Here is a 113,288-nt window from a genome sequence, read left to right as displayed (position 1 = left end):
TGCGCGGCCAACCACGACGCACCCGCACCCGGGAAGCGAACCCGAGGCCCCACCCCCTCAGGGGCGCGGGGAACGGCGCAATCCTTCAGGGGCGCGGGGAACGGCGCGGGCGACCACGACGGACCCGCACCAGACGACCGCCCCCACAACCCCACCCCCTCTCCACAACCCCAGCCCTATAGCCGCACCCCCCGGAGCGGTACCGTTCCCCCATGCCCGACTATCGCGATGACCTGCGCCTCGCCCATGTCCTGGCGGACGCCGCCGACGCCGCGACGATGGACCGGTTCAAGGCGCTCGACCTCAAGGTCGAGACCAAGCCGGACATGACCCCGGTGAGCGAGGCCGACAAGGCCGCCGAGGAACTGATCCGCGGCCACCTCGGACGGGCACGGCCACGGGACGCGATCCTGGGCGAGGAGTACGGGGTCGAGGGCACGGGCCCCCGCCGCTGGGTGATCGACCCGATCGACGGCACCAAGAACTACGTACGCGGAGTCCCCGTCTGGGCCACCCTGATCGCGCTGATGGAGGCGGGCGAGGGCGGCTACCAGCCGGTCGTCGGCGTGGTCTCCGCACCCGCCCTGGCCCGCCGCTGGTGGGCCTCGAAGGGCCACGGCGCCTTCACCGGCCGCAGTCTGTCGTCCGCGTCCCGGCTGAAGGTCTCGCAGGTCTCACGGATGAAGGACGCCTCGTTCGCGTACTCGTCGCTGAGCGGCTGGGAGGAACGCAGCCTGCTGGACGGCTTCCTGGACCTGTCCCGCGAGGTGTGGCGCACGCGCGCGTACGGCGACTTCTGGCCGTACATGATGGTCGCCGAGGGCTCGGTCGACATCTGCGCGGAGCCCGAACTCTCGCTCTGGGACATGGCGGCGACCGCGATCGTGGTGACCGAGGCGGGCGGCTCCTTCACCGGCCTCGACGGCCGTCCGGGCCCGCACAGCGGCAACGCGGCGGCCTCGAACGGCATCCTCCACGACGAGCTGCTGGGGTACTTGAACCAGCGTTACTAGGGCCTGCCCGACAACTACCGTCCGCCCCTGGGCGCCGCGCACCGGCGCTCGTGGGGCGCGTGGGATCGTCCGGGGCACGGGCGACGGGACACGCGCCCCGAACCAGCCGCGTACGCCCTCTTGTTGACCCTCCCTTTGACTGCGACTCTGAGAGTTCCCCCACTTGTGAACTTGTGAATTCGTTAACGAACGGATTCGTAGGAGGTGGCTCCGTCCATGCTCGTCCGCGACGCCATGAGCACGGTGGTCCTCACCATCGGCCCCGCCCACACCCTCCGGAAGGCATCCGCCCTGATGGCCACGCGCCGCGTCGGCGCGGCCGTGGTCCTCGATCCCGACGGCACCGGGATCGGCATCCTCACCGAGCGCGACATCCTCAACTCCGTCGGCCTGGGCCAGAACCCGGACACCGAACGGGCGCACGCGCACACGACCACCGACGTGGTGTTCGCGGCCCCGACCTGGACGTTGGAGGAGGCCGCCCGGGCGATGGCCCACGGCGGCTTCCGGCATCTCATCGTCCTCGACCACGGCGAACCGGTCGGGATCGTCTCGGTCCGCGACATCATCCGCTGCTGGGCACCACTCCGTCAGCCCACCCCGGCCTGAGAGCCCCAACGGGCCCTATGGGGGCGGCGGCACAGAGGTGAGCGGGCCGGCTCCCCGGTACGAGGGAATCCGGCCCGCTCTCTACGGCAAGCGATCCAGTGCCGGTATCAGCCGCGGAGGGCCTGGACCGCGGCGTCCAGCCGCTTGCCGAAGTCTTCGTCGGCCTGCCGGAAGTTGTCGATCGCCCGCGCGGCGATGTCGTCGCGCGAGACCTCGGCGATGAACCCCGCCAGGTTGCCGATCAGCCGCTCCCGCTCACCCTCGGACATCAGACGGTAGAGATCGCCCGCCTGTACGAAGTCGTTGTCCTCGGCGTGGACGGGCGCCTCGCCATTGCCGGTGAGACCGGTGACGGGGAGGGGCTGCCACAGCGGCCGGTCCGTCTGGACGGGCCCGCCGAAGCTGTTCGGCTCGTAGTTCTTCGCACCCTTGTGGCGGCCGTCGTACAGGAAGCCGTCACGGGAGTTGGTACGCGCCTCGGTGGCGTGCGGACGGTTCACCGGCAGGTGGTCGGCGTTGACGCCGACGCGGTAGCGGTGGGCGTCGCCGTACGCGAAGAGGCGGCCCTGGAGCATCTTGTCGGGCGAGGGCCCGATGCCCGGCACGAAGTGCGCGGGGCTGAAGACGCTCTGCTCGACCTCGGCGAAGATGTTCTCCGGGTTGCGGTCGAGCTCCAGCTTCCCGATCTCGATCGGCGGGTAGTCCTCGTGCGGCCACACCTTGGTGAGGTCGAACGGGTTGAAGCGGTAGGCCGCCGCGTCGGCCGCCGGCATGATCTGCACCTGCACGGTCCAGGACGGGAAGTCGCCGCTCTCGATCGACTCCCGCAGGTCACGCTGGTGCGAGTCGGGGTCGAGCCCCGAGACCTTCACCGCTTCCTCGGTCGTCAGGTTCTTGATGCCCTGGTCGGTCTTGAAGTGGTACTTGACCCAGAAGACCTCGCCGGCCTCGTTGTTCCACTGGTAGGTGTGCGAGCCGTACCCGTTCATGTGACGGTACGAGGCCGGGATGCCGCGGTCACCGAAGAGCCAGGTCACCTGGTGGGTGGACTCGGGCGACAGCCCCCAGAAGTCCCACACGTTGTCGGCTTCCTGCGAGCCCGTGTACGGGTCGCGCTTCTGCGTGTGGATGAAGTCGGGGAACTTGATGGCGTCCTTGACGAAGAACACCGGGGTGTTGTTGCCGACGAGGTCGTAGTTGCCCTCCTCGGTGTAGAACTTCAGCGCCCAGCCGCGCGGGTCACGGACGGCGTCGGCCGAGCCGAGATTGCCGGCCACGGTGGAGAAGCGCAGGAAGGTCTCGGTCCGCTTGCCGACCTCGGAGAGGAACGCGGCGCGCGTGTAGCCGGTGACATCGGCGGTGACGGTGAACGTGCCGTAGGCGCCGGCGCCCCGGGCGTGCACGACCCGCTCCGGAATGCGCTCGCGGTTGAAGTGCGCGAGCTTCTCCAGCAGGAGCTGGTCCTGGACGAGGACCGGGCCGCCGATGCCCGCGGTCTCGCTGTTCTGGTTGTCGGCCACCGGCGCGCCGGCCTCCGTCGTAAGCGGTCCCTGCGTCACGTGCGCCTCCTGCGTTCCTCTGCCAAAGTCGAGATCGATCCTACAATAGACATTGTCTAAGTCAAGTCACGCTCCAAAGTCACACCTGTTCGGGTTCTGGTCCAGCAGGCTGTTAAGCTGTGGGTATGAGCGACCTGTTGGAACGACTGCGCGGACGCGGCTGGCGCATGACCGCGCAGCGGCGCGTCGTGGCCGAGGTGCTGAACGGGGACCACGTCCACCTGACGGCCGACGAGGTGCACGCGCGCGCCGTGGTGCGGCTCCCGGAGATCTCCCGGGCGACCGTCTACAACACCTTGGGCGAGCTGGTCTCGCTCGGCGAGGTGCTGGAGGTCGCCACGGACAAGCGCGCCAAGCGGTACGACCCGAACGCCCACCGCCCGCACCACCACCTGGTCTGCGCCCAGTGCGGCGCGATCAAGGACGTGCACCCGGACGGCAACCCGCTGGCGGACCTCCCCGACTCGGAGCGCTTCGGTTTCACGGTCTCGAACGTGGAAGTGACCTACCGGGGCCTCTGCCCGAACTGCGCGGCAGCGGCCTGACGCCCCCGTCTTCCGCGTGGCTCCCGGAGCCACGCACAACACCGAAGGCCCGGAACCAGTGATCTGGTTCCGGGCCTTCGGTTTTCAGTAGCGGGGACAGGATTTGAACCTGCGACCTCTGGGTTATGAGCCCAGCGAGCTACCGAGCTGCTCCACCCCGCGGCGATGCCTGAACAGTACGTCACCCCGACCGACAAGCGCAAATCACTATTCCGGCGGCTCCGCGAATCTTTCAGCCCGTCCGGCGCTTGAGGACGAGCGCGAAGCGCGACAGGGGGGGGCAAGGGGGCGAAGCCCCCATACGAGGACGGGAAAGGGAAGGGGCGGCGGGGGCGAAAACCCCACCCCGCCACCCCTCCCCTCCCCCGCCCCCCGGAGGGGTCACGCGGACAACTCCTGCCGCAAAGCATCCCGCAACCGGGCAGCCCGCTCAGAAACCTCCCCCGGCCCGAGGGACACCGCCCGGTCAGCCCACCGCTGCCCCTCCGCCAGCTCCCCACGACGCGCGTAGACAAGGGCGAGCCGCAGCGCCGCCCGCCCATGCCCCGCATCGGCGGCCCGGGCCCACCACAGCGCGGCCTCGGGCTCGCTCCCCTCCCGCGCCAGCAACAGCCCCAGATTGAACGCCCCGTTCCGCGACCCGGCCTCGGCCGCCTCCCGGTACCACCGGGCGGCCTCCACGACGTCCCCGCGCGCGGACGCGAGCATCCCCACCCGCACCTGGGCCCGCCGATGCCCCTGGGACGCGGCCCGCTCGTACCACTCCTCGCACTCGCTCTTCTCGGTGGCCTGCTCCCCCAGTTCGTGTTCGGGCGCGGGCGGGCGCCGCGCGTCGAGCACGGTCGCCAGCCGGTAGGCCCCCTCCGCGCTGCCGCCTCCCGCGGCGCACCTCAGGTGCCGTTCGGCGGCCGACTCGTCGCCGTCCCTCAGCCGGGCGATGCCGACCTGGAGCGCGGCCTCGGCGTGCCCGGCCGCGGCGGCCCGCTCGTAGCACCGCAGCGCCGCCGCGTCCTCACCGCGCCCGGCGTGCAGGATGCCGAGGTTGAACGCGGCGTCGACACTGCCGGCCTCGGCGGCCTTGGAGAACCACGGCTCGGCCCCGGCGGCGTCCCCGACCTGCAGCAGCAGAATCGCCAGGGCGTTGGCCGCCTCGCGGTGCCCCGCGTACGCCGCCCGCCGGTACCACTGTTCGGCCTGGGCGGTCCGCGACTGCTCGGCGCAGAGCAGCCCGAGGTTGTACGCGCCGTTCACGTCGCCCGCGTCCATCGCGGCCCGGTACCACCGCTCGGCGGTCTGCGTCTCGCCCCGCTCGGCGTGCAGCGCGCCCAGGGCGTTGGCGGCGTTCCCGTCGCCGTCCTGGGCGGCGCGCAGCCACCACACGGCCGCGCTCTCGGTGTCGCCCGCGTCCCGCAGCAGGAATCCCAGCGCGCAGGCGGCCCGTGCCTCGCCGTCCTTGGCGGAGGTCAGGTACCAGCGCCCCGCCTCCTTGAGCTCCCCGCGCCTCTCCAGGATCGCCCCGAGGTGCAGCGCGGCCCGGCGGTGACCGCGCGCGGCGGCCTGCCGGTACCACTGCTCGGCCGCCGCTCCCGCGGTCCCCGCAATCTCAAAGACACCGCTGTCGAAGTCGGTCCCGTCCGCGCGCGCGGCCGTCCGGTCGAGTGCGCGGGCGAGCCGGTAGGCCGCCTCGCGGTGCCCCCGCTCGGCGGCGGCCCGCATCCAGTCCTGGGCGCGGGGGTCACCGCGGTGCTCCAGGAGGTCGGCGAGCGCGTACGCGCCCAGCGGGTGGCCCTGCTCGGCGGACTGGCGCAGCCAGTACTCGGCGGCGGGCTCGTCGCCGCGCTCACGGTGGTAGCGGCCCAGTGCGTGCGCGGCGGCCGCGGAGCCGGCGACGGCGGCGATCCGCCACCATCCGGCGGCCTCCTCCGCGTAGCCGCGCTGGTGCAGGAGGACACCGAGGTTGTTGGCGGCGGCCCGGTCACCGGCCGCGGTGGCAGCGCGCAGCTGCGGCTCGGCCCCGTCGAGATCACCGCGGCGGAGCAGCATGGCTCCGAGGACGCTCATCGCCTCGGCGTCGCCCTTTGCCGCGGCGAGCCGTTGACGAGCCTCCTCCACAGCCTCACCGGTCTCGTCCCGGTCGGAAGGCCGCACAAACCGCCCTGTATCCAACAGAGTTGCCTTGTCCCCCATAACGTCCATCGTCGCACCACCTGCAACCTGGGTACACCTGGTATACCGCAGCCAGTGAGGTCACTTCAGCGTTTTGTCGACATGCCCACAGAGAGACAAGTGAAACACAGTTTCCCCAACTCCCTCCGTCCAGCGCGGCCTTCACCGCGGCAGCACTGGTGAACGAGGAGCGTCCTTGCCCACTCGGCTGACAGTCCGCACACGCAGAAGGACCCGGATCCTGTGAGGATCCGGGTCCTTCAACATCAGTAGCGGGGACAGGATTTGAACCTGCGACCTCTGGGTTATGAGCCCAGCGAGCTACCGAGCTGCTCCACCCCGCGCCGTTGTGTTCAAACCGTACCACGGCGCGAGGGTGGCTCCTGACTCACCTCTGCTCAGCTGCTGTCCGGGCTCTTGCTGCTGCTCGGACTGCTGCTGGGCTTGGCACTCTCCTCGGTCTTCTTGTCGCCCGAGTCGCCGGCCTTGTCGCTGCCGCCCGCCTTCTTGTCGGCCGCGGCCTGTGCGTCCTCGGCCTTCTTGAGGGCGTCCTCCAGGTCCTTCTGCGCCGTTCCGTACGCCTCCCAGTCACCCTTCTTGAGGGCTTCCTGGCCTTGGTCGAAGGCCTTCTGGGCGTCGTCGAGCGCTTCCTGGACCGTCGGGTCACTGGAGGTCGGCGGCGGATTCGTCTCGTCCTCGTCCGGCGGTTCGGCGGTCGAACCCTCCGCTCCGAAGACCTTGTCGAGCGCCTGCCCCAGCGTGTCCTCGAAGGCCGTCGCGCCTCCGTAGGTCACCAGCACCTTCCGCAGCAGCGGGTACTTCAGTCCACCACCGCGTACGTAGACGGGCTCCACGTAGAGCAGTCCGCCGTCGAGCGGCACCGTCAGCAGGTTGCCGTACTCGACTTCCGAGTCACCACCTCTGAGGAGCCTGATCGACTCGGCGATGGACGGTTCGGAGTTGAACTGGCTCTGCACCCGTTTCGGTCCGTCGACCGTTCTGCCGGTGGGCAGTTTGAGAATGTTGATCTTGCCGTAGTCGCTCGTGCCGGCTTCGGCGTTGACCGACATGAAGGCGCTCAGGTTGTCGCGGCCGTTCGGAGTGAGCGTCGTCGTCAGGGAGAACGCCTGCGACTCCTCCCCCGGCATCTTCATGCTGAGGTAGTACGGCGGCACCGCGTTGCCCGACTTGTTCGTCGGGTCGTCCGGCACCTGCCACACCTCGCTGCCGCTGAGGAACGTCTCGGCGTCCTTCACGTGATAGCGGGTCAGCAGCTCGCGCTGGACCTTGAACAGGTCCTGCGGGTAGCGCAGATGGTCCATGAGGGCCTGCGGGATGTCGGCCTTGGGCTTCACCGTCCCGGGGAAGGCCTTCTTCCAGGTCTTCAGGACCGGGTCCTTGGTGTCCCACTCGTAGAGCGTGACCTTGCCGGTGTACGCGTCGACGGTCGCCTTCACCGAGTTGCGGATGTAGTTGACCTGGTTCTGCTGGGCCACCACCGCCCGCTGGTTGTTGGCGGCGGTCAGCGAGTCGGCCGTCGTGTCCCCGAGCGTGGTGCGCGAGGCGTACGGGTAGCCGTTCGTCGTCGTGTACGCGTCGACGATCCACTCGATCTTGTTGCCGACGACCGCGGGATAGGCGTCGCCGTCGATGGTCAGCCAGGGGGCCACCGCCTCGACGCGCTCCTTGGGCGTGCGGTTGTAGAGAATCCGCGAGCCCTCACCGATCGCGCCGGAGTAGAGGATCTGCGGCTCGCTGAACGCCACCGCGTACGCCGCCCGGTTGACCGGGTTCGAGAGGTTGACACCGCTCTTGCCCTTGTAGCTGGTCGTCTTCTCGCCGGTGTCGTCGGAGTAGTCGATCTCCTTCTGGGGACCGCCGACGATCGAGTACTGGCTGGTCTTCTCGCCGTAGTAGATCCGCTGCTGGTACTCGCCGAGGTCGCCCTTGGACGGCAGGTCGTACTCGGTGAACTCCGGGCGTCCCTCGGCGTCGGCGGTGGTGCCCTTGGCCGCGACCACTCCGAAGCCGTGCGTGTAACGGAAGTGGTTGTTGATCCAGTTGCTCTTCGGGATGCCCTGCAGGTTCAGCTCGCGCAGACCGATGACGGTGTCCTGGTCCTTGCCGTCCTTGCTGTAGCGGTCGACGTCGAGGTTCGACGGGAACGCGTAGTAATTACGGACCTGCTGGAGCTGCTGGAACGTGGGCGAGACGACGTTCGGGTCCAGGAGCCTGATGCTCGCGGCGCCGTCGGCGTCGTCGCGCAGCTTCGTCTTGTCCTTGGTCGTGCTCGTGCCCGCGTACTCGGTGACCTCGGTGCCCGTGATGCCGTACGCGTCGCGGGTCGCCTTGAGGTTCTTCTCGACGTACGGCGCTTCCTTGGCCTGCTCGTTCGGCTGGACCTGGAACTTCTGCACGATCGCCGGGTACAGACCGCCGATGAGGATCGCGGAGAGCACCATCAGGCCGAAGCCGATGACGGGCAGCTGCCAGGTGCGCCGCCACAGGGTGGCGAAGAACAGCAGGGCGCAGATGACCGCGATGCAGAAGAGGATCGTCTTGGCCGGCAGGTAGGCGTTGGCGTCGACGTACCTCAGGCCCGTCCAGTTGCCGGTCGCCTTGAAGTCGCTGGACTTCACCGCGAGGCCGTACCGGTCGAGCCAGTACGCCACCGCCTTCAGTGCGACGAAGATGCCCAGGAGCACCGACAGATGGCCGGTGGCCGCCGCCGTGGCGCGCGCACCGGGGCTGGTGACGCGCAGTCCGCCGTACAGGTAGTGCGTCAGCGCCGCGGCGATCAGGGAGAGGATCGCGGCCGCGAAGCCGAAGCCCAGCATGAAGCGGTACCAGGGCAGATCGAACGCGTAGAAGGACACGTCGAGGTGGAACTGGGGGTCCTTCTGGTTGAAGGGCACTCCGTTCACCCACATGAGCCACGTACGCCACTGGCCGGCCGCGGAGGCTCCCGCGATCAGCCCGACCAGCGAGGTGATCCCGAGAAGAATCCACTTCTTGTACGGGGCCACGCTCATCCGGTACCGGTCGAGGCTCTGCTGCTCCATCGACATGGCGCTGAGCGGCGGCCTCAGACGGTGGGCCAGCCAGATGTTCACGCCGATGGCCACGGCCATCAGCAGTCCGAAGACGAAGAACAGACCGATCTTGGTCCACAGCGTGGTCGTGAAGACCGACGAGTACTTCACCGACCGGTACCAGAGCCAGTCCGTCCAGAACCCCGCGAACATGACGAAGGCCATGGCCAGCACGGCCAGTACGCCCAGTGTCATGAGCAGGGTCCGGACGCGCCGGGACGGTCGGCCCACTCTCATCCGCGGCCCTGTCGGGCCTCCGCCGCGGTCCGGCATCTGGAAAGCCAAGGTGCGCACCTCGAAGTTCGCTGTTGGAATCTGGGGGCCCTGCAAACGCCGGGCCCCATCTATGCAACTTACTAATGCTTTACTCGGTTCCCGGTTCGGGGGCCGAACGAGGCAGGATTGTGACCATGTCCAACACCGCCTCCTCAGGCACCCCCATGGCGGCCGGGCCGCTCACCCGCGCCGCACTCGAAATCGACGAGTACGTCGCGGGACTCGGCTGGGACCAGCCCGCCCGGCTCTTCGCCCTGGTCGACACCGGCAAGCTGCGTTCTCAGGAACCCGGACTCGCCGAGCGGCTGGGTCTGACCGAAGACGTGCCCGACGGCACCCTCACCCCTATCGAGCAGGAGGAAATTCCCGCGGGCAGCCCGCTGGACGAGTTCCTGGGCACCATCGCCTGGCCGGACTCGGTGGTCGGCTGCGCGCTGTCCGTGGAGCGGCTGATGCTGCCGCCGTCCGCGGAGGCGTCCGTACCGGACGGCCTCGACGAGAAGCGGCTGGCCAAGTGGGTCGCCGAGCACCCGGAGCGCCAGGAGGTCCGGATGACCGTCGCGGTGCTGCGCGGCGGGAAGCGCGACTCTGCGCTGCGGCTGCGTGAGAAGGACTCGGCGAACGACGTGCTCACCGGCTCCGACCTGGTGCCGGGACTGGCCGACGCGCTCACGGCGACATTCGCGGAGTAGTCCGGGCGTTCACGGCCTGCCGATGCGCCCGGACCTCGTGTCCTAGGCCGTGTCCGCAAAGTCCCGCCTGCCCCCCCTCCGGGCGAACGACGGGCCTTTGCGGACACGACCTAGGCGCATTTCGGCAGGTCGTCCGTGTCGCCGCCACGGATGTCCTTGAGGGCGCTCACCGCGTCGTCGATGGTGTCGACCTTGACGAGCGTGAGCCCGTCGGGGACGTCACGGGCGGCGGCCTCGCAGTTGTCCTTCGGCGTCAGGAAGTACTGGGCGCCCTTGGCGCGGGCGCCGACGGTCTTCATCTCGATACCGCCGATCGGGCCCACCTTGCCCTCGTCGGTGATCGTGCCGGTGCCGGCGACGAACTTGCCGCCGGTGAGGCTCCCCGGGGTCAGCTTGTCGACGATGCCGAGGGCGAACATCAGACCGGCGCTGGGGCCGCCCACGTCGGCGAGCTTGATGTCGATGGTGAACGGGAAGGTGTGGTCGGTCCCCGCCTCGATGCCGACGATCGCCCGGTCCTCACCGCTGTCGTGGGACTTGGCGGTGGTGAGCGTGATGTCCTCGGTCCTGGTCGCCGTCTTCTTCTCCTTCAGGGCGGCGGCCTGTTCCTTGGCCGGCACGACCGTGAAGACGACCTTGTCGCCCGCCTTGTGCTTGGTGACCAGCTTCGCGACGTCGTCGTACGCCTTCACCGTCGTACCGTCGACGGCCTTGATCACGTCACCGGCGTGCAGCCTGCCCTCGGCGGGGGTGTCCTTGACGACGGTGGAGACGATCACCCAGGACTTCACCGGGATGCCGACCTCCTTGAGCGCCGCGACCTTGGCGCTCTCCTGGGACTGGCTGAACTCCTCGGCGTTCTCCTGCGTCGACTGCTCCTCCGTCTTGCCGTCGGGGTAGAGCGTGTCGTGCGGAACCACCTTGTTGTCGTGTGCCAGCCAGCCGTACACGGCTTCGACGAGGTTCATGTTGTAGTCGGCGCTGGTGACCCGGACGGTGGTCATGTTCAGATGACCGCTCGTCGGGTACGTCTTGCGGCCGGTGATGTGGAGCACAGGCTCGCCGTCGTGCTCGCCGAGCGTGTTCACCGTCGGACCCGGTGACATCTCCGAATACGGCACATTGATGAAGACTCCCGCGCACAGGAGCGCGATCAGCATCAGGGTGGAGGCGAGCATCGTCGCGGTGCGGCGTGGCATGGAACGACAGTACGGGACAGCACTGTCAACGCACCGTCGGGGCCGCCCGTCCGGGGGTCCGACGGCCGGTCAGGCGTCGGAGTGCGACTTCTCCATGGCCTCGCGGAAGCGTGTGTAGCCGGCGAGCTCGTGACCGTCACCGATGGTCTTGCGGTTCCGTCCCGCCCAACTGCCCCAGGCGCCGGCACCGATCGCGGCGAAAAGCGGAATCAGCAACCAGGCGAGCGCTGCCATGCCGACCTCCCAACCCCATGAACCACCGCAACTGACTGATCAGCAGATTAACCATCTGCTTGCTTAACGCTCACGGCAGGGGTCTGGTTACGCAACCGGAGCGGTCAGCAGGCACCGACCCATTCGTCCGTGCCGTCGGAGAACGTCTGGTGCTTCCAGATCGGGACCTCGTGCTTCAGGTCGTCGATCAGTTTCCGGCAGGCCTCGAAGGCCTCCCCGCGGTGCGGGCAGGAGACGGCGACGACCACCGCGAGATCGCCCACCCGCAGGTCACCGACCCGGTGCACGGCGGCCAGCGCCCGTACCGGGTACTCCGCGACGACCTTCTCCGCGACCCGCCGCATCTCGGCCTCGGCACTGGGGTGGCAGGAGTATCCGAGGGCGTCGACGTCCGCTCCCCCGTCGTGGTTGCGCACGGTCCCCACGAAGAGCGCGGTCCCTCCGGAGGCGTCGTCACCGACGGCCCGGAAGACCTCGTCCAGGGAGAGGTCGGTCTCCCGGATCGCCAGAAGCTTGATGGGGTCCTGTGCCGCCTGCTCACCGGGATGGTCGCTCATGGGTGCCATGCCCCCATCGTGCCCCACCCCGTCGGCCCCGTGGAACGGCACTTTCACACGCTTACGCGCGCGTGGAGTCGGAGCCTCCTACAGGACCGCGTTCGGGCACCGGCCCGCGGAGCCTCCCTTTTCGGCGCCGTCCCGGCTCCGGCACCGGCTCAGATCCGCCGCCGGGCCTTCCGCGCGCGCCGTACCAGCGCGGCCGTGCCCAGCAGGGCGACCGTCGCCCCCGCGGCTCCCGCCGCCGTGGCGTCCTTGCGGCCGAGCCGCCGTCCGGCGAGGGTGTGCCGCCCGGCGACCTCGCCCAGGAGCTCGGCGAGCACCTCCTCGTTGGTCCACCGGGGGCGCCACCCGGCATCGTGCAGCCGGCTCCCGCTGACCACCCAGGGGTACATCGTGTACGCGAGGTCCCCGGCCGGCGACGGGGTGAGCCCGATGCGGTGGAGCCGGGCCGCGGCGCCCAGGGCGACGGCGGAGGGCAGCTCCATGCGCCGGATGCCGCTGAGCTCCTCGACCTCCTCCTGCTCCAGCCATCCGTCGCAGCCGACGGCCAGTTCCCCGTCGACCTTCTCCAGGGCGGCGTACTCCAGAGCGGCGCACAGGTCCTCGACATGGCAGAACTGCCAGGCGGGCCGGGAACCGGCGACGACCAGGAGGCGAGGCGACTCGAAGTACCTGGTCAGCGCGGTGTCGGTGCCTCCGACGAGCACGGCGGGGCGTACGACGGTGACGTTCAGCCCGGGGTGCGCGCGGGGCGCCCGCCGGGCGAGCCGCTCGACCTCCAGCAGGTCCCCGACCCCCGTGGCCTCGGCGGTGGCCCGCAGTTCGGCGTCCTCGGAGAGGGGCAGTTCGTTGTCGGGCAGCGCTCCGTAGACCATGGCCGACGTGCACAGCACGACACGGTGGACCCCGGCAGCGGCGGCGGCCGTGAGCACGGTCTGGGTGCCCCGCACGTTGTACGCCGTACGCGCCGCCGGATCCGTCTCAAGATCGAGGTCGAGGGCCAGGTGCACCACGACGTCCGCCCCGCGCAACTTCTCGGCGATGGCCGGGTCCCGGACGTCGAGGATGTGCCACTGCGCGCCCGCGCACTCGCCGCGCCGCTCGTCGATGGCGATGACCTGCTTGATCTCGTCGCAGGCGACGAGCCGCTCGGTGAGCATCGCGCCGATCCCGGCCGCGGCACCGGTGATCGCCACGACGGGCCCGCGCACGGCGGATGTCCCGTCGGCGCGCTGCGCCGCAGGTGAGGGCCGATGTTCGGGTGACGGGTGGGTTGAGAGGTTTCGCGCTGCGCGAACCTGTGGATCTGGGGAACTCACCAGGCGTCTCCAGCGGTTGTCTTCAGTAAGAACGCGAGTGACGCGTACGTACCAGGTGGCATCCATCCTGCCGCAGCCGCCGAGTCGGCGACGCACCGAGGCCCGAACCGGTTGTGGTGTCTACGCTGGGTGGTGATGCAGGGCAGCCGCCGTCGGAGCGAACCGGCGGCCTTAACAGCCGAGGAATCCCGTGAGTGACACCCCATTCGGATTCGGCCTTCCGCCGGAGGAGCCGGAGAACGGCGACGAGGGCAAGAAGAAGGACCAGCAGAGCGGTGGTGGTCAGGGACCTGCCAACCCGTTCGGTTTCGGGCCCGGCGGACCTGGAGGCGACAACCCGCTCGCAGCCATGTTCGGTTCGCTGAACCCCAACGACCTGGGCGCCGCGTTCCAGCAGCTGGGCCAGATGCTCTCGTACGAGGGCGGCCCGGTGAACTGGGACATGGCCAAGCAGATCGCCCGCCAGACGGTCTCCCAGGGAACCTCCGACGGCACGAAGGACGCGAGCGTCGGCCCCTCCGAGCGCGCCGCCGTCCTGGACGCGGTGCGGCTGGCCGACCTGTGGCTGGACGACGCGACGTCGCTGCCGTCCGGCGCCACCTCCGCGGTGGCCTGGAGCCGCGCGGAGTGGGTCGAGGCGACCCTGCCCGTGTGGAAGGAGCTCGTCGACCCGGTCGCCGAGCGCGTCGGCGCGGCCATGGGCGATGTCCTGCCCGAGGAGATGCAGGCCATGGCGGGCCCGCTGCTCGGCATGATGCGTTCCATGGGCGGCGCCATGTTCGGTACGCAGATCGGACAGGCCGTGGGCGTGCTCGCGGGCGAGGTCGTCGGCTCGTCCGACGTCGGCCTGCCGCTCGGCCCGGCCGGCAAGGCCGCGCTGCTCCCGCTGAACATCGAGGCCTTCGGCAAGGACCTGGGGATCGCCCAGGACGAGGTGCGCCTCTACATCGCCCTGCGCGAGGCCGCCCACCAGCGCCTCTTCGCCCACGTGCCGTGGCTGCGCTCGCACCTGTTCGGCGCGGTCGAGGGGTACGCGCGCGGGATCAAGGTCGACACGGCGAAGCTGGAGGACGTGGTCGGCCAGTTCGACCCGCAGAACCCCGAGGAGCTGCAGCAGGCTCTCCAGCAGGGCATGTTCCAGCCGGAGGACACTCCGGAGCAGAAGGCCGCGCTGGCCCGTCTGGAGACGGCTCTCGCGCTCGTCGAGGGCTGGGTCGACGCGGTGGTCCACTCGGCCGCGAAGCCCCGTCTGTCGTCCGCCGACGCGCTGCGCGAGACGCTGCGCCGCCGCCGCGCCACGGGCGGCCCTGCCGAGCAGACGTTCGCCACGCTGATCGGCCTGGAGCTGCGTCCGCGCAGGCTGCGGGACGCCTCGCGCCTGTGGGCCTCGCTCACGGACGCGCGCGGGGTCGACGGCCGGGACAACCTGTGGGAGCACCCGGACATGCTGCCGACCGCCTCCGACCTGGACGACCCGGACGGCTTCGTGCACCGCGAGCAGCTGGACTTCTCCGAACTCGACAAGATGCTCGGCGAAGCAGCGAGCGGTTCACCCGAAAAGCCCAACCTCACCAAGGACGAGAGCGAGCCCCAGGACAAGAACGTCCAGGACAAGGACGACGACAAGGGCGACAACGACAAGTGACCCTGTACGACAACGCCGTCCTGGTCCTGAAGGACATCGAGGGCCAGGAGGAGCTGCGGCAGGCCTACCTCGACCATCTTCAGGCCCATCCGGACGGCATGTGGAAGGCCTGCACGGCAGGACACGTCACGGCGAGCGCCCTGGTGATCGACCCCGGGCAGGGCAGGGTGCTGCTGACGCTCCACAGGAAGCTGCGGATGTGGCTCCAGATGGGCGGTCACTGCGAACCCGGGGACACCACTCTGGAGGCCGCGGCCCTGCGTGAGGCCACGGAGGAGTCAGGCATCGCGGGTCTGACGCTGCTCCCGGGCGGACCCGTCCGGCTCGACCGGCATCCCATCCCGGCACCGTGCCACTGGCACTTCGACGTCCAGTACGCGGCCGTGGCCGAGCCGGGCGCCGTCCAGGAGATCAGCGACGAGTCCCTGGACCTGCGCTGGTTCGCCTACGACGAGGTGGCACAGGTGGCGGACGACTCGGTCGTACGTCTCCTCGACGCCACACGGGCAAGGCTCTGAACAGGCGCGTGTAAGGGGCGGTCGCCGTAGCGACCGCCCCTTACGCAGTGCCCCGTCAGGGGCGCGGGGAACTGCGCGACAAGCCCCCACCGGACCGGCACCCGTCCACCGGCGCTCGGTCCCCTTCCCCCGGACCCGGAGGGCCTAGCTCCAGACATTCCCCTGGTTCTGCCCCCGGGCCCCCTGCTGCCCCACTCCGTACTGGGCCCCGATCCCGGACCCGATGACGGCGTTCTGCGGCGGCAGCATCTCGCTGGGCTGGACGAGCACGTACCCCTGGCCCATGAAACTGAGCTCCCAGCCCTCCCCCGTGTTGCCACGGCGGCGGAACACTCCGGAGGAATGCGTCTGGGCCTGCATCTGTACGCGCAGACTCGTGGACCAGGCGACGATCGCGTCCGCGTCGCAGTTGACGTACTTGTCCGGCGTGACCTGCATCATCAGGGGCATGCCCGAGGTCATCAGGGCGACCTTGCCGCGCCCGGTGATGTTGAGCTGGTACTTGCCGGATCCGGAGATGCCGTACTGGCTGTCCACGGCGATCACCTCGTGGTGCAGCGCGGAGTCCATCGCCAGGACGTACGTGCTGTCCACGGTGAGACCGTCCTGGTCCACGTCCACCACATGGATGTGCTGGGCGAGGTTGGCCAGGAAGACGGTGCCCTGCCCGTGGCAGCGCATCAGGTCGAGGCCCTCACCGGTGTGGGCGCGCGACCGCTGCTGGCCGGTGTTCTGGTACTCGGCGTCGAACTCCACGAGGCCCTGGTAGGCGACCATGGTGCCCTTGCGGGCGAGCACGTCGTCGTGGCCCTCCAGGAGGACGCGCAGCATCTGCTTGTTCTGCAGGCTGTAGCGGTCCTGGGACTGCTGGTCGTTGTAGGCGAAAAGCGAGCTCTGCATGATGTGTGTCCTCCCCCTCAGCCCCGTACCCGGAGGCGGTCGGTGCTGTCCTCGCTGGGCTGGACGACGACGATGCCCTGTCCGGAGAAGGCCATCTGGAAGGCCTCGCCGCTGCCCCGCCCTATCAGCGACTGCGCCTTGAAGCTGCGCTTGCCCTTCACCTTGAGGTTCGGGGACCAGGCGACGAGCGCGTCCGGGTCGACGTACGTCTCGTCCTCGCCACCGCCGCAGTCGACGACGATGGGCTTGCCCCGGGAGGTCAGCGCGACCCAGCCCTGCCCGGAGATCTTGGTGTTCCACAGCCCCTGGCCGGCGAACTTCGCCAGTCCCTTGACCCGCTCGACGCCCCACGTCAGATGGGCGTCGAAGGCGAGCAGGTTGGTGGCGTTGACGGAGATCGCGTCGCCGTTGAGGTTGATGACGACGACGTTCGCCCCGTAGTCGGAGAGGTAGAGCAGGCCGTCTCCGGAGCACTTCATCAGGGGTGCGCCCTCGCCGGTCATCCAGTCCTTGGCGATCTGGCGCACGGCCGGCGGATTGGGCTCGTACTGGACGAAGCCTTCGTAGGCGACCATCGACCCCACGCGCGCGAGGAGGTCGTTTCCGGTCTGCATGGCGACCTTGAGCATGTGATTGCCGTGGTTCTCCATGCGCGCGGCAACGGGTGCCGGGGCGAAGCCCGCGAGTTGCTGGATCATGAAACGGGCTCCCTCAGACCTCGTACGGCTGGACGACGATGAAATTGCCGGGGGCGCCGCGGAACTGGAGGTTCACGCTCTCCCCGGTGTCGCCCGGATAGGCGTTGCGGCGCATGCGCACCTGGCTGGAGACGATCACCTGGGAGGCGGCGGACCAGGCGACGACGGCGTTGCAGTCGGCGAACGTCGTCGGTGTCACGGGCAGGACCACGGGCACGCCACGCGTCTTGACGACGATCGTGCCGGTCCCCTGGAACTGCATCGTGAACAGGGCGCCTCCGGGGATGCCGTGCCCTTCGATGCGACGGACCTCGTACTGCAGCGTCTCGTCGAAGGCCAGGACGTTCTCCGCGGAGACGCAGACGGCGTCTCCCTGCAGCTCGATGGGGTGCAGCATGGCGCCGTTCTCCGCGAGGAAGACCTGGCCACGGCCCGAACAGCGCATGAGCTGCATCTCCTGGCCGGTCGCGTTGCCCACGAGCCGGCCGGCGAACCCGGCACCCTTGTAGCTGAAGTCGACCTTGCCCTGGTAGAGCACCATGCTGCCCTGGCGGGCCAGTACGGCCTGGTCGCCGCCCATGCCGAGGTCGACGCGGACCATCTTCTTGTTCTGCTGGGTCCAGCGCTGCCCGGTGGGCGTCTCCTTGTAGGCCTGCAGCGCCGCGGTGACACCGGCGCCGCCCTGGGGGGCGCCCTGCGGCACTCCGTATCCGGCGGGCGCGCCCGGTGCGCCGGGCTGACCCGGCACCTGACCGAACGGCGGCTGCTGTCCGTAGCCCGGCGGCGGACCCTGTTGGCCGTACCCCGGAGGCGGGGGAGGTGCGTGGGGCGCCTGGGGCTGCCCGTAGCCGGGCGGCAGGGGTGCGGTCTGGCCGGGGGCCTGGCCGTACGGGGGCTGCTGGCCCGGCTGTCCGTACGGCGCCGGAGCGGGTGCCGGCGGCGGTACGGGAGCGCCACCGGGCGGGGTCAAGGGCGCGATGATGGTCGGGGCGGCGTGCACCGGAGGCGCGGGCGCCGGTGGCGGCGTCTGACCCGGAGGCGGCGCGAAACCCTGAGCGGGCTGCGGCGCCGCAGGGGCGGGCGCGGCATGGCCTGCCGGGGCCCCGAACGCGGGCGGCGCGGTGGCCTGGGCCGGCGGCGCGAACGACGGTGCACCGGCCTGCGGCGCGGGCGCGGCGGCCGGCTCCTCCTCGGCGACCTCGCCGCCGAAGTTCTGCAGCAGCGCGTCGAGTCCGCCGTCGAAGCCCTGCCCGACCGCGGCGAAGCGCCAGACGTCCTTCAGGTAGAAGTCACCCAGCATCACGGCACGCTCGGTGGAGAATTCGGCGCCGGTGAACGCGTACCGGGCCACCTCCTCGCCGCCCGCCACGATCCGGATGTACCCGGGCGCGATCTGGGAGATCTGTCCCGCGCCGTCGACGGTCGCCGTGAACGACAGTTTCTGGATCTGCTGAGGGATCTTGTCGAGGGTGACGCGGAAGGACTCCGTGTCGCCCGCCTGGGCGCCGAGAAGCTGAATGGACTCCTCGGGGGACTTCGGCTGGTTGAAGAAGATGAAGTACCGGTCGTCCGAAAGCCGTTCGTCGGCGTCCAGACCGAAGCAGCTGATGTCGAAGGTCAGCCCCGGACCTGTGATCTGCACACCCACGTACAGATCGGTGCCCGCGGTGAGGTCACTGATCCTGGCCTTGTGGCCGCGTTGGAATTCCCTGGCCATGCGTAACGACCGTCCCCCATCCCGAATACAAGTGCGTCGCGTCAGGCTAACGGCAAAATCCAGCCGTGGCGGAAGCCGGTACAGACCCGGTACACAAACCCGCTCCCGGCGGTCCGGACAGGGCGTTCGGCGTCAGGCCCTCAGCCGCGCCTCACTCGCCGCGCGCCGCGGGCAGGTGGGGCAGCCGGTCGGCGGCGACCACTCCTTCGAGATAACCACGGGCCCGCTCGGTGCGCGGATAGGCCTCAAGGAGTCGCCAGAAATCGGCTCCGTGGCCCGGTACGAGCAGATGCGCGAGCTCATGGACGAGGACGTAGTCGACGACGTACTCGGGCATGCCCTGCAGCCGGTGCGAGAGGCGGATACTGCCCTCGGCCGGGGTGCACGAGCCCCAGCGCGTGTTCTGATTGGTGACCCAGCGCACCGAGGTGGGCCGGGCCCGGCCGTCGAAGTACAGCTCGGAGAGCCGTGCGGCACGCTCGGACAGCTCCGTGTCGCCGAGCACCCGCTTGTTCTCCTGGGCGGCCAGCTTGTCGAGCATGACGGTGACCCAGCGCTGCTCCTCCGCCTCGGACATCCGGGCGGGAATGAGCACGACGGTGCGATCGCCCTCACGGTACGCGGAGACCGTTCTGCGCCGTCGCGCGCTCCTGCGGACCTCGATCGCGCTCGCCCCCGAGCCGCTGGGCGGCTGGCTCGTCGTGCTGCGCTGTGGGTTTCCGGCACGGTGCAGTGGGTCGGCGGGCACGCCCCGACGTTACCCGTTGCGCATGCTGGAAGTCCCGTCTCCGGTACGCATCGATGCCGAACCGCACCCCACGCGCTCGATTTGTACGACGAACATCCACCGCCTGTGGATAACTTTCGGCACGCGCCGGGCAATGCGGGCATCCTGGCATTCGGCCGACGGAGCGGGACGAACTCCGCCGGCGCACCGGGACACCGGGACGACAACGGGGACGTACGGGGGGCGCTGCATGCATCCGATGGTGAAGCCCGCGCTGCGGCGCGGCTGGCGGGATCTGAACACCGTGCAGTTCGGGATGGTTCCCGCGCACGCGATGGTGCTCGGCCCGGTGGACACGGCGACGGGCAGCCTCCTGACCTTGTTCGACGGAACACGCGGGCTGCCGCTGCTGCGCGACGAGGGACGCAGGATGGGCCTGCCCGACGGCCATGTCGACGGTCTGGTGGAGCGGCTGTCCCGGGCCGGACTGTTGGACGACGCGACGGGCGGCGGCCCGGCCGCCGACGCCCTGCGCGGAAAACCGGCCGTCCTGGACCGGCTCCGGCCCGACGCCGCCTCGCTCTCCCTCGTCGCTCCCGATCCGGGCGAGGCCATGCGCCGGCTGGCGGCCCGCCACGCACTGCGCGTTCAGGTGCGGGGCGCGGGCAGGGTCGGGGCCGTCCTGGCCGCGGCGCTGGCGGGCGCGGGCGTCGGCCGGGTCGATGTACAGGACGGCGGCTGCGTCGAACCCTGGGACGTGGCGCCGGGCGGACTGACCGTGGAGTCCGTCGGCGAGCGCAGGGACGAGGCCGCACGGCGCGCGGTGCGCAGAGCGGCCCCCGGCCGGCCGGTCCGCCGAGGAGGCGCCGGGTCCGCTCCCGGGCCGGACGACCCGGGCTACTCCCTGGTGATCGTCGCGCCCCGGGACGGCCTCGCCGTCCACGCGCCCGATCCGGCGGTCTTCGAGCCGCTGATCGACTCCGGTACGCCGCATCTCTTCGCCGGGGTCGTGGAGGGGACGGGCGTCGTCGGCCCGCTGGTCCTTCCCGGAGAGACCTCCTGCGTGGGCTGTCTGGACCTGGGACGCACCGACCGGGATCCCGCCTGGCCCCGCCTTCTCGCCCAGTGGCGCTCCGGGCGGCCCCGCCAGGTTCCGGCATGCGATCTGACCCTGGCGGCCACGGTCGCGGGGCTGGCCGCGGGGCACGCGCTGGCCTTTCTGGACGGGGGGCTACCGTCGAGTGCGGGAACCCGCTGGGAGGTCTCGGTGCCCGGTTTCGACTGGCACGCCCGCCCGGTGTGGCAGCATCCCGCATGCCCCTGCGGGCCCGGGGAGAAAGGTAAGGGGGAGCAGACCTCGGAAGACGAAGGGCCGCACGAGACAATGGCCGGGCAACAGCCGCACGCGGCACGGCTGTCCGGTACTTGGAGGGCGCATGTCTGATCTTCCCCGGAAGGCGGTCACCCGGACCGCCAAGCTCGCCGCGCTTCCGCTCGGCTTCGCCGGGCGCGCCACCTGGGGACTCGGCAAACGGATCGGCGGCAAGTCCGCGGAGCTCGTGGGCCGCGAGCTGCAGCAGCGGACGGCCGAGCAGCTGTTCAAGGTGCTCGGCGAGCTCAAGGGCGGCGCCATGAAGTTCGGACAGGCCATGTCCGTCTTCGAGTCGGCTCTTCCCGAGGAGGTCGCGGGCCCCTATCGCGCGGCGCTCACCAAGCTCCAGGAAGCGGCCCCGCCGATGCCGACGCGCACGGTGCACACCGTGCTGGCCGAGCGGCTGGGCAAGGACTGGCAGGACCTGTTCCTGGAATTCGAGGACAAACCAGCCGCGGCGGCCTCGATCGGACAGGTGCACCGGGCGGTCTGGCACGACGGCCGGCAGGTCGCGGTCAAGGTCCAGTACCCCGGGGCGGGCGAAGCCCTGCTGTCCGATCTGAACCAGCTGAGCCGTTTCGCCCGGCTGCTGGGGCCGCTGATCCCGGGCATGGACATCAAGCCGCTCATCGCGGAACTGCGCGACCGGGTCTCCGAGGAACTCGACTACGGCCTGGAGGCACAGGCGCAGCAGGCGCACGCGGAGGAGTTCGCGGACGACCCGGACGTGCTGGTGCCAGCAGTGGTCCATCAGCGCGAGCAGGTGCTGGTGACGGAGTGGATCGACGGAACGCCTCTGTCCGAGGTGATAACCGACGGCACTCCGGAGGAGCGGGACCGGGCCGGTCAGCTCCTCGCCCGCTTCCTCTTCTCCGGCCCCTCCCGTACCGGCCTGCTCCACGCCGACCCGCACCCGGGTAACTTCCGCCTCGTGCCGGACGGCAGTCCCGGCGGTTCCGGCAGTTCCGGCGGTTCCGCCGACAGGAGCGGCTGGCGGCTGGGGGTCCTGGACTTCGGCACGGTGGACCGCCTGCCCGACGGGCTGCCGTCGACGATCGGTGAATCACTCCGCATGACCCTCGACGGCGAGGCGGAGGCCGTCTACGAACTGCTCCGCGAGGAGGGCTTCGTCAGGGAGTCCATAGAACTGGATCCGGACGCCGTCCTCGACTACCTGCTCCCCATCATCGAACCGGCCCAGCTCGACGAGTTCACCTTCAGCCGGGGCTGGATGCGCAGCCAGGCGGCCCGGGTCGCCGATCCCCGCTCCCCCGCACACCAGCTGGGCAAGCAGCTCAATCTGCCCCCGGCGTATCTGCTGATCCACCGGGTGACCCTGAGCACGATCGGCGTGCTGTGCCAGCTGGGAGCGACGGTCCGGCTGCGGCAGGAGCTCGAAGAGTGGCTTCCCGGCTTCCTGCCGGACGCGGAGCCGGATCTGGACACGGATCTGGAACTGGATCTGGATGAGGAGGAGGACTCGGCAGCCGGGGCCTGAGCTCTTCCCGAGCGTTCGCGGAGCGAAGCGACGGGAGGCGACGGGAGGCACAACGCACCGCGGGGGCCGGTCCGTTCGGACCGGCCCCCGCGATCAGCGGTTGTTCGTGCTGCCTCTCGGCCGGTGGGTCTTACTGCATGACCGCCATGGCCAGAGCACGGCGGGCACGCAGCGACGCGCGCTCGGCGCGGCGCTGCATACGGCGGGCGACCACCAGGCGCATGGCCCGGCGTTCACGCTCCGCCTCCTGGATTCGCTCGTGCATATGCGCACGCGCGAGAGCTTCTGGAATGAGTTGCATCTCTCGGGTCCTGTTCTGACGCGAGTCGTTCGCGCCGGTGGCAGTGAAGTCTGGGATCGCGGAGCCGGTGGGCTCGCCGGTGGACGGCTTCATCGGGGCCTGTTTCTTGGGGTCGTGCGTCAGGGGGCGATCGATCGTTCCTGTGATGTTCATGCCGCAACCGGGTTCTTGCGCGGGCGGCCACGCGGCCGCTTCCGGGCGACAACGACACCCTGGACGAAGAGCTCGCCGCCCCAGACACCCCAGGGCTCACGCCGCTCCTTGGCACCGGCGAGGCAGGCCTCGACCAGCGGGCAGGTACGGCAGAGGGACTTGGCGTACTCGACATCGGCCGGCGACTCGGCGAAGAAGACCTCCGGGTCGTACGAACGGCAGGGGACGGGTACGCCGAGGTTCTCGATGGCGTCGTCGAGCGCGGTCAGCGCAGTGAGCGGGATCAAGGTGGAGTCCTCCGTGGAACCGGGCGGGGTGATCGTTTCGGAAGGCGGTACGGACGGGGCGTGCGCTTCGAGTTGCACGGTTGGTCTTCCTCGTCTGGTCGTGCCGGCCGGGTCGGCCGGTTGGCGGCTGGTACCGGGGTTTTTTCTTGTCCCGAGGCCCCTTCGCTCCGTCGTCCCCGGTCGGGGACAAACAGAAGGGCCGCGGATCCCGGGTGGGGTTCCGCGGCCCTGAAGGCGCCGGCCTGATCGTCGATCAGGCTGGATCACTCCAGGGGTCAGGCCCACGGAAGGCCCACATCGTGTGATGCGTCTGCTGGTTGGCTCCGGCACCGGCCGCCTCAAAGGCATAGGCCTTCGCCTGTGCCTCTACTGCTTCCAGTGCCTTCATCGGTCGCTCATTGCGCTCGCGGACAGGGAGTGTCGCGAGAGACACGGGGGACGCCGGCCGAATGGCAGCGATGCCGGACAGACCGGTGCCCAGGTTCGAGAAGCCGAGCAGGCACGTGGAGACGACCGAGCGATCGGTCATTTTGGCGGTGCTGGCGGAGCTGGTGGTGATGCTGATCACTGGAATCGCCTCCTCTCGGCGTCTCTGGGACCGGGCGAGCCGGTCCTTCGGTTGTTAAGTACAGCACGAAACCTGGGCCTTCGAGAAGGCCGCCGTTTCCGTGCTCTAGAACTTATGGGGATTGCTGGGGCATGCGCAAACTATTTTCTCGACGAGTTTGAATCATTCCTCGCCTTCACCGGTATCAGGCTCTTGACCTGCACAGATGGCGAGTACGTCGGTTCCGTAGCGGTTGAGCTTGCGGGCACGGACGCCCGGGATGCGGGCCAGCTCAACCGGAGTGGACGGCACCGCTTCCGCGATGGCCATCAGCGTCTTGTCCGTGAAGACGCAGAAATCCGGCTGCCCGCTCCCCTGGGCCTGGACCGCACGCCAGTCGCGCAGCCGCTCGTAGAGCCCTTCGTCCATGTCGGAGGGGCAGTCCTCGCAGCGCATCAGCTTCATCTCGCCGGCGTCGTTGAGGGTGCGACCGCAGACCCGGCAGCGGGCGGGGGTGCGGCTGGTCCGCCGGGGTGCGTCGGGGACGCTGCCAACGGCCCCGCGCTCGATGCCGCCGGGCCCGCCGGGGCCGGTCGCGCCCCTGCGGCCCGCGGTGGTGACGGAGCCGGGCCGCAGGCCGTCGAGGAAGCGGCTGGGCCGCCGGTTGGGGCGGCCACCGGGTGAGCGGGACTGCGACCAGGAGACGGAGAGGTGCTGTCTTGCGCGGGTGACACCGACGTAGAGGAGGCGGCGCTCCTCCTCGATCTGGTCGTCGGTCTTGGCGTAGGAGATCGGCATCATGCCCTCGGCGACGCCGACCAGGAAGACGACGTCCCACTCCAGGCCCTTGGCGGAGTGGAGGGAGGCGAGGGTGACGCCCTGGACGGTCGGGGCGTGCTGAGCGCCGGCGCGCTCTTCGAGTTCGGCCACGAGGTCGCCGAGGGTGGCGTCGGCCCGGGCGGCGGCGAAGTCCTGGGCGAGGTTCGCGAGGGCGGCGAGGGATTCCCAGCGCTCCCTGACGGCGCCGGAGCCCGCCGGTGGCTGGTGGGTCCAGCCGTCCCCGGACAGCACCGCCCGCACCTGCGAGGGCAGGTCGGGGGCGTCGTCGAGGAGTGAGTCGTTGCCCCCGAAGCGGGCCGCGCCGCGCAGGGCGTGGATGGCCCGCTTGACCTCGGGGCGGTCGAAGAAGCGTTCGGCTCCGCGCAGCTGGTAGGGCACGGCGACATCGGCGAGGGCCTGTTCGTAGATCTCGGACTGCGAGTTCGTACGGAAGAGGATCGCGATCTCGCTCGCGGGGGTGCCGGAGGCCATCAGGTCGCGGATGCGCCGGGCGGCGCCTTCGGCCTCGGCGGGCTCGTCGGCGTACTCCGCGTAGCCGGGCTCGGGGCCCGCGGCGCGCTGGGAGATCAGCTCCAGCCGGTGGTCGGCGGCGCGACCGCGGGCCTGGGCGAGCAGGCCGTTGGCGAGGTGGACCACCTGAGGGGTGGAGCGGTAGTCGCGGACGAGCTTGACGACGGTGGCGCCGGGGTGGCGGGTGCGGAAGTCGAGGAGGTGGTCGGGGGTGGCGCCGGTGAACGAGTAGATGGTCTGGCTGGCGTCGCCGACGACGCAGAGGCTGTCGCGCTCGCCGAGCCACAGTTCCAGGAGGCGCTGCTGGAGGGGGCTGACGTCCTGGTACTCGTCGACCACGAAGTGCTGGTACTGGGCGCGGACCGCTTCCGCGATGTGGTGCTGGTCCTGAAGGATGCCGACGGTCAGCAGCAGGACGTCCTCGAAGTCGATGACGCCGCGGCCCCGCTTGATGTCCTCGTACGCCGCGTAGAGCTGTGCGATCTCGGCGCGGTCGCGCGGGGCCTCGCGGCCGGCCTTCACGGCCGCCGCCGCGTAGTCGGCGGGGATGGTTTGGGTGACCTTGGACCATTCGATCTCGGCGGTGACATCGCGCAGTTCGCCGCGGTCGAGACGGATGCGGGAGGCGGCAGCGGCGTCGGCGACGAGCTGGATCTTGCGGTCGACGATGCGGGGCAGGCTGCCACCGACCGCTTTCGGCCAGAAGTACTGGAGCTGGCGCAGTGCGGCGGAGTGGAAGGTGCGGGCCTGGACCCCGGAGGCGCCGAGCTGGCGGAGACGGCCGCGCATCTCGCCCGCGGCCCGTGCGGTGAAGGTGACGGCGAGGACGCTGGAGGGCTGGAGGATCCCTGCCCGCACCCCGTAGGCGATGCGGTGGGTGATGGCACGGGTCTTGCCCGTGCCGGCTCCCGCGAGCACGCAGACCGGGCCGTGCAGGGCGGTGGCGACCTCACGCTGCTCGGGGTCGAGCCCTTCGAGCACCGCGTCGGCCCCACTCGGCGGTGCCGGGTACTGAGAGCCGTGGGTGCCCTGCGGGAAAAGGGTGGAGTGCGATGCTGCTGTCACCCCGCCATGCTGCCAGGTCGGCCGGGACGGATGCGCCGGTTGTCCACAGGCAGCCGCTCGCAGTCGTACTTATACGGCAGGCGCCGCCCGTCCCCGCGTCGCCCCTGCCCGCCCGCGCACGGGAATGGCAGACCGGTCGCGTACGTTCCCCTCACTGCGAACACGCACCTCCCTGCAGCGAAGGAGCACGAGAGACATGCCGGGCACTGTGACGATGTACAGCACCACGTGGTGCGGCTACTGCCGTCGGCTGAAGAGCCAGATGGACCGCGAGGGCATCACGTACGACGAGATCAACATCGAGCACGACCCGGCGTCCGCGGAGTTCGTGGAGAAGGCGAACGGCGGAAACCAGACAGTTCCCACCGTCCTCTTCCCCGACGGCTCGACGCTGACGAACCCTTCGCTGGCCCAGGTGAAGCAGAAGATCGGCGCCTAGGACCTGTCCCCGGTCCCGGGCGCCGGCCGCCTCAGGTGGCCGCTCCGCGCGTCGGCAGGGGCTTGCCATACCAGAGCTCGATCAGACGGGCCGCAATCGAGATGCCGTACGGAGGCAGGACCTCCCCGGACTCGAAGGCGGCCCGCAGGTCTTCGCGGGAGAACCAGCGCGCTTCCTCGATCTCCTCGCCGTCGACATTGATCTCCGCCGAGGTCGCGCGGGCCATGAAGCCCAGCATGAGGCTGGAGGGGAACGGCCAGGGCTGGCTGGCGACGTACTCGACCTCGCCGACGGTGATGCCGGCCTCCTCGAACACCTCGCGGCGGACCGACTGCTCGATGGACTCACCGGGCTCGACGAAGCCCGCGAGGGTGGAGAAGCGGCCTTCGGGCCAGTGCACCTGGCGGCCGAGCAGGATGCGGTCCTCGTTGTCCGTCACGGCCATGATCACGGCCGGGTCGGTGCGCGGGTAGTGCTCGGCACCGCAGGCGGGGCAGCGGCGGATGTGACCGGCCGCGGCGATCACCGTGCGCTCACCGCAGCGGGAGCAGAAGCGGTGCAGGCGCTGCCAGTTCTCCAGGGCGACCGCGTGCACCATGAGGCCCGCGTCACGGGGTGACAGGAGCAGGCCCGCCTCGCGCAGACCCGCCGCGCGCGCGGACTGGTCCATGCGGCCGGGCAGGGTGTCCTTCTGGAGGGCGAAGTAGCTCACGCCGTCGTCGTCGGTGCCGAGGAAGTAGCGGTGCGCCTCGGTGAGGGGCGCTTCGAAGGACGGGGTCATGACGAGTTCGGTGGTGCCGTCGGGCGTCTCGTCGATGAGGACCTGACCGCCGGAGACCACGAAGGCCCGGGTGGTGGGGTGGCTCCACGCCGCGGCGAGCCAGGCCTCGTCGAGCCGGTGGTGGGCGGCCCGGTCGATGCCGCTCGGGGCGGTGAGCGAGATGGGACGGTCGGCGGTGCGGTCGGTCCAGGTGGTCACGGGTGCTTCCAACTCCCCCGGTGAAACGGTTGGTTCGGCGGGCTGTTCAGCCGGATGTCCGGTTGTACGGCAGGACGGGTGCGGCGGGGCTTCTTCAGTGTGCATCTCGCCAGTTCCGGGCCAGATCGCCCCACAGGTAGGCGGAGGTCTCGACGCCTTTGAGGAGGAGGTCCAGTTCGACCTTCTCGTTCGGGGCGTGCCAGCCGTCGGACGGGACCGAGATGCCGAGGAACAGCACGGGGGCGGCGAGGACGTCCTGGAGGTCCGCGGCGGGCCCCGATCCGCCCTCGCGGGTGAAGCGGATCTCCTTCTCGAAGGCGCGGCCCATGGCGCGTACGACGGACTGCAGGGCGGGATGGTCGAGCGGTGTGAGGCACGGACGCGTGGCGGCGCCGAAGGTGATCTCGTGGCGGATCCCGGCGGGCAGCTGCTCGGCGGCCCAGGCGCGGACGGCCTTCTCGATGTGGTCGGGGTCCTGTCCGGCGACGAGCCGGAAGGAGAGTTTGACCATCGCCGAGGACGGGACGATCGTCTTGTTGCCGGGGCCCTGGTAGCCGCCGCCGATGCCGTTGACCTCGGCGGTCGGGCGGGCCCAGACGCGCTCCAGGGTGGTGTGGCCGCTCTCTCCGTGCGTGGCCGTGGACCGGGCGGTACGCAGCCAGCGCTCCTCGTCGAAGGGCAGCTCGGCGAAGAGCTCCCGCTCGCGGTCGGTGAGTTCGGTGATGCCTTCGTAGAACCCGGGGATCGCCACGCGCGCGTGCTCGTCGTGCAGCGCGGCGACGAGGCGGGCGACGGCGGTGGCCGGATTGGGCACGGCACCGCCGAAGGAGCCGGAATGGATGTCCTGGTCGGGTCCGTACAGCTGGATCTCGCACTCGGCGAGGCCGCGCATGCCGGTGCACACCGTGGGGGTGTCCTCGGACCACATGCCGGTGTCGGAGACGATCACCGCGTCGGCGGTCAGCCGGTCCTTGCGGGCTTCTACGAGGTCACGGAAGTGCGGGGAGCCGGATTCCTCCTCGCCCTCGATCAGCAGCTTCAGATGGACCGCGGGGGTCGTGCGGCCCGTGGCGGCGAGGTGGGCCCGAACGCCGAGTGTGTGGAAGAACACCTGCCCCTTGTCGTCGGCGGCCCCGCGCGCGTGGAGTCGGTTTCCGCGGACGACGGGCTCGAAGGGGTCGGTGTCCCAGCCGTCCTCGCGAGCGGCGGGCTGTACGTCGTGGTGGCCGTAGACGAGGACCGTGGGTGCCTGCGGGTCGTCCGAGGGCCATTCGGCGAAGACCGCGGGTGCGCCGGGGGTCGACCAGACCTCGCAGGTCGGGAAGCCCGTCTCCCGTAGTTTCGCGGCGAGCCAGTCGGCGCTGCGCCGTACGTCCGCGGCGTGCTCGGGCTGGGCCGAGACGGACGGGATGCGCAGCCATTCGGCGAGGTCGTCGAGGAAGGCTGCGCGGTGCTGCTCGGTGTACGCGCGGACGGCGCTGTCCGGAGTCTTGCTCATGGTCACGAGCCTATCCGTCCACGCGCGCGTGCTGGTCCGGCGGTTCGTCGGGAACCCCTTCGGGTGGTTCTTCCAGGAGGAGGCGTTCCAGCGCGGCCCGGTCCGGCAGGCTCTTGGGGCGTACGACCTCGCCGGTGCGCACGTACAGGAAGGCGGCCCGTACGGATTCCAGGGGGACGCCGCGCTGCTCGGCCCAGGCGAGCCGGTAGACGGCGAGCTGGAGCGGATCGGCGGTGCGGGTGCGGCTGGTCTTCCAGTCGACGATCTCGTACGTCGTCGTCGCCTGCCCGGCTCCGTGCTCGTCTGCCCCTTCCTTGTGGGCGCCTTTCGTGTGGACCTCTTCCTTGTAGACCGCGTCGATCCGGCCCCGTACGACGCGGCCGGCGATGGCGAGCTGGAAGGGGGTCTCGACCCGGTAGGGCGTGCGGTGGGCGTAGGGGGTGCGGTCGAAGGCGTCCTTGAGGGCTTCCAGGTCGCGTTCGTCGGCGATCTCGGCCTCGCTGCCGGGCAGGTCCTCCGGCTCCAGCATCGGGAGGCGCAGCTCTTCGAAGCGGGCCTCGACCCAGGCGTGGAAGCGGGTGCCCCGGCGGGCGGCGGGCTGGGGCGGACGCGGCATGGGGCGCGCCAGTTCCTGTGCGAACCCTTCCGGGTCGGCGGCCAGCCGCAGCAGCTGGGACGCGGTCAGGGAGGCCGGCAGGGGGACGTCCGTGACGCTCTCGCGGGCGCGCAGGAGCTCCCCGGTGAGGGCGTCGAGGTCGCGGTCCCAGGAGGCGATGGTGCGGGCTTCCTCCAGGGTGAGGCGCGAGGTCTCGGGAGGGTGCGGGCGGGCGTCCGGGGCGGGGCTGGGGTGCGGGACCGTCGGGCGGTCGGGGGTCACCGGGCGCTCCGGGGTCCACGCGTCCCAGTCGTCCGGGGCGTCGTCCGTGAAATCGGCCTCTTCGTAAGGAGGCTCGTCCTCCTCCGGCGGTGGCCAGTCCGGGTCGTCGTACGGGCCCGGGGCGTCGTGAGCGGAGGGGTGGGCCGTCTCGTGGGATTGGCCGGACTCCAGGTGGGCCAGCACCGTCTGTGCGGCCTCGCGGCGGCGGGCCATCGCCAGGTCGTCGAGCGGGAGCGGCCAGGCGTGGTCGCCACCGGCCGCCAGCAGCGCGGGGTTCTCCTCGTCCTCCTCGGGTGCGTCCTCCCAGGCCTCGATCTCGCCGTGCCCGGCCGCGCAGTGCTCGTACAGGGCGTGCAGGAAGTCGGACGGGCCGCGGGGCTTCTTCTGGGAGGGGCCCCACCAGTGACCGGAGCCGAGCAGCAGGGAGCGGGGGCGGGTGAAGGTGACGTAGCCGAGGCGGAGTTCCTCAGTGTGCTGGTGCTCCTTCATGGCCTCGTGGAAGGCCTTCATGCTGCGGGAGTCCCAGGCGTCGATGTCGGGCAGGGTGTCGGCGTCGCCGCGCAGTTCGTGCGGGAGGACCTTGCCCTGGGCGGTCCATTTCTCGCGGCCCTGGCCGCTGGGGAACGTGCCGGTGACGAGTCCCGGGACCACGACGACGTCCCATTCCAGGCCCTTGGACTTGTGCGCGGTGAGCACCTTGACGGTGTTCTCGCCGCCCGGCAGGGCGTTGTCGAGGCCCTTCTCGTACTGGGCCGCGGTGCGCAGGAAGCCGAGGAAGGCGAGCAGGGAGGCCTCGCCCTCGTTCGCGGCGAAGGAGGCGGCGACGTCCAGGAAGTTGGACAGGGTCTCGCGGCGGCGGGCGGCCAGCGCGTGCGGGGACGCGGAGAGCTCCACCTCCAGGCCCGTGGTGGCCAGCACCCGGTGCAGGACGTCCATGAGCGGGTCGGCGAGCGAGCGGCGCAGATCGCGCAGTTCGGTGGCGAGCCGCGCGAACCGTACGCGGGCGTCGGCCGAGAACGGCAGCCCGTCGTCGTCCCCGTCATCGCCGAGGGGCGTCTCCAGGAAGGTGTCGAGGGCGTCCGCGAGGGAGATCACCTCGGCCGGGTCGACGCCTTCGACGGCTGCGGCGAGCCGCAGGTCGGGGTCGTCGTCGGCGCCCACGCGTGCGTGGGACACGAGCAGCCGGGCGCGGCGGCCCAGGAGGGCGAGGTCGCGGGGGCCGATGCGCCAGCGCGGTCCGGTGAGCAGACGGACCAGTGAGGCGTTGGCCCCGGGGTCCTGGAGGACCTCGCAGACGGCGACCAGGTCGGCGACCTCGGGCAGGTGCAGCAGCCCGGAGAGCCCCACGACCTCCACCGGGATGTCCCGGGCGACGAGCGCGCCCTGGATCTGGGCGAAGTCGGTCGCGGTGCGGCACAGGACGGCGATCTCACCGGGGGCCTTGCCGGTGCGGACAAGATGGGCGATGGAGTCGGCGAGCCAGTCCATCTCCTCGGCGTGGGTACGCAGCAGGGCGCAGCGGACCATGCCGTCGCGCTCGGCGCCGGGGGCGGGGCGGAGGGCCTCCACGCCCGCGTGCATGGCGCGCAGGGGCTCCGCGAGGCCGTTGGCGAGGTCGAGGAGGCGGCCTCCGCTGCGGCGGTTCTCGCTGAGCGACTGGCGGGTCGCGGGGCGGCCGTCGGCGTGCGCGAAGTGTTCGGGGAAGTCGTCGAGGTTGGCCACGGAGGCGCCGCGCCAGCCGTAGATGGCCTGGCAGGGGTCGCCGACGGCGGTCACCGGGTGGCCCGTGCCGCCGCCGAACAGACCGGCCAGGAGGATGCGCTGGGCCACGGACGTGTCCTGGTACTCGTCCAGGAGGACCACCCGGAACTCGTCGCGCAGGATGCCGCCGACCTCGGAGCGGGTGCGGGCGAGGGTCGCCGAGAGGGCGATCTGGTCGCCGAAGTCGAGGAGGTCGCGCTCGCGCTTGGCCTTCCTGTAGCGGCTCACCAGCTCGGTCAGTTCACGCCGGGCGGCGGCGGTCTCCGGGACCTTGCGCAGATCGGCGTTGCTGAGCTTGGCGCCCTCCAGCTCGTGCAGCAGCCGGGCGTCGTACGCGCGCAGTTCCTCGGGCTGTACGAGGTGTTCCGCCAGCTCGGAGTCGAGGGTGAGGAGGTCGCCGACCAGGTCGGGGAAGGAGCGGGTGAGCGCGGGGTAGGGGCCCGGTGCCTCGCGCAGGACCCGGGCGGCCAGCTGGTAGCGCGTGGCGTCGGCGAGGAGGCGCGCGGTGGGTTCGAGTCCGATGCGCAGCCCGTGATCGGTCAGGAGGCGGCCGGCGAAGGCGTGGTAGGTGGAGATCACCGGTTCGCCCGGCGGGTTGTCCGGGTCGATCACGTCCGGGTTGGTGACTCCGGCCTTGATCAGGGCCTTCCGTACGCGCTCGGCGAGTTCGCCCGCCGCCTTGTTGGTGAACGTCAGGCCCAGGACCTGCTCGGGGGCCACCTGTCCGGTGCCGACCAGCCACACCACGCGCGCTGCCATCACCGTGGTCTTGCCGGAGCCTGCTCCGGCCACGATCACCTGCGGGGCGGGCGGGGCGACGATGCAGGCCGTCTGCTCCGGGGTGAACGGGATGCCGAGGAGCTCCTTGAGCTGCTCGGGATCGGAGATACGGGCTGGCACGTCAGAGAGGCTAGTCGCGCCCACTGACAGTCGGTGCCGATTCGGCGGCAGGGCCGAAGGATGCGCAGGTCAGCACACGTGGTGCTGTATGTCACTTCGCGGCGCTTCGTACACGGCAGACACCCTTTGGAGCGGATTGCCGCGGACACTTCGGCGCGGATCGCAGCGGATGTGGCGGACACCCCCGCGGACGGCTGCCCGGGGCTGTGCCCCGTCACTCGACGACGTGACGTCCTTCCGGGCGGGCGCTGCACGAGGCCCGGAAGGCGCAGTGCGTGCAGTGCTGGCCGGTCGTCGGCGTGAACCGTTCGTCGAGGACCTTGCCCGCGGCGGTGGCGAGGAGGTCGCCGACCCACTCCCCCTCCAGCGGCTCCTGGGCCTGCACCTTGGGCAGGGTCTCACCGCCGTCCTTCTTGGGGGCGCCCTGGCGCAGCTGGACGAGTTCGGCGCCGCCGGGCTCGGGGCGTTCGCCGTCGAAGACCTCGTCCACGGCACCCTCGCTGACGGCGAGCTGGTAGACGGCGAGCTGCGGGTGATGGGCCACGTCGGCGGCGCTCGGTGCCTGCTTGCCGGTCTTGAAGTCGACCACATAGGCGCGGCCCTCGGCGTCCCGCTCGACGCGGTCCATGGAGCCGCGGATGCGGACTTCGTAGGAGCCCGCTTCGAGGGTGACGTCGAAGTCGTGCTCGCTGGCCACCGGAGTGCGTTCGGCGCGGTCCATGACATGCCACTTCAGGAAGCGTTCGAGCGCCACGCGCGCATGCTCCTTCTCCTGCGCCGACTTCCAGGGTGCGTCGAAGGCGAGCGCCTCCCACACGGAGTCGAGCCGCTCCATGAGGACGGCGAGGTCGGCGGGAGTACGGCCGGAGGCGACCTCGTCCGCCAGGACGTGCACCACGTTGCCGAAGCCCTGGGCGGCGGTCGCGGGGGCGTCCGCCTTCACCTCGCGGCCCAGGAACCACTGCAGGGCGCAGGTGTTGGCGAGCTGGTCGAGGGCGCTGCCGGAGAGCACGACGGGATGGTCGCGGTCGCGCAGCGGCACCTTGCTCTCGGTGGGTTCGTACATGCCCCACCAGCGGTAGGGGTGCGCGGACGGCACCAGGGGGCGGCCGTCCTCGTCGCCGAGCGCGGCGAGTCTGCCCAGACGGCGGGCCGCCGCCTCCCTGAGGGTGGCCGAGACGCGGGGGTCGACCGTGGTGGACCGCAGTTCCGCGACGAGCGCGGCGACGGACAGGGGGCGGCGGGGGCGGCCCGTTATGTCCTTGGGCTCCGTGCCGAGTTCGGTGAGGAAGCGGGACGGCTGGTCGCCGTCGTCCGCGGGGGCCTTCACGGCGGTGACGACGAGCCGTTCACGCGCGCGTGTGGCGGCCACGTAGAACAGGCGGCGTTCTTCGGAGAGGAGCGCTCCGGGGGTGAGCGGCTCCGCGAGACCGTCCCGTCCGATGCGGTCCGCCTCCAGGAGGGAACCGCGACGGCGCAGGTCGGGCCACAGTCCCTCCTGAACGCCCGCGACGACGACCAGGCGCCATTCCAGGCCCTTGGAGCGGTGCGCGGTCATCAGACGTACGGCGTCGGGGCGAACGGCCCTTCGGGTGAGCGTGTCGGCGGCGATGTCCTGGGCGTCGACCTCCTCCAGGAAGTTGAGGGCGCCTCGGCCGCCGGTGCGTTCCTCGGCGCGGGCCGCGGTCGCGAACAGCGCGCACACGGCGTCGAGGTCGCGGTCCGCGTTGCGGCCGGCCGCGCCGCCGCGCCGGGCGGCCCGCTCCAGGCGCTGCGGCCAGGGCGTGCCGTCCCACAGCTCCCACAGTGCCTCCTCGGCCGTGCCGCCCCCTGCCAGGCGCTCCCTTGCCTTGCGCAGGAGGGCGCCCAGGCGCTGGGCGCCGCGCGCGTACGAGGGGTCGTGGGCGACCAGCCGCTCCGGCTCGGCCAGTGCCCGTGCCAGCAGCTCGTCGGAGGGCGGTGGCACGTGGTTGCCCGCGGCGCGCTCCTCCTCGCGCAGGGCACGGCCCAGACGGCGCAGGTCCGCGGCGTCCATGCCGGCCAGCGGGGACGCGAGGAGGGTGAGCGCGGTCTCGACGTCGAGCCACGGCTTCTCCGGGACGGCCTGCTCCTCCCGGAGGGGCTGCTCCTGAAGGGACTGCTCCTGAACGGCTTGCTCCTCCGAGGCGGCCCGCTCCTCTGGGGCGGCCTGCTCCTCTGAGGCGGGTCCCTCCGACGCCGTCTCGCCCGAGGTGGGCTCTCCGGAGAGGGGCCCTTCCGAAGTCGCGTCTTCGGAGGGAGCGATCTCAGGAGAAGGGGTCTCAGGAGAAGACGTCTCGGAGGAAGGGGGCTCGGCTGAAGGGGTCTCGCGGGCGGGAGGCTCCCCCAGTTCCGCCGCGGCCACCGCCTTGAGGGCCGACAGCAAGGGCGTCACCGCCGGTTCGTGGCGCAGCGGCAGGTCGTCGCCGTCGATGTCGAGGGGGACGCCGGCCGCGGTGAGCGTGCGGCGGATCGTCGGGATGGTGCGGGAGCCGGCACGTACCAGGACGGCTATGTCCTTCCACGGAACGCCGTCCTCCAGGTGGGCGCGACGCAGGATGTCCGCGATGTTGTCCAGCTCCGTACCGGAGGTCGGGTACGTGTAGACCTCCACCTGGCCGCCGTCCCGTACGGGGGCGAGTTCCCTGTGGGCGCGTACCTTCTCCGCCGGGAGGCGGGTCAGGGGCATGCGCTGGGTCAGCAGCCGGGTGGCCGCCAGCAGGCCCGCGCCCGACCTGCGGGACGTCCTCAGGACCTCGACCGGGGCCGGTGTGCCGTCCACACGTGGGAAGACGTCCGGGAACTCCAGGATGCCGTTCACGTCGGCGCCCCGGAACGCGTAGATCGACTGGTCGGGGTCGCCGAAGGCCACCAGCGTGCGGCCACCGCCCGCGAGCGCGTCCAGGAGCCGCAGCTGCGCCGGATCGGTGTCCTGGTACTCGTCCACGAAGACGGCGTCGTACTGCTCGGCGAGCCGTTCGGCCACTCCGGGACGCCGGGCGAGCAGCACCGCGCGGTGCACCAGTTCCGCGTAGTCGAGCACTCCCTGCATGTCGAGCACGTCGAGGTACTCGGCGAGGAAGGCGGAGGCGGCCAGCCAGTCGGGGCGGCCGATGCGCCGGGCGAAGGTCTGCAGGGCGTCGGGGCCGAGGCCCAGCTCACGGCTGCGGGCGAGGACCGCGCGGACCTCGTCGGCGAAGCCGCGCGTCGTCAGGCACGCGCGCAGTTCGTCCGGCCAGCGCACGTGGGCGAGGCCGAGCCGCTCCAGGCCGGGCTGGCCCGCGAGCAGTTCCCGTACCGCCACGTCCTGTTCGGGGCCGGAGAGCAGCCGCATCGGTTCCACGAACAGATCGGTGTCCTGGTGGGCCCTCACCAGGGCGTAGCAGAAGGAGTGGAAGGTCGTCGCCCGTGGCGCGCGGGCCGCTCCTATGCGCAGCGCCATGCGGTCGCGCAGTTCCACGGCGGCCTTGCGGCTGAACGTCAGCACCAGGATGCGCTCGGGGTCCGCGCCGCGGGCGATCCGGGCCGCCACGGACTCGACGAGCGTGGTCGTCTTGCCGGTGCCCGGACCTGCGAGGACGAGCAGCGGGCCCCCCTCGTGGTCAACCGCCGCACGCTGGGCTGCGTCCAGCAGAGGGGGAGCCACCCGTACCGGCGGGGTTCGCACCAGCCGGTAAGCGCCACGGGTCCCCTGTCGACCCTGGGGGTACGACAGGCGCCTGGTGGAGAAAGAGGAGCTCACGTGGTTCGCCGGTCCTGGTGGGTGTGCTGGGGATTGTCACTGTCGGCGCGGGACGCCGTCGGTGAGGGATCGTGCTCGGGCGACGGGTGGGAGATCGGCGGCGCGAGGCGGGCGGTGGCCGCGGGATGAACGGGACGCGTGCCGTCGACGCTACGCCGGTGGATGCCGTGGAAGCGGCGCTTCCCCGTGTTCCCTCCCAGCACCGGTGTCTCCCGCATCACGAACGTACGGCATGTCCCGGGCGTGCCCGCATTCCCTCGAACGGGTCACCCGTCGCTCTCCTGGCGGTTCGATGCCGGAAGCTGTCGGGTGTGACCCTCCGCACGATCACCGCCGTCCCATCTGGCCTGTTTCATGTCGATGCGCGGAAGGTGGCCTTCGGAGGCCCTGCTCGCGCCCTTGAGGGGCGTGCCTTCGGCCCGGTAGTGCTCCTGCGCGTCCAGTTCGTGGCCGGGGAGCAAGGTGCCGTCCGCGCGGACGACCCGCCACCACGGAACGGCTCCTCCGTAGAGGGCCATGACGCGTCCGACCTGTCGCGGACCGCCCTCCTCCAGCCATTCCGCGACATCTCCGTACGTCATGACGCGCCCGGGCGGGATCTGCTCGGCGACGTCGAGGACCCGCTCCGCGTACTCCGGCAAGGCGTCCGCCGGGAGGCTCTGCTCGCTCATCCGGTCCATCCTGCACCACCCCTCCGACAACGTGACGCGGCGGCGACTGTGTGTATCCCTCGCTCCGGCACAGCGCTTCGGGCAGACTGTGCGCCCCCGCATTGCACCCTGATGCCCCCCTGTGTCAGCGGGGCATGCCACCATCGTGCGGGCGGTTACTGGTGATACGAGACCAAGAAGAGACGATGAAACAGCAGGGTGTGCACCCCGAAGACGCGGAGGGCACCTCTGAGGTTTCGTCGCGCCCGGATTCCGGCGACGATACGGACGAAAGCCTTCCGGAGAAGACAGAGGCGCCTGTGACGCCGGTGCCGGACGTCGCGTCCGGGACAGGCGTGACGTCCGGGAATCCGGACACGTCCCAGAAGAAGGACATGCGCAAGGAGAGCGAAGCCGCAGAGACCGACGGCGTGGCCTGCGACGACGCCCCGGCCGAAGCGGTCGAGGGCGACGAACCGCTGCTCCCCGCGCGCGTGCACCGTCCCTCCGACCTGATGCGCCTGCTCGTGGGCGTTCTCGCGATCACCGTGCTGCTCTCGATCGCCGCGTTCGCGCACGGCACGACGTCGGGGCTGGCGCAGGACATCAACAAGGGCACCGACGAGGCGCCCGACCTGCTGATCAAGATCGCCGGGCTCGCGTCGAGCATCGCGATCCTCCTGGTGCCGGTCGCCTTCGCCATCGAGCGGCTGATCAAGCGGGACGGGCTGCGGATCGCCGACGGTGTGCTGGCCGCGGTCCTCGCCCACGGTGTGACGCTCGCCACTGATCTGTGGGTCGCCAAAGGCGCTCCGGACTCGATCCAGAAGGCGCTCACCCAGCCTTCCCCCGGAGACATCCACGCCCTGACCGATCCGGTGCACGGTTACCTCGCGCCGGTCATCGCCTACATGACGGCCGTCGGCATGTCGAGACGGCCGCGCTGGCGTGCGGTCCTGTGGGTCGTCCTGATGCTCGACGCCTTCTCCATGCTGGTCACCGGCTACACGACCCCCTTCTCGATCATCCTCACGGTGCTGATCGGCTGGAGCGTGGCCTACGGAACGCTGTACGCGGTCGGCTCACCGAACGTACGGCCCACCGGCCGGACCCTGATGGCCGGGCTGCGGCACGTCGGCTTCCACCCGGTGAGCGCGGCGCGCGACGAGACCCCGGAGGCCGCGGACGGCGACCGCGGCCGCCGGTACTTCGTGACGCTCCAGGACGGCGCCCCACTGGACGTGACGGTGGTGGACCGGGAACAGCAGGCCCAGGGGTTCTTCTACCGCGTGTGGCGCCGGCTGACCCTGCGCGGCATCACCACGCGCCGCAGCCTCCAGTCGCTGCGCCAGGCCCTGGAACAGGAGGCGCTCCTCGCGTACGCGGCCATCGCGGCCGGGGCCAACGCGCCGAAACTGATCGCGACCTCCGAGCTGGGTCCGGACGCCGTGATGCTGGTCTACGAACACATCGGCGGGCGCACCCTCGACACGCTGCCGGACGAGGAGATCACCGACGACCTGCTGCGCGAGACCTGGCACCAGGTGCAGGCGCTTCAGTCGCGGCGCATCGCCCACCGCAGGCTGGCCGGTGACGCCATTCTGGTGGATCGTTCCGGCACGGTGATCCTCACGGACCTGCGCAACGGCGAGATCGCGGCCGGTGAGCTGATGCTGCGCATGGACGTCGCCCAGCTGGTGACCACGCTCGGTCTGCGCGTCGGCGCGGAGCGCGCGGTGGCCTCGGCCGTCGGTGTGCTCGGCCCGGACGCGGTCGCCGACTGCCTGCCCATGCTGCAGCCCATCGCGCTCACCCGCTCCCACCGCGCCACCCTGCGCAAACTGGCCCGGGAACGTTCGGAGCGCGAGCGCGAGGCGGTCCTGGAGGCCTCCCGGCAGGCCAAACTGGCCCGCGCCGCGGAGCACGAGGCCACGCCCGAGGAGACCAGGCCCGTCCTGGAGAAGCCCGACAAGAAAACCGTACGGGCCGAGCAGCGGGCCGAGAAGCGGGCGATCGACGAGGCGCTGGACGAGGCCCGCGAGGAGGACCTGCTCACCCAGATCAGGCACCAGGTGCTGCTGATCAGGCCGCAGGCACCGGTCGAGCCGGCCCGTCTTGAGCGCATCCGGCCGCGCACGCTGATCAGTTTCATCGCGGGCGCGTTCGGCGCGTACTTCCTGCTGACGCAGCTCACGCACATCGAGTTCGGCACGCTCTTCGAGAGCGCCCAGTGGGGCTGGGTCGCCGCGGCGGCGCTCTTCTCGTTGCTGAGCTACTTCGCCGCGGCCATGAGCCTGCTGGGTTTTGTGCCCGAGCGGGTGCCGTTCATGCGGGCCGTGGCGGCGCAGGTCGCCGGGTCCTTCGTGAAGATCGTGGCGCCCGCGGCGGTGGGCGGTGTCGCACTCAACACGCGGTTCCTGCAGCGTGCGGGGGTACGGCCGGGGCTGGCGGTGGCGAGCGTCGGCGCGTCGCAGCTGTTCGGGCTCGGCTGCCACATCCTGATGCTGCTGTCGTTCGGCTATCTGACCGGTACCGAGAAGACGCCCTCCTTGTCGCCGTCCCGGACGGTCATCGCAGGTCTGCTGACCGTCGCCGTTCTCGTCCTCGTCGTGACCTCGGTGCCGTTCCTGCGGAAATTCGTGGTCACGCGCGTGCGGTCGCTTTTCGCGGGTGTCATCCCGCGCATGCTGGACGTGCTCCAGCGTCCGCAGAAGCTGATCACCGGCATCGGCGGCATGCTTCTGCTGACGGCCTGCTTCGTGATGTGCCTCGACGCGTCGATCCGGGCGTTCGGCAGCGAGGACATGCCCGCGATCAGCATCGCCAGCGTGGCCGTCGTCTTCCTCGCGGGGAACGCGCTCGGCTCCGCCGCGCCCACCCCGGGCGGCGTGGGCGCTGTCGAGGCCACCCTGACGGTCGGTCTGATCGCCGTCGGGCTCCCCAAGGAGGTCGCGGCGCCCGCCGTGCTCCTGTACCGCCTTCTCACGCTGTGGCTGCCCGTGCTGCCGGGATGGCTGTTCTTCAACCACCTGACACGCAAGGGCGCGCTCTAGGCTCTGTCGTCACGGCAGGTCCCGGGAAAGGGCGGGGAATTCTCACCCGCACGGCCCGCGCCCCGAGCGGCTCGTCCTGTGCGCCCCCAGGATGGGTTTATGCCGAATCCTTCCCCGCCTCGCGCCGCCGTTCTGACCGCCACCGCCTTCCTGCTGCTGGCGGCCCTCGCCGGATGCGGCGCCGACGGCGGCTCCGCGGACGAGGACCTGTCGGCGCAGAAGCTCAGTTGGAAGGACTGCCCCGAACCGTCCGAGTCCGAGGGTGGCGGGGACGCTCCGTCGCCCCTGCCGGACGGCGACGGCTGGAAGTGCGCGACTCTGAAGGCGCCCCTGGACTGGGACAAGCCCAAGGGGGACACCATCGGTCTCGCGCTGATCCGCGCGCAGGCGAGCGGCGCCAAGGACCGGCGCATCGGTTCGCTGCTCTTCAACTTCGGCGGTCCCGGCGGCTCGGGCGTCACCACGCTCCCCGCGTTCGGCAAGGACTACGACGAGCTGCGTACCCGTTACGACCTGGTCAGTTTCGACCCGCGCGGTGTCGGCCGCAGCGCCGGCGTGAAGTGCGAGGACAGCGAACAGCTCGACGAGTACTTCCAGCAGGACGCCACCCCGGACGACGAAGCCGAGCAGCGGACGCTGCTGAACAGCACGAAGAACTTCAACAAGGCCTGCGAGAAGAACTCCGGGAAGCTCCTCCCCCACGTGCGCACCACCGACGCGGCCCGCGACATGGACCTGATGCGCCAGGTCCTCGGCGACGACAAGCTGCACTACTTCGGTATCTCGTACGGCACCGAACTGGGCGGCGTGTACGCGCATCTGTTCCCCGAGAAGGTCGGGCGGGCCGTCTTCGACGCGGTCGTGGACCCGACGCAGAACTCCGAACAGGGCTCCCTCGGGCAGGCCAAGGGCTTCCAGTTGGCGCTGGACAACTTCGCCGAGGACTGCGCCTCCAAGGCCGAGGAGTGCCCGCTCGGCGACAGCGCGCAGGACGTCAAGGACCGGATCGCCACCCTGCTCAAGGACCTCGACGGCAAGCCGATCCCGGGTATCTTCCCGCGCCAACTCACCCAGACCGCCGCCACGAGCGGCATCGCGCAGTCCCTGTACTCCAAGGAGTTCTGGGAGTACCTCACCGAAGGGCTCCAGCAGGCGTACGACGGTGACGGCAAGGTTCTGATGCTGCTGTCCGACTCGATGAACGGGCGCAACCAGGACGGCGAGTACAGCAACATCAGCGCCGCCAACGTCTCCATCAACTGCGCGGACGACAAACCGCGTTACACCGCCGCCGACGTGACGGCGAAGCTCCCTGAGTTCCGCAGGGCCTCTTCGGTCTTCGGCGACTATCTGGCGTGGGGCATGGTCGGCTGCACCGACTGGGCGGTGGCGGGCGACGCCGACCACCCCGATGTGAACGCGCCAGGAGCGGCTCCGATCCTCGTGGTCGGGAACACCGGCGACCCGGCGACCCCGTACGAGGGCGCGCGGAAGATGGTGGATTCACTGGGCAAGGGGGTCGGTGTCGAGCTGACGTACAAAGGTCAGGGGCACGGGTCGTACGACAGCGGGAACAAGTGCGTGCGCGGCGCGGTGAACGGCTATCTGCTGAACGGAAGGGTCCCCTCGACCGGAACGGTCTGCTCCTGAACAACCTCACAAAGCAGCAGGTCAGAGAGTTATCCACAGGGCTCCGCTGTGCTCGCGGAGATCTGCCTACTATGGCCTGACTGTCATCCGCGACATCCGGCGGACGACGATGCAAGGGGGAAGTTCATGGCGCATATCGCACGGTGGACGGCACTGGCCGCCGCCGCGTTGCTGGTGGCCGGCTGCAGCGGCTCGTCCGGGGGCGACGGGGGGAACGACAAGAACGACGACGCGGGCAGGTCGCCGGGCGCGGCATCCTCCGCGGGCGCCATGCGGGGGCTGCCCGCCTCACTCACCTCGCAGAAGCTCGACTGGGGCAGGTGCAAGGCCACCGAGACCGGTCCCGCGCCGGGCGGGGAGTGGCGGTGTACGACGCTCAAGGTGCCGCTGGACTGGGCGAAGCCGGCGGGCGAGACCATCGGACTGGCCCTGATCCGCAGTGAGTCGAGCGGCTCCTCGGGTGACCGCATCGGCTCGCTGCTGTTCAACTTCGGCGGCCCCGGCGGCTCGGGCGTCGACTATCTGCCGCCGTTCGGGCCGACGTTCGCGAAGCTCCACGAGCGGTACGACCTGGTCAGTTGGGACCCGCGCGGGGTGGCCGCCAGCGAGGGCGTGCGCTGTCGCAGCGACAAGGAGGTCCAGGCGGCCGAGGCGGTCGACACCACCCCGGACACCTCCGCCGAGGAGACCGCGTTCCTCAAGGACGCCGCGGACTTCGGCAAGGGCTGCCAGAAGTCCGCGGGCAAGCTCATGGGACATGTCTCGACGACCGACACGGCCCGGGACATGGACCTGATGCGGCATGTCCTCGGCGACCGGAAGATGCACTACTTCGGCATCTCGTACGGCACCGAACTGGGCGGCGTGTACGCCCACTTGTTCCCCAAGAACGCGGGACGGCTGGTCCTGGACGCGGTCGTCGACCCGAGCGCCGGCACGGTGGGCCACGCGGAGAACCAGGCCAGGGGTTTCCAGCGCGCTCTGGAGGACTACCTCGAATCCACGGGCCGGGACCCCGAGCAGGGCTCGCAGGAGATCGCGGACCTGCTCAAGCGGATCGACTCGAAGCCGCTGGCGACCACGAGCGGCCGCGATCTGACCCAGCAGCTCGCCCTCACCGGCATCATCTACCCGCTCTACAGCAAGTCGTCCTGGCCGGCCCTCACCAGCGCGCTCGAAGCGGCCGAGGACGGCGACGGCGACGGCACGGAACTGCTCGCGCAGGCCGACGGCTACAACGACCGTGACGCCTCGGGCCACTACGGCACGACCACGCATTCCCAACGGGTCATATCGTGCTTGGACGACAAGGAGCGGCCGACGCCCGAGGAGGCGAAGAAGCGGCTCTCCGAGTTCCGGAAGATCTCGCCCGTGTTCGGGGACTCGATGGGCTGGGACACGGCCGGCTGGTGCCACGACTGGCCGGTGGCCGGGCAGTACGAGACGCCGGAGGTGAGCGCGCCCGGCGCGGACCCCGTCCTGGTGGTCGGCAACACCGGCGACCCGGCGACGCCGTACGAGGGCGCACGCAAGATGGCGGACGAGCTCGGCAAGGGCGTCGGTGTGCAGCTCACCTGGAAGGGCGAGGGACACGGGGCGTACGGGAGCGGGAGCGACTGCGTCGACAGCACGGTGGACGACTACCTGCTCGACGGATCGGTACCGGACGACGGCAAGGTCTGCTCCTAGCGGACCCGGCCACCCCTGCCCGGACGACGGGAAGGGGCCCGGCACACACGGTGCCGAGCCCCTCTCCCTGCAGGATCAGTCCCTACGGGGTCTGTCCTTGCAGGGTCTGTCCCTACGGGGTGTCGCTAGTAGATCGGCTTCTCCGGCTCGATCTGGTTGACCCAGCCGATCACGCCGCCGCCCACGTGCACGGCGTCGGAGAATCCGGCCGACTTGAGGACCGCGAGGACCTCCGCGCTGCGGACACCGGTCTTGCAGTGCAGGACGATCTTCTTGTCCTGCGGCAGGGTCGCCAGGGCGGTGCCCATGAGGAACTCGTTCTTCGGGATCAGCTTGGCGCCGGGGATCGAGACGATCTCGTACTCGTTGATCTCGCGGACGTCGATGATCTCGATGTTCTCGCCGTCGTCGATCCACTCCTTGAGCTGCTTGGGAGTGATCGTCGAGCCGGCGGCCGCCTCCTGGGCCTCTTCGGAGACGACGCCGCAGAAGGCCTCGTAGTCGATGAGCTCGGTGACGGTCGGGTTCTCGCCGCAGACCGCGCAGTTCGGGTCCTTGCGGACCTTGACCTGGCGGTACTGCATCTCCAGGGCGTCGTAGATCATCAGGCGGCCGAGAAGCGGCTCGCCGATGCCCGCGAGGAGCTTGATGGCCTCGTTGACCTGGATGGAGCCGATGGACGCGCACAGCACGCCCAGGACGCCGCCCTCGGCGCAGGAGGGGACCATGCCGGGGGGCGGGGGCTCCGGGTAGAGGCAGCGGTAGCAGGGCCCGTGCTCGGACCAGAAGACGGAGGCCTGGCCGTCGAAGCGGTAGATCGAGCCCCAGACGTACGGCTTGTTGAGCAGCACGCACGCGTCGTTGACCAGGTAGCGCGTCGCGAAGTTGTCCGTGCCGTCGACGATCAGGTCGTACTGGCTGAAGATGTCCATCACGTTCTCGGCTTCGAGCCGCTCTTCGTGAAGGACCACGTTCACATAGGGGTTGATGCCGAGCACGCTGTCGCGGGCCGACGCCGCCTTGGAGCGGCCGATGTCCGCCTGGCTGTGGATGATCTGGCGCTGCAGGTTCGACTCGTCGACCTCGTCGAACTCCACGATGCCGAGGGTGCCCACGCCCGCGGCGGCGAGGTACATCAGCGCCGGCGAGCCCAGGCCGCCGGCGCCCACACAGAGCACCTTGGCGTTCTTCAGCCGCTTCTGCCCGTCCATGCCCACGTCGGGGATGATCAGGTGGCGGGAGTACCTGCGGACCTCGTCTACGGTGAGCTCAGCAGCTGGCTCGACCAGGGGTGGCAGCGACACGGGGACTCCGTTGGTCGGTCAATCACTACAGTTGTTCTCCCCTTAACACTGCCACGCCCTTCTTCATTCCGAGACACCCGTTCCGATCCGCGAGACGAGTTCGTCCCAGTAGCCGGGCAGACTCTCCCAGGGGGCGGCCGAACCTCCGCGGTCCGTGCGGTCGGTGAAGTAGATCGTCGAGGCACCCTGCCAGCGGGCGATGCGCAGAGCCTCGTCGAGATGGCCTCGGGGCATGCCGTGGACGAAGTGGCAGAAGCGCTCCGGCGGGTACTCCGCGGTCCACTCCGCCACCTGCGACCAGCGGTAGTCGCTCCAGGGCCCGGAGAAGGTCACCAACTGGTCGGCGGTCTCGGCGTAGCCGGGATACGGATGGGTGCCGTGGCCGAGGACGATGTGGCCGTCGCCGAGGAGCGCCCGCAGGGTGTCGGTGGTGCGCCGGACCTCCGGGAGTGCTGTCCGCTCCGTGGGACAGCGGTCCAGGAGGAAGCCGTCGACCTGGTACCAGTCGAGATAGCGGTGTGCCTCGGAGACGAGTTCGCCGAAGGCGCGGGCGCCGTAGGTCACGTCCAGGTGGCCGAGTACGCGGACACCCGCGTTGCGCAGGCGTCCGGCGGCTTCCAGGCAGTGGGGGTCGGGGCGGGCGCCGGGGCCGTCGGAGACGTTCAGGACGACCCAGTGCAGGGGGGTGCCGGGGCGGGTGAGGCCGCCCCATTCGACCGGGGCGACCAGGGGGTGCGCATAGCCGGGGACGCCGAAGCCGATCCTCAGGTCCGTGCTCGCGGTGCCCGTCGGTGTGCTGGTCAGATACGGCATGCGGCCTCCATCCAGATGTCGGCGAGGGATTCCTCGAGGTTGATCCGGGGCCGCCAGCCGAGCCGGTCGCGTGCGGTGCGCACGTCGGCCTGCTGCCAGCTGCCGCAGCCGTCCGGGTAGGGGTACGCGGCGGGGGCCGTGTGCTCTGTTTCGGAGCGGGGGTGACCGATGGATGGCCGGGCGGGGCCGGGAACTCCGTCGAGTTCGTGGAGGGCTCCGCCGTAGCCGGCGACGCGCGCGAGGACGGAGGCGGCGTCACGCAGGCGTACGGCACGACCGGATCCGATGTTGATGACGCCCTGCGCGGCGGAGAGGGAGGCGGCATGGACGGCACGGGCGACGTCGCGTACGTCGATGAAGTCGCGCTGGACACCGAGGCCGGCGAGTTTGAGGTCACCGTCGCCGGCCTGCATGGCGCGGCGCATGGCTTCGGCGAGCCGTCCGAGCGGGGAGCCCGCCGGGGTGCCGGGTCCGCACGGCGAGAACACCCGCAGGACGACGGCGTCCAGGCCGGAGCCGAGGACCAGTTCGGTGGCGGCGAGCTTGCTCACGCCGTAGGGGCCGCCGGGGCGGGGCACGGCGTCCTCGGCCGTGGAGGATCCGGGCTGGCTGGGTCCGTACTCCGCGCCGCAGCCGATCTGTACGAGGCGGGCCCCGCACCCGCTGCGGCGCAGTGCCTCACAGACGGTGGCGACGGCGACGGTGTTGTGCCGGGTGAGTTCGCGGGCGCCGCCGCGGGTGGCACCGGCGCAGTTGACGACGACCCCGGGGTGCACCGCGTCCAGGAAGCGGGTGAGCGCTCCCGGGCTGCCGCTGGCGAGGTCGAAGCGCACGTCCGCGTCGTCGCCCCGGCCGAGCGCGGTGAGCTGCACGGCCGGGTCGGCGAGGAGACGGTCGGCGACGAAGCGACCCAGGTATCCGTTGGCTCCGATCAGCAGCACCCTCATCGGGCGGCTCCCGGGGCGGACTCTCCGATGCGGAGGGTGATCATCTGGCGTTCTCCTTCAGGGTGGTGCCTTGGGTCGTACGGAAGGCCCGCGGTGTCGGCCCCGCGGGAAGGGGGGTGCTCGGCGTGGAGATCCATCACGAATCCCCTGGAGCCGAGAGTCGGTGGCGGGTCACGGCATGTCTCCGTGAACCGCGTGGGCGGAGGCCCGGGTGAGGGTCCTGGTCGCGTGGAGCAGGAGGGCGAGCGCCGCGGCACCGCACCCGAGGGCCGGGATCGCGCCCACTCCCCAGGCGTCGGCCACGGTCTCGACCGGCACGGCCAGCGCGTCACAGCCGGGGAGGCGGCTTGCGAAGACGCTCAGGAGGGCCAGTGCCTCGGCCACGCCCGCGGCCGCGAGCATGACGGCGGGGGCGTGCCTGAATCCGTGCACGGTGAGAAGACGGGCGAGCAGGAGGAGTGCGCCGAGGGCGCCGGCCCCGGCGTACGCGGCCTGCTCGTCCAGTACCGCTCCGCTCAGGGCGAGGAGGCCGCCGAGGACGCAGAGGAACAGTGCGAACACGCCCAGGAGCAGGGGTTTCACGGAGGATGCGAAGTCCTCCAAGGCGCGGCTGGTGGCGAGGCGGCGGCGGGCGCGCACGGTGAAGAGGTGGGCGCACCAGGCCGCCGGGGCGCAGGCCGCGCTCAGGGCCATGACGGACGCGAGGGCGATCGGCCAGGAGCTGTCGGGGCTGCCGGTGGGCGGTCCGTCGGGGCCGCCCTCGATGGCGGAGGCGAGCAGGCCGTCGCCGAGGAGGGCGTAGGCGACGAGCCAGTAGGTCCACGCGCGGGTGGACGGTGTCGGGGACCACGGCCGTGTGGCGTGCAGGGGGCCGCGGCTGCGGGCGGCGCGTACGGCGAGGGCCACGGCGAGTACGCCGACGACGGTCACCGCGAGGCGCGGCCGGCCCTCGGTGTACCGCAGTCCGGTCACGACCGCCGCGCACAGGGCGCCCGGCAGCAGGGTGAGTACGGCCCAGTCGGCGTGCGCCTCGGGGGTGTCGGGTGTCTCGGGCCGGGGTGCTGTGTCGCCGGCGCGGGGTACTCGCGCGTACATCTCCTCCGCGAGGGAGAAGACGTCCCGGTGCCGGAAGTGGGTGGCGGTCCGGTCGGTCACGCCGTGCGCCTCCAGGGCCGCCGCGATCTCCAGCGGGTCCACCGCGCGCTCGCACAGCTGCCGGTGGCGGTGCATCAGGGCCTTCACCGGGTCGGCGCCGCCGGGGGCGGCGGACGTGCGGTCGGCGACGACCGGCTCGCCGAGCTGTTCGCCGACCTGGTCGCCGACCTGGTCGTGAACCGGACCGAGGGCGGCTACCGCATCCACCGGACCGGGAGCCTGCCGGTCGGACATCTGCCGGTCGGGCATCGTCCGGTCGAAGGCCTGCTGGTCGGCGGCCGACCGCTCGGAGACCTGCCGCTCGGGAACCTGCTGGTCGGGAACCTGCTGGTCGGAAAGCAGTTGGTCGGAAACCGGCTCGTCGGAAGCCTGCCGGTCCGCAGCCGGAGGGGATGCCTCCGCCCCGACCGTCACGGCGTCCCACGCCAGCCGGGCGTACGTCGCCGTCGAGGACCCCTGCTTCGGTCCCTGCTTCAGTCCCGGCTGCGATCCCTGCTGCGGTCCCCGCTTCGGTCCCTGCCCGGTGGCCGGGTCCTTCGCCCAACTGGGGCGTGGGACCGTCGATCCCGGTTCGCCCGGGCGGGCGTCCGCGATTCTCGACTCGCCCAGCTGGACGTCGACCACGCGGGTCTCGCCGGGCTGGATGTCCACCACCTTGATCTCGCCCACCTCGGCGTTCATGCCCCGCATGCCCCCGGGGTCTCCCGACAGCCCGGCCTTCGTGTCCTCGGTGGCGCCGCCGGTGGTCCGGTCCGCCGCTCCGATCCGTCGCGCCCTCACCACGACCCCTCCCCCGCGGGCACGGGCTCGCCCGGAGCGAGACCCAGCGGGACACCTCGTACCGGCGGCCCTGCCGCCCAGCCCGGGCCCGGTCTCCCGGCCGTCGGCCGTGTCCCCGGTTCCGGCCACCGGCCCGGCACCTGTGCCTCGACGGGTATGGCGAACGGAAGGGGTTCGCCCGACGCGTCGACCACGTCCCGCCGGACCGGGCAATGCGAGACGATATCGAGGTAAATGCCGTGAAATGCCATGATGTTCTGCTCGACGGTGAACAGTTCGAGGGCCCGGGCGCGGGCCGCGGCGCCGAGGCGCGACCGGCGCTCCGGGGCGCGCAGCAGGGTGACGCAGGCTTCGGCGAGCGCCCGTGGATTGCGCGGCGGGACGACGAGCCCCGTACCGCCGATGACCTCGACGACCGCGCCGACGTCCGTGGACACCGTGGCACGACCGGAGAACATCGCTTCGACGAGACTGATGGGAAAGCCCTCGACGACGCTGGACAGGACGACGAGGGCACCCGCCGCGTAGGCCTCGGGGAGGGTGGGTACGTCCGGTCCGCCGATCTCCTCGAAGGAGACCGGGTTGTCGCCGACGGCTTGCACGCGGTCGGCCTTGTCGGGGAAGAGCTGCGCGGCCAGCGCCTTGCAGTGCGCCAGGTAGGTCGCGCCCTCCGGCCCTTCGGCGGGCGCGCCGACGATCCGGAGCCGTGCCTTCGGCTCCTCCTTGCGGATCTCCGCGAAGGCGTTCAGCAGCGAGACCAGGTCCTTGGCGGGCTCGATGCGCCCGACCCACACGAGGGTGTACGGGTCGGCGTGTTCGGCACTCTCGCCCACCTCCGAGAAGCGGGACGCCTCCATGCCGGGGTAGACGGTACGGATCCTGGTCCGGTCGGCGCCGCAGCGCTCCTGCCAGCGGCGGGCGTGCGTGTTGCCGGGCGTGATGACCGCGGCCTGCCGGTAGGCCTCCGCGGCGAGCCGGCCGTGGAACGCGGCGAGCAGGGCCCGCGCCGGGGCCGACGCGGCGTTCCCCCGAAGGTCCTCGTGCGGGCCCAGGTAGTGCGCCCGCAGCTGTACTCCGTACTCCGTGACCAGCAGTGGTACGCCCGAGAAGTGGCGGGCGAGCAGGCCGGGCAGGGCCGCGGCGCCGCCGGACGTGGCGTGGCACAGGTCGACCGAGCCGAGCCCGTCGTCGCCGTACCAGTCGAGGGAGAGGGGGCGCAGCGCGCGTTCCACCTGGGCGGCGACGGTGAGCAGATCCGGCACGCGGGCGGTGCGCGCGGCGCGCAGTGCGCCGGGCGCGCGGCAGGCGCGTTCGAGGGCGCGCACCGCCGCCTCGGAGCGCAGGGCGCCGACCATGCCGCCCTCGTCCCGGGCCAGTTCGGCGAGCCCGTACAGCGCGCTGCCGAAACGGTCCGCCGCACCGGCCGAGGCACCCTCACCCCGGCCCTCACCCCGGCCCTCGCCCCGGCCTTCGGTATACCCCCCGCCGCGCCCCTCGGCTCCGGCGAAGCCCCCGGACGCCGCATCGGACGCCATGTCGGGCACCGCGCCGGATGCCGCGCCGGATGCCGGACCGGATGCCGGACCGGACACCGCATCGGGCGCGGCGGCGCCGAGCGCGTCGGGCGCACACATGGCCGCCGCCAACTCTCCGTAACACTCGGCGAATCGGCGCCGGGCCCGTCGCCCGTAGGCGACGCCGTCCTCGTTCGCCGTCCAGAGCGGGGCGGTGCGCACCCGGCTCACCTGGGAGGGGAGCTGGATCCAGCCCTCATCCTCCTGCTGCTCACTGCGGCTCAGCGCGTAGATGTCGAACTCGTGCTGCCCGAGCCCGCGCACGAGCCGGTCGCACCAGAGCCTGGCCTCACCGCTCACATACGGATAGCCACCCTCCGTAAGCAGTCCTATGCGCACGACCGCACTCCCGATCTCCCGTGTGGGGAGCCGCCGTTGACCCGGCGGCTCGCAGCGGGACGAACGTATGCGGACATGGCGGTGGTGCGATGGACGGTTGTCCATCGCACCACCAAAAGGGGTGAACGGTCGTAACTTTCCCGTGCGGGTCGCGTTCCGTCGCGCTAAGAGATCATCCGAACACGTTTCGTCATACGGCGGCCAGTTGTTGGCGGGCGCTTCGGCGGGTCGCGCGGCGGGCGGCCGCGACCGCCGGATCGAGCGCGGGGACGGCGGCGAGGAGCTGCCGTGTGTACGGGTCCCGCGGCGACTCGTAGACCTCGTCGACGGGTCCGTACTCGACGATCCGGCCGTTGCGCATCACCGCCACCCGGTCGCTGACCTGGCGTACGACGGCGAGATCGTGTGCCACGAAGACCAGGGCGAGGCCGAGTTCCCGTCGCAGTTCGCCGAGCAGGGCGACCACCTGGGCCTGGGTGGTGACGTCCAGCGCGGAGACCGGTTCGTCGCACACGATGACCCGCGGGTCGGCCGCCAGGGCCCGAGCGATGCCGACGCGTTGGCGCTGGCCCCCGCTGAACTCGTGCGGGTAGCGGTCGTAGTGCGCCCCTTCGAGCCCCACCCGCTCCAACAGCTCTCGTACGCGCCCCCGCACGCCCCCTTCGTCCCGTTCGCCCCGCGCCCGGAGAGGGTCGGCGATCGACTCGCCCACGCTGCGGCGGGGGTTGAGGGAGGAGACGGGGTCCTGGAAGACCATCTGTACGTCGGGGCGTACGCCGCCGCCGGGGCTGATGCGCCCCGCCGTCGGTTCCAGCAGGCCGACCAGCATGCGGCCCAGCGTCGTCTTGCCGCTGCCGCTCTCGCCCACGATGCCGAGCGTCTCGCCCCGGCGGACCGTGAGCGACACGTCGTCGACGGCCGCGAACGCGCGCTTCCCGCGCCCGAACTCGCGCCGCAGCCCGACCGCTGCCAGCACGACCTCGCCCGCCGCCGCGCCGGATGCCGTGTCGGCTGTCACGCCGGACGCCGCACCGCGTGGCGCGCCGGGCAGAGCGTGGAGCGGTAGGTCGAGCGGTACGTCGGCCGCCGCGACCGCCGCCGTGTCCTTCACCGTGAGCAGCGGCGCACCGGAAGCCGCGCCGGACTCCCCGACCGCCGCACTCCCGGCCGCCGCCGCGCCCGGCACGTGCACCCGCGGCACGTGCACCCGCGGCACGTGCACCCGCGGCGCGTCCCCCTGCGGCACCTTCCCGTCCGGCACATCCGCCTTCGGCACATCGACCCTCGACGCATCAACCCTCGACGCATCGACCCTCGACGCATCCACCCTCGGGACCGCGCCCAGCAGTTCGCGCGTGTAAGGCTGCGCCGGCGCTCCGAGAACCGTGGCGACGGGGCCGTGTTCGACCACGCGCCCGTGCCGCATGACCAGGATCTCGTCGACGCTCCCGGCGGCGACGCCCACGTCGTGCGTGACGAGCAGGAGACCCATTCCGGTCTCCTCCCGCAGCGTGTGGAGCAGATCGAGGATCTGGGCCTGGACGGTCACGTCGAGCGCGGTGGTCGGCTCGTCGGCGATCAGCAGGTCGGGCTCGCAGGCAAGCGCCATCGCGATGAGGGCACGCTGACGCATCCCGCCGCTGAACTCGTGCGGGCGCGCGCGGGACCGCCGGACCGCGTCCGGAATGCCGACACGGTCCAGCACCTCCACGGCACGCGCGCGTGCCGCCCGCCGTGACGCACGCGTGTGCACGCGGTACACCTCGGCGATCTGGTCGCCGATCGCGTAGTACGGGTCGAGCGACGACAGCGGGTCCTGGAAGACCATCGCGGCCCGCGCGCCGCGCAGCCGCCGCAGTTCGTCGTCCGACGCCCGCTGTACGTCGGTCCCGGCGACCTCGACCGAGCCGCCGACGTACGCGCCCGTGCCCCGGTGCAGTCCCAGCAGGGCCGAGGCGACCGTGGACTTGCCCGAGCCGGACTCGCCGACCAGCGCGAGGGCGGCGCCCCGCTCCAGCCGGAAGGAGAGCCCGTCGACGGCCCGCAGTTCACCGAACCCGACGGTGAGATCGGCTACTTCGACCAGGCCCCGCCCAGTACCACCCGTACTCACCGCACCCACGCCACTCATGCCACCCACGTCACTCATGCCAGTACCACCCGTCGGTCGGCCACCGCGTAGAGCACGTCCGCGAGGGCGTTGGCGATGACGACGAAGAACCCGACGACCAGGACCATCCCGACGACGACGGGGAGGTCGACGACATCGACGGCGTGGACCAGTTCCCTTCCGATGCCGGGCAGTCCGAAGAGCGTCTCGGTGAGGACCGCGCCGCCGACGGCCGATCCGACGTTGTTGGCGTTCAGCGCGATGACCGGGGCGAACGCCCCGCGCAACGCGTGCCGCCAGATGATCGAGCGCTCGCCGACGCCGTACGCGCGGAAGGTCCGGATGTGGTCCTCGGCCAGTGTCTCCAGCATCGACGACCTGGTCAGCCGGGCGAACGCGGCGGCCTCGATGAGCGCGAGGGAGAGCCAGGGCAGCAGCAGGTTCCACGCCCACTGTTCGGGGTCGTCGGTGAGGTTCACGTACTGCGGGAAGGGCAGCAGTTCCAGTTCGCCGCAGACGACGATCATCAGGACCAGGCCGATGACGAAGACGGGTGTGGCCACGCCCACGAGCGTGATGCCGGTCAGCACCCGCTCGGTGAGCCGTCCGCGCCGCCACGCCGAGAGCACGCCGGTGCCGACGCCGAGGATCAGCCAGATCACCATCGCCCCGAACACGAGCGACAGGCTGACCGGCAGCTTCGTGAGGATCAGCTCGGTGACCTGCTGGTCGCTCTGGTACGACAGCCCGAGGCAGGGCGCGGGGCAGTGCTGCACCGCGGTGCCGGTCGAGTAGTCCTGGCCGGCGACGAGCCCTTCCAGGAAGTGCCAGTAGCGCACGTACAGCGGGTCGTCGAGGCGCAGTTGCTCGGCGACCTGCTGGACCTGGGCGGGCGAGCAGCGCGGGCCGCAGGTGATCTGGGCGACGTTGCCGGGGGTGACGTAGAAGACGACGTAGATGATCACCGAGATGGCGAAGAGGGTGATCAGGACGCCGACGATCCGGCGCAGGACGAACCCCGTGAACCCACTCATGAGGAACCTCCCCGCCCCGACCCACCGGTCACGCCGGACCCACCGAGCTCGCCGGATCCACCAACCCCTCCGGCCCCCTCAGCAACCGCCAGCGACTGCGCCGCCTTCGCCTCCCGCCGCCGCCCCGTCCCCACCCGCAGCCGTGAGGCCGCGCGCGGGTCGAGGGCCGTACGCACCCCGTCGCCGAGGACGGTCAGCGCGAGGACGGTCACGAAGAGCGCGCCCGCCGGCAGCAGCAGGTACTGCGGCGCGGCCTGGTACCAGACGTCGGCGGCGGTGAGCATCTGCCCCCACGACGGCGTCGGCGGCTTCACGCCGACGCCGAGGAAGGACAGGGCCGCCTCGACGCTGATGTTGGACGGGATGAGGATCGCGGCGTACGTGATGACGGGCGCCGCGAGCCCCGGCAGCAGCTCGCGCCGGGCGATCCGCCAGGTGCCCCAGCCGCTGAGCCGGGCGGCGGAGACGTAGTCCAGCCCCTTGAGGGTGAGCGTCTGCGCGCGGACGATCTTCGCGATGTTGCCCCAGGCGATCAGGCCGATGACGCCCGCGACCAGGACGGGCCGCGGGAATCCCGACGGCACGATCGCGAGCAGCGCGAGGGACATGATCATCAGCGGCAGGGCGACGATGATGTCGGTGAACCGGCTGAGCAGCTGGTCGACCCAGCGGGTGCCGAGCGCTGCCGCGACACCGACCACCACCCCGATGACGATCTGCACGACGGTCGCGGCCAGCGCGACACCCAGCGAGACCCGGGCCCCGTACACGAGCCGTGCGAACAGGTCGCGGCCGGTCTGCGGCTCGACGCCGAGCCAGTGGTCACCGCTCATGCCACCGAACGATCCGACCGGCACTCCGCCGCGCGCGGAATCGATCAGATCCGGGTGGTACGTGGTCGGATCCTGACCCTCGATCGCGGTGAGCAGGGGCGCGGCGAGCGCGACCAGGACGAGCAGGGCGACGACGGCCGCCGCGGCGAGGGCGGCGCGCTGTGCGCGCAGCCGCCGCCAGAACTGACGAGCCCCCGAGGCCCCCGGCGGAACGGAGAGGTCCGTTCCGCCAGGGGCCTGGGAGGCGACAAGTACGTCGCTCACGGCGCTACTTCACCGAGACCTGCGAGATGTCCAGCACCCCGGTCCAGTCGCTGATCACGATGTTCTTGATGTCCTTGCCGTACAGCCGCTTGTAGACCGGGTGGAACAGCGGCACGGTCAGCGCCTGCTCGCCGATCTTTTTGTCGAGGGCGCCCCAGCGGGTGGCGGCCTCGTCGAGGTCGGTCAGCTTGTTGATGGCGTCGATCTCGGCGTTGACCGACTTGTCGTCGAGGAAGCCGGTGTTGAAGTTGGCGCCGTCCTTGACGATCTGGCGGCCGTCGAAGATCGGCGCCAGGAAGGGGCCGCCCGAGGGCCAGTCGGCACCCCAGTGCGCGAGGAAGAAGCCGGGCTCGGTCTTCGCGCTGTGGATCTTGTCGCTGTAGTCGTTGTCCTCCAAGCCCTGGAGCTTGACGGTGATCCCGGCCTTCTTCAGGGCGTCCTGGATCGCGGTCGCTATCTCGGGGCTGGTCTCGAAGTCCTTGGCGTTGGAATGGGTGAGCGTGACGGTCAGGCCCTTCGCGTGCCCGGCCTCCTTCAGCAGCTCCTCGGCCTTGGCCGCGTCGCCGGACTTGCCGGCCGGGAAGTGGTCGTACGCGGTGTAGCCGAAGGACTTCTGGTCGGGCAGGTACGTCGTCGCGGCCTCGGCCAGCGAGGACCCGCCCGCCGCGTTGATCACGGAGCTGCGGTCGATGGCGTACGAGATCGCCTGGCGCACCTTCGGGTCGTCGAACGGCTTCACCTTCGGGTTGAAGGCGATGTAGTTCGTGTAGCCGAAGTGCCCGGTGCCGACCCGCGCGGCCAGCTCCTTGTCACCGCTGACCTTGGCGAGTTCGGCGGGTCCGAGGTTGGTGTCGGTGGTCACGGCGGCGGCGTCAGCGCCCTGCGAGGAGGACAGCCGCTGGTTGATGACGGACGAGTCGAGCCCGGAGCGTACGTCGATCGTGTCGGGGTAGGCCTTGCGCTCGGCGTCCGTCGACGCGGACCAGTGCGTATTGCGCTCCAGGGTCAGCCGCTCGCCGTCGTTCTCGTTCTTGACGACCTTGTAGGGGCCGGACGAGACCGGGTGCTCCTCGTACTTCGTGCCGGTGTCCTTGGCCTTCGGGACGGGCGCGAACTGCGTCTGTGTGGCGAGGTACGGGAACTCGCCCTCGGGCTTGTTCAGACGGAACACGATGGTCTGCTCGTCGGGCGTCTCGATGGAGTCGAGGCCCTTCTTGTCCTTGTAGGGCCCCTGGTAGTCGGCCCCGCCGATCAGCCAGTCCCGCAGATAGGGCGCGCCGCCGGAGAGTTCGGCCGCGAAGGACCGCTCGATGCCGTACTTGATGTCGGCCGAGGTGATCGCGCTGCCGTCCTCGTACGTGAGGCCCTTCTTGAGCGTGTACGTCCACACGGTCGCGTTCTTACTGGGTCTGCCGGTGTCCGTGGCGAGGTCGGGGACGACCTTGGCGCCCTCGGCCCCGTCCTCGCGGTTGCGCGTGGTGAGCGTACGGAAGACGAGCGAGGGGACGTTGCCGCCGCCGGAGGTGTAGAGCCGGGCGGGGTCGAAGTCCTGCTGCGGGTTGGAGTTCAGGACCGTGAGGGTGCCGCCCTTGGCCGGCTTCGCGTCCGCGCCGCCGGACGTGGCCTTGGCATCGTTGTCCTCCGGCCCGCAGGCGACTGCACCCGCTGCCACGGCGAGGCTGACGGATACGGCGGCCAGACGGCGCGCTGTGACGGACGATCGGCGCATGGGAGGAAACCCCTCGGAGAATTCGGCGAACACCGCGCGCGAAAGGGCGCGGTGTGAGGAAGTGATCGCGGAAATCGCCCCGAGGGCAGGCCGGCACGAGAGCATGAGGGCACTCTGGAAAACGCCCGGCACCGTGATTCCGGTGCCGGTGAAATAACGAGAGAACGCCGACGCGCGCCAGGGGCGAGGGTCAGCGACAGTGAATGTCGGCCACGCAGAGCGCGGTCACGCCGAACAGCGCCAGCTCAAGGGCTGCGCGTGCGGAGATGTGACGAGGCGACATGCGAGAAAATATGAACGAACTTTCCCCGCCTGTCAATGTGAGCCGTCCGTCCCCCGACCGCTCCCGCGGCCCTCCCGGTCAACTCGACGGGAAGGGCCAGGGGTTGGGCAGACACTTGATCCCGTCGTGGTTCAGGAACTTGGTCTGCTGCTGCATGACGGGGGCGAGCCCGCCGTCGACACTGCAGCTCACATGCCCGTACCCGAGCCGGTGCCCCACCTCGTGGTTGATCAGCATCTGCCGGTACGAGTACATCTTGTCCCCGTACGTCTCGGAGCCCTGGGCCCAGCGATACGCGTTGATCATCACGCGGTCGGTGGCGGCCGAGTCGCAGGAGACGTTGTCCTCGGTGGTGTCGAGACCCGACTTTGCGCACCAGAACGCGGTGGTGCCGGGACTGGCGAGCGTGATGACGAAGTCGGGCTTTCCGGAAGAAATCCGCTCGAAGGTACGGCCGCCGCCGTGCGCCCAACTCCGTTTGTCGTTCAGGGTTTTCTGCACGGCCTGCGCGAAGAGCTTTCCGTCGAGTCCGAGGGATTTCTCCACGTCGACGCGGTAAGTGAATTTCTGCCCGGTTCCCGGCGCCTTGTCGAAACCGGTGATCGCGTCGAATTTCCCGCCCCCCTTGAGTTTGGCCTCCAGGGGGTATTTCGCCGCCATCTGCTCGGTGTACGACAGCGTCACCGCGCGCGGTTTCGTGGAGGGCGCGGGCCGCTTGTCGGTGCGCGACGCGGAGTCCTTGGCCTCCCGGTCGGCGCCGCCGGCCGCCTGCGAGCCCACGGAGTCGTCCTTGCCGCCGTCGGCGACCTGGCCCGCCACGACGACGGCCAGCACGGTGGTGACGGCCGCGGCCGCGATGCCGGTGAAGGCCCGGCCCTTGCCGCCCTTGGCCTTGTCCGGCCCGGTGTCCGGCGTCCTCGGCCCCCGGGGCGGCGGTGTCTTGTGCTCGACCTCCTCCTCCCGGTCGGTGACCGGGGCGAAGGGGTCCGCGCGCAGCGCTGCCGCCGTGGGTGTGCCGGCACGCGGTGCGAACTGGTCGTCCTCGCCACCCGCGCCGCTCCCGCCGAACGCGTCGACGTAGGCCTGGCGCGGGCCACTCGCTCCCGCCGCGCCCGGCGCGTACCGCTGCCCGGGGATCGGTACTCCCGGCCGGTCGCGCGGCGCGCCCTGGCCCGGACCGCGCGGCGGCCCTTGCGGGGATGCCTGCGGCACGCCGACGCCAATTCCGTACCCGGACCCGGTGGCCGTCCTCGCCGCGCCCCAGCCGCCGCCCGCCTCACGCTGTTCGGGGTGACCGCCGCGGACGCGGGGCGTGCCGTGGGCCGGGGTGCCGTCGGCGTTGCGCGGCGCGCCCTGCGCCGGACCGCCGCCGGGCAACCGCGGAAAGCCATGGGCCGGGGTGCCGTCCGGCAGCCGGGGGAATCCATGGGCGGGGGTGCCGTCGGGGAGACGCGGAAAACCGTGGGCCGGAGTGCCGTCCTGGAGGCGGGGGAACCCGTGCGCGGGGGTGCCGTCGGGAAGCCGCGGCCCTCCGCCCGGCTGCGCCCCGCCCCGGTACTGGTCCGCGTACCGGGGAGCCCCACCGGTAGTGCGAGGGCCTCCCTGCGCAGGCGGACCCCCTTGTCCGGGCGGGCCTCCGGGGCCTTGCGGAACCCATCCTTCAGGCAGTCGGGGCACCCCCCGGGTGGGCGTTCCGTAGGCCGGCGGGGCCTGCGGTGTCGCGGACTGCGGTCCGCCCGGGGGCCGTCGGCGCCCCGCGGCCTCTCCGGTGGTCCCCGTCTGCGGCCGGGCAGCCGGAGCAGCGGGAGGGTCGGCGGTCTCGCCCTTGGGGGCGGGCCCGCGTCGGCTGTGACGTCCCACGTCCCGCTTCAGCTCCTCGCGCCGGTAGCGCCGGTGTCGGTCAACTTGCCTGTGTCCGCGAGGAGTTCGCGGAAGGCCGTGGCCATGGTCTCCGGGTACTCCATCATCGCCACATGCCCCGCGTCAGGCAATGTCAGCAACCGCGAGTCCCTGAACGCACGCGCCGCGCGCTGGGCCATACGGTACGAGACGAGCTGATCGCGGCCTCCGTAGACAAGAAGTGTAGGGGCCAGCACCCGCTCGGCCTGGCGCCACAGTCCGTGCTGGCCGCCCAGCGTGTACGCGTTCACGATGCCGCGTGCCGAGCGTGCCATGACGTCCCAGAAGTAGGGAAGGGCGAGCCGCCGCTCCATCTCCTCGACGGCGTTGCGGAATCCTTCCGGCGTCACCATGCCGGGGTCCCCGTAACAGAGTGCGGTGACCCCCCGCACCCGCTGCTCGGCGGTCCAGCCCTTGGTGAAACCGGTGAACAGGGCCGCCACACCCGGCAGGGCGAGCAGGGCCGTCGGCACCGCGCTGCGCTGCACCCGCAGTTCGGGGAGCGCCGGTGAGACGAGCGTGAGCGTGCGGACGAGATCGGGACGCACTGCGGCCACGCGCGTCGAGACGGCGCCGCCCAGCGAGTTCCCGAAGAGGTGCACGGGCCCGCGCTCGGCCGCGTCGAGATAGCGGATGACCGCGCGGGCGTGTCCCGTCACCGAGTAGTCACCGTCGTCCGGCGGCGGCGAGTCGCCGAAGCCCGGCAGATCGAGGGCCTCGCTGTCCACGAGGCCGTCCAGGAGCGGCATCAGCGCCGACCAGTTCTGCGAGGAACCGCCCAGCCCGTGCACGTACAGCGCGGGCGGCAGTCCCTCCGCGGCCGGTGGCCTCGAACGGACCGTCAGCGTGATCCCGGGGAGCCCGACCGTGCGCAGCCGCTCCCCCGCCGCCACCCTGACGGAACTGACCTTCGGCGCGACGGAGGTGGCCAGCACTGACGGCAGTTCGGTCGAAGACATGCGGCAATGTTACGAGACGATCACGCGCTGGATCGTGTGTTCGCCGTCACAGGGAGAAGCCGCGGTCCGGCCGGATCGCGTAGCGCCCCCCTCCCAGGTCTCTTAGGCTTCGTGAACGAGGGCACTCGTACCAGCGCAAGAGCGCACTCGCACCGCTCGGGAAGAGGACTCATGACTGTCGACCCCACCGACCCCGAGGCATTTGAGGACACGGACGACACCGGCGCGACCGAGATCGGCGTGGAGGCCCCCGAGGCCGACGCCGCCGAGCAGCGGACGGATCTCGCACCCCGGCGGGACGACCCGCTGACCGGAGCGGACCCGGACAGCGCCAGCGAGGGAGACCTCGCCGAACAGGCGAGAGTCGTGGAACTCGACGAGGACGACTATCGGTGAACCGGCCCCGGGCGGCCCCGCCGGCCGCCCTGACCGCCGTGCCCGGACACACGGGCACCCGTTCCCGGGCCCGGCACCGGGAACCCCATGAGCCCGCCATGACCCCCTATGGCGCGATCTGCACGGTTTCACCGACGTCCGGTCCGTGAAATTCTCCGCTCGCACCGCGCACACCACGGTTACCGAAAAGTACGATGGCCGCGCGGCGCTCACCGCATGTGGACGATTTTGGGAGGCGGCGTGACAGCCATCGAGCAGACAGAGGCGGCACGCCCGCGGGGCACACGCCTGCCGCGCCGTGCCCGACGCAACCAGCTCCTCGGCGCCGCCCAGGAAGTGTTCGTTGCGCAGGGATATCACTCGGCCGCGATGGACGACATCGCCGAACGCGCGGGCGTCAGCAAGCCGGTTCTCTACCAGCACTTCCCCGGCAAGCTGGATCTCTATCTCGCACTGCTCGACCAGCACTGCGAGTCACTGCTGGTCTCCGTACGGACCGCGCTGGCGTCCACCTCGGACAACAGCCTGCGCGTACGGGCCACCATGGACGCCTACTTCGCGTACGTGGAGGACGAGGGCGGTGCCTTCCGGCTGGTCTTCGAGTCGGACCTGACGAACGAGCCCGCGGTGCGCGAACGGGTCGACAAGGTCACGTTCGAGTGCGCGGAGGCGATCTGCGAGGTGATCGCGGAGGACACCGGTCTGTCGAAGGCCGAGTCCATGCTGCTCGCCTCGGGGCTGGGCGGACTCGCCCAGGTGGTGGCCCGCTCCTGGCTGCACAGCGACCGCAGCGTGCCGCGCGAGCAGGCGGTGCAGCTGCTGACCTCGCTGGCGTGGCGGGGCATCGCGGGTTTCCCCCTGCACGGCAGCGAGCACAACTGACCGCGGCCGGCCCCGGCGCATCGACGCCGACCGCCACTTTGTTCCCACAAGCTGTTCGCTCCTGGCGTTCTCGGGCGGACCGTGTACGTCCCCTCACCGGGCTAATGTGTGCTGCGTACGGCGCGGACACACGCGCACATCAGTGACCGTCGGAGGGACATAGCCGTGGAGGTCAAGATCGGCGTGCAGCACGCGCCCCGCGAGATCGTTCTGGAGAGCGGTCAGACCCCGGAAGAGGTCGAGCGCGCGGTGTCCGAGGCGCTGGCAGGCAAGTCGCAGCTGCTCAGCCTCGTGGACGACCACGGCCGCAAGGTCCTGGTTCCGGCGGACCGCCTCGCCTACGTGGAGCTCGGCGAGCCGACGACCCGCAAGGTCGGCTTCAGCGCGCTGTAGGACGCAGGACGCCGCAGAACGCGGAAGAGTGGAAAAGGGGCTCGGGGCCGATGGCCACCGGGCCCTTTTTCCATGCCGTCCTGCCCGTCCACCCGGTCCGCGCCGCAGGTCCGCGCTTCACAGATGGAGCACAACTCATCCACACGGGAGGGTTGCATTCCGCAGGTCACGGGTATGACGGGCTACGACCGAAGTGCACACAGCCGTGCGGAAGGGACCCCCCCTCATGTTCTTGGAAGCGCTCGGCTCGGCCATCCTCGGTCTGGCACTGGCCCTGGCGGCGGCATACCGCCTGCCGCACCGCCTGCCGGTCCGCAGGATCGTCCTCCCGACGGGCGTCGCGGGCGGCCTCTTCGGAGCCTTCCTGACCCACACCGCGCTGGGATCCGTCGGCTTCCTGCCGGTGATGCTGGGCGCGGCGGCAGTGGCCGCAGCCTCCCTCTCCCTGCTCCTGCGCCCCGCGGGAAGACTCCACCACCACCACGGAGCAACGGTCTGAAAGACGACCACTGACCCAAAAAGGCCCCGCCAGGGGCCTTTTTTCGGGTTCGCGAGGAACGACGCGACCAGCCCCCACCGGCCGACAGCCGAACACCGGGGGCCGGGGCCCCTTCAGGGGCGCGGGGAACTGCGCGACCAGCCCCCACGGACCCGCAGACGTCCGACAACCGGTCCAGGGGGCTAAGGCTCAGGCGGCCAGCCCCAACGCAGCCATCCTCTTCGTGTGCGCCTCCGTGATCCGCGAGAACATCCGCCCCACCTCCGCGAGATCGAACCCGTCCGCGACCCCACCGACGAGCATCGTCGACAGCGCGTCCCGGTCGGCGACCACCCGCTGGGACTGCGACAGCGCCTCCCCCATCAGCCGCCGCGCCCACAGCGCGAGCCGCCCGCCCACGCGCGGATCCGCGTCGATGGCGGCCCGCACCTTCTCGATGGCGAACGACGCGTGCCCCGTGTCGTCGAGGACGGCCAGCACGAGCTTGCGCGTATCGGCGTCGAGCCGCGCCGCGACCTCCCGGTAGAAGTCACTGGCGATCGAGTCGCCGACGTACGCCTTCACGAGGCCTTCCAGCCAGTCGGACGGCGCGGTCTGCTTGTGGAAGCCGTCGAGCGCGGCGACGAACGGCTCCATCGCCTGCGTCGGCTCCGCCCCGATCTCGGTCAGCCGGGCCCGCAGCTGCTCGAAGTGGTGGAACTCGGCCGAGGCCATCTTCGCCAGCTCCGCCTTGTCCCCGAGCGTCGGCGCCAGTTTGGCGTCCTCCGCGAGCCGCTCGAACGCCGCCAGCTCCCCGTACGCGAGCGCGCCGATCAGATCCACGACCGCGGCACGGTACTGGGGGTCCACGGAGGCCGTGGCCCAGTCCTGGGCGGCGACTCCGGTGGGTTCGGCGGGTGCGTCGGAAGATTTGGCAGGCGTCGTCATGAAGCGCACAATAGCCCGCTCGCCGCACGGCGGAAGGCCCTGGTCAATCAGTGTGACGACGACTACGTGACCAAATCGGCCATCGCATATGCGCGGATCCGGGGTATGGTGGTAATGCGCTCGCTGAGTTGATCTACGTAACCCGGCGGATCCGCACGAATGAGGATGCCCGGTCGGTGGCCCGATCGGCTCCGACCCGACAGCCCTCTCAGCCCGTACGGCACAGTGCGTACGGCATCCGGAGGGACCCTCAGCGGTACGAACGCTTGAGCGTCGGCAGTGGTCCCATGCCACCCCGGCCGCTGGTCAATAGCGGCCGACGTCCCCGGCACGGTCCCCGACACGACCCCCGCGCTCGCCTCGCACCGCGTACACAGAAGAGGCAGCACCCTGACTACTTTCCGAGACCTCGGGATCCTTCCCGAGACTGCCGAGGCCCTTGAGGCCGTCGGCATCACGAGTCCCTTTCCCATCCAGGAGATGACGCTCCCCGTCGCCCTCGCGGGCAACGACGTCATCGGCCAGGCCAAGACCGGCACCGGCAAGACGCTGGGCTTCGGCCTCCCGCTCCTTGAGCGCGTGACCGTCCCCGCGGACGTCGAGGCGGGCCGGGCGCAGCCCGAGCAGCTCACCGACGCCCCGCAGGCCCTCGTCGTCGTCCCGACGCGCGAGCTGTGCACCCAGGTCACGAACGACCTGCTGACGGCCGGCAAGGTCCGTAACGTCCGCGTGCTCGCCATCTACGGCGGCCGGGCGTACGAGCCGCAGGTCGAGGCCCTCAAGAAGGGCATCGACGTCGTCGTCGGCACCCCGGGCCGACTCCTCGACCTCGCGGGCCAGAAGAAGCTCAACCTCAAGCACGTGCGCGCCCTCGTCCTCGACGAGGCCGACGAGATGCTCGACCTGGGCTTCCTGCCCGACGTCGAGAAGATCATGAACATGCTGCCGGTGCGCCGTCAGACGATGCTGTTCTCGGCGACCATGCCGGGCGCGGTCATCGGCCTCGCGCGCCGCTACATGTCGCAGCCCACGCACATCCGCGCCTCGGAGCCGGACGACGCGGGCGCGACCGTCAGGAACACCGCGCAGTTCATCTACCGCGCGCACAACATGGACAAGCCCGAACTGGTCTCGCGGATACTGCAGGCCGACGGCCGCGGTCTCGCGATGGTCTTCTGCCGTACGAAGCGCACGGCCGCCGACCTCGCCGACCAGTTGCAGCAGCGCGGTTTCGCCTCCGGCGCGGTCCACGGCGACCTCGGCCAGGGCGCCCGCGAGCAGGCGCTGCGCGCGTTCCGCAACGGCAAGGTCGACGTGCTCGTCTGCACCGACGTGGCCGCGCGCGGCATCGACGTCGAGGGCGTCACGCACGTCATCAACTACCAGTCCCCCGAGGACGAGAAGACGTACCTGCACCGCATCGGCCGTACGGGCCGCGCGGGCGCCAAGGGCATCGCCGTCACCCTCGTCGACTGGGACGACATCCCGCGCTGGCAGCTGATCAACAAGGCGCTGGACCTCGGTTTCCCGGACCCGCCGGAGACGTACTCCACGTCCGCGCACCTCTTCGAGGAGCTGAACATTCCGGCCGGCACCAAGGGTGTCCTGCCGCGTTCCGAGCGCACCCGTGCCGGTCTGTCGGCCGAGGTCGTCGAGGACCTCGGTGAGACCGGTGGGCGTGGCGCACGCGGTGGCCGCGGTGGCCGTCCCGCGGCAGGTCCGGCCCCGGTCGCCGAGCGCGACCGTGACCGCGGTCGTGACCGTGACCGTGATCGCGACCGTTCGGAGCGGACCCCGCGCCGCCGTCGTCGTACGCGCAACGGCACGGCGCTCGACGCCGCGGAGCCGCAGAACACGTCGCAGAGCACGTCGCAGACGGCGGCGCAGTCCGCGCCGGAGGCCGTGGCCGACAGCATCGAGCCCGGGCAGGCGACGGAGTCGCGCAGCGCGCGCCGGCGTCGTCGTACGCGTGCCGCGGCCTCGGAGGCAGCCGCGACCGCGGTCGCCACGGCCGAGGGCACGACCGTCGAGGTCCCCGAGACGGCCGTCGTCCCGGCTCCCGTCACGCCCGTCGCCGAGCCGGTGGCGGACGCCGAGGCCAAGCCGCGCCGCCGTCGCACGCGTCGTACGGCGGAGGCCGCACAGCCCGAGGCCGTCGTCGTCGAGGAGGCCCCCGAGGCCGAGCCGACCGTCGTGACCGAGGCTGCCGAAGCCGTGGTGACCAAGCCCCGCCGCCGCACCCGCAAGGCCGCGGTCACCGAACCGGCCGTGGCCGCGGTGGAAGCCGTGGCCGACCCGGTCGAGGTCGTCGAGGCCAAGCCGCGCCGCACCCGCAAGGCCGCGGCCACGGCCACCGCCGAGACGGTCCTGGACACCGCGGAGGCCGTGGAGGCCAAGCCGCGTCGTCGGACCCGTAAGGCCGCGGTCGCCGAGACCGCCGAGGTCACCGCGGTCGTCGAGGCCGGTATCCCGGCGCAGGCGACCGAGGAGCCCGAGGCCAAGCCGCGTCGCCGCACCCGCAAGGCCGCCGCAACCGCCGAGACGGCTCCCGCGGCTCCGGCCGCCGTGGTCGCCCCGGTGGACGAGGCGCCCGTCGAGGAGACCAAGCCCCGTCGGCGTACGCGCAAGGCCGCTGTCGCCGCCGAGACCGCGGTGGACACCGCCGAGGGCACGACGGCCGAGGCACCCGCCGCCGCGGTGACCAAGCCGCGCCGCACCCGCAAGGCCGCCGCGCCCGTGGAGGCGGCGGAGAGCGCCGTGGACACGGCCGAGGCGACCGAGACGAAGCCCCGCCGCCGTACCCGTAAGGCCGCGGTCGCCGAGGCCGACATCCCGGCCCAGGCCACCGAGGCCGTGGCGGACCCCGCCGAGGCTCCGGTCAAGCCGCGCCGCACCCGTAAGACGGCCGCCAAGGCGACCGCCACGGACGCGGTCACGGAGACGGTCACGGCCGAGGCCGCGCCCGAGGCCAAGCCGCGTCGCCGTACGCGCAAGGCCGCTGCGGCCACCGAGCCCACGGAGGGCTGAGTTCCGCACCCGAACGGCCCGGCTCCCCTCGTGGGGGCCGGGCCGTCGGCGTTCCACGTAAAGGTCGCGAAAGAACCGCGAGAGAGCCGCGAGGAAGCCTCGGCAAGGCGCCGACAGAGCGCCGACAGGGCTTCGCAAGCCCTGTGCCACCGCCCGGTATGCCGCCCGACAGGTTGCCCGGATAGCCTCCTTCTCATGAGCAGGCCCTTCACCTTCGTACCGCCCTCCGGGGCCCGCGCGTATCGCCTCGGCACCGCGCGCGGGGAGTTCGCCGTGATCGACGCGGGCAGCCCCGCGAAGGGAACCGTGCTGCTGCTGCCGGGGTTCACCGGCAGCAAGGAGGACTTCATCTCGCTGCACGAGCCACTGGCGGCGGCCGGCTACCGGACCGTCGCGGTGGACGGCCGGGGCCAGTACGAGTCACCGGGCTCACGTGACGACGAAACGCCCTACGCACAGGGCGAGTTGGCGCTGGACGTGCTCGCACAACTCGACGCGCTCACCGAAGGCCCCGGCGGCTCCGGCGGCTCCGGCGGCTCCGGCGGCTCCGGCGGCTCCGGCGGCTCCGGCGGCTCCGAGGAGCATTTCCATCTCCTGGGCCATTCGTTCGGCGGACAGGTCGCGCGCGCGGCCGTTCTGCTTGCACCGGCCCGCTTCCGGTCGCTCACCCTGGTGTCCTCCGGGCCCGCGGAGATCTCCCCCAGTCAGCAGCAGCGGGTGAAGCTGCTGCGGGACGCGCTGAGCGTGATGGACATGGCGCAGGTGTGGGAGGCGATCCGGGCGCTGGACCCGCCGGAGGACGCCGAGGGCGAGCTGGACGCCGGCCTCGACGACCAGCAGGACCTCAGGCGGCGCTGGCTCGGCAACAGCCCGGCCCAGCTCGCCGCCGCGGGACGACAGCTGTGCGAGGAGCCCGACCGCGCGGCCGAGCTGGCGGCCCTGCGCCTGCCCGTGCACGTCCTGTCGGGCGAGAGCGACGACACGTGGCCGGTCCCGCTGCTCGACGACATGGCCGTACGCCTGGAGGCACACCGCACGATCATCCACGGGGCCGAGCACTCCCCGAACGCGGACCGCCCGCTGGAGACGGCGAAGGCGCTGGCCGCTTTCTGGGACGGCCTGGGTCAGGAGGGCCCGCTCAGGGCCCCGTAAGGGGCGCGGGGAACTGCGCGAACGGCCCCCACCGGGTCCGCAGGTCACCACCCGCACCGGCCCGCAGGTCACCGCCACCCCCGGCGAAACCCTCAGTACTGCCCCTGCAAGTGCTCCCAGAACCCGTCCCGCAACGCCCGCCGCAAATCGGCCTGCCCGCGCAGCGAGTACTGCAACAGCCCCTCGGACTCCACGAGCAGCTCCTGATCGACGGGACCGGGCAGATACGGATGGCCGGGCAGCAGCTCGGCCAGGGACTCCCGCCCCCGCGCGGCCAGCCACTTCGCCGCGATCTGCGCCCCCACGAACCGCACGTCCTCCCGGCTCGGCCGGGCCACCGCCGACGTCTCGTACGAGGCGGAGGTGCGCCGGGCCACGTACGGCTTGAAGAAGTCGAGGTCGAACGTGCGCTGGCTGTCGACCTCCCAGAGCAGCGGCTCCGCCTGGTTGCGGCCCTCCGGTGCCTCGATGCCCCAGAGGTGGACCCGGGCCCCGTACCCCTGTGCCGCCTCGACGGCCGAGACCAGGTCCTCGTCGCCGCCGATGAGTGCCGCGTCGCTGATGGCGCGGTGCCGGGCCAGTGACTCCAGATCGGAACGGATCAGGGAGTCGACGCCCTTCTGCTGGTTGTTGGCGTTGAGGTTGCCGAGCCGGACCTTGACGTCGGGCAGCTCGGCGATGGACTGCTGCTCCGCGGTGTGGATGCGGCGCCGCGCCCCGTCGTACCAGTAGACACGCAGCAGCCTGCTGTCCGCGAAGATCGTGCGCGCGCGGTCGATGAGCGCGTCGATGAGCCCCTCGGCGTCCAGCTCGAAGGCCCGGCGGTCCTCCGTGCCCGCCACGAGCCGGCCCGCGGCGGCGTAGAGATACCCGGCGTCGACGAAGATCGCGTGGGTCGACGGCGTCTTCGCCACCTCGGCCAGCATGCGCTGGAGCAGCTCGTTCGAGCGGTCGATGCGCGCGACGAGGGCGGAGAAGTCGTCGGGATCGTCGGCTGCCGCGATGTCGTCATTCATATGCGCCTCATTGTCGCAGGACGTCACTGTGTGTACACAGTCGGTCCCGATACTCACAAGTAATTAGACGTTCGAAAGTTTTCTTTAGCGTAGGGAATGTTCGTAACAATCAACCCGTTGACTCCTATGGGAACGCGGGACGCACGCGGCTCGCTCACCCACCCCCACCAGTAGTTCTCCTCCAGGAGGATGACCAGACGAAGGGAGAAGCCCTTGCGCTTCGAAATCATGCGACTCGACGACGTCGACGGCACGCCCGTGGACAGCACCGTCGTGGACGCCGCCTCCGTCAACCGGATCGTTCAGCAGGCGGCCGCCATCGGGCAGCGCCTCTGGATCCGCCCGGCCGACGCCTCGGCCTCATAACAGCGGTTGTTCGACAGTCTTCACAGACAGTCTTCGAAACCCCCGTCCGGCACGATGCCGGGCGGGGGTTTCGCGTTCGGTCGCGCCCCACCCGGCCGCACGTCAGCTGTTCTGGATGACCTGGGTGACGCCGTTGATGATCTGCTGCACGGCGATCGCGGAGAGCATCATGCCCGCGAGGCGCGTCACGAGCACGACTCCGCCGTCCTTGATGACCCGGATGATCAGCAGCGAGTACCGCATGACGATCCACAGCACGACATGGATGGCGAGGATCGCCGCCCACACCGAGACCTGGGTCGCCACGCTGTCGGCCTTCTGCACGGCGAGGATGACGGACACGATCGCGCCGGGTCCCGCGAGCAGCGGCATGCCCAGGGGTACGAGGGCGACGTTGACGTCCTTGGTCTGCTTGGGCTCGTCGGTCTTGCCCGTGAGCAGGTCGAGCGCGATGAGCAGGAGCAGCAGGCCGCCGGCGATCATCAGGGCGGGGACCGACACGTGCAGGTAGTTCAGGATCTGGTGCCCGAGGAGACCGAAGACGGTGATGACACCGCCGGCGACGCAGACGGCCTGGAAGGCCATGCGCTTCTGCACCTTGGCGGGGCGGCCGGACGTCAGCGCGAGGAAGATCGGGGTGATCCCGGGGGGATCCATGATGACGAAGAGCGTGAGGAAGAGGGAGCCGAAGACGGCGAGGTCGAACATGAGCAGGTGAGCCTTGCTGAGTGTTGAGGGGGTGGGTGGGGGTGGATGTGTGTGGGTCGCTGCGGGTGCGTCGTGGCTGGTTGCGCCGTTCCCCGCGCCCCTTACAGGGCTGGGGGTGAGCCGTGCTCGGAAGTGGGGGATGTGGATGTGTGTGGGTCGCTGCGGGTGCGTCGCGGCTGGGCGCGCCGTTCCCCGCGCCCCTTGGGGGGGGCTGCTCGGAGGTGGGGCGAGTTGCCGGGTCGCTGCCGAATGCGGCGGTGCCCGGCCGATGGGTGGGCGCTCCGAGCCGGTTCGGCAGCGGTGCGAGGTACTAGACGCCCGCCGGTCCGCCCGTGCCCGGGACGGGGAACGCGCCTGTCGCGCGGCGGGTGATCTCGGCGTAGATCTCGGGGTCCGTCGTGTACTCGCCGAGTTCGCAGGCCTTGCGGTGGCCGTGGTAGTCGCTCGAACCGGTGGTCAGCAGCCCCAGCTCGGCCGCCAGGCCGCGCAGCCGGGCCCGGGTGGCCTCGTCGTGGTCCATGTGGTCGACCTCGATGCCGTCGAGACCGGCCGCGGCCAGCTCGGCGATCGCGGACTCCGGTACGGTCCGGCCCCGCTTGGCGGCGGCGGGGTGCGCGAAGACGGTGACTCCGCCCGCGGCCTTGACCAGCCGGATCATCTCGAAGGGGTCGGACTCGTGCTTCTGGATGTGTGCCCGGCCGCCGTCGGCGAGCCACTCGCTCGTGAACGCGTCCGAGACGGTCGGCACCACGCCCAGCTCGACCAGCGCGGTGGCGATGTGCGGCCGGCCCACGGACCCGCCGGACGCGATCCGCTCCACGTGCTCCCAGGTGAGGGGCACGCCCAGTTCGCGCAGGCTGCCGATCATCGCCTGGGCCCGGGGCACCCGGTCGTCGCGTACGAGCTCGCGCTCGCGCAGCAGGTCCGGCTCCTCGGGGTCGAAGAGGTACGCCAGCATGTGCAGGCCGACGCCGTCGAGGCGGCAGGACAGTTCGGCGCCGGTCACGAGCGTCAGCCCGGCGGGCACGGCCGCGATGGCTTCGGCGTAACCGCGGGTGGTGTCGTGGTCGGTCAGCGCGACGACGTCGAGACCGGCCGCGGCGGCGTTGCGTACCAGCTCGGCGGGGGTGTCCGTACCGTCAGAGGCCTTGGAGTGGCAGTGCAGATCGACGCGCACGAGCGGACTCCAGACAAGACCAGGACAAAGGGAACCGTCCAAGGATAACGGCCCCAGGAACACCCCCCAGTCAGACCTGACGGCAGGGGCTCACCCCCACCACCTGAGGGGCGCGGGGAACTGCGCGAACGGCCCCCACCGGACCAGCACCCGACAACCCGCGCACCCCCGGAGGGACCCCGCACGGACCGGCGGTGCCTACGGCTCCAGGATCCGCGGCGACAGCGCCCCGCAAGGCAACAGATCCGCCTCCGCACCGGCGTCCCGCAGATCCGTCAGCACCAGCTCGTCGTACATCATCATCCCCGACTGCTCGGGCCACACGACCGCCCACAGCCACAGCCCGAGCGCCTCACCGGCGAAGACGGCCCGGTCGCCGGGCGCCCCGGGGACGTGCCAGAGCGGCGTCGGCCGCCCCGCGGCCAGCACCTTCACCTGAGGGGGCTTGTCGACGTTCATGTACGGACCCGGGTCGAGCCCCTCGATGCCCGCGTACCGCGCGCCCAGGCCCACGCCCAGTTCCTCGGCGACGAGCATCAGCTCCCCGAAGCCGCCGAGCGGCCCGGGCCCCGAGCAGGCGACGGCCGTCGCGCGACCGCCGCTGCGGTCGTCGCCGGCGAACGCCGCACCCGTGAAGAGCCAGCCGACAGGGAGCGGCCACGGCATCCACACCGGTACACGCGCACGGTGCACGACCACGCCGAGGGCTTCCACGCTGGGCGGGATCACGGGCTGCAGCGGATGCACGATGCCGTGCACATCGCACTGCCAGGAGTCGGCAAAGAGGCCGGGAGCCCTGACCCGGCCACCACACTTCGGGCAACTGGGTTCGCCCCTCATAAGGCACAACGGTCCTCCCCGTCCTTCGTCGCGTCAAGGACGATCACCCGTCCGGCGCGCGCCTGTCACCTCGTCGCCACGGCCCACCACCGGGGAAAACTAGATGTAGCTTGCATTCGTTAGCCGATCTAACTTATTATGTGTATACGCCAACCATCTACGAGCATCTCTCCGCGAGCAGCGTGAAGGAGCGGGCATGAACAGCAGCACGGGAGGCCCCACCGAAGGGGACACCTTCGACGCGGGGGCCACGAGCCTCCTGCGTCAGCCGAAGGCGGTCTGGGCGACCGCCGGGGCATCCGTCGTCGCCTTCATGGGCATCGGCCTCGTCGACCCGATCCTGCCGTCCATCGCCAAGGGCCTGGACGCCACCGCCGGCCAGGTCTCGCTGCTCTTCACCTCGTACTTCCTGATCACCGCGCTCGCGATGCTGGTCACGGGCTTCGTCTCCAGCCGTATCGGCGGCCGTCGCACCCTGCTCCTCGGCCTCGCGCTGGTCGTGGTCTTCGCCGGACTCTCCGGCACGTCCGGCTCGGTCGGCGAGCTCGTCGGCTTCCGGGCCGGCTGGGGGCTCGGCAACGCCCTGTTCGTCTCCACCGCCCTCGCCGTCATCGTCGGCGCGGCGGCGGGCGGCAGCGCCGCGGCGATCCTCCTGTACGAGTCCGCCCTGGGCCTCGGCATGGCCTGCGGACCCCTGCTGGGCGCGCTGCTCGGTGACGCCAGCTGGCGCTACCCGTTCTTCGGCACCGCGTTCCTGATGGCGATCGGGTTCCTGTGCATCACGGCGTTCCTGAAGGAGCAGCCGAAGCCCGCGCGCAAGACGGGCCTGCTCGACCCGGTCAGGGCCCTCGGCCACGGCGGCCTCGCCTCGGTGGCGGGCTCGGCGTTCTTCTACAACTACACGTTCTTCACCGTGCTGGCCTTCACCCCGTTCGTACTGAACATGACCCCGTACAAGAGCGGCGCGGTCTTCTTCGCCTGGGGTGTGCTGCTCGCGGTGTTCTCGGTGCTCGTGGCGCCGCGCATGCAGGCCCGGTTCGGCTCGCTGAAGGTGCTCGGCGGCTCACTGGTGCTGCTCGCGGCCGACGTACTCGTCCTCGGCTACGGCAGTCACACCACGGCCGTCGTCTGCACGATCCTCTCCGGTGCCTTCATCGGCGTGAACAACACCGTCTACACGGAGCTGGCCCTCGGCGTGTCGGACGCGCCGCGCCCGGTGGCGAGCGCCGGCTACAACTTCGTCCGCTGGTTCGCCGCCGCCGCGGCGCCCTTCTTCGCCCCCCGGATCGAGGGGTGGAGCAACATCCACATCCCGTTCGTGGTCGCGGCGGTCACGGCGGCGCTGGGCGCGCTCGTGGTCCTCGTACGCCGGGACGCCCTGACGCACGAGGCGGAGGAGCTGGAGGAGCGGCACGCGGTGGAGGACGGGGTCACCGTCTTCGCGAACTGAGTCCCGGCCCTCCGTCGGACCTCTCTCCGTGCGTGCTTCACGGAGTGCTTCATCGCGTGCTCCACGGAGGGCTTCGCCGAGTGTGAGATAGCCAACTGGCCGACGCGGGTCGACTGTTGGGGTCAGTCCAGGGAAACGGACGTGCGTGCAGGGTCGCGCAGGTCCGTTCCGCTTGCCAGCCAGCGCTCCTGGAGCGCCCCCGCGCCGTGCACCCGCTTCCACGCGGCCTCGTTCGGCGTCATGGGCAGCAGCGGCAGGAAACGTACGGGATCCAGGGGTGCGTCGAGTGCGAGATCCTCGACCAGGCCGCCCGGCTCGGCGACCAGGACGGAGGTGAAGGGGGCGCCCGGCCACAGCGGATCACCCACGTCCAGCGAGGCTCCCGGGGCCACGACCAGGCCCTCGACCTGCGGGGACGCGGCCAGTACGGCGAGAGGGCGCAGCACCTTGTCGGTGTCGGCCGCACCGGCCCGTACCGACAGGACCAGCTCGGCGCGCGGGCCCGCGACCGGGTCGGCGACGGCCGCCGTGGGGTCCGCCATCGGCTGGGCCGACATGCCGAGCGTCGCGTAACGGACGATCCCGGTGGGGCCCGTACCGGAGGTGTCCAGGTCCGTGAAACGGAGCACCTCGATGCGGTCCGTGCCCAGGAACGTCACCGCGGCGCGCGCGTCCGGTTCGCCCAGGGCGGTACGCAAACGGGCTTCCACCAGAGCAAGAACATCAACCATGCGCCGAGCATAGAACTCGTCAGTAGCGGGCAAAGCGACGGCTTGACACTTCAGCCGGCTGCTAGTCTTGGCCGCTGGCCGGGGCAGCACGCAGAAGCGTCGCTCTCAAGTCCCGGCCCACGTCTCGACGCATGAGACTCCCCTACGGGGGATGGACCTCCCCTACGGGGGACCGGCCGGAGGAGGTGGGGCTCCATGGATCGAAGTCGACCAGGCAGTACCACCCGCTCTTCCGGCTGCTGAGTTCCTCTCAGCTTCCCGAGCTCACGCTCTGCCGGCTGCCGCCTCTCGCACACGCACTCGTTCCTGTGCTCGCGTCATGGCCGGTCCGGTACACAACGGAAGAGCACTTCGTTTTCCCTGATCTGTCTGAATTTTTCTGATCTGTATCAGTAGCGAAGCCGCCACCGTGACGGTGCGGTGCTCCCCGCTTTGTGGACGTGCCAAACATCCGCAGTCTGGACGTCCCCATTCCGGGCAGTTCCAACCGTCGTCGGCGGCCTTCGTTCGCGAAGGAGCCACCCATGTCGATGATCCACAACCTGCGTGCCGCGGTCCGCCCCTCGCTCCGCAAGGACGGCGGCGCGTACGACACCACCCGCTCGGCCGCGGAGAGTTCGGCCGTCGTGGACTGCGCGGTCTACCGCGACGGCGTCCGCCTCCCGTCCGACGACACCCTGACCCCGCGTACGGCGATCCGTCAGGTGCGGCGCGACGGCGGATTCGCGTGGATCGGCCTGCACGAGCCCACCGAGGACGAATTCGCGGGCGTGGCAGCCGAGTTCGGGCTGCACCCGCTCGCCGTCGAGGACGCCGTCCACGCCCACCAGCGGCCCAAGCTGGAGCGGTACGACGACACGCTGTTCGCCGTCTTCAAGACCATCCACTACGTCGAGCACGACGAACTCACCGCCACCAGCGAGGTCGTGGAGACCGGCGAGGTGATGTGCTTCACCGGGCGGGACTTCTTCATCACCGTGCGGCACGGCGGGCAGGGCTCCCTGCGGGCGCTGCGGCACCGGCTGCAGGACGACCCGGAGCTGCTCGCCAAAGGTCCCTCCGCCGTGCTGCACTCCATCGCCGACCACGTCGTCGACGGCTACATCGCCGTCGCGGACGCCATGCAGGACGACATCGACGACGTCGAGACCGAGGTGTTCTCCCCCGGCCGCAGGGGCGGGGTGTCGCGCGGTGTCGACTCGGCGCGGATCTACCAGCTCAAGCGTGAGGTACTGGAGTTCAAGCGTGCGGTGTCGCCGCTGCTGCGGCCCATGCAGCTGCTGAGCGAGCGGCCGATGCGGCTGGTCGACCCCGACATCCAGAAGTACTTCCGGGATGTCGCCGACCACCTGGCGCGGGTGCACGAGCAGGTCGTCGCCTTCGACGAACTGCTCAACTCGATCCTGCAGGCCAACCTCGCGCAGGCGTCCGTCGCGCAGAACGAGGACATGCGCAAGATCACGTCCTGGGCGGCGATCATCGCCGTGCCGACGATGGTGTGCGGGGTGTACGGCATGAACTTCGAGCACATGCCGGAGCTGCACTGGCGGTACGGGTACCCCTCGATCATGGGCCTCACGGTGGTGCTCTGCCTCGGGATCCACCGGACGCTCAAGCGCAACGGCTGGCTCTGAGAACGCGCTCCGAGAACGCGCTCCCAGAACCCTTCGAGGGCCTTACGGGGCCGACGCTAGGGTGGCCCTCATGACGGATCAGGCTCTTGCCGAACAGGCCCTCGTCGAGGAGGCCACGAAGAAGTCCGGGCTCATCTGGGTGCGGGGGAACGGTGTCCCGTCGCTGGACCCCCAGGACCAGAGCCAGGACCCGGGCCGGGGCGCGCCTGCGCGGGCGTTGTGGCACGTGTGGCACGACGGGGCCGTGTACCTGGTCGGCGACGGGCCCGGTGAGCAGCCGCTGCCCGGGCTCGTGGACGGGCGGGAGGCGGTCGTGACCGTCCGCAGCAAGGACAAGGGCGGGCGGTTGGTGTCCTGGACCGCGTCCGTCGTGGAGCTCGCTCCGGGGTCCGACGAGTGGGGGGTTGCCGTCGGCGAGCTGAAGGGGAAGCGGTTGAACGCGCCCGACGGTGAGGCGATGACCGAGCGGTGGGCTCGCGAGTGCCGGGTCGTCCGGCTGGCGCCGACGGGTTCTACTGCGTCTTTGCCTTCGGGGTCGTTGGCGGCGCCGCCTGTGCCTACGTCGGCGACTACGCGGTTGCCTGCCCCGGCTGGTTTGCCTCGCCTGCTCTTCCGCCGCCGCCGGCGCGCCTGAGGGCTCCGCGGGTCGAATATCACCTGCGGCCCCGGTGGGGGTCACCCGCGCCGTTCCCCGCGCCCCTGAAAGACGGGGCTGCGCCCCGGTCTTTCAGCCTCCAGCCGCACGGCCACCACCGCGTTCAGGGGCGCGGGGAACGGCGCAGTCTTTCGCCCCTAAGGGGCGCGGGGAACGGCGCGGGCAACCCCCACCGCCCCGCACCCGACCCCCGACCTCCAGCCCCCAGGGGCGCGGGGAACGGCGCAATCTTTTTGTCTTTGAGGGGCGCGGGGAACGGCGCGGGCGACCCCCACCGGGCCGCAGCCGGGCGTGGACGGTCGTGGGTGGGTTGCGTCAGGACGACGGGAGTTGTTGGCCGTAGTCGACCGTGTCCGCCTTTTCCGGGGCCTTCAGGGGAAAGTCGCGGCCCCAGTCCGTCAGACGGATCGTGCCCGCGTCACCGGCCCGGACGAGAAGCAGAGGATACGGCTTGCCCTCAAGGGAGACGTCGATCCGGCCACCGGCCCCCTCGTCCCCGGCGGTGAGCCGGATCGTGCGGACGCCGTTCCGCTCGTGGTGGCCGTCCGTCGCCAGCTCACCCTGCAGGGACAGCAGCCCGTCCAGCAGCACGTCCTTGTCGGTGAAGACACTGAGCTGCCGGTACGCGGGGTCCCCCTTCGGAACCTTCACGTACATACCCTCGAGCTTCCCCGCCGCAGCCGTGTCCGACGTACTGTCGTCGCTCTTGCCGTCCTGGTGGTTCCAGAAGTCCGCGTCGGCCTTGATGAACAGGTGCTCGTCCACCCGCAGCAGGCGGAACGTCACACCGTCCGAGGTGACCGACCCCGTACCGCCGTCCTTCTTGAGCTGCATGTCCAGCTTGTAGGTGCGTTTGTCGCTGACCACGGCCCCGGACAGCCGTACCGTCCCGGCGGCCTCCGCGGCCGACTGCGTTCGGCTCTGGATCTTCGCGGGAGGAAGTTTCCCGACCCCGTTCGTCCCCGCGTCCGGGTCCTCGCCGCCGCACCCCGTCACCCCTGCCCCCGCCACGAAGAGCGCGCACACGGCCCTCGCCAACGCGGCCTTACGGGTTCGTCCACGGGGAATCGCAGTCACAGGTGGCGCTGCCTCTCGTGCGGTTGTCCTCAACGGCGTACCGCAGCGTACCGGGGCCCGCTACGCCACTCGGAGTCAGTCCGTCCGCACCGCTCACCAGGGCGTATCCGACCGGGACGGGCTAGCCTGAAGCCCACCCGAGCGGACATGACACTTCATAACGCCCGAACCGAAGCCCGTACAGCACAGTCCGTACATCGAAGCCCGTACGAAGAAGGAGGCGCCCGGATGGCGGCAGGCGCCCCCAGGATCTTCGTTTCGCATCTCTCCGGCATCGCCGTCTTCGACCCCAACGGCGACCAGGTGGGGCGCGTGCGCGACCTCGTCGCCATGCTGCGCGTGGGACGGCGGCCCCCACGACTGCTCGGCCTCGTCGTCGAACTGTCCACCCGGCGCCGTATCTTCCTGCCCATGACCCGGGTGACGGGCATCGAGTCGGGCCAGGTCATCACCACCGGCGTACTGAACGTCCGCCGGTTCGAGCAGCGCCCCACCGAGCGGCTCGTCCTCGGTGAGCTGCTCGACCGGCGCGTCACCCTCGCGGAGTCCGGCGAACCGCCCGAGACGGTCACCGTCCTGGACATCGCCATCCAGCAGCTGCCCGCGCGCCGCGACTGGGAGATCGACCGGGTCTTCGTACGGAAGGGGCGGACCGGCGGCGCGTTCCGGCGGGCCAAGGGCGAGACGCTGACCGTCGAGTGGTCGGCCGTCACCGGGTTCTCGCTGGAGGAGCACGGACAGGGCGCCGAGAACCTGCTCGCCACCTTCGAGCAGCTGCGCCCCGCCGACCTCGCGAACGTCCTGCACCATCTGTCCGCGAAGCGGCGCGCTGAGGTCGCGGCGGCCCTGGACGACGACCGGCTCGCCGACGTCCTGGAGGAGCTGCCGGAGGACGACCAGATCGAGATCCTCGGCAAACTCAAGGAGGAGCGCGCCGCGGACGTCCTGGAGGCCATGGACCCCGACGACGCGGCCGACCTGCTCGGCGAGCTGCCGGAGGAGGACAAGGAGCGGCTGCTCGCGCTGATGCGCCCGGACGACGCGGCGGACGTACGGCGGCTGATGGCGTACGAGGAACGCACCGCGGGCGGTCTGATGACGACCGAGCCGATCGTGCTGCGGCCCGACGCGACCGTCGCGGACGCCCTCGCCCGGGTGCGCAACGCCGACCTCTCCCCCGCGCTGGCCGCCCAGGTGTACGTGTGCCGCCCGCCGGACGAGACCCCGACCGGCAAGTACCTCGGCACGGTCCACTTCCAGCGGCTGCTGCGCGATCCGCCGTACACGCTGGTGGGCTCGATCATCGACGACGACCTGCGACCGCTCGACCCGGAGGCCGTACTGCCCGTCGTGGCCGGCTTCTTCGCCACGTACGACATGGTCGCGGCGCCCGTCGTCGACGAGAGCGGTTCGCTGCTCGGCGCGGTCACCGTGGACGACGTCCTCGACCACATGCTGCCGGAGGACTGGCGGGAGAGGGAGTTCCACCTGGACGAGGAAGCGGTCGGGTCCGGCGTCGAGGAGGCCCCCTGATGGCCCCTGAGCGCGAGGGCAGGGAACGGGCCACCGGTGGGGCGAGCGCCACCACGCGGCCCCGGCTGCGGCTCGACCAGCCGCAGCCGCCGCGGCGCAGATTCCTGCCCGAGTACGACCCGGAGGCCTTCGGACGGCTCTCGGAGCGGATCGCGCGGTTCCTCGGCACGGGCCGGTTCATCGTCTGGATGACGTTCGTCATCATCCTGTGGGTGGTGTGGAACGTGTCCGCGCCGCGTGATCTGCGCTTCGACAACTACCCGTTCATCTTCCTCACCCTGATGCTCTCCCTCCAGGCCTCGTACGCCGCTCCGCTGATCCTCCTCGCGCAGAACCGGCAGGACGACCGCGACAAGGTCAACCTCGAACAGGACCGCAAGCAGAACGAGCGGTCGATCGCCGACACCGAATATCTGACCCGGGAGATCGCCGCGCTGCGCGTGGGCCTCGGCGAGGTCGCCACCCGGGACTGGATCCGTTCCGAGCTGGAGGACCTGGTCAAGGAGCTGGACGAACGGCGCCGCGACGGCGACGGGGACGGGCCGGGCGACCGGTCCGGCGACCGGCGTGGCGTATTCCCGGCAGAACACCCCCGGGGACGTGACGTAGACGACCGGTGACGGGGCTTTCCGGCCCCCGGGCCGGGCGCCGTACCATCGACCCCATGGCTACGGAAGACGCGGTGCGTGAAGCACTGTCGACGGTGAACGACCCCGAGATCCAGCGACCCATCACCGAGCTGGGGATGGTCAAATCGGTGGAGATCGGCGCGGACGGTTCGGTCGCGGTCGCGGTGTACCTGACTGTCTCCGGGTGCCCGATGCGCGACACCATCACGAAGAACGTCACCGAGGCGGTCTCGCGCGTCGAGGGCGTCACGCGCGTCGACGTCGTGCTGGACGTGATGAGCGACGAGCAGCGCAAGGACCTGGCGTCCGCGCTGCGCGGCGGGCAGGCCGAGCGCGAGGTGCCCTTCGCCAAGCCGGGCTCGCTCACGCGCGTGTACGCGATCGCCTCGGGCAAGGGCGGCGTGGGCAAGTCGTCCGTGACGGTCAACCTCGCGGCGGCGATGGCCGCGGACGGCCTCAAGGTCGGGGTCGTGGACGCCGACATCTACGGCCACTCCGTGCCCCGCATGCTCGGCGCCGACGGCAGCCCGACCCAGGTCGAGAACATGATCATGCCGCCGTCGGCGAACGGCGTGAAGGTCATCTCGATCGGCATGTTCACTCCGGGCAACTCGGCCGTCGTGTGGCGCGGTCCGATGCTCCACCGCGCCCTCCAGCAGTTCCTCGCGGACGTCTACTGGGGCGACCTGGACGTACTGCTCCTGGACCTGCCGCCGGGTACGGGCGACATCGCGATCTCGGTCGCGCAGCTCGTCCCGAACGCGGAGATCCTGGTCGTGACGACCCCTCAGCAGGCCGCGGCGGAGGTCGCCGAGCGGGCCGGGTCGATCGCCGTGCAGACCCACCAGAAGATCGTCGGGGTGGTCGAGAACATGGCGGGCATGCCGTGCCCCCACTGCGACGAGATGGTCGACATCTTCGGTACGGGGGGTGGGCAGTCGGTGGCCGACGGGCTGACCCGGACCACCGGGGCCACCGTGCCCGTCCTCGGCTCCATCCCCATCGACGTGCGGCTGCGCGAGGGCGGCGACGACGGCCGGCCGGTCGTCCTGACGGACCCCGACTCGCCGGCGGGGTCGGCGCTGCGTGCCATCGCGGGCAAGCTGGGTGGGCGCCAGCGGGGCTTGTCGGGCATGTCCCTGGGCATCACCCCACGCAACAAGTTCTAGCCCCCTGCGAGCGCCCCCGCGGGGTTCTGTACTCGGTCGACCGCGGGCCGGTGGGGGTTGCTCGCGCCGTTCCCCGCGCCCCTGTCGGGCGCGTGCCCGGGCCGGACTGTCGGGTGCGGGCCGGTGGGGTCGGCCGCGCAGTTCCCACCGGCCCTGAAGACGAAAGACAGGGGCGCAGCCCCGTCTTTCAGGGGCGCGGGGAACTGCGCCAGCAACGCACCCGCACCCGACAGTCCGGCGGAGGCCACACGCCCCGGAAGGGGCGCGGGGAACGGCGCGGCCCGCCCCCACCGGCCCGCACCCGAACAACCGCGCGGCCCGCCGCCTAGGCGTACGTGCCGATGTCCTTGATCATCGCGAAAGCCACCCCGTACGCGCTCATCCCCCGCCCGTACGCCCCCACATGAACCCCTTCCTGCGTGGACCCCGCGAGGACCCAGCCGAATTCGGATTCTCTGTAGTGGAACGGCGTCGGCACCCCGTCCACGGGAAGGGACAGCGTCGACCAGTCGGACCCGTTCAGATCGTCCGCGAGGACCCACGCCGTCTCGGTCTGCTGGTCCAGCCAGTCGTCGCGCAGGGTGTGGTCCATCTGGCCGGGCCAGGTGAAGGACAGCAGCCCCACCCCGGCGAGCCAGGCCGCGGAGGACACCGAAGTGGCCTCCAGCAGCCCCGTACCGTCGGCACTGCGCCGCACGGGGTTGCCCGCGACGGTCACCACGACCGCGAATCGCTCCTTGTCCTCGGTGGACTCACTGCGCACCGACGGCTCGTCACCGTGTCCGATCGAGCCGTGTTCGATGGCTCCGTCGGCCGCGGCGCCGACCTGCATCAGCCAGCGCGGCCCCGTGAAGGCCTCGTCGAGGCCGTACCACGGGAAGGGCGCCAGCAGGTAGCCGTCGACCGTGCGCCGGGCGGAGGGGAGCTGTTGTCCACCCTCCGCAGCCGGCGCCTGCGCGCCTACCCGACTTGTCGTCTCCATCTGCCCGGACGCCTCCTCGCTCTCGGCGGACCGAGTGGCCCGCCCCCCTTCGGGCGTCCGTCCGGTCCGCACAACAACTAGGCAGGATAGCCACAGGTCCGCCGAAGGCCGGAAAACCGGTCGGCACATGGCTCACATACGCACCTGATCCGGCGCATCCCGAACGCATGGAAGCCCAAGCGGGGTACGGGGAGACGGACGGCGTTCGACTGAAAGTGAAGCGCGTTCCGGACGGCGGGCGCGCCGCCCGGGGTCAGATGGCGCCGGGTCGCCTCAGGTGGCGTCCGCGTCGAACGGCGGGCGCTCTTCCGGCGCCAGCTTCTCGCGCTTCTTCGTCATGTCCACGGTGCCGCCGGTGGAGCCCGCCGACGAGGAAGAGGAGGACGCCGAGGACGGTGTCTCGGACTCGCGGCCGTGCACGGCGTCCGTGACCTCGGCCATCTCCTTCTTCAGGTCGAAGCCGTTACGGATCTCCTTGAGCCCCAGCTCGTCGTTGTCCAGCTGCTTGCGGATGAACGTCTTGGGGTTGAGGTCCTCGAACTCGAAGTCCTTGAACTCCGGACCCAGCTCCTCGCGGATGTCCGCCTTGGCGCTCTCCGAGAACTCACGGATCTTGCGAATGGTCCGCGTGACGTCCTGGATCATCTTCGGGAGCTTCTCCGGACCGAAGACGAGCACGGCAAGGACAACGATCGTGACCAGCTCGAGCGGTCCTATGTCATTGAACACCTTGCGTCTCCTTGCGATGTCCTCGGCGCTCGGCAGTTCGTCCGTGGTCCGGGCCGGGTCCACGGTACCCGGCGATCCTGTCCGACCGGTACTGTCCCGGGGTCCCGGACCGCGTGTACACGGCGGGTTTTCCCGGTTGTTTGCCTTGCGACACAAGGGGGTGGACGGATTTCTGCGAACTTCCTGTCAGTCCCCGTCGGCCGAGCCGAGGACCAGGGCGACCTTCCGCTCCTTGCCGTCCCGCTCCAGCGTCAGCTCCAGCCGGTCGCCGGGCCGGTGGGAGCGCGTCTTGACGATGAGCTCCTCGCCGGAGTGCACCCGCTGCCCGTCGACCTCGGTGATGACGTCACCGGCCTTGATGCCGGCCCGGGCGCCGGGGCCGCCCCGGGTGACCGCCGAGCCGCCGTCGTTGTCCTTGGCGCCGACGCGGGCGCCGTCACCGGAGTACTCCATGTCGAGTGTCACGCCGATCACCGGGTGGGTCGCCCTGCCCGTGTTGATCAGCTCCTCGGCGACGCGCCTGCCCTGGTTGATGGGTATGGCGAAGCCCAGGCCGATCGAACCTGACTGGCCGCCCTCCAGGTCGGAGCCGCTGTCGGCGGAGCGGATGGCGCTGTTGATGCCGATGACACGGGCCTTGGAGTCGACCAGGGGGCCGCCGGAGTTGCCGGGGTTTATCGGGGCGTCCGTCTGGAGCGCGTCGACGTACGAGATGTCGCTGCCGTCGCCCTCCTCGCCGCCTGCCGTGATGGGGCGCTCCTTGGCGCTGATGATGCCCGCGGTGACGGTGTTCTCCAGGTCGAAGGGCGCTCCGATGGCCACCACGGGGTCGCCGACCTGGACGTTGTCGGAGTTGCCCAGAGAGAGGGGCTTGAGGCCGCTGACATGGGCGACCTTGACCACGGCGAGGTCGTAGCCGCTGTCGTGGCCCACGACCTCGGCCTTGGCGGTCTCGCCGCCGCTGAACGTCACGGTGATCTCGCCGCTGCCGTCCGCCGGTTCCACGACGTGGTTGTTGGTGAGGATGTGGCCGCGCCGGTCGAGGACGAACCCCGTGCCGGTGCCCTGGGCGTCCGAACCGCTCACGTGCAGCGTCACCACGCTGGGCAGCGCGCTGGCCGCGATACCGGCCACGCTGTCCGGCGCCCGCCCCTTTGCCTCCACTCCGGCCTGCGGCAGCTCGACGTCGTCGATCCCCCCGGTCCGCTCCAGATAGGCGCCCACGGCCCCGCCCACGCCTCCGGAGACCAGGGCGAGCAGGGCGGCGCCGAGGACCAGTGCCCGCCCGGTACGCCTGCGTCGGACTTCCGGCGCCTCGGCGGCGGCCCCGTGGTGCTGGAGGGGCGCGGCGGCCCAGGGGTCGTAGTTCTGCCAGGGGGTGTGCGCAGCGGGGACCGGGGCGCCGTTCTCGACGGCCTCGGCGCCGTGGGGAGCCCCGGCCGTCCGATGGCCGACAGGCGGCTCCGGACCGAGCGGACCGACCGGACCGAGGAGGCCCTGCGTCTGCGGGGCCGGCGTTCCCGCGGCGGGTGTCTCCGGGAAGGGGCTCTCGGCGACGGGTGGCCGCGGCGCAGGCAGGTGCGGGGCGGGCGGGTTCGGGGCAGACGTGTACGGGGCGGGCGCGTGCGGGGCGGCCTCGCCCAGGACGTCCTGGGGCGGCGCGTCATGGGGCGGAGCCACCGCCTCCACCGTCGTGCCGTGCGCGGGGGTCGTCCCGGGGTGCTGCACCGGCGGCGCGGGCGCCCAGGGGCCCGGCCCGCCGTACGGCGGTGTGCTGTAGGGGTCAGGATCGTGCAGGGGCCTGGGCCGCTCACCGGGGGCGGACGCGCCTGCGCCGGCGCTCACCCCGCCCGCGGCCTGCCCGGCGCTCGGGCCCGCACCGGTGCCGGTGCCTCCGAGAGTGGTCGCCCCCGTACCCGTACCCGCGGGCTTCTCCAGTTCGAAGTCGCCGTCCATGTCTCCCCCGTGCACCCCGCTCGCGCCGTCCCCCGTGGAAACCGGGTCCGCCGGAGCGGAATCCGGCCCATGGGTCCGTGGCCGGCTCCACCATTTCGGCTTCGTGGGCTTCCCCTCGTCCATGCTCTCCCCACACCTGACCCGCGGCACGGCATGTCGGCGCTCACCGCGTCGTCTCGACCTCCGCGCCCGGATCACTGCGGCGGGCGCGGCCCATCCCTGGATTCAACCAGGTTCGCGGGCCGCCGCGCAGAGGGCCGGTTCAGCCCGAGGAGGAAGGCGCGGGTGAGGCGGACGGGTCGAACGACGGCACGGCCGACAGTACGGACGCCTCGAACTCCGGTCCCGACGACCACGTGGTCAGCGTGACCCGTGGGGCCGGCGCGAACGGACGTATCAGCGGGGACATCGCGGCGGCACCCACCGCCACGGGGGTGGTCAGCGCGTGCATCGAACCCGAGCCCGCGTTCTGCTCGCCGGTCGAGGACAGTCCGGGCGCGGGCGCCGGCACACCGGGCAGCAGCGGCGCGGACATCTCGGTCTGCGCGCCCCCTTCGTTGCCGAAGGAGCGCTGGCCCTGGGCGAGCAGCGGTGCGAGGGACCGGCGGCGCTGCGACTCGGAGCTCGTGGCACCGGTCGTGCTCGTCGTGCGCATCGGAGTCACGTTGCTTCCGTTGCCCGAACCGCCGCGCGCGTCCGCGGTGTCGGTCGGGACACCGGTCGAGACCCCGCCGAGCGCGATCGCGGCGAGCGAGACGGCACCGGCCGCGGCGGCGGCGAAGCGCAGTCCCCGGGAGGCGGAGCGCTCGGCCTCGCGCCGGCTGATGTCATGGATGCGGAATCCGCGCTGTTCCGAGGGGAGCGCGGTCGCATGGGGGCCGGAGGGCAGGTAACCGAAGGAGTCCGGCGTCATGTCGAAGACTCCGGACGCTCCGAACGCTCCCCGGCCCAGTCGCGGGCTGTCGCCGTCCGGGTCACCTCCGCCGGGGAGCCCCTGCAGTCTGGCCAGGAAGCTCTCGGACGGGGGCGGCGGGGCGACCTCCGCGAACACGTTCTTCAGTCGTCGCTGCTCGTCGGCCTCCGACTTGCACTTCGCGCAGGTGGCGAGGTGGGCCAGGACGCGCTCGCGCGCCTCATGGCCGAGCTCACCGTCCACCAGGGCGGAAAGTCGGTCGCCGAGGTGCTGCTCGGCAAGGGGTCCGTCGGCAGGATTCAGCCGTGATCCACTCACGCGCTCGTGCCCCCTCCTCCCAGAGCGGGCGCACCGGTGACCGCGAAACCGCGGCGCTCGGCACGGGCCTCGGGAGAACGGTGGGCGAGCGCCTTGCGGAGCTGGGAGCGACCGCGGTGGATCCGGCTGCGGACCGTACCGAGCTTGACGCCCAGGGTCGCGGCGATCTCCTCGTACGAAAGTCCCTCGATGTCGCACAGGACGACCGCGGCGCGGAACTCGGGCGCCAGGGTGTCGAGGGCCTGCTGGACGTCCGCGTCGAAGTGCGTGTCGTTGAAGACCTGCTGCGGGGAGGGCTCGCGGCTGGGCAGGCGCTCGGCCGCGTCGTCGCCGAGGGCGTCGAAACGGATGCGCTGCTTGCGGCGGACCATGTCCAGGAAGAGGTTGGTGGTGATGCGGTGGAGCCAGCCCTCGAAGGTGCCGGGCGTGTAGGTCGACAAGGAGCGGAAGACCCGGACGAAGACTTCCTGCGTCAGGTCCTCGGCGTCGTGCTGGTTGCCCGTCAGGCGGTAGGCGAGCCGGTAGACCCGGCCGCTGTGCGTGCTGACGATCTCCTCCCACGTGGGCGGGGTCCACGCCTGCGAGTCCGCGTCGGACGTGAAGGTCGCGGTCTGAGCGGAGTCAGCGATGCGGGATCGGTCAGCAGTGTTGTTCACGGATTTCGGCTCCCCCGACGATCTGAGCAGGCGCCGGAGCACCCCTCCTCGATCCACAGGTTCAGCCGCACCTCCCCTGTCGGCTCTGGTGGTGTCCAGTGGAGCCCCTACCATAGCCACCTCGCCCGTTAGCTCCGGATAAGCGGTTTTACGAGAAATTGATACGCGCTCATATGGCTGCGTGAGCACTTGCCGGCCGTCCCGCTCCATCCGCCACCCCCGTGCAGTTTCCGACCCTTGTTCCCCACCCTCTCTAAACGCCTGGTCCCATCTGCGGGTTCCCGGCGGCAACGGATACAGTCACGCCCAGGCAACCACGGGGACAGGAGAGGGCCATTACCGGCAACCGGCTGACGAGCTGGGCGTTCGCCGACGCCTTTGTCGCCGAGGACGAGGCACTGCACTGGGCCCGGGACCGGGCTCGGGAAGCAGGCCTGCGCTCGGTGTCGCCCGGCACGGGCGCCGCGCTGCGACTGCTCGCCGCCACCGTGGACGCCAAGGCGGTCGCGGAGATCGGTACCGGAACCGGAGTATCCGGTATTCATCTGCTGCACGGGATGCGGCCGGACGGCGTACTGACGACGGTGGATCCGGAGCCGGAGCACCAGCAGTTCGCCCGCCAGGCCTTCCGCGCGTCGGGCTTCGCCAGCAACCGGGCCCGCTTCATCCCGGGCCGCGCGCTGGACGTGCTGCCCCGGCTCGCGGACGCGGGCTACGACCTCGTGTTCTGCGACGGCGACCGGCTGGAGTGCCTCGACTACCTCGCTGAATCGTTGCGCCTGCTGCGGGTGGGCGGCCTCGTCGTCTTCGAGGGCGTGTTCGCGAACGGGCGCACGGTGGAGTCGGGTCCGCAGCCCACGGAGGTGCTGCGGCTGCGCGAACTGCTGCGCGCGATCCGCGAGAGCCAGGAGCTGGTCCCCTCACTGCTGCCGGTGGGCGACGGCCTGCTGTGCGCGGTCAAGCGCTGATCCCGGGCCCCGCCCGCACCAGCACCCGCACCCGCACCCACACACGCAGCCGCACCCGCTGAAGCCTCCGCAGCCTCCCGGAATCCCCGGAATCCCTGGAAACACCACTGCCCCGGCATCGCGTTGATGCCGGGGCAGTGGAAGGGTATGGTCGCGTTCCGCGTCAGCCGACGACCTTCTTGAGGGCGTCGCCGAGCGCGTCAGCCTCGTCGGGGGTCAGCTCCACGACGAGCCGTCCGCCGCCTTCGAGCGGAACGCGCATGACGATGCCCCGCCCCTCCTTTGTCACCTCGAGCGGGCCATCGCCCGTCCGCGGCTTCATGGCCGCCATGCTCGTTCCCCTTCCTGAAACCAGCTCATCGTCGCCGACGGCCCCATTGAAGGGCACGCGTCCTCTCGTCGGACACGCGTCACCGGCATCGAACACATTGCTTCCAAGCCATTATCCCGCATCTCAGGACCCGATGACCAACATCAGTCGGCATCGCTTGCGCAACGCGCTCGATCAAAACCACCCATTTCGGCGGTGTGACTGCGATACTGCGCCACTGCATGGACTTTCGGACACCGGAATTCTTTGACGCAGGTCACATGTACGAACCCCGCCGCCCACCATGATCTCCGCCATGCTGTCCTCGGAAGCAGTGCGTACCGACGGGTACGCCGAATCCGCGACTCCTGAGGGGACCATCATGGCCGACACCGTGCTCTACGAGGTGAGCGACGGACTCGCGACGATCACGCTGAACCGCCCCGAGGCGATGAACGCGATGAACACCGAGACCAAGGTCGCCTTCCGCGAGGCGGCGCGGGCGGCCGCGGCGGACGAGTCCGTACGGGCCGTGCTCCTCACCGCAGCCGGTGACCGGGCGTTCTGTGTGGGCCAGGACCTCAAGGAACATGTCGGCACACTGCTCGCGGGGCGCGAGTCGGGCACCGGCGAGGCCCTCATGAGCACGGTCCAGGAGCACTACAACCCGATCGTGCGGGCCCTGACGGGCGCGGCGAAGCCGGTGGTCGCGGCCGTCAACGGCGTCGCGGCCGGCGCGGGTCTCGGTTTCGCACTCGCCGCGGACTACCGCATCGTCGCCGACACGGCCGCCTTCAACACCTCGTTCGCCGGGGTCGCGCTCACCGCCGACTCCGGGATCTCCTGGACGCTGCCCCGGGTCGTCGGCCCCTCCCGCGCCGCCGACCTGCTGCTCTTCCCGCGCAGCATCACCGCGCAGGAGGCGTACGAGCTGGGGATCGCGAATCGGATCGTGCCCTCCGCGGAGCTGGCCGCCGAGGCCGTGAAGGTCGCCCGCGCGCTGGCCGAGGGGCCGACCGTCGCGTACGCCGCGCTCAAGGAGTCCCTTGCGTTCGGGGTCACGCACTCGCTGGACGAGACCCTGGAGAAGGAGGACGAGCTGCAGTCGCGGGCGGGGGAATCGGAGGATCATCTGATCGCCGTGCAGGCGTTCGTCAACAAGGAGAAGCCGAAGTACCTGGGCCGGTAGCCATGGGGGTGGGTTGGTTCGGGTCCATTCGGATGGTGCCGGTCCGGTGGGGGCTGGGCGCGCAGTTCCCCGCGCCCCCTGCGGGGCTTGTGCCAGATGTACCGTGCGGGCCGTCGTGGGCTGGGCGCGCCGTTCCCCGCGCCCCTCAAGAGCGCCCCTGCGGGGCGCCTCTATCGGGGGCTGCTTCTCGCCGTGCAGTCCGCCAAGTGGTCGTTCACCAGGCCGCACGCCTGCATCAGGGCGTAGGCCGTGGTGGGGCCCACGAAGCGGATGCCTCGCTTTTTGAGGGTCTTGGAGAGGGCGGTCGACTCGTCGGTCACCGCCGGGACGTCGGACAGCGACTTCGGGGCCGGGCGCGAGGCCGGGTCGGGGGCGAAGGACCAGATCAGCTCGTCCAGTTCGCCCGGCGCCCAGTCGACCAGCACGCGCGCGTTGGCGACCGTCGCCTCGATCTTGGCGCGGTTGCGGATGATCCCCGTGTCGGCGAGGAGGCGTTCCTTGTCGGCGTCCGTGAACGTCGCCACCTCGGCGATCCTGAACGCCGCGAAGGCGGCCCGGAAGCCCTCGCGGCGACGCAGGATCGTGATCCAGGAGAGACCCGACTGGAAGGCTTCCAGGCACAGCCGCTCGTACAGCGCGTCGTCGCCGTGGACCGGGCGCCCCCACTCGTCGTCGTGGTACGCCACGTAGTCGTCGGTGGACAGCGCCCAGGGACAGCGCAGGGCCCCGTCGGCGCCCTTCAGGGCGTCGCTCACCGGTGGTCCTCCTCCGCGGGCTTCTCCAGGGAGGTGACCGGGGAGGCGGTCGCGGACGGGGCCGTGGCCGAGCGGGCGCCGGACAGGGCGGCCTCCAGGTCGGCGATACGGGCGTCCCGCTCGGCCAGTTCGGCGCCGAGGCGGTTGAGGGCGTCGTCCACGTCCGCCATGCGGTAGCCGCGCAGGGTCAGCGGGAAGCGCAGTGCGTCCACGTCGCCGCGGTGCACGGGGCGGTCCGGGGGAAGCGGGTCCCGCAGACGCTCCGGCAGCGCCTCGGGGAGGGCGCCGCCGTCACCGCCTCCCACGACGGAGAGGGTCACCGCGCCGACCACGACGACGAGGGCGACGACCAGGAACAGGAACATGAACATCTCTGAGGTCCCCACGCTCTGATGCCGACGCGGGGCGCGTCGGCACGGAAAGTGTCAGGCACCGATCGTGCCATGCGACTCTGACCGTTAGGGTCGCAGGCGGCCCGACGGCGACAACTACTGGGAGAGGTCACAGGGGATGCTCAGGCTGGGCAGGCGCGAGTTCGACGCGCACGAGCCGGTGATCATGGCGATCGTGAACCGGACCCCGGACTCCTTCTACGACCAGGGAGCCACCTTCCGCGACGAGCCGGCGCTCGCACGCGTGGAGCAGGCGGTGTCCGAGGGAGCCGCCATCATCGACATCGGCGGGGTCAAGGCCGGGCCGGGCGAGGAGGTGACCGCCGAGGAGGAGGCGCGGCGGACCGTCGGGTTCGTCGCCGAGGTGCGGCGCCGCTTCCCCGACGTGATCATCAGCGTCGACACCTGGCGGCACGAGGTCGGCGAGGCCGTCTGCGAGGCCGGCGCCGACCTGCTGAACGACGCCTGGGGCGGGGTCGATCCGCGGCTCGCCGAGGTCGCCGGGCGGTACGGGGTGGGGATCGTGTGCACACACGCGGGCGGTACGCAGCCTCGTACGCGGCCGCATCGCATCGCGTACGACGACGTCATGGCCGACATCCTGGACGTGACCGTGGGGCTGGCCGAGCGGGCCGTGTCCCTCGGGGTGCCCCGGGAGTCCGTGCTGATCGATCCCGGGCACGACTTCGGGAAGAACACGCGGCACAGTCTGGAGGCGACGCGGCGGCTCGGGGAGATGGTGTCCACCGGGTGGCCCGTGCTGGTGTCGTTGTCCAACAAGGACTTCGTGGGCGAGACGTTGGACCGGCCGGTCAAGGAGCGGGTGGTGGGGACGCTCGCGACCACTGCCGTGTCGGCCTGGCTGGGGGCTCAGGTGTATCGGGTGCACGAGGTCGCGGAGACGCGGCAGGTGTTGGACATGGTGGCGTCGATCGCGGGCCACCGTCCGCCGGCGGTCGCCCGGCGGGGGTTGGCGTAGGGGGATTCTCGCCCCCGCCGCCCCTACCCTTCCCGTCACTGCATGGGGCTGCGCCCCTCGCCCCCTTTGTCCTCAAACGCCGGACGGGCTGGAAAACCAACCCGTCCGGCGTTTGAGGACCGGGGGTTCGGGGGGGGGCGGCCCCCGTCCTACCTGCCCGCCTCCTTCGACACCAGCGCCACCGCCTCGTCCACGTCGTCCGTGAGGTGGAACAGGAGCAGGTCCTTCTCCGAGGCCTTGCCCTGGGCGATCAGGGTGTTCTTGAGCCAGTCGACCAGCCCGCCCCAGTACTCCGTACCGAAGAGCACGATCGGGAAGCGCGTGACCTTCTGGGTCTGCACGAGGGTGAGCGCCTCGAAGAGTTCGTCGAGCGTGCCGAGCCCGCCCGGCAGCACCACGAACCCCTGCGCGTACTTCACGAACATCATCTTGCGGACGAAGAAGTACCGGAAGTTGAGACCGATGTCGACGTACTCGTTGAGCCCCTGCTCGAAGGGCAGCTCGATGCCGAGGCCGACGGAGATGCCCTTCGCCTCGCAGGCACCCTTGTTGGCCGCCTCCATGGCCCCGGGACCACCGCCGGTGATCACCGCGAAGCCCGCCTCGACCAGGCCCCGGCCGAGCGCGACCCCCGCCTCGTACTCCGGCGAGCCGACCGGTGTGCGTGCCGAACCGAACACGCTGATGGCGGCCGGGAGTTCGGCCAGCGTGCCGAAGCCCTCGATGAACTCCGACTGGATGCGCAGCACGCGCCAGGGATCGGTGTGCACCCAGTCCGACGGCCCGCCGGCGTCCAGCAGCCGCTGGTCCGTCGTGCTCGCCTGCACCTGCCCCCGCCTGCGCAGCACGGGTCCCAGCTGCTGCTCCTCCGGTGGCTGCTTGCTGCCCTCGGGGTTGCCGGTAGCCATATCCGCTCCCTCCGCTTGCCGATCGTTCCACCTCAGCGTAGATCTCCACGGGTTAAGGAGGGGGGACGCCGGCATGTCCGCCTCGGATCGGGCGGCAGATCGGACCGCGGGCCGGGCCGCCGGTCAGGCCGTCAGCCAGGCCCTCAGCCGCTCCTCGCCCGCCAGGATTTTGGCGGTTTCGACCCGTTCGTCACGCTTGTGCGCCAAGTGCGGGTTGCCGGGGCCGTAGTTGACCGCGGGGACGCCGAGCGCGCTGAAGCGGGAGACGTCCGTCCAGCCGTACTTGGGCTGCGGGGTGCCTCCGACGGCCTCGATGAAGGCCGCCGCGGCCGGATGCGAGAGGCCGGGCAGCGCCGCCCCGCTGTGGTCGTCGACGACGAACTCGGCCACTCCGCAGTCGGCGAAGACCTCGCGGACGTGCGCGAGGGCCTCCTCCTCGCTGCGGTCGGGCGCGTAACGGAAGTTGACGCTCACCACGCACGCGTCGGGGATCACGTTGCCCGCCACCCCGCCCGAGATCCCGACGGCGTTCAGGCCCTCGCGGTATTCGAGGCCGTCGATGACCGGGTGGCGCGGCTCGTAGGAGGCGAGGCGGGCCAGGATCGGGGAGGCCGCGTGGATGGCGTTGGAGCCCATCCAGCTGCGCGCGGAGTGCGCCCGCTCCCCCGTGGTCTTCAGGAGCACCCGCAGGGTCCCCTGGCAGCCGCCCTCGACCTGCCCGTCGGAGGGCTCCAGGAGGACCGCGAAGTCGCCCTCCAGCCACTCCGGGTGGGCCTCCGCCACGTGCTTGAGGCCGTTCAGGTCGGCGGCGACCTCTTCGTTGTCGTAGAAGATGAAGGTGAGGTCGCGGTTGGGGGCCGGCACCGTGGCCGCGATCCGCAGCTGCACCGCGACGCCCGACTTCATGTCGCAGGTGCCGCAGCCCCACAGCACGCCGTCCTCGTCCAGGCGCGAGGGCACGTTGTCCGCGATGGGGACCGTGTCGATGTGCCCGGCCAGGATCACGCGCTCGGCCCGGCCCAGGTTCGTCCGCGCGACGACGTTGTTGCCGTACCGGTCGACCGTGAGGTGCGGCAGGGCGCGCAGGGCGGTCTCGACGGCGTCCGCGAGGGGCTTCTCCGTGCCGCTCTCCGACGGGAAGTCGACGAGCCGAGCGGTGAGCCGGGCGGCGTCCAGCGTGAGGTCAAGTGGGGTGTCGGCCATGCCGTCGACCCTAACGCGCCCGGTCCCCGCAGCCTCCCCGGAGTCTTGTCCGCGCGCCTGTGGATCTCCGGAACCTCACACGGCCCCGACAGTACTCTCCAGTACCTTGTACGCGTGCCTGAGCCGTCCCCCACTTCCGTCGCTCCCGTACGCCGTGGCCGCTTCCTCCGTTTCGGAGCGGCCCTCGTCGTACTGCTCGGCGTCGCGGCGTATCTCACCGTGCAGTACCTGACCGGCGGGAGCGGAGTGCCCAAATGCACGGTCGTCTCGGCCGACGGCGACGGCACGTCGTACGAGTTCACGGCGGAGCAGGCGGTGAACGCGGCGACGATCTCGGCGGTCGGCACCAACCGCGGTATGCCCGAGCGGGCCGTCACGATCGCTCTCGCGACCGCCCTCCAGGAGTCCGCCCTGCGCAACCTCGGCCATGGCGACCGGGATTCACTGGGTCTCTTCCAGCAGCGGCCCTCGCAGGGCTGGGGCACCGAGCAGGAGATCCTGGATCCGGCGTACGCGGCGGGCGAGTTCTACGAGCATCTGGACAAGGTGCCCGACTACAAGCGGCTGCCCCTCACCGTCGCCGCGCAGCGCGTCCAGCGCAGCGGCTACCCGGAGGCGTACGCGAAGCACGAGCCGGACGCGACACTCCTCGCGGCGGCCCTCACCGGCCGCGCCGCCGCCACGCTGACCTGCGAGGGCCGCCCGGACACGCGCCCCGGCGGCCCGGAGTCGGTCCGCACCGCGCTGGTACGGGACTTCGGGCGCGGAGTCTTCCAGGAGGCGGGCGCCACGGTGGCCGCGAGCTCCTCGGCCGATCCGTCGGCGAATCCGTCGGCCGATCCCTCGACCGGCCCGTCGGCCGGCTCTTCGCCCACGCCGTCGGACCCGTCCGTGCCGTCCACCTCGGTGAGCGGTTCCGGCGGCAAGCGCACGGTGACCGTGCCCGTGCCGAGGACGGCGGCCACCGGGGGCGGGCAGCGGCAGCGCGGATGGGCCCTCGCGCACTGGGCCGTCGCCAACTCGTCCGCGCTGCACGTCGAACGGGTCTCGTACGCGGGCCGGGTATGGACGGCCGGCAGCACCCGGAGCGAGTGGCGCGACGACGCCCGGGGAGGCCGGAACGCCGCGGGCGAGGTGCGAATCGTCACCGGTCAGTAGTACGGACCCTCACCCGTTGGTGGCGCTCACGGCGTGCCATGTCGACAGATGGACGCGGTTTTCTGCGGCCCATTCCCGCGCGTGTCCCGCACCGGTCCCGCGGACGTCAAAACCCATGCCAGCAAAGGGCTGTGGGGATTCTGCGCACTTTCCGAACAGGCCTTCTTTGCCCGGGTTTCTCCGCAGCCGATAATGCGACGCATTACCAACTCTTTACTTCGGGCCACCGCAACCTTCGCGGGCTTCGAGCGGTAGTCACTGCGTCCGAGTCCGGAACGATCAACACCGGTCGACAGCCGGTCGACACCCAGTCGGCAGCCAGTCGGCGGCGAGTCGGTCAACTGCCGGGCGCGGCGCAGGATTTCATCGTTCTCTCCCCGTCAAAGGAGCACCATGTCCCTCCCCCTGACCCGCCGGATCGCCCGTGTCGCGCTGCTCATCGCAGCGGGAGCGGCACCCGTGGTCGGTGCGGCCGGCTCCGCGAGTGCGGCCGCACTGCCGGCCGCCCCCGACCTCGGCGGCCTGAGCGCGCTGGACAACGCGGGCACCACCGTCGACGGTGCCACGCAGAACGCCACCGGGGCGGCCGGCGAAACGGGCAGCAAGGCCGTGAAGAAGGCCGTGCCGGCCGCGGGCAAGACGGGCGGCAAGGCCGTCAAGACGGCGACGCCCGCGGCGCAGAAGACCGCCGGGGATGTCGCCGGGACCACGGGTGACGTGCTCGGTGACACCGCGGGGTCCGCGACCGGTGGTGGGCTGCCGACCGATGCGGTGTCCAAGGGTGGGCTGCCTACCGAGGGGCTGCCGCTGCAGGGGCTGCCGCTCGGCTGATCGGCTTGCTGCCGGCCTGGCTGTGGTGAAGGGGTTCAGGGGGGTTCCCCTGGGCCCCTTCGCCTTTGCGTCTGCGCGCGCGTCCGCCTGCGTGTCGCCTGCGGCGGGCGGGGCGGGCTGGTGGGTTTTCGGGTGCGGGTGCGTCGTGGCTGGTCGCGCCGTTCCCCGCGCCCCTTGTGAGGGCCGGTCACGTGGGGTTTTTGGGTGCGGGAGCGTCTCGGCTGGTCGCGCCGTTCCTTGCGCCCCTGGGCGGCGGCCCTTCGGGCGCCGAGAGATGCTGGACGCCGTCAGCCGGTGGACGTCGTCAGACGTGATGTGGCTGCCTGGACTCTTTCGTCCGTTGCCGTCAGGGCCACTCGTACGAACTCGGCGCCTGCCGGGCCGTAGAAGTCGCCCGGGGCCACCAGGATGCCGAGGGTGGCCAGGTGGGCCACCGTGTCCCAGCAGGATTCGTCCCGGGTCGCCCAGAGGTAGAGGCTTGCCTCGCTGTGTTCGATGCGGAAGCCGTGGCGGACCAGGGCGTCGCGGAGGGCCTCGCGGCGGGCCGCGTACCGCTCGCGCTGCTCCTGGACGTGCGTGTCGTCCGAGAGGGCGGCCACCGTGGCGGCCTGCGTGGGAGCGGACGTCATCATTCCGCCGTGCTTGCGGATCTGGAGCAGGTCGCCCAGGATCGCGGGGTCACCGGCGAGGAACGCCGACCGGTAGCCGGCGAGGTTCGAGCGCTTCGACAGCGAGTGGACCGCGACGATCCCCTCGTACGAGCCGCCGCACACCTCGGGGTGCAGGACCGAGACCGGGTCGGCCTCCCAGCCCAGTTCGATGTAGCACTCGTCGGCGAGGACGAGGATGCCGTGCTCGCGCGCCCAGGCGACGATCCGGGTCAGTTCCTGCTGGGAGAGCACCCGGCCGGTGGGGTTGGACGGGGAGTTGAGCCACAGCAGCTTCAGGCCGGTGGGGTCCAGTTCCGTCGGGTCGTCGTACGCGATGTGGTCCGCGCGGGCGAGGCGGGCGCCGACCTCGTACGTCGGGTACGCCAGGCGCGGGTAGGCCACCCTGTCCCCCGGGCCGAGGCCCAGCTGGGTCGGCAGCCAGGCGACCAGTTCCTTGGAACCGACCACCGGCAGGACGTTGCGGTGGGTGAGGTCCCGGGCGCCCAGCCGCCGGCCGCACCAGCCGACCAGCGCGTCCCGCAGTTCCGGTGTGCCCCACACCGTCGGATAGCCGGGCGAGTCGGCGGCGGCGACCAGAGCTTTCTGGACCAGCTCGGGCACCGGGTCGACCGGGGTGCCGACGGAGAGGTCGACGATGCCGTCCGGGTGGGCGGCGGCCTTCGCCTTGAAGGGCTCCAGCTTGTCCCAGGGAAAGGCGGGAAGCCGGTCGGAGACTGCGGACACGGGTTCTGGCTCACTTTCTGGACGGCAGACACGGCAAACACGGCGGTCCCGCACGGCGGCGAGCCGTACGGGACCTGGACGGCACCCACGGCCGCCGCCGGGCGGGGCCGCCGGCGCACGGACCGCTTACTGGTTCTGCGGCGGCAGTCCCGCGACGAAGGGGTGGTCGCGCTCGATGAGGCCCAGCTTGCTGGCACCACCGGGCGAGCCGAGCTCGTCGAAGAACTCGACGTTCGCCTTGTAGTAGTCCTTCCACTCCTCGGGAGTGTCGTCCTCGTAGAAGATCGCCTCGACCGGGCAGACCGGCTCACAGGCACCACAGTCGACGCATTCGTCCGGGTGGATGTACAAGGACCGCTGGCCCTCGTAGATGCAGTCGACCGGGCACTCCTCGATGCACGCCTTGTCCTTGACGTCGACACAAGGCTGCGCGATGACGTAGGTCACGCTGTCGTTCCTCCTCGATAGGGCGCTGGCGAGCCGTCTTCAGGCTCCGCCACCTGGCGCGCGGGAGCGCGGCGTCGTCGATGCCCGCACCTAGTATCTCCGTTCTTGGGCATGATCCGAACAGGAGGGTTGGACTGAGCTGTGGATTTCTCACCACACTTCCGGCTTGAGGTCCGTGTCACCCCCGCTGACGTGGGCAAACGCGTATCGGTGCGACGGTTGCGCGAAGGGGCCCCCGAGGGTGAGAAGTTCACCGACACGGTCGGTGTTCTCACATCATGGGACGACGGTGTGCTGCTGATCACACGCCGGTCCGGGGAAAGCGTCCGCATTCCGGAGGCGGCGCTGGTCGCGGGCAAGGTCGTCCCGGCCGCGCCGGCCCGCAGACGGGGCCCCGCGGCCTCGTACGAGGAACTGGCGCGCGTCTCCGCACGGGCCTGGCAGCCGGTGGAGCGCGAACGGCTCGGTGAGTGGGAGCTGCGGGCCGCGTCCGGCTTCACGCGGCGCGCCAACTCGGTCCTGCCCCTCGGCGACCCGGGCGTGCCGCTGGACGAGGCGCTGTCGCTCGTACGGGAGTGGTACGCGGCCCGTGGGCTGCCCGCCTACACGCAGACCGCCACGGGCGCGGAGGGCACGCAGGAAGCGCTGTGCGCGGAGCTGGAGGCGCGGGGGTGGGTGCGTGAGGTGTCCGCGGAGCTGTGGACCGGCGCGCTGGCGCCGGTGGCGGACCTCCCGGATCCCGGGCCCGAGCGGACGGTCACGTTGTCGCGCGAGGCGGACGAGGGGTGGCTGGGGCGCTACCAGCGCAAGGGGGTGAGCGAGGTGGCCCTGAAGGTGCTGGGCAGCGGTCCCTCGGTGTGGTTCGCGACCGTGCCCGGCAGCGGGCAGGGGGTGCCCGCGGCGATCGGCCGGTGTGTGGTCGACGGCCGCTGGGCCGGGTTCGCCGCGGTGGAGGTGGACCCCGCGCTGCGCCGCCAGGGCCTCGCCACCACGGTCATGACGGCCCTCGCCCGCCGGGCCCTGACGGAGGGCGCCTCGGCAGCGTGGCTCCAGGTGGAATCGGACAACACAGGAGCCCGCACCCTCTACACCCGCCTGAACTTCACCCCCCACCACGCCTACCACCACTACCGGGCCCCGGAGCCCGTGAGGAGCGCAGGGAGCGGCGCGCGCAACCACGACGCACCCGCACCCGACAACCCCACGTGACCGGCCCCGTAAGGGGCGCGGGGAACGGCGCGGCCGGCCACCACGCACCCGCACGCGACAACCTCACGCCCACCCCACCCCACCCCACCCCACCCCATCCCATCCCCTCCCGCAGAGAACCGCGTGGCGCGGACCGCTATCGATCGGCGTGAAAGGGCACGAAGCAGCTATGCGTCCACTACATCCCCCCGACCCGGCGCGAAGCGCCGAATGGCGGCGGCGCTTCGCCGAAGAGGCACGGGCCGACCGCCCCGACCTGTCGGCCCTGTGTCTGCTGGTGGGCGCCCAGGCGGACGGCGAACTGACCGAGGCCGGGATGGACGCGGCCCAGATCGAACTGGACAGGCTGGCCGGAGAGCTGCCGTTCCGGCCCGGCGGCCCCCGGTCCTGGGCCACGGCGCTCTCCGAGCACCTCGGCGGCGGCGGCCTCGGCTTCCGCGGTACGCCCGGCGACTACCAGCGACTGGAGTCCTCCCTGCTGGACAAGGTGCTGAAGCGCCGCCGCGGACTGCCCATCCTGCTCTCCGTGGTGTGGATGGAGGTCGCGAGAAGGGCTGGAGCGCCCGTCTACGGAGTGGCCCTGCCCGGTCACTTCGTCGTCGGTTTCGGGCCGCCCGAGCAGCAGGTCCTCGTCGATCCGTTCGTCGGGGGCCGTGTACTGACCGGCACCGACGCGGAACTGCTGGTGGCCGGTGCCACCGGCTCCCCCCTCGACCCGTCGATGCTCTCGCCCGCCGACCCGCTCGACGTCGTCCTGCGCATCCTGAACAACATCCGCGCCTGGGCCGCCGCCCGTCCGGAACGTTCCGACGTGGCCCTGTGGGCGGTCGACTTCTCGCTCCTGCTGCCTTCGCACCCGGCCCGTCTGCGCTACGAGCGCGCCCAGCTCCTCGTGCAGCGCGGCGACTTCCTCACGGGCGCCACCGAACTCGACGCGTACGCGGAGATCGTGGCCGCCGTGGACGAGCCGGCGGCGGCCCGTGTACGGAGCCAGGCGCACGCGGCCCGCGCCATGCTCAACTGACCCCCGGGCGCCCCTTCCAGGACTCCTGCAGGGCTCCTTCAGGACTGTTCGGCGGCCAGTTCCCCCAGCGCCCCCGCCACCGACCTGACGAAGGCCGCGTACGCCCGCGTGCTGCACGGCAGTTCGGGGTTCCAGGGGGTGACGGTCGCGGCCGAGGTCAGGGTGCGCCAGGCCGGTACGGACTCCAACTCGGCTGCCGGAGCGGCGTTTCCGCGGACGTCCGCGAGGACCAGGTCGGGAGCGAGTTCCACCGCCCGGTCCCAGGTGGTCGTGGCCCAGTTCGCGCCGCCCTCGCCCGGCTCGGTCAACTCCACGCCCAACTCCACCAGATGCCGTAGCTCGGGCCAGGCCCGGGGGCGGGCGAGATGCACCTGTCCGGGCCCGGCGGCCGACAGCGCGAGCACCTTCGGCGGCAGCGGGGCGGCGACGGACCGCACGGCCGACCGTACTGCCGACCGGACAGCGTCCTCCGCTGCCGCCAACTCGTGGTCACGCCGCTCCGGTTCACCGCCGAGCGCGCCGGCGAGTTCGGCGAAGCGGGCGAGGATGCCGGGCAGTGAGGTGTCGGCGCCGACCGCGAGGGCGAGCACCGGCGCGCCCGCACGTTCGGCCGCCGGCTCCGTGACCGCGTACGGCTTCTTCCCGTCGTAGGTGACGTCGACGATCAGGTCCGGCCGCACGGAACCCAGCGTCGCGTGGTCGAGGGTCCTGCCCGCGCCCAGGTACGGGACGTCCGCGAGGGAGCCGGACTTGGCGGGGTCGGGCTGGTCGCCGTCGTGTCCGGACCCGTACACCGCGACGGGCCGCACCCCCAGGTCCCACAGCCCCGCACCCGCGCGTACGTACGCGGCGACGCGCTCGGGCCGTCCGGGGAGCCGTACCGTGATTCCCCGGTCGTCCGTGAATTCCCAGCCCATACGGCACCCGCCTCTTCGGCACCCGCCCAGCGCGGCCCACCCGGGCAACGATGCGGCGGAGGCCCGGACAGGACAAGAGGGCACCCGGCCGTCACCGGGTGCCCTCTCGACGTTCCGCGAAGCGAACCACTGCTGCGTGGGGTCTACGTGGGGTTGGTCTCGATCACGCCGACGCGGTCCGCCTCGGTCTTGCCGACGAGTGCCTGGCGCAGTGCGACGACCACGTCCTGCGGGGTCACGGCGGTCTTCTTGCCGTTGCCGCGGGCGATCAGCACACCGTCGAACGCGCCGCCGTACAGCTCCTTCAGTGCGGGCAGGTCGTAGTAGTCGACCAGCTTGCCCTCGGGGGTGGCCTTGACGCCGAGGAACTTCCACAGGGAGTTCTCGGGGCTGAACTGGACCACCGCGGTGCCCGCCTTCACGGTCACGAGTCCGGACATCGCGGGCTGCGCGAACGCCTTCATCATGCGGTCGACCTCGGCCTTGGAGACCTTGGGCTCCCTCGCCGTGGTCGGCACCTTCACGGGAGCCGACTTCCCGGTCTCCACCTGGGTGCGGTACGCGTCCTCGACGGCCTTGGTCGACCGGTCGATGTCGATGCCCTGGCCCGCCTTGCCGTAGACGGCGACGGCCTTGCCGGACTGGAACTTGATCGTTCCCTCGGTCGCCGAGCCGGAGCCGCCCGCGGCCCCTTCGAGGGCTGCCGCCAGCTTCTCCTCGTCGACGGGCATCACGGGGGCGACGACGCGCTCCTGGCCGATCAGCGAGCCGATCACCGAGACGGGGTTGTAGTCGCTGCCCGCGGCGGCCCGCACCGTGGCCTGGCTGTCGAGCTGGAGCCCGGCCTGGTCCGGCTTGAGCGCGACGGTGTCGCCCTCGACCGAGAGCTGGAGCGGTTTGGCGGCCGATGCCTTGAAGGCGTCGTCGAGCTTCTGGACGGCCTCGTCGCGCGTTCCGCCGCCGATGTCCACACCGAGCACGCTGGTGCCCTTGGGGACGTCGGAGTGGTTCATGAGCAGTCCGGCGCCGTACGCGAGACCGCCCAGGGTCACCACGCCGGTGACCAGGAGCACCAGCTTGTTGCGGCCCTTTTTCTTCTTCTTGGGCCGCGCGGCGGCGGGTGCGGCCGGTGAGACCGGTTCCGGCAGCTTCGGGGGCTGGTGCGGCAGCGGCCCGTCGGTGTGCGCGCCCGGTCCGAACGGTGAGTTCGGGGCGGGGGGCACGACGGGGATGCCGCTGGTGAGGGTGTGCCCGGAGACGTTCTCACCGGCTCCGCCGTAGCCCGGCGCGCCCGGTTCGGGTGCGGGGATCTGCGGGGTGAGGATCGCGGTGTCGTCGCTCAGCCCGCCACCGGAACGGTTGGCGCCCGCGGGGGCACCGGTGAAGGCGGAGCCGCTCTGGGCCCCCTTTCCGCCGGGGAAGCCGGAGGCGTCCGGGGCGCCGGGAGCGCCCTGACCGCCGGGTGCACGGTGGCTGCCGGGGCCACCCGGGCCGTCGGCCGCGCCGGGAGTGCCTTGACCGCCGGGAGCACGGTGGCCGCCGGGGCCTGCGGGGGCGCCTGAGCTGCCGGGGCCGCCGATCGCACGGTGACCGCCTGGGCCGCCCTGACCGCCGGGGAAGCCCTGGGCGCCGGGTGCCGCGAGAGACGTGTCGCCGCCGACCGGGCCGCCGGTCGGACCCGAGGGCCCGCCCTGACCGTTCTGGCCGCCTTGGCCGTTCTGGCCGCCTTGGCCGTTCTGACCGCCTTGGCCGCCGTCCGAGAAGTACGGGAGTCCGTCGCGGCGCGGTTCGGCGCCGCCGTTGTCGCCGGCCTGGGCGCCCGTCGGGTACGGGGATCCGCCCGGCCCGGTGCCCAGCGGACCCGCCGCCAGCGCGCGGGAGACGTCGAAGGAGCCGGTACCGCCGCCGTGGCCGGGGGCCACGGGTCCGGTGCCGCCCGCGCCGGGCAGCCCCGCGCCGTTGGTACCGCCGCCGGGCCGTGCCCCGGGTGTGACCGCGCCCCCGGGCCGCGCCGCGGGCGCTCCGGAGGGGCCAACTCCCCCGCCGGCGCCCGTCGCCGGGCCCTGGGCTCCCGAACCGGCGGCCATTCCGGCGCCGTTGGCGTTGCCGCCGCCCGGACCACCCTTGGGCGCACCACCCTTGCGGGGGGCGAACCAGTCGCTCCGCTTCTCGTCGGCGCCACCACCGGAACCACCGGCGCCGGGCACGGGGTGGGACCCCGTGTCGGAGTCGACGGGGCGGGTCGGAAGGGCGGGCGGTCCGGCCTCCGGGGCGGCGGACCTGGACGCACCTGTGGCGTCGGAGGACTCCGCGTTGGCCACGGGCGTGCGCACGACGACCGGCGGAATCGGCCGGGATCCGGGGATGTTGATGCGGATCCGCGTCGTCAGCGTGGTCTCGGTCTTGGGCTGTTCCGGCCGGTCACCGGCACTGCGCCCCGCGTCGGCGGCGCCGTCGGAAGCCATCGGCGTTCCGTACGGCGGAGTCCCCGACGGGTATGCGGTTCCCCCGCGCCCGTTGGGCCCGGAGGACGAACTGTCAGTTTCACGACTCAAGGCAGGTTCTCCTGGTTGGCTCCACCGCCCGGTTACTCGACATCGACCTCGATTCGGGCGGCTCGGCGGCGCGCTCCACCATACTGGCCACTTGTCCCCCTCATTTTGCGGCCGTCGGGGAAACCCACACCGGACGTGCACCTGCGCGCTGTGGCGAAGTGGTACGTCACTTGCCAAGTCGGGCGGCGGCACCGCCCGGTTGCCGCCCTTGGCCAAGGGTGGCGCACATCACAGCCACGGCCATCCCGCCGAGCAGGAAGAGATAGGAGCCCGCTCCCGCGGCGAAGAGGAAGTCGCCCTCGGGGCGGCTGGCGGTGAGCAGGACGACGGCGATCATCCAGCCGGCCGCGGGCGCGACCGCCCCGGCCCGGCCGCCGGTCGCACGCGATCCCCCGAGGAACAGGCCCGCCGCACCGGCCAGCGCGAGCAGCAGCCCGCCCGGGAACCAGCCCGACTGGACCAGCGCCCCGGCCACCGCGACGACGGCGCCGAGGACGAAGAGGCCCAGGTGGACGGCGACCCGGAGGGCCGAGGGCGGGCGCAAGGGCTGGGCGAGCGCGGCGCCCGCGTTGGACCGGTCCGCGTACGAACGGTTCGCGTTCGACCTGTTCGCCGCGTTCATCGGGTACCGCCCTCGGTGGTTGCTTCTGTGATTCCCGCGATTCCCGCAAACAGATCGGTCTCCCGGGCCGACCCGCCGTGCTCTGCTCGCTTGCCGGGCTCTCCTCGCTCGCCGCGCACCAACTCGTAGTACTCCACGAGGAAGAGGGGCTGCGCGAGCCGGTTGGAGAGGGCGAACCACGGTTCGGCGACCTCGATCTGGGTGGCGTGCGCCCGCATCGCGGCGGCCTTGGCGACGGCCTGGGCGGTGCCGTCGATCTCCGTGGTGACCACCGGGTCGTCCACCACACCCGGCACGTCGTCGAGTGTCGCGGCGGCGGGGAACGGCAGTTCGTCCAGTACGTCCTTCAGGCGGGCGAAGCCCTCCTCGGCGACGGAACGCGGCACGCGGTTCCAGTAGATCTTCGCGATCGTCCACGCTTCGCCGAGGTCGGTCCTGAAGTCCGGCTCGGCCGCCAGATCGGCGGCGCGCATGGCGACGCGGTGGGCCTGGATGTGGTCGGGGTGGCCGTATCCGCCGTCCGGGTCGTAGGTGACGAGCACGTGAGGGCGTACCTCGCGGATCACGGTGACCAGATGCGCGGCGGCCTCGTCCACGTCCGCGCGCCAGAAGCAGCGCGGGTTGTCGTTGTCCGGGAGGCCCATCATCCCGGAGTCCTCGTAGCGGCCGGGGCCGCCGAGCGGACGGGCGTCCCGAACTCCCAGCTCACGCATCGCCTCGGCGAGCTCCGCCAGGCGGTGCTCGCCGAGGTGTTCTCCCGACAGATGCGCGAGTCCGGGCGGGATGACCTCGCCCAGTTCGCCCCGTGTGCAGGTCACGAGGGTGACCTGAGCGCCCGAGGCCGCGTACCCGGCCATGGTGGCGCCGTTGTTGATCGCCTCGTCGTCCGGGTGCGCGTGCACGAGGAGCAGACGCCCGGCGGGCAGTTCCGTCATGCCCTCACCCTACGAGGCAGGCGCGCTCGGACGGCACGTGCCCAGCGGTCGGTCCGTCACCCGTTGTGTTCAGGCGGGCATGGGTTCCGTCTCTCTGCAGTCCCGGCAGCGGCCCGGTTCGGGGGTGCGGAAGGCGCGGTCGCAGCCGTCGCAGTTGTGGAGCGGGTACCGGCGGGCCACCGGCGGCTGCAGTGCGGACGGGCGGATCGGGGCCGGGGGCGGCAGCTGGGCGATGAGGCGGTGGGCCAGCAGGGCGGCGGGCCGCCGTAGGCCCTCGGGAGGCAGATCGGAGATCAGCGCGTGCCGTACGGCGGTCGGGCTGACGTCCCGCTCCAGCCAGGCGGCGACACCGGGGGCGAGATGCGCGGTGTCGCAGGCGGAGAGGAGAAGGCTCGGGTCGTGGCGGCGGAGGCCCGCGAGCAGGTCGGTGGCGGCCTGGAGGAGGGCGGGCGCGGGGTAGGCCGGGCGAGGGACGGCGGGGAGGGGTTTACGGGGTGCGCCGGGTGCGCGCTTCTTCGGCTGCTCCGAGCCGTCCGGCGCTGCGGGCTCCGAGGACTCCGCGCGCCTTTCGGGGCTCTCGCGGCTCTCGGGGCTCTCGGGGCTCTCGATGCCACCCGACGGGACAGGGGCGGGGCAGGAGTCGGATTCGGCGACTCCCTGGCCGCCTCCGTGGTGGCCGGGCTGGTTGCAGGAGATCGTGCGGGTGACGATCCGGCCGCCGGGGATGCGGTGCCGTTCGCGGCGCAGGTAACCGTGGGCCTCAAGCTCGCGCAGGGCGGCGGCGATACGGGTCGACCCTTCGGGGAAGCGCGCGGTGAGGGTCTTGATGTCGACGCGGACGCCGCCGGGCAGCGACTGGATGTACACGGCCAGCCCGATGGCGAGCCCGGACAGCTTCGTGTGCTGGGCCAGGTGGTTGCCGATCACTGTGTAGCGAGTGAGGTGACGGGCGTTGTCGTGCGTGAGACCGCCGTGGCCCGAGCGGGGCTGCGGGCTCGGGCGCCGCCGGTTCGAGGGAGGTTCGGCGTGATGCCGGGACTGGGCGTATGAGGGCGCGCTAGGGTTCTGTGTATCCATCGGGAAGGTACTGCTTCCTTGGTGGTCAGGCCCTCGCACTGGGATTGCCGTCCCGGCGAGGGCCGTCGTATGTCTGGGGTGGTGTCGCGCTGAGCGTAGGGCAGGCAATGGGGCACAAAGCCACCCGAGTTGGGTATGTTCACTCGCCCGGGTGAGGGCGGGCCGACGCAGCCGGGCCGGTGGGGTGGGGTTCGGTGGGGTCATTTCCCTCTCGTGGTTCTTTGGGAAGAGCGCCCCTGTCACCGAAGTCCGTGCGGTCGTGCTCCGGTGACAGATGCAACTCCGCCCAGACCGTCTTCCGGGGATGCGGGCCCCGGGTGACGCCCCACCGGTCGGCGAGGGCTTCGACGAGGACGAGACCCCGACCGGACTCGCTGTCGGGGTCGAGGCCCTGCGGTCGCGGCAGCAACTCTCCGCACGTGTCGGTCACCTCGATGCGCAGGGTCTCCGCGACGACAGCGAGCGTGAGCCGGAAGTCCCGGCCGTGAACGCGGCCGTGGGTTGCCGCGTTGGCGGCGAGCTCGGCGACGAGGTGGCGTGCCGGGTCCAACGGCAGGGCCCAGGCACGCAGTTGCTCAGTGGCGAGCAGGCGGGCGAGGCGGGCTCCACGAGGTGTGGGAGACAGCTGCACGCTGAAGGTGCGGGTGAGGCGGGCAGGTCGAGCCTCAGAAGCGGCGGTTTCTTGGATCACGTCACTCAGAGTGGCCACACCTGCTTACCGTGAACAGTGACGACGTCGATACGTACGGTGACTGTCCGGAGCTTGTCCGGCGCTGTCCGGGCTGTCGAGGCCACCCGTGCGGGTAGGGCGCGTTGAGCAGTGGAGGACCGTCGGAGAGGCACGCTATGCACGTGGACAGTGGCGAAGGTCGGCTCAGGACCGAGGCGGACGAGCCGGGTTGGGAGGTGGACCCGGACGACGACTGGGGTGTGGCGGTCGTAGCGACCGTGGGGCGCCAACTGAAGCTGCGGCGGGAGGCGGTGGGGATGCGGGCCGCCGACTTCGGGATCGCCGTCGGGTACGGCGAGGACATGGTCTACAAGATCGAGGGCGGGAAGCGGATTCCGCAGCCCGAGTACCTGGACAGGGCGGACGAGGTGTTGGGGGCGGGCGGGTTGCTCTCGGCGATGAAGGAGGACGTGAAGAGGGTTCGGTATCCGAAGAGGGTTCGGGACCTGGCGCAGATGGAGGCCAGGGCAGTCGAGATCGGGGTGTACGAGTGCAACAGCATTAACGGGCTGTTGCAGACCAAGGAGCATGCCCGAGCCTTGTTCGAGGCTGCACAACCTCCGTACTCACAGAGCGAGGTGGAGCGCATGGTGACTGCTCGGGTGGCCCGGCAGTCGGTCTTCGAACGGGATCCTGCCCCCTCCATCAGTTTCGTGCTCGAAGAAGCACCGCTGCGGCGACCGCTTGGAGGCACAATGGTGTGGCGACAGCAGCTCGAACGTCTGCTTGAAGTAGGCCGACTGCGCAATGTCACGCTCCAAGTGATGCCGACGCGCTGCGAAGTCCACTCCGGCCTGGACGGCAGGATCGAGTTGCTGAAGTTCGTGGACGGTACAGCGGTGGGACGCTCGGACGGCGCCTTCAGCGGCCGCCCCGTCTCGGAACTGCGGCAGCTACGCATCCTTGAGCTGCGGTATGGCACCATGCGGGCGCAAGCCCTCCCGCCAGGGGAGTCCTTGGCCTTCATCGAGCAACTGCTGGGGGAAACATGATCCGCAAGGCCTCCGCCGGAGACGCGACCGAGCTTGCGTGGTTCAAGAGCAGTTACAGCAGCGGCAACGACGGCAACTCCTGCGTCGAACTCGCCGCCACCACCGACGCCGTTCACGTCCGCGACTCAAAGAACGTGGACGGCCCCCGCCTCGCCTTCACCCCCACCACGTGGGCGGCCTTCGTGCCGCACGCGTCCCATGGCTGAGGCCTCCGAGCCGGCGTGGTTCAAGAGCAGTTACAGCGGCGGCAACGACGGCAACTCCTGCGTCGAACTCGCCACCACCCCCGGCACCGTCCACGTCCGCGACTCCAAGGACATCGCGGGCCCGTGGCTGGCCCTCACGCCGGAAGCGTGGGCCCGCTTCGTGCCGTACGCGGCCACGGGCTGACCCGGACCGACCTGGCCGGCGCGGACGCCAGAAGTGGGCCCCGGCCTCCCGCGGCCCAGAGCCCACTCGCGTACCGGGGTCAGAACTTGATGTCCCCGATCATGCCGGCGATGTTCGTGGTCAGCTCGTTGATCGTCGGGGCGATCGTCGAACTCGCCAGATAGAAGCCGAGCAGGACACACACGATGGCGTGAGGCGCCTTCAGCCCTGATTTCTTGACCAGGATGAAGACGATGATCGCCAGCAGCACGACCGCCGAAATCGAAAGTGCCACGGCGGCTCACCTCCAAGGAATCCCAGGGACACGGGGGCCAGGGGTCGGGGGATGGGGGGATGGGGGGCAGCAAATCCATACAACAGCCAGCAGGTTGATACCCACCCAGCGCTAGTGATCATAACTATTCGTGCGTGCGCATTGATCGGCGCACGGCCGCACAAGGGGGCGCATGGCCAATATGGTCGGAGCATGACGACCGAGCCTCTCTCCTTTCCGCGCCGGCAGGCGCGCACCCTGCGTTTCACGCTGGGCGCGCCCCGCGCGTTCACCGTGGCGCCCGATGGTTCACGTGTGGTGTTCCTGCGGTCCTCGTCCGGCACGGACCGGGCGAACCAGCTGTGGGTGCTCGACGTGGCGAGCGGCGAGGAGCGCCCGGCGGCCGACCCGGGGGCGCTCCTCGGGGGTTCCTCCGAGCGCCTTTCGGCGGCGGAGCGGGCCCGCCGCGAGCGCAGCCGCGAGGGGGGCGCGGGCATCGTCGGCTACGCCACGGACGCCGCCGTGGAGCTGGCGTCCTTCGCCCTGTCGGGGCGGCTCTTCACCGCGGAACTGAGGGCCGGAACCGCCCGTGAACTGCGGGTTCGCGGACCGGTGATCGACCCCCGCCCGTCCCCCGACGGACGGCTCGTCGCGTACGTCGCCGGGGGCGCCCTGCGTGTTGTCGGCGCCGAGGGCGAGGACGGCCGGGCGCTCGCGGAGCCCGAGTCGGACACCGTCACCTACGGGCTCGCCGAGTTCGTCGCGGCCGAGGAGATGGGCCGCTCGCGGGGCTTCTGGTGGTCCCCGGAATCGGACCGTCTGCTGGTGGCGCGGGCCGACGACGCCCCCGTACGCCGCTGGTGGATCGCCGACCCCGCGCATCCCGAGCGGGAGCCGCAGCAGGTCGCGTATCCGGCGGCGGGCACCGACAACGCGGAGGTGCGGCTTTTCGTACTGGGGCTCGACGGGGTACGTACGGAGGTTCAGTGGGACCGGGCCCGCTACCCCTATCTGGCGCGAGTGCACTGGTCGGCCGCCGGGGCTCCGCTGCTGCTCGTACAGGCGCGCGACCAGGCGAGTCAGCTCTATCTGGCCGTCGACCCGGACTCCGGGACGACCAGGATGGTGCACGCGGACGAAGATCCAACTTGGCTTGATCTTTTCCCTGGTGTGCCGAGCTGGAGCCCGAGCGGACAGCTCGTGCGGATCGCCGACGAGGGAGGGGCGCGTGTGCTCGCGGTGGGCGAACGCCCCCTCACAGGACCGCAGTTGCACGTGCGCGCCGTGCTCGACGTGTCCGCCGACGACGTGCTCGTGTCCGCGTCGGCCGGCCCGGACGCGGCCGGCCCCGAGATCGGGGAGGTGCACGTCTACCGGGTCAACGACCTCGGCATGGAGCGGATCTCGCAGGAGCCCGGCGTGCACTCTGCCGTGCGGGCGGGCGGCGTGACCGTCCTCGTGTCGGCCGTGCCCGACCGGCCCGGGGCGCAGGTCAGGGTCGTCCGCGACGGGGGCCGCAAGGCGACGGGGAGCGGCCGGGCCGGCGGTCGTACGGAGGCGGTCACCGTGGCCTCGTACGCCGAGCACCCCGGAATGAGCCCGCGCGTGCACCTCACGGAAGCCGGTGAGCGCCGGGTACCGTGCGCCGTCGTGCTCCCCACGGACCACACCGACGGTCCGCTGCCGGTGCTCATGGATCCCTACGGCGGGCCGCACGGGCAGCGGGTCCTGGCGGCGCACAACGCGTACCTCGCGCCCCAGTGGTTCGCCGATCAGGGCTTCGCCGTGGTCGTCGCGGACGGGCGGGGCATGCCGGGCCGCTCACCGGCCTGGGAGAAGGCGGTCAAGGACGATCTGGCGGCGGTCGTCCTCGACGACCAGATCCACGCACTGCACGCCCTCGCCGAGCGCTTCCCCCTGGATCTGACCCGGGTGGCGATCCGCGGCTGGTCGTTCGGCGGCTATCTCGCGGGGCTCGCGGCGCTGCGCCGCCCCGATGTCTTCCACGCGGCCGTGGTGGGCGCGCCGGTCACCGACCAGCGGCTGTACGACACCCACTACACGGAGCGGTATCTGGGCGATCCGAACCGGCAGCCCGAGGTGTACGCGGCGAACTCGCTGATCGACGACGACGGCCTGGTGGGGGCGGTCGAACCGGCGCGGCCCATGATGATCGTGCACGGTCTCGCCGACGACAACGTGGTGGTCGCGCACTCCCTGCGGCTGTCCTCCGCGCTGCTGGCCGCGGGCCGTCCGCACGAGGTGCTGCCGCTGTCCGGGGTCACGCACATGACCCCGCAGGAACAGGTCGCGGAGAATCTGCTGCTGCTCCAGGTGGACTTCCTGAAGCGGTCGCTGGGCCTGCGGTAGGGCCGCCGCACCGCGCAGGGCGGCCGGGGTCCGGACTGCCGGGGTCCGGCCGCCCGCACGGCCTCTACCGCAGGCTTCGGACGAGCAGGTCGATCAGCCGCCGGTAGGTGTCCTGCGAGCCGGACACCTGCCCGATGCCGCCCAACTCCAGGTGGACCGCGCCGTGCAGGGCCGTCCAGACGACCTGCGCGGCCTCCCCCACGTCCGCGAAACCCTGGGGTGTGCGGCCTCCGGCGAGGTCCTGGACCAGCTCGATCAGGACCTCGAAGACCGCATGGCCGTACACCGACGCCTCGGAGCCCGTCCGGGCGACCGGTCCGCCGCCGCCGAAGACGAGCGCATAGCGCTGCGGGTGCGCGAGCGCGAAGTGCCGGTATCCGTCGCAGGCCTGGCGGAAGCGCGGCTCGGGGTCCACCGACCGGTCCACGTCGACCGCGTGCCAGAGGTCGTTCAGAGCCCGGACGGCCAGAGCGCCGAGCAGTCCTTCCTTGTTGCCGAACCGGTTGTACACCCCCATGGGCGCGACCTCCGCCTCGCGGGCGACCGCGCGCACGGTGACGCCGGGCAGGCCCTCGCGGTCGAGCACGTTCTGCGCCGCCTCCAGCAGTACTTCGTGCAGCCGTTCGCTCGGCGTACGGCGGCCGGACGGCGAATCTGCTCCGGCGCTCATCCGTCCCGCTCCTCCTGTTCGGGCCGCCCGGTGGGCCGCCTTGTATAACATCGTTCTACAGGGTGCCTCTTCGTGCCCGTCGAGCGGCAACCGGAGTGATCACTCGTGCGATCCGAAGCATGGACCCGATCCGATCCATGGGCGGCCGGCGGCACGCTCACCGTGGCGGTCGCGTTGATCATCGGCGCGGTGTCCGCAATCGTCGGCGAGCACGCCGGTTCGGCGACGCTGTGGGTCATCCTCGCCCTGGGCGCGGCCGGTCTCGTCCTGGCCGTGCGGGCATCGAGCCCCGCCGTCGCCGTCGCCGCCCTGCTGGCCGCCCTGGAGATCCGCGATCCGGCGCCGTGGGGCACCTGGGCGGTCGCCGGAGGGCTGCTGTTCCTGTTCACCCTCCGCCGCCCCCGTTTCGACGCGATCGCCGCCGGCGCGGTGGTCGCGGGCGGCACGATGGTCGCCGCGTACAACCCGTACGCCCCGTGGCAACACACCGGCAGCGTCGGAGCGTTCGGGATCGTCACCCTCGCGGCGGCCATGGTCGGGGTGGGGCAGTGGGTGCAGGCGCAACGGCGCTACGTGGTCGCGGAGGTCGGGCGGCGGCGCCAGGAAGCCGAACGCAGGAGGGAGGAGGTGGCTCGCCACGTGGCGGAGGAACGCCTGCGGATCGCCCGCGAACTGCACGACAGCGTGGCCCACCACCTCGCGGTGATCAGCGTCCACACCAATGTCGCCAAGGCCCGTCTCGCCTCCTCGCCGCAGGCCGCCGGGCGCGCCCTCGACGACGTCCAGGCCGCCACCCGGTCGGTGATGGAGGAACTGGGCGTCGTCCTGAACGTCCTGCGCGCCTCGGAGCCCGAGAGCGTCCCGTCGACTCCCGTGGACGCCGCCATGGTCGACGAACTGCTGGAGAGCTTCGAGGGCATCGGGCTGAAAGTCGGGACCGAGGGGCTGGACCACCTGCTCGCCCTCGCACCGGTCGCCCGGACCGCCGCCCGGCGCCTCCTCCAGGAATCGCTCACCAACGCACAGCGGTACGGCGACGGCGGCGCCGCCACCGTGCTCGTCGAACCGCCGGCCGACGGGTACGTCACCGTGTCGGTCCGCAACCCGTGGGTCCCGCGTGTGACGGAGTCCGCCGGGAGCGGGCTGGGACTCGTGGGGATGGAGGAGCGGGTCCACGCGCTCGGTGGCACCTTCCACGCGGGCCCGGACGCGCGGGGCTTCCTGGTGACCGCGCAACTACCGGCCGCCGCGCCGCGAAGAAGAGCGAAGGAGATATCCGGATGAGCGTCGAAGGAGACGCCCGCACGAGCGTCGTACGCGTCCTCGTCGTCGACGACCAGGTCATGATCCGGTCCGGGATACGGGCCCTGCTGGAGACCGGCACCGGCACCGGCTCGGGCACCGGCTCCGGAGTCGAGGTCGAGGTCGTCGGCGAGGCGGCCGACGGACGCCGGGCCGTCGACATGGCGCGGGCCCTCGTGCCCGACGTGATCCTCATGGACCTGCGGATGCCGGTCCTCGACGGCGTGGGAGCGATCACCCAGCTGCGCGCCGACGCCGCCACCGCGGACATCGGCATCCTGGTGCTGACCACGTTCGACACCGACCAGGACATCCTGGCCGCCCTCCAGGCCGGGGCCAACGGCTTCCTCGGGAAGTCGGCGGACCACGAGGAACTCATGCGGGCGGTCGAGCGGGTCGCCGCCGGCGGTTCCTCCCTGTCCGCCGTCGCGACGGACACCGTCGTCGGACACCTCACCCGCACGGCACGCCGGCAACGGCCGCACGCCCCCGCCTCCCCCGAGGACCTGCGCAAGGCCGGGTCCCTGACCACCCGCGAACGGGAGGTCACCGTTCTGGTCACCCAGGGGCTGGACAACGACGCCATCGCGGAGCGCCTGTTCATCTCGCCGCTGACGGTGAAGACCCATGTGAACCGGGCCATGAGCAAGATGCACGTACGGGACAGGGCGCAACTCGTGGTCGCGGCCCTGCGGGCGGGCCTGCGCGAGGACTGACCGATCCGGTCGGCGGACCACCGGGGGACGACGAACCACCGGGGATGACGAATCACCGCGGGCGAGGCACCACCACGGGCGGAGCAGCACCACGGGTCCGGAAGTACACCAGCCGCGGTAGATCCACTACCGCGGCTGCGCGACGACCGCCGGGCACCTCCCGTCGGAAGCTGGGCACCGGCCGCACGAGCGGCCCGCGTACCGCGCTCCGACCGCGTTACGACCGCTTTCCGCAGGAGTCCCGATGTCCCGATTGTTGTCCAGGATCGGCGCGTTCAGCGCCGCTCACCGACTCGTCGTCGCCGGCGCGTGGATCGTGCTGACCGTCGCCCTCACCGTCGTGACGATCAGCGGTGCGAAGTTCTCCGACGCCGAGTTCAGCATCTCGGGCGCCGAGTCGACCACCGCGCTCGCCACGATGAAGAAGGCGTTCCCCGAGGCGGACCCCGACGCGGGAGAACTGCTGCTGGTCATCGAGGCGCCCGGCGGCACCTCCCTCACCCGACCCGCCGGCAGGGAGCTGGTCGCGGACCTCGTGACGCGCGCCGCCGGTGTCCCCGACGTGAAGTCCGCCGCCGACCCGTACGAGGAGAGCCGTCCCTACGTCTCCGAGGACGGCTCGGTCGCCGTCTCGACGCTCGCCGTCGACCTGGAGGCCGACCAGGCCGTCGTCGAGGACGACCTCCGGGAGGCCGCGGTGCCGCTGACGGAGAAGGGGTACGCCGTCGAACTCGGCGGGACCCTCGACGACGGGCCGCCCGAGATCGCCGGCGTCACCGAGATCATCGGTGTCGTGGTCGCCTTCGTCGTGCTGCTGCTGACCTTCGGCTCGCTGGCCGCCGCAGGCGCGAACATGCTGACCGCCCTGAGCGGCGTCGTCGTCGGCGTGCTCGGCATCCTCGCGTGGTCGGCGACGGGCGAGGGCATCCAGTCCACCACGCTGATCATCGCGGTGATGCTGGGTCTCGCGGTGGGCATCGACTACGCCCTGCTGATCCTCTCGCGCTTCCGTGACGAGCTGCGCCGCGGCGCGGACGTCGACGCCGCCGTGGCCCGTGCCGCCGGCACGGCCGGGACCTCCGTGGTGGTGGCCGGGACCACCGTGGTCATCGCCCTGACGGGGCTGGCGATCGTACGGATCGCGTTCATCACCGAGATGGGGCTCGGCGCGGCGCTCGCCGTGATCGTGGCCGTGGCCGCCTCGCTCACCCTCGTGCCGGTCGTGCTGAAGAGCCTCGGGTACAAGGCCCTGCCGCGCAGGGAGCGTCCGGCTCCGGGTACCGCGTACGAGGCACCGGCCGTCGGGACGGCCGGAACACCGGCGGCGGAGGCAGCACCGGCCACGCGGGAGCCGGGCAGCCGCCGCGGACCGGGGCTGCTGGGACGCTGGGCCCAACTGGTGGTCGACCGGCCCGTGCCGACCATGCTGGTCGGCACCGTCCTCATCGCCCTGCTCGCCGTTCCGGCCCTGTCTCTCAAGACCGAACTCGACCCCCCTGGCGGCCCCGACCCCGCCTCCTCCCAGCGCGCGGCCTACACCACCGTGAGCGACGCGTTCGGCGCGGGCGAGCAGAACCCCCTGATCGTCCTCTTCCAGGGCACGGCCGCGGCGGACACCGCGACCGCCACGACGAAGAGGATCACCGCGCTGAACGGCGTGGCCGACGTCAGCCCCGTCCAGCGCGCCGAGGACGCGGACACCGCCTTCCTCGCGGTCACCCCCGACCACGGCCCGACCGACTCGCGTACCAACGACCTGGTGAACTCGCTGCGTACGGCGATGGACGAGGTGACCGGCGCCAAGGTCTCGGTGACCGGGCAGACCGCGGTCGACGTGGACGTGAACTCGGCGCTCT

99 protein-coding genes and 2 tRNA genes (1 of these 101 running past the window's edge) are annotated in these 113,288 nt (G+C 71.3%); 39 read left to right on the top strand and 62 right to left on the bottom strand.

Features of this window, described 5'->3' with window-relative positions; all coding sequences use genetic code 11:
- Positions 1-212 precede the first annotated feature (212 nt).
- On the top strand, positions 213-1,013 hold the full coding sequence (gene hisN, locus ACZ60E_RS22000) for a histidinol-phosphatase (RefSeq protein WP_265648093.1): 801 nt from the start codon (positions 213-215) through the stop codon (positions 1,011-1,013).
- A 216-nt stretch (positions 1,014-1,229) separates the two neighbouring features.
- The gene (locus ACZ60E_RS21995; RefSeq protein WP_384804456.1) at positions 1,230-1,622 is read left to right on the top strand and encodes a CBS domain-containing protein; all 393 of its coding nucleotides are present in this window, start codon (positions 1,230-1,232) and stop codon (positions 1,620-1,622) included.
- A 107-nt stretch (positions 1,623-1,729) separates the two neighbouring features.
- Here the strand turns inward: ACZ60E_RS21995 and ACZ60E_RS21990 are convergent, their stop codons facing one another.
- Positions 1,730-3,181, bottom strand: coding sequence for a catalase (locus tag ACZ60E_RS21990; protein ID WP_469442509.1), 1,452 nt, complete (start codon positions 3,179-3,181; stop codon positions 1,730-1,732).
- A gap of 125 nt (positions 3,182-3,306) precedes the next feature.
- On the opposite strand from ACZ60E_RS21990, the gene ACZ60E_RS21985 reads away from it, so the two are divergent.
- A complete protein-coding gene (locus tag ACZ60E_RS21985) occupies positions 3,307-3,726 on the top strand; it encodes a Fur family transcriptional regulator (RefSeq protein WP_107020127.1) in 420 nt (139 codons plus the stop codon).
- Between the two features lie 88 nt (positions 3,727-3,814).
- Here the strand turns inward: ACZ60E_RS21985 and ACZ60E_RS21980 are convergent.
- From ACZ60E_RS21980 to ACZ60E_RS21965, 4 genes are all read right to left on the bottom strand, one after another.
- Positions 3,815-3,888: transfer RNA gene (locus ACZ60E_RS21980), tRNA-Met, on the bottom strand.
- Between the two features lie 219 nt (positions 3,889-4,107).
- Positions 4,108-5,922: a sel1 repeat family protein gene (locus tag ACZ60E_RS21975; RefSeq protein ID WP_469442507.1), complete on the bottom strand. Its 1,815-nt coding sequence runs from the start codon at positions 5,920-5,922 to the stop codon at positions 4,108-4,110.
- Between the two features lie 240 nt (positions 5,923-6,162).
- Positions 6,163-6,236 (bottom strand) — tRNA-Met (locus tag ACZ60E_RS21970).
- A 54-nt stretch (positions 6,237-6,290) separates the two neighbouring features.
- Positions 6,291-9,257: a UPF0182 family membrane protein gene (locus ACZ60E_RS21965; RefSeq protein ID WP_384804634.1), complete on the bottom strand. Its 2,967-nt coding sequence runs from the start codon at positions 9,255-9,257 to the stop codon at positions 6,291-6,293.
- Between the two features lie 137 nt (positions 9,258-9,394).
- Between ACZ60E_RS21965 and ACZ60E_RS21960 the strand changes: the two genes are divergently transcribed.
- On the top strand, positions 9,395-9,952 hold the full coding sequence (locus tag ACZ60E_RS21960) for a PPA1309 family protein (RefSeq protein WP_384804462.1): 558 nt from the start codon (positions 9,395-9,397) through the stop codon (positions 9,950-9,952).
- A gap of 110 nt (positions 9,953-10,062) precedes the next feature.
- Here the strand turns inward: ACZ60E_RS21960 and ACZ60E_RS21955 are convergent, their stop codons facing one another.
- The 4 genes from ACZ60E_RS21955 to ACZ60E_RS21940 form a co-directional block, all read right to left on the bottom strand.
- Complete coding sequence (locus tag ACZ60E_RS21955) at positions 10,063-11,151, bottom strand: YlbL family protein (protein WP_384804464.1); 1,089 nt, start codon at positions 11,149-11,151, stop codon at positions 10,063-10,065.
- A gap of 69 nt (positions 11,152-11,220) precedes the next feature.
- A complete protein-coding gene (locus ACZ60E_RS21950; protein WP_189773698.1) occupies positions 11,221-11,385 on the bottom strand; it encodes a hypothetical protein in 165 nt (54 codons plus the stop codon).
- Positions 11,386-11,489: 104 nt separating this feature from the next.
- Entirely contained in the window at positions 11,490-11,951 is a 462-nt protein-coding gene (locus ACZ60E_RS21945) for a molybdenum cofactor biosynthesis protein MoaE (protein WP_469442503.1), read from the bottom strand.
- A gap of 149 nt (positions 11,952-12,100) precedes the next feature.
- The gene (locus ACZ60E_RS21940; RefSeq protein ID WP_385834463.1) at positions 12,101-13,264 is read right to left on the bottom strand and encodes an SDR family oxidoreductase; all 1,164 of its coding nucleotides are present in this window, start codon (positions 13,262-13,264) and stop codon (positions 12,101-12,103) included.
- A 190-nt stretch (positions 13,265-13,454) separates the two neighbouring features.
- Here ACZ60E_RS21940 and ACZ60E_RS21935 point away from each other — a divergent pair, with 190 nt between their 5' ends.
- Together ACZ60E_RS21935 and ACZ60E_RS21930 are read left to right on the top strand one after the other, a co-directional pair.
- Positions 13,455-14,909 (top strand): zinc-dependent metalloprotease, encoded by a 1,455-nt coding sequence (locus ACZ60E_RS21935; protein WP_453792285.1) that lies wholly within the window; start codon positions 13,455-13,457, stop codon positions 14,907-14,909.
- Positions 14,906-15,427, top strand: a complete 522-nt coding sequence (locus ACZ60E_RS21930; protein WP_469442501.1) for an NUDIX hydrolase — start codon at positions 14,906-14,908, stop codon at positions 15,425-15,427. The genes ACZ60E_RS21935 and ACZ60E_RS21930 overlap by 4 nt, the downstream gene beginning before the upstream one ends.
- 144 nt (positions 15,428-15,571) lie before the next feature.
- Here the strand turns inward: ACZ60E_RS21930 and ACZ60E_RS21925 are convergent, their stop codons facing one another.
- From ACZ60E_RS21925 to ACZ60E_RS21910, 4 genes are all read right to left on the bottom strand, one after another.
- Positions 15,572-16,327, bottom strand: coding sequence for an AIM24 family protein (locus tag ACZ60E_RS21925; RefSeq protein WP_469442500.1), 756 nt, complete (start codon positions 16,325-16,327; stop codon positions 15,572-15,574).
- A 17-nt stretch (positions 16,328-16,344) separates the two neighbouring features.
- Positions 16,345-17,025: an AIM24 family protein gene (locus tag ACZ60E_RS21920; RefSeq protein ID WP_107020137.1), complete on the bottom strand. Its 681-nt coding sequence runs from the start codon at positions 17,023-17,025 to the stop codon at positions 16,345-16,347.
- Between the two features lie 13 nt (positions 17,026-17,038).
- Complete coding sequence (locus ACZ60E_RS21915; protein WP_469442496.1) at positions 17,039-18,742, bottom strand: TerD family protein; 1,704 nt, start codon at positions 18,740-18,742, stop codon at positions 17,039-17,041.
- A gap of 151 nt (positions 18,743-18,893) precedes the next feature.
- Positions 18,894-19,490: a M48 metallopeptidase family protein gene (locus tag ACZ60E_RS21910; RefSeq protein WP_248777468.1), complete on the bottom strand. Its 597-nt coding sequence runs from the start codon at positions 19,488-19,490 to the stop codon at positions 18,894-18,896.
- A 229-nt stretch (positions 19,491-19,719) separates the two neighbouring features.
- Here ACZ60E_RS21910 and ACZ60E_RS21905 point away from each other — a divergent pair, with 229 nt between their 5' ends.
- Together ACZ60E_RS21905 and ACZ60E_RS21900 are read left to right on the top strand one after the other, a co-directional pair.
- The gene (locus ACZ60E_RS21905; protein WP_469442495.1) at positions 19,720-20,913 is read left to right on the top strand and encodes a ThiF family adenylyltransferase; all 1,194 of its coding nucleotides are present in this window, start codon (positions 19,720-19,722) and stop codon (positions 20,911-20,913) included.
- Positions 20,906-22,339 (top strand): ABC1 kinase family protein, encoded by a 1,434-nt coding sequence (locus ACZ60E_RS21900; protein WP_469442494.1) that lies wholly within the window; start codon positions 20,906-20,908, stop codon positions 22,337-22,339. Before ACZ60E_RS21905 ends, ACZ60E_RS21900 begins: the two co-directional genes overlap by 8 nt.
- 130 nt (positions 22,340-22,469) lie before the next feature.
- Here the strand turns inward: ACZ60E_RS21900 and ACZ60E_RS21895 are convergent, their stop codons facing one another.
- The 4 genes from ACZ60E_RS21895 to ACZ60E_RS21880 form a co-directional block, all read right to left on the bottom strand.
- A complete protein-coding gene (locus tag ACZ60E_RS21895; RefSeq protein WP_189769140.1) occupies positions 22,470-22,793 on the bottom strand; it encodes a hypothetical protein in 324 nt (107 codons plus the stop codon).
- Positions 22,790-23,158, bottom strand: a complete 369-nt coding sequence (locus tag ACZ60E_RS21890) for a WhiB family transcriptional regulator (RefSeq protein ID WP_384804485.1) — start codon at positions 23,156-23,158, stop codon at positions 22,790-22,792. Before ACZ60E_RS21890 ends, ACZ60E_RS21895 begins: the two co-directional genes overlap by 4 nt.
- Before the next feature lie 175 nt (positions 23,159-23,333).
- Positions 23,334-23,648: a hypothetical protein gene (locus tag ACZ60E_RS21885; protein WP_385834455.1), complete on the bottom strand. Its 315-nt coding sequence runs from the start codon at positions 23,646-23,648 to the stop codon at positions 23,334-23,336.
- 162 nt (positions 23,649-23,810) lie between these two features.
- Positions 23,811-26,042, bottom strand: a complete 2,232-nt coding sequence (locus ACZ60E_RS21880) for an ATP-dependent DNA helicase UvrD2 (RefSeq protein WP_469442492.1) — start codon at positions 26,040-26,042, stop codon at positions 23,811-23,813.
- 196 nt (positions 26,043-26,238) lie between these two features.
- On the opposite strand from ACZ60E_RS21880, the gene ACZ60E_RS21875 reads away from it, so the two are divergent.
- Positions 26,239-26,481: a mycoredoxin gene (locus ACZ60E_RS21875; RefSeq protein ID WP_384804491.1), complete on the top strand. Its 243-nt coding sequence runs from the start codon at positions 26,239-26,241 to the stop codon at positions 26,479-26,481.
- Positions 26,482-26,512: 31 nt separating this feature from the next.
- On the opposite strand, the gene nudC is transcribed toward ACZ60E_RS21875, so the two are convergent.
- From nudC to ACZ60E_RS21845, 6 genes are all read right to left on the bottom strand, one after another.
- The gene (nudC, locus tag ACZ60E_RS21870; RefSeq protein WP_199854922.1) at positions 26,513-27,460 is read right to left on the bottom strand and encodes an NAD(+) diphosphatase; all 948 of its coding nucleotides are present in this window, start codon (positions 27,458-27,460) and stop codon (positions 26,513-26,515) included.
- Positions 27,461-27,554: 94 nt separating this feature from the next.
- Positions 27,555-28,958: a dipeptidase gene (locus tag ACZ60E_RS21865; RefSeq protein WP_384804493.1), complete on the bottom strand. Its 1,404-nt coding sequence runs from the start codon at positions 28,956-28,958 to the stop codon at positions 27,555-27,557.
- Positions 28,959-28,968: 10 nt separating this feature from the next.
- Positions 28,969-32,496 carry a UvrD-helicase domain-containing protein gene (locus tag ACZ60E_RS21860; protein WP_469442490.1) on the bottom strand — a complete coding sequence of 1,176 codons (3,528 nt, stop codon included), beginning with the start codon at positions 32,494-32,496 and terminating at the stop codon, positions 28,969-28,971.
- Positions 32,497-32,710: 214 nt separating this feature from the next.
- Positions 32,711-36,256 carry an ATP-dependent helicase gene (locus ACZ60E_RS21855; RefSeq protein ID WP_469442488.1) on the bottom strand — a complete coding sequence of 1,182 codons (3,546 nt, stop codon included), beginning with the start codon at positions 36,254-36,256 and terminating at the stop codon, positions 32,711-32,713.
- Positions 36,253-36,474 (bottom strand): hypothetical protein, encoded by a 222-nt coding sequence (locus ACZ60E_RS21850; RefSeq protein WP_469442486.1) that lies wholly within the window; start codon positions 36,472-36,474, stop codon positions 36,253-36,255. Before ACZ60E_RS21850 ends, ACZ60E_RS21855 begins: the two co-directional genes overlap by 4 nt.
- A gap of 48 nt (positions 36,475-36,522) precedes the next feature.
- Positions 36,523-36,927 (bottom strand): MGMT family protein, encoded by a 405-nt coding sequence (locus ACZ60E_RS21845; RefSeq protein WP_384804499.1) that lies wholly within the window; start codon positions 36,925-36,927, stop codon positions 36,523-36,525.
- A gap of 185 nt (positions 36,928-37,112) precedes the next feature.
- Here ACZ60E_RS21845 and ACZ60E_RS21840 point away from each other — a divergent pair, with 185 nt between their 5' ends.
- The 3 genes from ACZ60E_RS21840 to ACZ60E_RS21830 all read left to right on the top strand — a co-directional run bounded on the left by ACZ60E_RS21840 (position 37,113) and on the right by ACZ60E_RS21830 (position 43,298).
- A complete protein-coding gene (locus tag ACZ60E_RS21840; RefSeq protein WP_453792295.1) occupies positions 37,113-39,959 on the top strand; it encodes a lysylphosphatidylglycerol synthase transmembrane domain-containing protein in 2,847 nt (948 codons plus the stop codon).
- A gap of 99 nt (positions 39,960-40,058) precedes the next feature.
- Positions 40,059-41,609 (top strand): alpha/beta hydrolase, encoded by a 1,551-nt coding sequence (locus ACZ60E_RS21835; protein ID WP_384804503.1) that lies wholly within the window; start codon positions 40,059-40,061, stop codon positions 41,607-41,609.
- A gap of 126 nt (positions 41,610-41,735) precedes the next feature.
- A complete protein-coding gene (locus ACZ60E_RS21830; RefSeq protein ID WP_469442482.1) occupies positions 41,736-43,298 on the top strand; it encodes an alpha/beta hydrolase in 1,563 nt (520 codons plus the stop codon).
- Positions 43,299-43,423: 125 nt separating this feature from the next.
- On the opposite strand, the gene moeZ is transcribed toward ACZ60E_RS21830, so the two are convergent.
- From moeZ to ACZ60E_RS21770, 12 genes are all read right to left on the bottom strand, one after another.
- Complete coding sequence (gene moeZ / locus ACZ60E_RS21825) at positions 43,424-44,602, bottom strand: adenylyltransferase/sulfurtransferase MoeZ (RefSeq protein ID WP_189769161.1); 1,179 nt, start codon at positions 44,600-44,602, stop codon at positions 43,424-43,426.
- Positions 44,603-44,665: 63 nt separating this feature from the next.
- Positions 44,666-45,415, bottom strand: coding sequence for a spherulation-specific family 4 protein (locus ACZ60E_RS21820; RefSeq protein ID WP_384804507.1), 750 nt, complete (start codon positions 45,413-45,415; stop codon positions 44,666-44,668).
- Positions 45,403-46,362: an NAD-dependent epimerase/dehydratase family protein gene (locus ACZ60E_RS21815; protein WP_267027144.1), complete on the bottom strand. Its 960-nt coding sequence runs from the start codon at positions 46,360-46,362 to the stop codon at positions 45,403-45,405. The genes ACZ60E_RS21820 and ACZ60E_RS21815 overlap by 13 nt, the downstream gene beginning before the upstream one ends.
- A gap of 171 nt (positions 46,363-46,533) precedes the next feature.
- Positions 46,534-48,300 (bottom strand): hypothetical protein, encoded by a 1,767-nt coding sequence (locus ACZ60E_RS21810; RefSeq protein WP_469442481.1) that lies wholly within the window; start codon positions 48,298-48,300, stop codon positions 46,534-46,536.
- Positions 48,294-50,210: a DUF3492 domain-containing protein gene (locus ACZ60E_RS21805; protein WP_469442480.1), complete on the bottom strand. Its 1,917-nt coding sequence runs from the start codon at positions 50,208-50,210 to the stop codon at positions 48,294-48,296. The genes ACZ60E_RS21810 and ACZ60E_RS21805 overlap by 7 nt, the downstream gene beginning before the upstream one ends.
- Before the next feature lie 190 nt (positions 50,211-50,400).
- Complete coding sequence (locus ACZ60E_RS21800; protein WP_469442735.1) at positions 50,401-52,341, bottom strand: dipeptide ABC transporter ATP-binding protein; 1,941 nt, start codon at positions 52,339-52,341, stop codon at positions 50,401-50,403.
- Between the two features lie 14 nt (positions 52,342-52,355).
- On the bottom strand, positions 52,356-53,354 hold the full coding sequence (locus ACZ60E_RS21795; protein WP_469442479.1) for an ABC transporter permease: 999 nt from the start codon (positions 53,352-53,354) through the stop codon (positions 52,356-52,358).
- Complete coding sequence (locus tag ACZ60E_RS21790) at positions 53,351-54,451, bottom strand: ABC transporter permease (protein ID WP_469442478.1); 1,101 nt, start codon at positions 54,449-54,451, stop codon at positions 53,351-53,353. The genes ACZ60E_RS21795 and ACZ60E_RS21790 overlap by 4 nt, the downstream gene beginning before the upstream one ends.
- Positions 54,452-54,455: 4 nt before the next feature.
- A complete protein-coding gene (locus ACZ60E_RS21785; RefSeq protein ID WP_469442477.1) occupies positions 54,456-56,180 on the bottom strand; it encodes an ABC transporter substrate-binding protein in 1,725 nt (574 codons plus the stop codon).
- Positions 56,181-56,370: 190 nt separating this feature from the next.
- On the bottom strand, positions 56,371-56,463 hold the full coding sequence (locus ACZ60E_RS21780) for an Ms4533A family Cys-rich leader peptide (RefSeq protein WP_318658070.1): 93 nt from the start codon (positions 56,461-56,463) through the stop codon (positions 56,371-56,373).
- 78 nt (positions 56,464-56,541) lie between these two features.
- Positions 56,542-57,840, bottom strand: coding sequence for a DUF3152 domain-containing protein (locus ACZ60E_RS21775; RefSeq protein WP_469442476.1), 1,299 nt, complete (start codon positions 57,838-57,840; stop codon positions 56,542-56,544).
- Positions 57,841-58,331: 491 nt separating this feature from the next.
- Positions 58,332-59,321 (bottom strand): alpha/beta fold hydrolase, encoded by a 990-nt coding sequence (locus ACZ60E_RS21770; protein ID WP_384804524.1) that lies wholly within the window; start codon positions 59,319-59,321, stop codon positions 58,332-58,334.
- Positions 59,322-59,492: 171 nt separating this feature from the next.
- Here ACZ60E_RS21770 and ACZ60E_RS21765 point away from each other — a divergent pair, with 171 nt between their 5' ends.
- From ACZ60E_RS21765 to ACZ60E_RS21750, 4 genes are all read left to right on the top strand, one after another.
- Positions 59,493-59,717, top strand: a complete 225-nt coding sequence (locus ACZ60E_RS21765; RefSeq protein WP_384804526.1) for a hypothetical protein — start codon at positions 59,493-59,495, stop codon at positions 59,715-59,717.
- A 240-nt stretch (positions 59,718-59,957) separates the two neighbouring features.
- Positions 59,958-60,599, top strand: coding sequence for a TetR/AcrR family transcriptional regulator (locus ACZ60E_RS21760; protein ID WP_384804528.1), 642 nt, complete (start codon positions 59,958-59,960; stop codon positions 60,597-60,599).
- 165 nt (positions 60,600-60,764) lie between these two features.
- Positions 60,765-60,992 (top strand): DUF3107 domain-containing protein, encoded by a 228-nt coding sequence (locus ACZ60E_RS21755; RefSeq protein ID WP_055610545.1) that lies wholly within the window; start codon positions 60,765-60,767, stop codon positions 60,990-60,992.
- 226 nt (positions 60,993-61,218) lie between these two features.
- Positions 61,219-61,491 (top strand): hypothetical protein, encoded by a 273-nt coding sequence (locus ACZ60E_RS21750; protein ID WP_384804530.1) that lies wholly within the window; start codon positions 61,219-61,221, stop codon positions 61,489-61,491.
- A gap of 189 nt (positions 61,492-61,680) precedes the next feature.
- Here ACZ60E_RS21750 and ACZ60E_RS21745 read toward each other — a convergent pair whose 3' ends face one another.
- Positions 61,681-62,418: a ferritin-like fold-containing protein gene (locus tag ACZ60E_RS21745; RefSeq protein WP_328494150.1), complete on the bottom strand. Its 738-nt coding sequence runs from the start codon at positions 62,416-62,418 to the stop codon at positions 61,681-61,683.
- Between the two features lie 480 nt (positions 62,419-62,898).
- Between ACZ60E_RS21745 and ACZ60E_RS21740 the strand changes: the two genes are divergently transcribed.
- Both ACZ60E_RS21740 and ACZ60E_RS21735 read left to right on the top strand, forming a co-directional pair.
- On the top strand, positions 62,899-65,445 hold the full coding sequence (locus ACZ60E_RS21740) for a DEAD/DEAH box helicase (RefSeq protein WP_469442474.1): 2,547 nt from the start codon (positions 62,899-62,901) through the stop codon (positions 65,443-65,445).
- Positions 65,446-65,640: 195 nt separating this feature from the next.
- On the top strand, positions 65,641-66,597 hold the full coding sequence (locus ACZ60E_RS21735; RefSeq protein WP_469442472.1) for an alpha/beta fold hydrolase: 957 nt from the start codon (positions 65,641-65,643) through the stop codon (positions 66,595-66,597).
- A 92-nt stretch (positions 66,598-66,689) separates the two neighbouring features.
- Here the strand turns inward: ACZ60E_RS21735 and ACZ60E_RS21730 are convergent, their stop codons facing one another.
- Positions 66,690-67,613 carry an NYN domain-containing protein gene (locus ACZ60E_RS21730; RefSeq protein WP_384804536.1) on the bottom strand — a complete coding sequence of 308 codons (924 nt, stop codon included), beginning with the start codon at positions 67,611-67,613 and terminating at the stop codon, positions 66,690-66,692.
- A 213-nt stretch (positions 67,614-67,826) separates the two neighbouring features.
- On the opposite strand from ACZ60E_RS21730, the gene ACZ60E_RS21725 reads away from it, so the two are divergent.
- On the top strand, positions 67,827-67,979 hold the full coding sequence (locus ACZ60E_RS21725) for a hypothetical protein (protein WP_094103735.1): 153 nt from the start codon (positions 67,827-67,829) through the stop codon (positions 67,977-67,979).
- Between the two features lie 102 nt (positions 67,980-68,081).
- On the opposite strand, the gene ACZ60E_RS21720 is transcribed toward ACZ60E_RS21725, so the two are convergent.
- From ACZ60E_RS21720 to ACZ60E_RS21710, 3 genes are all read right to left on the bottom strand, one after another.
- Positions 68,082-68,687, bottom strand: coding sequence for a MarC family protein (locus ACZ60E_RS21720; protein WP_384804538.1), 606 nt, complete (start codon positions 68,685-68,687; stop codon positions 68,082-68,084).
- A 310-nt stretch (positions 68,688-68,997) separates the two neighbouring features.
- Positions 68,998-69,864 carry a PHP domain-containing protein gene (locus ACZ60E_RS21715; protein WP_469442470.1) on the bottom strand — a complete coding sequence of 289 codons (867 nt, stop codon included), beginning with the start codon at positions 69,862-69,864 and terminating at the stop codon, positions 68,998-69,000.
- Between the two features lie 198 nt (positions 69,865-70,062).
- The gene (locus tag ACZ60E_RS21710; RefSeq protein ID WP_384804542.1) at positions 70,063-70,704 is read right to left on the bottom strand and encodes a DUF6758 family protein; all 642 of its coding nucleotides are present in this window, start codon (positions 70,702-70,704) and stop codon (positions 70,063-70,065) included.
- 196 nt (positions 70,705-70,900) lie between these two features.
- On the opposite strand from ACZ60E_RS21710, the gene ACZ60E_RS21705 reads away from it, so the two are divergent.
- Positions 70,901-72,154: an MFS transporter gene (locus ACZ60E_RS21705; protein WP_384804543.1), complete on the top strand. Its 1,254-nt coding sequence runs from the start codon at positions 70,901-70,903 to the stop codon at positions 72,152-72,154.
- A 122-nt stretch (positions 72,155-72,276) separates the two neighbouring features.
- Here the strand turns inward: ACZ60E_RS21705 and ACZ60E_RS21700 are convergent, their stop codons facing one another.
- Positions 72,277-72,885: a suppressor of fused domain protein gene (locus ACZ60E_RS21700; protein ID WP_384804545.1), complete on the bottom strand. Its 609-nt coding sequence runs from the start codon at positions 72,883-72,885 to the stop codon at positions 72,277-72,279.
- 524 nt (positions 72,886-73,409) lie between these two features.
- Here ACZ60E_RS21700 and ACZ60E_RS21695 point away from each other — a divergent pair.
- Both ACZ60E_RS21695 and ACZ60E_RS21690 read left to right on the top strand, forming a co-directional pair.
- Positions 73,410-74,519, top strand: coding sequence for a magnesium and cobalt transport protein CorA (locus ACZ60E_RS21695; RefSeq protein ID WP_384804547.1), 1,110 nt, complete (start codon positions 73,410-73,412; stop codon positions 74,517-74,519).
- A 70-nt stretch (positions 74,520-74,589) separates the two neighbouring features.
- Positions 74,590-75,153 carry a hypothetical protein gene (locus ACZ60E_RS21690; protein WP_469442467.1) on the top strand — a complete coding sequence of 188 codons (564 nt, stop codon included), beginning with the start codon at positions 74,590-74,592 and terminating at the stop codon, positions 75,151-75,153.
- Between the two features lie 336 nt (positions 75,154-75,489).
- Here ACZ60E_RS21690 and ACZ60E_RS21685 read toward each other — a convergent pair whose 3' ends face one another.
- Positions 75,490-76,251, bottom strand: coding sequence for a hypothetical protein (locus ACZ60E_RS21685; RefSeq protein ID WP_469442465.1), 762 nt, complete (start codon positions 76,249-76,251; stop codon positions 75,490-75,492).
- A gap of 228 nt (positions 76,252-76,479) precedes the next feature.
- Here ACZ60E_RS21685 and ACZ60E_RS21680 point away from each other — a divergent pair, with 228 nt between their 5' ends.
- Genes ACZ60E_RS21680 through ACZ60E_RS21670 form a run of 3 tightly spaced genes read left to right on the top strand, consistent with a single transcriptional unit; the run spans position 76,480 to position 79,582 of the window.
- Complete coding sequence (locus tag ACZ60E_RS21680; RefSeq protein WP_384804553.1) at positions 76,480-77,784, top strand: magnesium transporter MgtE N-terminal domain-containing protein; 1,305 nt, start codon at positions 76,480-76,482, stop codon at positions 77,782-77,784.
- Positions 77,784-78,404 (top strand): DUF1003 domain-containing protein, encoded by a 621-nt coding sequence (locus tag ACZ60E_RS21675; protein WP_469442463.1) that lies wholly within the window; start codon positions 77,784-77,786, stop codon positions 78,402-78,404. The genes ACZ60E_RS21680 and ACZ60E_RS21675 overlap by 1 nt, the downstream gene beginning before the upstream one ends.
- Before the next feature lie 44 nt (positions 78,405-78,448).
- Positions 78,449-79,582 (top strand): Mrp/NBP35 family ATP-binding protein, encoded by a 1,134-nt coding sequence (locus ACZ60E_RS21670; RefSeq protein ID WP_469442461.1) that lies wholly within the window; start codon positions 78,449-78,451, stop codon positions 79,580-79,582.
- A gap of 325 nt (positions 79,583-79,907) precedes the next feature.
- Here ACZ60E_RS21670 and ACZ60E_RS21665 read toward each other — a convergent pair whose 3' ends face one another.
- The 5 genes from ACZ60E_RS21665 to sigE all read right to left on the bottom strand — a co-directional run bounded on the left by ACZ60E_RS21665 (position 79,908) and on the right by sigE (position 85,178).
- On the bottom strand, positions 79,908-80,564 hold the full coding sequence (locus ACZ60E_RS21665) for a hypothetical protein (protein WP_210880495.1): 657 nt from the start codon (positions 80,562-80,564) through the stop codon (positions 79,908-79,910).
- Positions 80,565-80,837: 273 nt separating this feature from the next.
- The gene (locus tag ACZ60E_RS21660) at positions 80,838-81,293 is read right to left on the bottom strand and encodes a sec-independent translocase (protein WP_469442459.1); all 456 of its coding nucleotides are present in this window, start codon (positions 81,291-81,293) and stop codon (positions 80,838-80,840) included.
- A 186-nt stretch (positions 81,294-81,479) separates the two neighbouring features.
- Positions 81,480-83,372, bottom strand: coding sequence for a S1C family serine protease (locus tag ACZ60E_RS21655; RefSeq protein ID WP_469442457.1), 1,893 nt, complete (start codon positions 83,370-83,372; stop codon positions 81,480-81,482).
- Positions 83,373-83,511: 139 nt separating this feature from the next.
- Positions 83,512-84,480: an anti-sigma factor family protein gene (locus ACZ60E_RS21650; protein ID WP_453792315.1), complete on the bottom strand. Its 969-nt coding sequence runs from the start codon at positions 84,478-84,480 to the stop codon at positions 83,512-83,514.
- Positions 84,477-85,178, bottom strand: a complete 702-nt coding sequence (gene sigE / locus ACZ60E_RS21645; RefSeq protein WP_384804565.1) for an RNA polymerase sigma factor SigE — start codon at positions 85,176-85,178, stop codon at positions 84,477-84,479. Before sigE ends, ACZ60E_RS21650 begins: the two co-directional genes overlap by 4 nt.
- Before the next feature lie 227 nt (positions 85,179-85,405).
- Here sigE and ACZ60E_RS21640 point away from each other — a divergent pair, with 227 nt between their 5' ends.
- The gene (locus ACZ60E_RS21640; RefSeq protein ID WP_281403130.1) at positions 85,406-86,104 is read left to right on the top strand and encodes an O-methyltransferase; all 699 of its coding nucleotides are present in this window, start codon (positions 85,406-85,408) and stop codon (positions 86,102-86,104) included.
- A gap of 163 nt (positions 86,105-86,267) precedes the next feature.
- Here the strand turns inward: ACZ60E_RS21640 and ACZ60E_RS21635 are convergent, their stop codons facing one another.
- Positions 86,268-86,435, bottom strand: a complete 168-nt coding sequence (locus tag ACZ60E_RS21635; protein WP_003966491.1) for a DUF3117 domain-containing protein — start codon at positions 86,433-86,435, stop codon at positions 86,268-86,270.
- A gap of 361 nt (positions 86,436-86,796) precedes the next feature.
- Here ACZ60E_RS21635 and chcB point away from each other — a divergent pair, with 361 nt between their 5' ends.
- Entirely contained in the window at positions 86,797-87,603 is an 807-nt protein-coding gene (chcB, locus tag ACZ60E_RS21630) for a 2-cyclohexenylcarbonyl CoA isomerase (RefSeq protein ID WP_469442453.1), read from the top strand.
- 170 nt (positions 87,604-87,773) lie between these two features.
- On the opposite strand, the gene ACZ60E_RS21625 is transcribed toward chcB, so the two are convergent.
- Positions 87,774-88,358 carry a DNA-3-methyladenine glycosylase I gene (locus tag ACZ60E_RS21625; protein ID WP_469442450.1) on the bottom strand — a complete coding sequence of 195 codons (585 nt, stop codon included), beginning with the start codon at positions 88,356-88,358 and terminating at the stop codon, positions 87,774-87,776.
- The gene (locus ACZ60E_RS21620) at positions 88,355-88,729 is read right to left on the bottom strand and encodes a DivIVA domain-containing protein (protein WP_384804638.1); all 375 of its coding nucleotides are present in this window, start codon (positions 88,727-88,729) and stop codon (positions 88,355-88,357) included. Before ACZ60E_RS21620 ends, ACZ60E_RS21625 begins: the two co-directional genes overlap by 4 nt.
- Before the next feature lie 139 nt (positions 88,730-88,868).
- Between ACZ60E_RS21620 and folP the strand changes: the two genes are divergently transcribed.
- Positions 88,869-89,729 carry a dihydropteroate synthase gene (gene folP / locus ACZ60E_RS21615; RefSeq protein ID WP_384804569.1) on the top strand — a complete coding sequence of 287 codons (861 nt, stop codon included), beginning with the start codon at positions 88,869-88,871 and terminating at the stop codon, positions 89,727-89,729.
- A gap of 149 nt (positions 89,730-89,878) precedes the next feature.
- Here folP and ACZ60E_RS21610 read toward each other — a convergent pair whose 3' ends face one another.
- Together ACZ60E_RS21610 and dapE are read right to left on the bottom strand one after the other, a co-directional pair.
- On the bottom strand, positions 89,879-90,637 hold the full coding sequence (locus tag ACZ60E_RS21610) for an LOG family protein (protein WP_210880501.1): 759 nt from the start codon (positions 90,635-90,637) through the stop codon (positions 89,879-89,881).
- A gap of 123 nt (positions 90,638-90,760) precedes the next feature.
- A complete protein-coding gene (gene dapE, locus ACZ60E_RS21605) occupies positions 90,761-91,840 on the bottom strand; it encodes a succinyl-diaminopimelate desuccinylase (protein WP_469442445.1) in 1,080 nt (359 codons plus the stop codon).
- Between the two features lie 114 nt (positions 91,841-91,954).
- Here dapE and ACZ60E_RS21600 point away from each other — a divergent pair, with 114 nt between their 5' ends.
- A complete protein-coding gene (locus tag ACZ60E_RS21600) occupies positions 91,955-92,998 on the top strand; it encodes a VldE C-terminal domain-containing protein (RefSeq protein ID WP_469442443.1) in 1,044 nt (347 codons plus the stop codon).
- Between the two features lie 393 nt (positions 92,999-93,391).
- Positions 93,392-93,829: an ATP-binding protein gene (locus ACZ60E_RS21595; protein ID WP_469442441.1), complete on the top strand. Its 438-nt coding sequence runs from the start codon at positions 93,392-93,394 to the stop codon at positions 93,827-93,829.
- A 287-nt stretch (positions 93,830-94,116) separates the two neighbouring features.
- On the opposite strand, the gene ACZ60E_RS21590 is transcribed toward ACZ60E_RS21595, so the two are convergent.
- A complete protein-coding gene (locus ACZ60E_RS21590; RefSeq protein ID WP_469442439.1) occupies positions 94,117-95,223 on the bottom strand; it encodes a bifunctional succinyldiaminopimelate transaminase/glutamate-prephenate aminotransferase in 1,107 nt (368 codons plus the stop codon).
- 126 nt (positions 95,224-95,349) lie between these two features.
- Complete coding sequence (fdxA, locus tag ACZ60E_RS21585) at positions 95,350-95,670, bottom strand: ferredoxin (protein ID WP_190033468.1); 321 nt, start codon at positions 95,668-95,670, stop codon at positions 95,350-95,352.
- 141 nt (positions 95,671-95,811) lie between these two features.
- On the opposite strand from fdxA, the gene ACZ60E_RS21580 reads away from it, so the two are divergent.
- Both ACZ60E_RS21580 and ACZ60E_RS21575 read left to right on the top strand, forming a co-directional pair.
- Positions 95,812-96,879 carry a GNAT family N-acetyltransferase gene (locus ACZ60E_RS21580; protein ID WP_469442437.1) on the top strand — a complete coding sequence of 356 codons (1,068 nt, stop codon included), beginning with the start codon at positions 95,812-95,814 and terminating at the stop codon, positions 96,877-96,879.
- A 169-nt stretch (positions 96,880-97,048) separates the two neighbouring features.
- Complete coding sequence (locus ACZ60E_RS21575) at positions 97,049-97,903, top strand: transglutaminase family protein (protein ID WP_469442434.1); 855 nt, start codon at positions 97,049-97,051, stop codon at positions 97,901-97,903.
- A gap of 38 nt (positions 97,904-97,941) precedes the next feature.
- Here the strand turns inward: ACZ60E_RS21575 and ACZ60E_RS21570 are convergent, their stop codons facing one another.
- The 6 genes from ACZ60E_RS21570 to ACZ60E_RS21545 form a co-directional block, all read right to left on the bottom strand.
- On the bottom strand, positions 97,942-98,820 hold the full coding sequence (locus tag ACZ60E_RS21570; protein WP_469442433.1) for a substrate-binding domain-containing protein: 879 nt from the start codon (positions 98,818-98,820) through the stop codon (positions 97,942-97,944).
- Positions 98,821-98,963: 143 nt separating this feature from the next.
- Entirely contained in the window at positions 98,964-101,375 is a 2,412-nt protein-coding gene (locus ACZ60E_RS21565) for a hypothetical protein (RefSeq protein WP_469442432.1), read from the bottom strand.
- A 166-nt stretch (positions 101,376-101,541) separates the two neighbouring features.
- Positions 101,542-101,997: a DUF6113 family protein gene (locus tag ACZ60E_RS21560; RefSeq protein ID WP_469442429.1), complete on the bottom strand. Its 456-nt coding sequence runs from the start codon at positions 101,995-101,997 to the stop codon at positions 101,542-101,544.
- On the bottom strand, positions 101,994-102,932 hold the full coding sequence (gene mshB / locus ACZ60E_RS21555; RefSeq protein WP_469442428.1) for an N-acetyl-1-D-myo-inositol-2-amino-2-deoxy-alpha-D-glucopyranoside deacetylase: 939 nt from the start codon (positions 102,930-102,932) through the stop codon (positions 101,994-101,996). Before mshB ends, ACZ60E_RS21560 begins: the two co-directional genes overlap by 4 nt.
- A 69-nt stretch (positions 102,933-103,001) precedes the next feature.
- The gene (locus tag ACZ60E_RS21550) at positions 103,002-104,009 is read right to left on the bottom strand and encodes a helix-turn-helix domain-containing protein (RefSeq protein ID WP_469442426.1); all 1,008 of its coding nucleotides are present in this window, start codon (positions 104,007-104,009) and stop codon (positions 103,002-103,004) included.
- A 139-nt stretch (positions 104,010-104,148) separates the two neighbouring features.
- Positions 104,149-104,700: an ATP-binding protein gene (locus ACZ60E_RS21545; protein WP_469442424.1), complete on the bottom strand. Its 552-nt coding sequence runs from the start codon at positions 104,698-104,700 to the stop codon at positions 104,149-104,151.
- 155 nt (positions 104,701-104,855) lie between these two features.
- On the opposite strand from ACZ60E_RS21545, the gene ACZ60E_RS21540 reads away from it, so the two are divergent.
- Genes ACZ60E_RS21540 through ACZ60E_RS21530 form a run of 3 tightly spaced genes read left to right on the top strand, consistent with a single transcriptional unit; the run spans position 104,856 to position 106,121 of the window.
- Positions 104,856-105,731 carry a helix-turn-helix domain-containing protein gene (locus tag ACZ60E_RS21540; protein WP_469442422.1) on the top strand — a complete coding sequence of 292 codons (876 nt, stop codon included), beginning with the start codon at positions 104,856-104,858 and terminating at the stop codon, positions 105,729-105,731.
- On the top strand, positions 105,728-105,937 hold the full coding sequence (locus tag ACZ60E_RS21535) for a DUF397 domain-containing protein (protein WP_469442420.1): 210 nt from the start codon (positions 105,728-105,730) through the stop codon (positions 105,935-105,937). The genes ACZ60E_RS21540 and ACZ60E_RS21535 overlap by 4 nt, the downstream gene beginning before the upstream one ends.
- Positions 105,930-106,121 carry a DUF397 domain-containing protein gene (locus tag ACZ60E_RS21530; RefSeq protein WP_469442418.1) on the top strand — a complete coding sequence of 64 codons (192 nt, stop codon included), beginning with the start codon at positions 105,930-105,932 and terminating at the stop codon, positions 106,119-106,121. The genes ACZ60E_RS21535 and ACZ60E_RS21530 overlap by 8 nt, the downstream gene beginning before the upstream one ends.
- 79 nt (positions 106,122-106,200) lie before the next feature.
- On the opposite strand, the gene ACZ60E_RS21525 is transcribed toward ACZ60E_RS21530, so the two are convergent.
- Positions 106,201-106,395: a hypothetical protein gene (locus ACZ60E_RS21525; protein ID WP_107020199.1), complete on the bottom strand. Its 195-nt coding sequence runs from the start codon at positions 106,393-106,395 to the stop codon at positions 106,201-106,203.
- Positions 106,396-106,587: 192 nt separating this feature from the next.
- On the opposite strand from ACZ60E_RS21525, the gene ACZ60E_RS21520 reads away from it, so the two are divergent.
- Positions 106,588-108,744, top strand: coding sequence for a S9 family peptidase (locus ACZ60E_RS21520; RefSeq protein ID WP_469442416.1), 2,157 nt, complete (start codon positions 106,588-106,590; stop codon positions 108,742-108,744).
- 64 nt (positions 108,745-108,808) lie between these two features.
- On the opposite strand, the gene ACZ60E_RS21515 is transcribed toward ACZ60E_RS21520, so the two are convergent.
- Entirely contained in the window at positions 108,809-109,414 is a 606-nt protein-coding gene (locus tag ACZ60E_RS21515; protein WP_469442415.1) for a TetR/AcrR family transcriptional regulator, read from the bottom strand.
- Between the two features lie 105 nt (positions 109,415-109,519).
- On the opposite strand from ACZ60E_RS21515, the gene ACZ60E_RS21510 reads away from it, so the two are divergent.
- The 3 genes from ACZ60E_RS21510 to ACZ60E_RS21500 form a co-directional block, all read left to right on the top strand.
- Positions 109,520-110,698 (top strand): sensor histidine kinase, encoded by a 1,179-nt coding sequence (locus ACZ60E_RS21510; RefSeq protein WP_469442414.1) that lies wholly within the window; start codon positions 109,520-109,522, stop codon positions 110,696-110,698.
- Positions 110,695-111,432, top strand: coding sequence for a response regulator (locus ACZ60E_RS21505; protein ID WP_469442412.1), 738 nt, complete (start codon positions 110,695-110,697; stop codon positions 111,430-111,432). The genes ACZ60E_RS21510 and ACZ60E_RS21505 overlap by 4 nt, the downstream gene beginning before the upstream one ends.
- Before the next feature lie 244 nt (positions 111,433-111,676).
- On the top strand, positions 111,677-113,288 hold the 5' portion of the coding sequence (locus ACZ60E_RS21500; RefSeq protein WP_469442411.1) for an MMPL family transporter. The gene runs 659 nt beyond the window's last position; the window shows 1,612 of its 2,271 coding nt (coding positions 1-1,612); its start codon is at positions 111,677-111,679; its stop codon lies beyond the right edge, outside the window.

It is taken from the genome of Streptomyces sp. NPDC102514 (genome assembly GCF_055584525.1).
The sequence above is the reverse complement of the archived record's forward strand: the minus strand, read 5'-3'. Positions and strand labels throughout refer to the sequence as shown.

What these genes read in the sequence shown, in the direction of transcription:
- hisN (WP_265648093.1), top strand. Translation starts at nt 213, where the DNA reads ATGCCCGACTATCGCGATGACCTGCGCCTCGCCCATGTCCTGGCGGAC.
- ACZ60E_RS21995 (WP_384804456.1), top strand. Translation starts at nt 1,230, where the DNA reads ATGCTCGTCCGCGACGCCATGAGCACGGTGGTCCTCACCATCGGCCCC.
- ACZ60E_RS21985 (WP_107020127.1), top strand. Translation starts at nt 3,307, where the DNA reads ATGAGCGACCTGTTGGAACGACTGCGCGGACGCGGCTGGCGCATGACC.
- ACZ60E_RS21975 (WP_469442507.1), bottom strand. Translation starts at nt 5,922, where the DNA reads ATGGACGTTATGGGGGACAAGGCAACTCTGTTGGATACAGGGCGGTTT.
- ACZ60E_RS21965 (WP_384804634.1), bottom strand. Translation starts at nt 9,257, where the DNA reads ATGCCGGACCGCGGCGGAGGCCCGACAGGGCCGCGGATGAGAGTGGGC.
- ACZ60E_RS21960 (WP_384804462.1), top strand. Translation starts at nt 9,395, where the DNA reads ATGTCCAACACCGCCTCCTCAGGCACCCCCATGGCGGCCGGGCCGCTC.
- ACZ60E_RS21955 (WP_384804464.1), bottom strand. Translation starts at nt 11,151, where the DNA reads ATGCCACGCCGCACCGCGACGATGCTCGCCTCCACCCTGATGCTGATC.
- ACZ60E_RS21950 (WP_189773698.1), bottom strand. Translation starts at nt 11,385, where the DNA reads ATGGCAGCGCTCGCCTGGTTGCTGATTCCGCTTTTCGCCGCGATCGGT.
- ACZ60E_RS21945 (WP_469442503.1), bottom strand. Translation starts at nt 11,951, where the DNA reads ATGGCACCCATGAGCGACCATCCCGGTGAGCAGGCGGCACAGGACCCC.
- ACZ60E_RS21925 (WP_469442500.1), bottom strand. Translation starts at nt 16,327, where the DNA reads ATGCAGAGCTCGCTTTTCGCCTACAACGACCAGCAGTCCCAGGACCGC.
- ACZ60E_RS21920 (WP_107020137.1), bottom strand. Translation starts at nt 17,025, where the DNA reads ATGATCCAGCAACTCGCGGGCTTCGCCCCGGCACCCGTTGCCGCGCGC.
- ACZ60E_RS21915 (WP_469442496.1), bottom strand. Translation starts at nt 18,742, where the DNA reads ATGGCCAGGGAATTCCAACGCGGCCACAAGGCCAGGATCAGTGACCTC.
- ACZ60E_RS21905 (WP_469442495.1), top strand. Translation starts at nt 19,720, where the DNA reads ATGCATCCGATGGTGAAGCCCGCGCTGCGGCGCGGCTGGCGGGATCTG.
- ACZ60E_RS21900 (WP_469442494.1), top strand. Translation starts at nt 20,906, where the DNA reads ATGTCTGATCTTCCCCGGAAGGCGGTCACCCGGACCGCCAAGCTCGCC.
- ACZ60E_RS21895 (WP_189769140.1), bottom strand. Translation starts at nt 22,793, where the DNA reads ATGAACATCACAGGAACGATCGATCGCCCCCTGACGCACGACCCCAAG.
- ACZ60E_RS21875 (WP_384804491.1), top strand. Translation starts at nt 26,239, where the DNA reads ATGCCGGGCACTGTGACGATGTACAGCACCACGTGGTGCGGCTACTGC.
- ACZ60E_RS21865 (WP_384804493.1), bottom strand. Translation starts at nt 28,958, where the DNA reads ATGAGCAAGACTCCGGACAGCGCCGTCCGCGCGTACACCGAGCAGCAC.
- ACZ60E_RS21850 (WP_469442486.1), bottom strand. Translation starts at nt 36,474, where the DNA reads ATGCGGGAGACACCGGTGCTGGGAGGGAACACGGGGAAGCGCCGCTTC.
- ACZ60E_RS21845 (WP_384804499.1), bottom strand. Translation starts at nt 36,927, where the DNA reads ATGAGCGAGCAGAGCCTCCCGGCGGACGCCTTGCCGGAGTACGCGGAG.
- ACZ60E_RS21840 (WP_453792295.1), top strand. Translation starts at nt 37,113, where the DNA reads ATGAAACAGCAGGGTGTGCACCCCGAAGACGCGGAGGGCACCTCTGAG.
- ACZ60E_RS21835 (WP_384804503.1), top strand. Translation starts at nt 40,059, where the DNA reads ATGCCGAATCCTTCCCCGCCTCGCGCCGCCGTTCTGACCGCCACCGCC.
- ACZ60E_RS21830 (WP_469442482.1), top strand. Translation starts at nt 41,736, where the DNA reads ATGGCGCATATCGCACGGTGGACGGCACTGGCCGCCGCCGCGTTGCTG.
- ACZ60E_RS21820 (WP_384804507.1), bottom strand. Translation starts at nt 45,415, where the DNA reads ATGCCGTATCTGACCAGCACACCGACGGGCACCGCGAGCACGGACCTG.
- ACZ60E_RS21815 (WP_267027144.1), bottom strand. Translation starts at nt 46,362, where the DNA reads ATGAGGGTGCTGCTGATCGGAGCCAACGGATACCTGGGTCGCTTCGTC.
- ACZ60E_RS21800 (WP_469442735.1), bottom strand. Translation starts at nt 52,341, where the DNA reads ATGAGTGGCGTGGGTGCGGTGAGTACGGGTGGTACTGGGCGGGGCCTG.
- ACZ60E_RS21795 (WP_469442479.1), bottom strand. Translation starts at nt 53,354, where the DNA reads ATGAGTGGGTTCACGGGGTTCGTCCTGCGCCGGATCGTCGGCGTCCTG.
- ACZ60E_RS21785 (WP_469442477.1), bottom strand. Translation starts at nt 56,180, where the DNA reads ATGCGCCGATCGTCCGTCACAGCGCGCCGTCTGGCCGCCGTATCCGTC.
- ACZ60E_RS21780 (WP_318658070.1), bottom strand. Translation starts at nt 56,463, where the DNA reads ATGTCGCCTCGTCACATCTCCGCACGCGCAGCCCTTGAGCTGGCGCTG.
- ACZ60E_RS21770 (WP_384804524.1), bottom strand. Translation starts at nt 59,321, where the DNA reads ATGTCTTCGACCGAACTGCCGTCAGTGCTGGCCACCTCCGTCGCGCCG.
- ACZ60E_RS21765 (WP_384804526.1), top strand. Translation starts at nt 59,493, where the DNA reads ATGACTGTCGACCCCACCGACCCCGAGGCATTTGAGGACACGGACGAC.
- ACZ60E_RS21750 (WP_384804530.1), top strand. Translation starts at nt 61,219, where the DNA reads ATGTTCTTGGAAGCGCTCGGCTCGGCCATCCTCGGTCTGGCACTGGCC.
- ACZ60E_RS21745 (WP_328494150.1), bottom strand. Translation starts at nt 62,418, where the DNA reads ATGACGACGCCTGCCAAATCTTCCGACGCACCCGCCGAACCCACCGGA.
- ACZ60E_RS21740 (WP_469442474.1), top strand. Translation starts at nt 62,899, where the DNA reads ATGACGCTCCCCGTCGCCCTCGCGGGCAACGACGTCATCGGCCAGGCC.
- ACZ60E_RS21735 (WP_469442472.1), top strand. Translation starts at nt 65,641, where the DNA reads ATGAGCAGGCCCTTCACCTTCGTACCGCCCTCCGGGGCCCGCGCGTAT.
- ACZ60E_RS21730 (WP_384804536.1), bottom strand. Translation starts at nt 67,613, where the DNA reads ATGAATGACGACATCGCGGCAGCCGACGATCCCGACGACTTCTCCGCC.
- ACZ60E_RS21720 (WP_384804538.1), bottom strand. Translation starts at nt 68,687, where the DNA reads ATGTTCGACCTCGCCGTCTTCGGCTCCCTCTTCCTCACGCTCTTCGTC.
- ACZ60E_RS21710 (WP_384804542.1), bottom strand. Translation starts at nt 70,704, where the DNA reads ATGAGGGGCGAACCCAGTTGCCCGAAGTGTGGTGGCCGGGTCAGGGCT.
- ACZ60E_RS21705 (WP_384804543.1), top strand. Translation starts at nt 70,901, where the DNA reads ATGAACAGCAGCACGGGAGGCCCCACCGAAGGGGACACCTTCGACGCG.
- ACZ60E_RS21700 (WP_384804545.1), bottom strand. Translation starts at nt 72,885, where the DNA reads ATGGTTGATGTTCTTGCTCTGGTGGAAGCCCGTTTGCGTACCGCCCTG.
- ACZ60E_RS21695 (WP_384804547.1), top strand. Translation starts at nt 73,410, where the DNA reads ATGTCGATGATCCACAACCTGCGTGCCGCGGTCCGCCCCTCGCTCCGC.
- ACZ60E_RS21690 (WP_469442467.1), top strand. Translation starts at nt 74,590, where the DNA reads ATGACGGATCAGGCTCTTGCCGAACAGGCCCTCGTCGAGGAGGCCACG.
- ACZ60E_RS21680 (WP_384804553.1), top strand. Translation starts at nt 76,480, where the DNA reads ATGGCGGCAGGCGCCCCCAGGATCTTCGTTTCGCATCTCTCCGGCATC.
- ACZ60E_RS21675 (WP_469442463.1), top strand. Translation starts at nt 77,784, where the DNA reads ATGGCCCCTGAGCGCGAGGGCAGGGAACGGGCCACCGGTGGGGCGAGC.
- ACZ60E_RS21670 (WP_469442461.1), top strand. Translation starts at nt 78,449, where the DNA reads ATGGCTACGGAAGACGCGGTGCGTGAAGCACTGTCGACGGTGAACGAC.
- ACZ60E_RS21665 (WP_210880495.1), bottom strand. Translation starts at nt 80,564, where the DNA reads ATGGAGACGACAAGTCGGGTAGGCGCGCAGGCGCCGGCTGCGGAGGGT.
- ACZ60E_RS21655 (WP_469442457.1), bottom strand. Translation starts at nt 83,372, where the DNA reads ATGGACGAGGGGAAGCCCACGAAGCCGAAATGGTGGAGCCGGCCACGG.
- ACZ60E_RS21635 (WP_003966491.1), bottom strand. Translation starts at nt 86,435, where the DNA reads ATGGCGGCCATGAAGCCGCGGACGGGCGATGGCCCGCTCGAGGTGACA.
- chcB (WP_469442453.1), top strand. Translation starts at nt 86,797, where the DNA reads ATGGCCGACACCGTGCTCTACGAGGTGAGCGACGGACTCGCGACGATC.
- ACZ60E_RS21620 (WP_384804638.1), bottom strand. Translation starts at nt 88,729, where the DNA reads ATGTTCATGTTCCTGTTCCTGGTCGTCGCCCTCGTCGTCGTGGTCGGC.
- folP (WP_384804569.1), top strand. Translation starts at nt 88,869, where the DNA reads ATGCTCAGGCTGGGCAGGCGCGAGTTCGACGCGCACGAGCCGGTGATC.
- ACZ60E_RS21610 (WP_210880501.1), bottom strand. Translation starts at nt 90,637, where the DNA reads ATGGCTACCGGCAACCCCGAGGGCAGCAAGCAGCCACCGGAGGAGCAG.
- dapE (WP_469442445.1), bottom strand. Translation starts at nt 91,840, where the DNA reads ATGGCCGACACCCCACTTGACCTCACGCTGGACGCCGCCCGGCTCACC.
- ACZ60E_RS21595 (WP_469442441.1), top strand. Translation starts at nt 93,392, where the DNA reads ATGTCCCTCCCCCTGACCCGCCGGATCGCCCGTGTCGCGCTGCTCATC.
- ACZ60E_RS21575 (WP_469442434.1), top strand. Translation starts at nt 97,049, where the DNA reads ATGCGTCCACTACATCCCCCCGACCCGGCGCGAAGCGCCGAATGGCGG.
- ACZ60E_RS21570 (WP_469442433.1), bottom strand. Translation starts at nt 98,820, where the DNA reads ATGGGCTGGGAATTCACGGACGACCGGGGAATCACGGTACGGCTCCCC.
- ACZ60E_RS21560 (WP_469442429.1), bottom strand. Translation starts at nt 101,997, where the DNA reads ATGAACGCGGCGAACAGGTCGAACGCGAACCGTTCGTACGCGGACCGG.
- mshB (WP_469442428.1), bottom strand. Translation starts at nt 102,932, where the DNA reads ATGACGGAACTGCCCGCCGGGCGTCTGCTCCTCGTGCACGCGCACCCG.
- ACZ60E_RS21550 (WP_469442426.1), bottom strand. Translation starts at nt 104,009, where the DNA reads ATGGATACACAGAACCCTAGCGCGCCCTCATACGCCCAGTCCCGGCAT.
- ACZ60E_RS21540 (WP_469442422.1), top strand. Translation starts at nt 104,856, where the DNA reads ATGCACGTGGACAGTGGCGAAGGTCGGCTCAGGACCGAGGCGGACGAG.
- ACZ60E_RS21535 (WP_469442420.1), top strand. Translation starts at nt 105,728, where the DNA reads ATGATCCGCAAGGCCTCCGCCGGAGACGCGACCGAGCTTGCGTGGTTC.
- ACZ60E_RS21530 (WP_469442418.1), top strand. Translation starts at nt 105,930, where the DNA reads ATGGCTGAGGCCTCCGAGCCGGCGTGGTTCAAGAGCAGTTACAGCGGC.
- ACZ60E_RS21520 (WP_469442416.1), top strand. Translation starts at nt 106,588, where the DNA reads ATGACGACCGAGCCTCTCTCCTTTCCGCGCCGGCAGGCGCGCACCCTG.
- ACZ60E_RS21515 (WP_469442415.1), bottom strand. Translation starts at nt 109,414, where the DNA reads ATGAGCGCCGGAGCAGATTCGCCGTCCGGCCGCCGTACGCCGAGCGAA.
- ACZ60E_RS21505 (WP_469442412.1), top strand. Translation starts at nt 110,695, where the DNA reads ATGAGCGTCGAAGGAGACGCCCGCACGAGCGTCGTACGCGTCCTCGTC.